Origin of the sequence: Paenibacillus sp. FSL H3-0469 (assembly GCF_038051945.1) — a bacterium.
In the GTDB taxonomy this organism is placed as follows: Bacteria; Bacillota; Bacilli; order Paenibacillales; family Paenibacillaceae; genus Paenibacillus_AQ.
Genome location: NZ_CP150302.1, coordinates 7,319,759 through 7,435,101 on the forward strand (window position 1 = coordinate 7,319,759; position 115,343 = coordinate 7,435,101).

Annotated in this window: 100 protein-coding genes and 1 tRNA gene (2 of these 101 running past the window's edge); 74 read left to right on the forward strand and 27 right to left on the reverse strand. The window is 52.3% G+C overall.

Annotated elements, in window-relative coordinates:
* On the forward strand, positions 1-526 hold the 3' portion of the coding sequence (locus NSS83_RS31715; RefSeq protein WP_341347273.1) for a rhomboid family intramembrane serine protease. It extends 101 nt beyond the left edge of the window; the window shows 526 of its 627 coding nt (coding positions 102-627); the start codon falls outside the window, past its left edge; its stop codon occupies positions 524-526.
* Positions 527-540: 14 nt separating this feature from the next.
* Entirely contained in the window at positions 541-1,458 is a 918-nt protein-coding gene (locus NSS83_RS31720) for a LysR family transcriptional regulator (protein ID WP_341186691.1), read from the forward strand.
* Positions 1,459-1,493: 35 nt separating this feature from the next.
* Here the strand turns inward: NSS83_RS31720 and NSS83_RS31725 are convergent, their stop codons facing one another.
* Both NSS83_RS31725 and NSS83_RS31730 read right to left on the reverse strand, forming a co-directional pair.
* A complete protein-coding gene (locus tag NSS83_RS31725) occupies positions 1,494-2,168 on the reverse strand; it encodes a zinc metallopeptidase (protein ID WP_341027867.1) in 675 nt (224 codons plus the stop codon).
* A gap of 37 nt (positions 2,169-2,205) precedes the next feature.
* Positions 2,206-2,637, reverse strand: coding sequence for a MerR family transcriptional regulator (locus tag NSS83_RS31730; protein WP_036702199.1), 432 nt, complete (start codon positions 2,635-2,637; stop codon positions 2,206-2,208).
* 559 nt (positions 2,638-3,196) lie between these two features.
* On the opposite strand from NSS83_RS31730, the gene NSS83_RS31735 reads away from it, so the two are divergent.
* The 4 genes from NSS83_RS31735 (at position 3,197) to NSS83_RS31750 (ending at position 7,384) form a co-directional block, all read left to right on the forward strand.
* Positions 3,197-4,591 carry an ammonium transporter gene (locus NSS83_RS31735; RefSeq protein WP_076078435.1) on the forward strand — a complete coding sequence of 465 codons (1,395 nt, stop codon included), beginning with the start codon at positions 3,197-3,199 and terminating at the stop codon, positions 4,589-4,591.
* Positions 4,592-4,630: 39 nt separating this feature from the next.
* Positions 4,631-5,704 carry a DUF294 nucleotidyltransferase-like domain-containing protein gene (locus tag NSS83_RS31740; protein ID WP_341186839.1) on the forward strand — a complete coding sequence of 358 codons (1,074 nt, stop codon included), beginning with the start codon at positions 4,631-4,633 and terminating at the stop codon, positions 5,702-5,704.
* Entirely contained in the window at positions 5,701-6,450 is a 750-nt protein-coding gene (locus tag NSS83_RS31745; RefSeq protein WP_209874255.1) for an exonuclease domain-containing protein, read from the forward strand. The genes NSS83_RS31740 and NSS83_RS31745 overlap by 4 nt, the downstream gene beginning before the upstream one ends.
* 373 nt (positions 6,451-6,823) lie before the next feature.
* Positions 6,824-7,384 carry a TlpA disulfide reductase family protein gene (locus NSS83_RS31750; RefSeq protein ID WP_036725194.1) on the forward strand — a complete coding sequence of 187 codons (561 nt, stop codon included), beginning with the start codon at positions 6,824-6,826 and terminating at the stop codon, positions 7,382-7,384.
* A gap of 95 nt (positions 7,385-7,479) precedes the next feature.
* Here the strand turns inward: NSS83_RS31750 and cimA are convergent, their stop codons facing one another.
* On the reverse strand, positions 7,480-9,099 hold the full coding sequence (gene cimA / locus NSS83_RS31755) for a citramalate synthase (RefSeq protein WP_341186690.1): 1,620 nt from the start codon (positions 9,097-9,099) through the stop codon (positions 7,480-7,482).
* Positions 9,100-9,294: 195 nt separating this feature from the next.
* Here cimA and NSS83_RS31760 point away from each other — a divergent pair, with 195 nt between their 5' ends.
* The 3 genes from NSS83_RS31760 to NSS83_RS31770 all read left to right on the forward strand — a co-directional run bounded on the left by NSS83_RS31760 (position 9,295) and on the right by NSS83_RS31770 (position 12,554).
* Positions 9,295-10,587, forward strand: a complete 1,293-nt coding sequence (locus tag NSS83_RS31760) for a DNA polymerase IV (protein ID WP_341186689.1) — start codon at positions 9,295-9,297, stop codon at positions 10,585-10,587.
* 159 nt (positions 10,588-10,746) lie between these two features.
* Positions 10,747-10,989, forward strand: coding sequence for a ferredoxin (locus NSS83_RS31765; RefSeq protein WP_036702186.1), 243 nt, complete (start codon positions 10,747-10,749; stop codon positions 10,987-10,989).
* Positions 10,990-11,126: 137 nt separating this feature from the next.
* Positions 11,127-12,554 (forward strand): L,D-transpeptidase family protein, encoded by a 1,428-nt coding sequence (locus NSS83_RS31770; protein ID WP_341186687.1) that lies wholly within the window; start codon positions 11,127-11,129, stop codon positions 12,552-12,554.
* Here NSS83_RS31770 and NSS83_RS31775 read toward each other — a convergent pair.
* Positions 12,551-12,688 (reverse strand): hypothetical protein, encoded by a 138-nt coding sequence (locus NSS83_RS31775; RefSeq protein ID WP_341186686.1) that lies wholly within the window; start codon positions 12,686-12,688, stop codon positions 12,551-12,553. The two genes, NSS83_RS31770 and NSS83_RS31775, sit on opposite strands and share 4 nt — an antisense overlap.
* A 244-nt stretch (positions 12,689-12,932) precedes the next feature.
* Here NSS83_RS31775 and NSS83_RS31780 point away from each other — a divergent pair, with 244 nt between their 5' ends.
* From NSS83_RS31780 to NSS83_RS31810, 7 genes are all read left to right on the forward strand, one after another.
* Positions 12,933-13,337 carry a hypothetical protein gene (locus tag NSS83_RS31780; protein ID WP_341186685.1) on the forward strand — a complete coding sequence of 135 codons (405 nt, stop codon included), beginning with the start codon at positions 12,933-12,935 and terminating at the stop codon, positions 13,335-13,337.
* A gap of 155 nt (positions 13,338-13,492) precedes the next feature.
* Positions 13,493-14,587 (forward strand): quinone-dependent dihydroorotate dehydrogenase, encoded by a 1,095-nt coding sequence (locus NSS83_RS31785; protein ID WP_341186684.1) that lies wholly within the window; start codon positions 13,493-13,495, stop codon positions 14,585-14,587.
* A gap of 27 nt (positions 14,588-14,614) precedes the next feature.
* Positions 14,615-15,427, forward strand: a complete 813-nt coding sequence (locus NSS83_RS31790) for a GTP pyrophosphokinase family protein (RefSeq protein ID WP_036725183.1) — start codon at positions 14,615-14,617, stop codon at positions 15,425-15,427.
* A complete protein-coding gene (locus tag NSS83_RS31795) occupies positions 15,417-15,881 on the forward strand; it encodes a DUF309 domain-containing protein (RefSeq protein WP_341347274.1) in 465 nt (154 codons plus the stop codon). Before NSS83_RS31790 ends, NSS83_RS31795 begins: the two co-directional genes overlap by 11 nt.
* A gap of 67 nt (positions 15,882-15,948) precedes the next feature.
* Positions 15,949-17,571 carry an RsmB/NOP family class I SAM-dependent RNA methyltransferase gene (locus NSS83_RS31800; RefSeq protein ID WP_341186682.1) on the forward strand — a complete coding sequence of 541 codons (1,623 nt, stop codon included), beginning with the start codon at positions 15,949-15,951 and terminating at the stop codon, positions 17,569-17,571.
* A 3-nt stretch (positions 17,572-17,574) separates the two neighbouring features.
* On the forward strand, positions 17,575-18,342 hold the full coding sequence (locus NSS83_RS31805) for a pseudouridine synthase (protein ID WP_341347275.1): 768 nt from the start codon (positions 17,575-17,577) through the stop codon (positions 18,340-18,342).
* Positions 18,343-18,407: 65 nt separating this feature from the next.
* On the forward strand, positions 18,408-19,205 hold the full coding sequence (locus NSS83_RS31810) for a Cof-type HAD-IIB family hydrolase (RefSeq protein ID WP_341347276.1): 798 nt from the start codon (positions 18,408-18,410) through the stop codon (positions 19,203-19,205).
* A gap of 98 nt (positions 19,206-19,303) precedes the next feature.
* On the opposite strand, the gene NSS83_RS31815 is transcribed toward NSS83_RS31810, so the two are convergent.
* Positions 19,304-19,393, reverse strand: a complete 90-nt coding sequence (locus tag NSS83_RS31815) for a sporulation protein YjcZ (RefSeq protein WP_143803672.1) — start codon at positions 19,391-19,393, stop codon at positions 19,304-19,306.
* A gap of 116 nt (positions 19,394-19,509) precedes the next feature.
* The gene (locus NSS83_RS31820) at positions 19,510-20,916 is read right to left on the reverse strand and encodes an RsmB/NOP family class I SAM-dependent RNA methyltransferase (RefSeq protein WP_341347277.1); all 1,407 of its coding nucleotides are present in this window, start codon (positions 20,914-20,916) and stop codon (positions 19,510-19,512) included.
* 211 nt (positions 20,917-21,127) lie between these two features.
* Here NSS83_RS31820 and NSS83_RS31825 point away from each other — a divergent pair, with 211 nt between their 5' ends.
* From NSS83_RS31825 to NSS83_RS31835, 3 genes are read left to right on the forward strand one after another with little or no spacing between them, the layout of a single operon-like run.
* Positions 21,128-22,264: a glycosyltransferase family 4 protein gene (locus NSS83_RS31825; protein WP_341186678.1), complete on the forward strand. Its 1,137-nt coding sequence runs from the start codon at positions 21,128-21,130 to the stop codon at positions 22,262-22,264.
* Positions 22,265-22,268: 4 nt separating this feature from the next.
* Positions 22,269-23,753 carry a DNA repair exonuclease gene (locus NSS83_RS31830; RefSeq protein WP_341186677.1) on the forward strand — a complete coding sequence of 495 codons (1,485 nt, stop codon included), beginning with the start codon at positions 22,269-22,271 and terminating at the stop codon, positions 23,751-23,753.
* Complete coding sequence (locus NSS83_RS31835) at positions 23,750-27,061, forward strand: AAA family ATPase (protein ID WP_341347278.1); 3,312 nt, start codon at positions 23,750-23,752, stop codon at positions 27,059-27,061. Before NSS83_RS31830 ends, NSS83_RS31835 begins: the two co-directional genes overlap by 4 nt.
* Here NSS83_RS31835 and NSS83_RS31840 read toward each other — a convergent pair.
* The gene (locus tag NSS83_RS31840; RefSeq protein ID WP_341186675.1) at positions 27,048-28,181 is read right to left on the reverse strand and encodes a hypothetical protein; all 1,134 of its coding nucleotides are present in this window, start codon (positions 28,179-28,181) and stop codon (positions 27,048-27,050) included. The genes NSS83_RS31835 and NSS83_RS31840 overlap by 14 nt on opposite strands.
* A gap of 176 nt (positions 28,182-28,357) precedes the next feature.
* Between NSS83_RS31840 and NSS83_RS31845 the strand changes: the two genes are divergently transcribed.
* The 5 genes from NSS83_RS31845 (at position 28,358) to NSS83_RS31865 (ending at position 31,192) form a co-directional block, all read left to right on the forward strand.
* Positions 28,358-28,927 (forward strand): xanthine phosphoribosyltransferase, encoded by a 570-nt coding sequence (locus NSS83_RS31845; RefSeq protein ID WP_036725092.1) that lies wholly within the window; start codon positions 28,358-28,360, stop codon positions 28,925-28,927.
* A 108-nt stretch (positions 28,928-29,035) separates the two neighbouring features.
* Positions 29,036-29,353, forward strand: a complete 318-nt coding sequence (locus NSS83_RS31850) for a hypothetical protein (RefSeq protein ID WP_340754713.1) — start codon at positions 29,036-29,038, stop codon at positions 29,351-29,353.
* A gap of 132 nt (positions 29,354-29,485) precedes the next feature.
* On the forward strand, positions 29,486-29,707 hold the full coding sequence (locus tag NSS83_RS31855) for a hypothetical protein (RefSeq protein WP_036695680.1): 222 nt from the start codon (positions 29,486-29,488) through the stop codon (positions 29,705-29,707).
* 19 nt (positions 29,708-29,726) lie between these two features.
* A complete protein-coding gene (locus NSS83_RS31860; protein ID WP_341347279.1) occupies positions 29,727-30,518 on the forward strand; it encodes an SDR family oxidoreductase in 792 nt (263 codons plus the stop codon).
* Positions 30,515-31,192 (forward strand): hypothetical protein, encoded by a 678-nt coding sequence (locus tag NSS83_RS31865; RefSeq protein WP_341347280.1) that lies wholly within the window; start codon positions 30,515-30,517, stop codon positions 31,190-31,192. Before NSS83_RS31860 ends, NSS83_RS31865 begins: the two co-directional genes overlap by 4 nt.
* Before the next feature lie 184 nt (positions 31,193-31,376).
* On the opposite strand, the gene NSS83_RS31870 is transcribed toward NSS83_RS31865, so the two are convergent.
* Complete coding sequence (locus NSS83_RS31870) at positions 31,377-31,835, reverse strand: hypothetical protein (protein ID WP_341186672.1); 459 nt, start codon at positions 31,833-31,835, stop codon at positions 31,377-31,379.
* Positions 31,836-32,015: 180 nt separating this feature from the next.
* Between NSS83_RS31870 and NSS83_RS31875 the strand changes: the two genes are divergently transcribed.
* From NSS83_RS31875 to NSS83_RS31930, 12 genes are all read left to right on the forward strand, one after another.
* Positions 32,016-32,099: transfer RNA gene (locus NSS83_RS31875), tRNA-Leu, on the forward strand.
* Positions 32,100-32,283: 184 nt separating this feature from the next.
* Positions 32,284-33,147, forward strand: a complete 864-nt coding sequence (locus tag NSS83_RS31880) for a MurR/RpiR family transcriptional regulator (protein ID WP_341186671.1) — start codon at positions 32,284-32,286, stop codon at positions 33,145-33,147.
* Between the two features lie 696 nt (positions 33,148-33,843).
* Positions 33,844-34,749: an N-acetylmuramic acid 6-phosphate etherase gene (gene murQ, locus NSS83_RS31885; RefSeq protein WP_341186670.1), complete on the forward strand. Its 906-nt coding sequence runs from the start codon at positions 33,844-33,846 to the stop codon at positions 34,747-34,749.
* A 22-nt stretch (positions 34,750-34,771) separates the two neighbouring features.
* On the forward strand, positions 34,772-36,211 hold the full coding sequence (locus NSS83_RS31890) for an extracellular solute-binding protein (RefSeq protein WP_341186669.1): 1,440 nt from the start codon (positions 34,772-34,774) through the stop codon (positions 36,209-36,211).
* Between the two features lie 115 nt (positions 36,212-36,326).
* Positions 36,327-37,229 carry a sugar ABC transporter permease gene (locus tag NSS83_RS31895; protein ID WP_036695674.1) on the forward strand — a complete coding sequence of 301 codons (903 nt, stop codon included), beginning with the start codon at positions 36,327-36,329 and terminating at the stop codon, positions 37,227-37,229.
* A 17-nt stretch (positions 37,230-37,246) separates the two neighbouring features.
* Positions 37,247-38,107, forward strand: coding sequence for a carbohydrate ABC transporter permease (locus tag NSS83_RS31900; protein WP_036695673.1), 861 nt, complete (start codon positions 37,247-37,249; stop codon positions 38,105-38,107).
* Positions 38,107-39,327, forward strand: coding sequence for an anhydro-N-acetylmuramic acid kinase (locus tag NSS83_RS31905; RefSeq protein WP_341348792.1), 1,221 nt, complete (start codon positions 38,107-38,109; stop codon positions 39,325-39,327). The genes NSS83_RS31900 and NSS83_RS31905 overlap by 1 nt, the downstream gene beginning before the upstream one ends.
* Positions 39,324-40,295 (forward strand): GNAT family N-acetyltransferase, encoded by a 972-nt coding sequence (locus NSS83_RS31910; protein WP_341347281.1) that lies wholly within the window; start codon positions 39,324-39,326, stop codon positions 40,293-40,295. The genes NSS83_RS31905 and NSS83_RS31910 overlap by 4 nt, the downstream gene beginning before the upstream one ends.
* Positions 40,296-40,297: 2 nt before the next feature.
* On the forward strand, positions 40,298-41,002 hold the full coding sequence (locus tag NSS83_RS31915; RefSeq protein ID WP_341347282.1) for a PIG-L family deacetylase: 705 nt from the start codon (positions 40,298-40,300) through the stop codon (positions 41,000-41,002).
* 1 nt (position 41,003) lies between these two features.
* Positions 41,004-42,146 (forward strand): DUF1343 domain-containing protein, encoded by a 1,143-nt coding sequence (locus tag NSS83_RS31920; RefSeq protein WP_341347283.1) that lies wholly within the window; start codon positions 41,004-41,006, stop codon positions 42,144-42,146.
* A 17-nt stretch (positions 42,147-42,163) separates the two neighbouring features.
* Complete coding sequence (locus NSS83_RS31925) at positions 42,164-43,726, forward strand: glycoside hydrolase family 3 protein (RefSeq protein WP_341347284.1); 1,563 nt, start codon at positions 42,164-42,166, stop codon at positions 43,724-43,726.
* Positions 43,727-43,738: 12 nt separating this feature from the next.
* Positions 43,739-44,659: a BadF/BadG/BcrA/BcrD ATPase family protein gene (locus tag NSS83_RS31930; protein WP_341347285.1), complete on the forward strand. Its 921-nt coding sequence runs from the start codon at positions 43,739-43,741 to the stop codon at positions 44,657-44,659.
* Between the two features lie 106 nt (positions 44,660-44,765).
* Here the strand turns inward: NSS83_RS31930 and NSS83_RS31935 are convergent, their stop codons facing one another.
* Positions 44,766-45,980: a GNAT family N-acetyltransferase gene (locus tag NSS83_RS31935; RefSeq protein ID WP_341347286.1), complete on the reverse strand. Its 1,215-nt coding sequence runs from the start codon at positions 45,978-45,980 to the stop codon at positions 44,766-44,768.
* A gap of 43 nt (positions 45,981-46,023) precedes the next feature.
* Positions 46,024-46,578, reverse strand: coding sequence for a TetR/AcrR family transcriptional regulator (locus NSS83_RS31940; protein WP_341186663.1), 555 nt, complete (start codon positions 46,576-46,578; stop codon positions 46,024-46,026).
* Positions 46,579-46,725: 147 nt separating this feature from the next.
* Between NSS83_RS31940 and NSS83_RS31945 the strand changes: the two genes are divergently transcribed.
* The 7 genes from NSS83_RS31945 (at position 46,726) to NSS83_RS31975 (ending at position 53,924) form a co-directional block, all read left to right on the forward strand.
* The gene (locus NSS83_RS31945) at positions 46,726-47,628 is read left to right on the forward strand and encodes a 2-dehydropantoate 2-reductase N-terminal domain-containing protein (protein ID WP_341347287.1); all 903 of its coding nucleotides are present in this window, start codon (positions 46,726-46,728) and stop codon (positions 47,626-47,628) included.
* Between the two features lie 94 nt (positions 47,629-47,722).
* Positions 47,723-48,361, forward strand: coding sequence for a hypothetical protein (locus NSS83_RS31950; RefSeq protein ID WP_341347288.1), 639 nt, complete (start codon positions 47,723-47,725; stop codon positions 48,359-48,361).
* A 39-nt stretch (positions 48,362-48,400) separates the two neighbouring features.
* Entirely contained in the window at positions 48,401-48,817 is a 417-nt protein-coding gene (locus tag NSS83_RS31955; RefSeq protein ID WP_341347289.1) for a hypothetical protein, read from the forward strand.
* A gap of 198 nt (positions 48,818-49,015) precedes the next feature.
* Complete coding sequence (locus NSS83_RS31960) at positions 49,016-50,362, forward strand: citrate transporter (protein WP_341148749.1); 1,347 nt, start codon at positions 49,016-49,018, stop codon at positions 50,360-50,362.
* Positions 50,363-50,395: 33 nt separating this feature from the next.
* Positions 50,396-52,528 carry a hydantoinase/oxoprolinase family protein gene (locus NSS83_RS31965; protein WP_341347290.1) on the forward strand — a complete coding sequence of 711 codons (2,133 nt, stop codon included), beginning with the start codon at positions 50,396-50,398 and terminating at the stop codon, positions 52,526-52,528.
* Between the two features lie 41 nt (positions 52,529-52,569).
* Positions 52,570-53,247: a hypothetical protein gene (locus NSS83_RS31970; protein WP_341186658.1), complete on the forward strand. Its 678-nt coding sequence runs from the start codon at positions 52,570-52,572 to the stop codon at positions 53,245-53,247.
* Positions 53,248-53,264: 17 nt separating this feature from the next.
* Positions 53,265-53,924, forward strand: a complete 660-nt coding sequence (locus NSS83_RS31975) for a GntR family transcriptional regulator (RefSeq protein WP_076157574.1) — start codon at positions 53,265-53,267, stop codon at positions 53,922-53,924.
* Between the two features lie 104 nt (positions 53,925-54,028).
* Here the strand turns inward: NSS83_RS31975 and NSS83_RS31980 are convergent, their stop codons facing one another.
* The 4 genes from NSS83_RS31980 to NSS83_RS31995 all read right to left on the reverse strand — a co-directional run bounded on the left by NSS83_RS31980 (position 54,029) and on the right by NSS83_RS31995 (position 57,207).
* Positions 54,029-55,177 carry a DUF2812 domain-containing protein gene (locus NSS83_RS31980; RefSeq protein ID WP_341347291.1) on the reverse strand — a complete coding sequence of 383 codons (1,149 nt, stop codon included), beginning with the start codon at positions 55,175-55,177 and terminating at the stop codon, positions 54,029-54,031.
* Positions 55,174-55,467, reverse strand: coding sequence for a PadR family transcriptional regulator (locus NSS83_RS31985; RefSeq protein WP_256706756.1), 294 nt, complete (start codon positions 55,465-55,467; stop codon positions 55,174-55,176). The genes NSS83_RS31980 and NSS83_RS31985 overlap by 4 nt, the downstream gene beginning before the upstream one ends.
* A gap of 178 nt (positions 55,468-55,645) precedes the next feature.
* Entirely contained in the window at positions 55,646-56,332 is a 687-nt protein-coding gene (locus tag NSS83_RS31990; protein ID WP_341347292.1) for a hypothetical protein, read from the reverse strand.
* Positions 56,329-57,207: a YihY/virulence factor BrkB family protein gene (locus NSS83_RS31995; RefSeq protein ID WP_341347293.1), complete on the reverse strand. Its 879-nt coding sequence runs from the start codon at positions 57,205-57,207 to the stop codon at positions 56,329-56,331. Before NSS83_RS31995 ends, NSS83_RS31990 begins: the two co-directional genes overlap by 4 nt.
* A gap of 295 nt (positions 57,208-57,502) precedes the next feature.
* On the opposite strand from NSS83_RS31995, the gene NSS83_RS32000 reads away from it, so the two are divergent.
* Positions 57,503-58,438, forward strand: a complete 936-nt coding sequence (locus tag NSS83_RS32000) for a hypothetical protein (RefSeq protein ID WP_341347294.1) — start codon at positions 57,503-57,505, stop codon at positions 58,436-58,438.
* Between the two features lie 127 nt (positions 58,439-58,565).
* Here NSS83_RS32000 and NSS83_RS32005 read toward each other — a convergent pair whose 3' ends face one another.
* Complete coding sequence (locus tag NSS83_RS32005) at positions 58,566-59,423, reverse strand: SDR family NAD(P)-dependent oxidoreductase (protein WP_341347295.1); 858 nt, start codon at positions 59,421-59,423, stop codon at positions 58,566-58,568.
* A 129-nt stretch (positions 59,424-59,552) separates the two neighbouring features.
* Here NSS83_RS32005 and NSS83_RS32010 point away from each other — a divergent pair, with 129 nt between their 5' ends.
* Complete coding sequence (locus NSS83_RS32010; RefSeq protein WP_341347296.1) at positions 59,553-60,032, forward strand: MerR family transcriptional regulator; 480 nt, start codon at positions 59,553-59,555, stop codon at positions 60,030-60,032.
* A 70-nt stretch (positions 60,033-60,102) separates the two neighbouring features.
* On the opposite strand, the gene NSS83_RS32015 is transcribed toward NSS83_RS32010, so the two are convergent.
* Complete coding sequence (locus NSS83_RS32015) at positions 60,103-60,849, reverse strand: SDR family oxidoreductase (RefSeq protein WP_341347297.1); 747 nt, start codon at positions 60,847-60,849, stop codon at positions 60,103-60,105.
* Positions 60,850-61,019: 170 nt separating this feature from the next.
* Here NSS83_RS32015 and NSS83_RS32020 point away from each other — a divergent pair, with 170 nt between their 5' ends.
* Entirely contained in the window at positions 61,020-61,892 is an 873-nt protein-coding gene (locus tag NSS83_RS32020; RefSeq protein WP_341347298.1) for a helix-turn-helix transcriptional regulator, read from the forward strand.
* 111 nt (positions 61,893-62,003) lie between these two features.
* Positions 62,004-62,900, forward strand: a complete 897-nt coding sequence (locus NSS83_RS32025) for a divergent polysaccharide deacetylase family protein (RefSeq protein ID WP_341347299.1) — start codon at positions 62,004-62,006, stop codon at positions 62,898-62,900.
* On the opposite strand, the gene NSS83_RS32030 is transcribed toward NSS83_RS32025, so the two are convergent.
* Positions 62,887-63,690, reverse strand: a complete 804-nt coding sequence (locus NSS83_RS32030; protein WP_341186647.1) for an N-acetylmuramoyl-L-alanine amidase — start codon at positions 63,688-63,690, stop codon at positions 62,887-62,889. The two genes, NSS83_RS32025 and NSS83_RS32030, sit on opposite strands and share 14 nt — an antisense overlap.
* Before the next feature lie 206 nt (positions 63,691-63,896).
* Between NSS83_RS32030 and NSS83_RS32035 the strand changes: the two genes are divergently transcribed.
* Positions 63,897-64,091 (forward strand): YqzE family protein, encoded by a 195-nt coding sequence (locus NSS83_RS32035; protein ID WP_341186646.1) that lies wholly within the window; start codon positions 63,897-63,899, stop codon positions 64,089-64,091.
* A 233-nt stretch (positions 64,092-64,324) separates the two neighbouring features.
* Here the strand turns inward: NSS83_RS32035 and NSS83_RS32040 are convergent, their stop codons facing one another.
* The 3 genes from NSS83_RS32040 to NSS83_RS32050 form a co-directional block, all read right to left on the reverse strand.
* Positions 64,325-65,404, reverse strand: a complete 1,080-nt coding sequence (locus tag NSS83_RS32040; RefSeq protein ID WP_341186645.1) for a hypothetical protein — start codon at positions 65,402-65,404, stop codon at positions 64,325-64,327.
* 199 nt (positions 65,405-65,603) lie between these two features.
* A complete protein-coding gene (locus tag NSS83_RS32045) occupies positions 65,604-66,665 on the reverse strand; it encodes a YqhG family protein (RefSeq protein ID WP_341348793.1) in 1,062 nt (353 codons plus the stop codon).
* Positions 66,662-68,407 carry an SNF2-related protein gene (locus tag NSS83_RS32050; RefSeq protein ID WP_341347300.1) on the reverse strand — a complete coding sequence of 582 codons (1,746 nt, stop codon included), beginning with the start codon at positions 68,405-68,407 and terminating at the stop codon, positions 66,662-66,664. The genes NSS83_RS32045 and NSS83_RS32050 overlap by 4 nt, the downstream gene beginning before the upstream one ends.
* Before the next feature lie 425 nt (positions 68,408-68,832).
* Here NSS83_RS32050 and NSS83_RS32055 point away from each other — a divergent pair, with 425 nt between their 5' ends.
* The 8 genes from NSS83_RS32055 (at position 68,833) to cydC (ending at position 82,277) form a co-directional block, all read left to right on the forward strand.
* Complete coding sequence (locus NSS83_RS32055; RefSeq protein ID WP_341186643.1) at positions 68,833-72,369, forward strand: LAGLIDADG family homing endonuclease; 3,537 nt, start codon at positions 68,833-68,835, stop codon at positions 72,367-72,369.
* A gap of 133 nt (positions 72,370-72,502) precedes the next feature.
* A complete protein-coding gene (locus tag NSS83_RS32060) occupies positions 72,503-72,682 on the forward strand; it encodes a hypothetical protein (RefSeq protein WP_341186642.1) in 180 nt (59 codons plus the stop codon).
* A 410-nt stretch (positions 72,683-73,092) separates the two neighbouring features.
* Positions 73,093-74,301, forward strand: a complete 1,209-nt coding sequence (locus NSS83_RS32065; protein WP_341186641.1) for a DEAD/DEAH box helicase family protein — start codon at positions 73,093-73,095, stop codon at positions 74,299-74,301.
* Positions 74,234-75,964, forward strand: coding sequence for a hypothetical protein (locus tag NSS83_RS32070; protein WP_341186640.1), 1,731 nt, complete (start codon positions 74,234-74,236; stop codon positions 75,962-75,964). Before NSS83_RS32065 ends, NSS83_RS32070 begins: the two co-directional genes overlap by 68 nt.
* A 456-nt stretch (positions 75,965-76,420) precedes the next feature.
* A complete protein-coding gene (locus tag NSS83_RS32075) occupies positions 76,421-77,788 on the forward strand; it encodes a cytochrome ubiquinol oxidase subunit I (RefSeq protein WP_341186638.1) in 1,368 nt (455 codons plus the stop codon).
* Positions 77,785-78,798: a cytochrome d ubiquinol oxidase subunit II gene (locus NSS83_RS32080; RefSeq protein WP_341186637.1), complete on the forward strand. Its 1,014-nt coding sequence runs from the start codon at positions 77,785-77,787 to the stop codon at positions 78,796-78,798. The genes NSS83_RS32075 and NSS83_RS32080 overlap by 4 nt, the downstream gene beginning before the upstream one ends.
* Positions 78,799-80,559, forward strand: coding sequence for a thiol reductant ABC exporter subunit CydD (gene cydD, locus NSS83_RS32085; protein WP_341186636.1), 1,761 nt, complete (start codon positions 78,799-78,801; stop codon positions 80,557-80,559).
* The gene (gene cydC, locus NSS83_RS32090) at positions 80,556-82,277 is read left to right on the forward strand and encodes a thiol reductant ABC exporter subunit CydC (protein WP_341186635.1); all 1,722 of its coding nucleotides are present in this window, start codon (positions 80,556-80,558) and stop codon (positions 82,275-82,277) included. The genes cydD and cydC overlap by 4 nt, the downstream gene beginning before the upstream one ends.
* Before the next feature lie 62 nt (positions 82,278-82,339).
* Here the strand turns inward: cydC and NSS83_RS32095 are convergent, their stop codons facing one another.
* Positions 82,340-82,930, reverse strand: coding sequence for a hypothetical protein (locus tag NSS83_RS32095; RefSeq protein ID WP_341186634.1), 591 nt, complete (start codon positions 82,928-82,930; stop codon positions 82,340-82,342).
* Positions 82,931-82,948: 18 nt separating this feature from the next.
* Positions 82,949-83,533: a TetR/AcrR family transcriptional regulator gene (locus tag NSS83_RS32100; protein ID WP_341347301.1), complete on the reverse strand. Its 585-nt coding sequence runs from the start codon at positions 83,531-83,533 to the stop codon at positions 82,949-82,951.
* Positions 83,534-83,673: 140 nt separating this feature from the next.
* Here NSS83_RS32100 and NSS83_RS32105 point away from each other — a divergent pair, with 140 nt between their 5' ends.
* The gene (locus NSS83_RS32105; protein ID WP_341347302.1) at positions 83,674-85,473 is read left to right on the forward strand and encodes an ABC transporter ATP-binding protein; all 1,800 of its coding nucleotides are present in this window, start codon (positions 83,674-83,676) and stop codon (positions 85,471-85,473) included.
* Positions 85,412-87,232, forward strand: coding sequence for an ABC transporter ATP-binding protein (locus tag NSS83_RS32110; protein WP_341347303.1), 1,821 nt, complete (start codon positions 85,412-85,414; stop codon positions 87,230-87,232). The genes NSS83_RS32105 and NSS83_RS32110 overlap by 62 nt, the downstream gene beginning before the upstream one ends.
* On the opposite strand, the gene NSS83_RS32115 is transcribed toward NSS83_RS32110, so the two are convergent.
* Complete coding sequence (locus tag NSS83_RS32115; RefSeq protein ID WP_341347304.1) at positions 87,229-88,113, reverse strand: AraC family transcriptional regulator; 885 nt, start codon at positions 88,111-88,113, stop codon at positions 87,229-87,231. The two genes, NSS83_RS32110 and NSS83_RS32115, sit on opposite strands and share 4 nt — an antisense overlap.
* Positions 88,114-88,268: 155 nt before the next feature.
* Here NSS83_RS32115 and NSS83_RS32120 point away from each other — a divergent pair, with 155 nt between their 5' ends.
* The 3 genes from NSS83_RS32120 to NSS83_RS32130 all read left to right on the forward strand — a co-directional run bounded on the left by NSS83_RS32120 (position 88,269) and on the right by NSS83_RS32130 (position 93,280).
* Positions 88,269-90,986 (forward strand): glycoside hydrolase N-terminal domain-containing protein, encoded by a 2,718-nt coding sequence (locus NSS83_RS32120; RefSeq protein WP_341347305.1) that lies wholly within the window; start codon positions 88,269-88,271, stop codon positions 90,984-90,986.
* Positions 90,987-91,088: 102 nt separating this feature from the next.
* On the forward strand, positions 91,089-91,580 hold the full coding sequence (locus NSS83_RS32125) for an LURP-one-related family protein (protein ID WP_341186628.1): 492 nt from the start codon (positions 91,089-91,091) through the stop codon (positions 91,578-91,580).
* Between the two features lie 167 nt (positions 91,581-91,747).
* The gene (locus NSS83_RS32130) at positions 91,748-93,280 is read left to right on the forward strand and encodes a carboxylesterase family protein (RefSeq protein WP_341186627.1); all 1,533 of its coding nucleotides are present in this window, start codon (positions 91,748-91,750) and stop codon (positions 93,278-93,280) included.
* Positions 93,281-93,308: 28 nt separating this feature from the next.
* Here NSS83_RS32130 and NSS83_RS32135 read toward each other — a convergent pair whose 3' ends face one another.
* Positions 93,309-94,082, reverse strand: a complete 774-nt coding sequence (locus NSS83_RS32135; RefSeq protein ID WP_341186626.1) for an AraC family transcriptional regulator — start codon at positions 94,080-94,082, stop codon at positions 93,309-93,311.
* Positions 94,083-94,095: 13 nt separating this feature from the next.
* Positions 94,096-94,920, reverse strand: coding sequence for a helix-turn-helix domain-containing protein (locus NSS83_RS32140; protein WP_341347306.1), 825 nt, complete (start codon positions 94,918-94,920; stop codon positions 94,096-94,098).
* A gap of 231 nt (positions 94,921-95,151) precedes the next feature.
* On the opposite strand from NSS83_RS32140, the gene NSS83_RS32145 reads away from it, so the two are divergent.
* The 11 genes from NSS83_RS32145 (at position 95,152) to NSS83_RS32195 (ending at position 109,559) form a co-directional block, all read left to right on the forward strand.
* Complete coding sequence (locus NSS83_RS32145; RefSeq protein WP_341186836.1) at positions 95,152-96,126, forward strand: ABC transporter permease subunit; 975 nt, start codon at positions 95,152-95,154, stop codon at positions 96,124-96,126.
* Between the two features lie 17 nt (positions 96,127-96,143).
* Positions 96,144-97,025 carry a carbohydrate ABC transporter permease gene (locus tag NSS83_RS32150; RefSeq protein WP_341186624.1) on the forward strand — a complete coding sequence of 294 codons (882 nt, stop codon included), beginning with the start codon at positions 96,144-96,146 and terminating at the stop codon, positions 97,023-97,025.
* Positions 97,026-97,061: 36 nt separating this feature from the next.
* Positions 97,062-99,503 (forward strand): glycoside hydrolase family 2 TIM barrel-domain containing protein, encoded by a 2,442-nt coding sequence (locus NSS83_RS32155; protein WP_341347307.1) that lies wholly within the window; start codon positions 97,062-97,064, stop codon positions 99,501-99,503.
* Between the two features lie 18 nt (positions 99,504-99,521).
* On the forward strand, positions 99,522-101,081 hold the full coding sequence (locus NSS83_RS32160) for an ABC transporter substrate-binding protein (RefSeq protein WP_341347308.1): 1,560 nt from the start codon (positions 99,522-99,524) through the stop codon (positions 101,079-101,081).
* A gap of 83 nt (positions 101,082-101,164) precedes the next feature.
* Entirely contained in the window at positions 101,165-101,929 is a 765-nt protein-coding gene (locus NSS83_RS32165) for a helix-turn-helix domain-containing protein (protein WP_341347309.1), read from the forward strand.
* Between the two features lie 149 nt (positions 101,930-102,078).
* Complete coding sequence (locus NSS83_RS32170) at positions 102,079-103,806, forward strand: extracellular solute-binding protein (protein ID WP_341186620.1); 1,728 nt, start codon at positions 102,079-102,081, stop codon at positions 103,804-103,806.
* Between the two features lie 72 nt (positions 103,807-103,878).
* Positions 103,879-104,778: an ABC transporter permease subunit gene (locus NSS83_RS32175; protein ID WP_209992448.1), complete on the forward strand. Its 900-nt coding sequence runs from the start codon at positions 103,879-103,881 to the stop codon at positions 104,776-104,778.
* A 56-nt stretch (positions 104,779-104,834) separates the two neighbouring features.
* Complete coding sequence (locus NSS83_RS32180; protein WP_340757763.1) at positions 104,835-105,713, forward strand: carbohydrate ABC transporter permease; 879 nt, start codon at positions 104,835-104,837, stop codon at positions 105,711-105,713.
* 81 nt (positions 105,714-105,794) lie between these two features.
* A complete protein-coding gene (locus NSS83_RS32185) occupies positions 105,795-107,561 on the forward strand; it encodes a histidine kinase (RefSeq protein WP_341347310.1) in 1,767 nt (588 codons plus the stop codon).
* Positions 107,548-109,167 (forward strand): response regulator, encoded by a 1,620-nt coding sequence (locus tag NSS83_RS32190; RefSeq protein WP_341348794.1) that lies wholly within the window; start codon positions 107,548-107,550, stop codon positions 109,165-109,167. Before NSS83_RS32185 ends, NSS83_RS32190 begins: the two co-directional genes overlap by 14 nt.
* Positions 109,168-109,268: 101 nt before the next feature.
* The gene (locus tag NSS83_RS32195) at positions 109,269-109,559 is read left to right on the forward strand and encodes a hypothetical protein (protein ID WP_341347311.1); all 291 of its coding nucleotides are present in this window, start codon (positions 109,269-109,271) and stop codon (positions 109,557-109,559) included.
* Positions 109,560-109,689: 130 nt separating this feature from the next.
* Here the strand turns inward: NSS83_RS32195 and NSS83_RS32200 are convergent, their stop codons facing one another.
* Positions 109,690-110,832: a glycosyl hydrolase family 8 gene (locus NSS83_RS32200; RefSeq protein ID WP_341186618.1), complete on the reverse strand. Its 1,143-nt coding sequence runs from the start codon at positions 110,830-110,832 to the stop codon at positions 109,690-109,692.
* Between the two features lie 225 nt (positions 110,833-111,057).
* On the opposite strand from NSS83_RS32200, the gene NSS83_RS32205 reads away from it, so the two are divergent.
* Both NSS83_RS32205 and NSS83_RS32210 read left to right on the forward strand, forming a co-directional pair.
* Positions 111,058-112,881: a family 43 glycosylhydrolase gene (locus tag NSS83_RS32205; RefSeq protein WP_341347312.1), complete on the forward strand. Its 1,824-nt coding sequence runs from the start codon at positions 111,058-111,060 to the stop codon at positions 112,879-112,881.
* Positions 112,882-112,931: 50 nt separating this feature from the next.
* Entirely contained in the window at positions 112,932-114,359 is a 1,428-nt protein-coding gene (locus tag NSS83_RS32210) for a family 43 glycosylhydrolase (RefSeq protein ID WP_341186616.1), read from the forward strand.
* A 482-nt stretch (positions 114,360-114,841) separates the two neighbouring features.
* Here NSS83_RS32210 and NSS83_RS32215 read toward each other — a convergent pair whose 3' ends face one another.
* On the reverse strand, positions 114,842-115,343 hold the 3' portion of the coding sequence (locus NSS83_RS32215) for an AraC family transcriptional regulator (protein WP_341347313.1). The gene runs 392 nt beyond the window's last position; only the last 502 of its 894 coding nucleotides appear in the window; the start codon falls outside the window, past its right edge; the stop codon is at positions 114,842-114,844.

Below are 115,343 nucleotides of genomic sequence, written 5' to 3' on the forward strand. Positions count from 1 at the left end.
CTTGAATGGCGGCTCTACCAACCTGTACACGCTTGTGAAGTATGGGGCTACGGTCAATGTGGGCGCTGAAACGGATGAGCTGTGGCGCTGCGTGACGGCGATGTTCCTGCACAACGGCTTCGCCCATTTGTTCTTCAACAGCTTCTCGCTGCTTGTGTTCGCCCCGCCGCTGGAGCGGCTGATGGGATGGTGGCGTTATGCGCTGCTGTATCTGGGCGGCGGCTTCATTGCTAATCTGCTGTGGGTTCTTATAAGCAGCCGCGGGAATGTGGAGATCGGAATTGTCTCTGTAGGGGCCTCGGGGGCGATCTACGCCGTCTATGGCGCATTCCTCTATATTGCGGTGCTTCAGAGAGCAATGATGGATGAGGGCTCGCGCAAGACGCTCTACGGACTTCTGGTGATGGGGATTATCATGTCCTTTGCTGCTCCAAGTATCAACTATATTGCTCATATCGGCGGCCTGATCGCCGGATTCTTCATCTATGGGCTAATCATCCGTGTATTCAAACGAAACCGGCGATAAGGAAGGGTGTAATCGTGGAGCTTAGACAGCTGCAGTATTTTCTGAAGGTTGCCCAGAAGGAACATGTCACCAGAGCGGCGGAGGAGCTGCATGTCGCACAATCTGCAGTGAGCCGCCAGATTCATCAGCTGGAGCAGGAGCTGGGGGTGGATCTGTTCATGCAGAAGGGGAGAAACCTGCAGCTTACGCCTGTCGGGCAGCTCTTTTGCAAAAGAGTGGAGTCGGTTCTGAATGAACTCGACCGGTCTGTGGCGGAGGTGCATGAATTCCTTGACCCGGAACGCGGTGAGATCCGCATCGGCTTCCCGCATAGCCTCGGGACCCATCTGATTCCTTCGATTGTGGCGGCATTCCGCCGGCATTATCCCCATGTGAAATTCCGCTTCAAGCAGGGGGCCTATCCTTCCTTAATCAAGGATGTTATCTCTGGAGAAGTGGATCTGGCATTCATCTCGCCGTTCCCTGAGAATGTGGGACATGTGGCCGGAGATATCGTCATGACCGAGGAATTGTTCGCCATTCTGCCGCAGAATCATCCGCTTGCCAGCGAAGAAGTAATCCGGCTGGAGCAGCTGCGGGACGAGAAGTTCGTATTATTCAGCCAAGGCTACTCGCTGCGGCCGATTGTGTGGCAGGCCTGCCTGGCGGCAGGGTTCAAGCCGCAGATTGCTTTTGAAGGCGGGGAGACCGATACGATCCGTGGTCTGGTAGCCGCCGGGATGGGGGTAAGCCTGCTGCCGGAGATGGCGCTCTACCAGACCAACCCGATGCAGCCTGCGCAGGTCCGGGTGGTGGAGCCTACGATTACCAGAACCGTGGGGCTGATTCACCGGGCAGAAGGTAAGCTCCCGCTGGTCGCCCAGTCCTTCCGTAACTTCCTGCTTACCTATTTCAAAGACAGACACACAGACAATACCCCGGTCGGCTCATAGCCTACCGGGGTATTGTCTGTCTAGTCATATAGATCTTAATCGCGGTTGCCGAGGAACATCAGGATCAGGCGGATCAGTTCGATCAGGGATACCAGCGCTGCTGCAACATAGGTTAGCGCTGCGGCATTCAGGACCTTGGCGACGCCGCGCTCTTCATCGTTGCGGATGAAGCCCTGCTGTAACATAATCGTGCGCGCACGGCTGCTGGCGTTGAATTCGACAGGCAGTGTGACCAGCTGGAAGGCAACTGCGGCAGAGAAGAAGATTATGCCGAGTCCAATAAGATTGAACGAGCTGAAGATGAAGCCTGCAAGCAGCATGAAGGGGGCGACCCCGGAGGCAAAGTTCACGACCGGGAACATCCGGTGGCGAAGCGCCAGCATCGGATAATGCTCCTTGTGCTGAATCGCATGGCCGATCTCGTGACAAGCGACGGAGACCGCTGCGATGGAGCTTTCATAATATACAGGCTCCGACAGCCGCACAACGCGGTTAATCGGGTCATAGTGGTCTGTGAGGGTTCCTGGAACCGGTTCAATGGGAACATCGTAGAGTCCATTGGCATCCAACATACGCCGGGCTGCTTCGTAACCCGTTAAGCCGTTCATGTTCGGTACCTTGGCCCATTTCTTGAAATTGCCCTTGACCCTGAACTGGGCCCATAGCGAGAAGATAAAAGCGACAGCTAACAATACATACATTAGTGGCATCATAGGTGCTCATTCCTCCATTATAAATTACAAGCTGTTACATTGGCGGCCCCTGGGTCAGCAGAAGCCGGATCGCTTCCATACAGGCGACGCCCTGAGGAATCAGTGCGGCCAGTGCACGGTTGGCCTGGCCAGGCTTCAAACCGCTTATCACGGGCTCCAGGGCCTTGACTTCCCGTTCAAGCTGCTGCATCTGAAGCTCAAGCTGGACCAGCTTGCCGGAGACCTCAGCCTCAGGTGTGGCTGCATTCCACTTGCCCATCAGGGATTTGATTTCTTCCAATGTATATTTCTCTTGCTTAAGCTGATTAATACGTTGCAGAATGACTAAGGTTTCATGACTGTAGAGCCGGTAATTCTTCATGCTCCTGGATTCAGGTGTAATCAGTCCAAGCTTCGTATAATAATCAATGGTACGTTCACTGATACCGGCCGCCTTGGCCAGCTCTCCGATCCGGTAAAGGGTCATATCTCCAAGTTATCTCACCTCACTATATGCTGCTTAAAATAATCATATCAAATTGGAAACCGTACAGTCAAACGTGATGCTTACTTTAAAGTATATGCTGACTTTTCATAAAGATACTTGGGAGATGAATGAACCGGAAGTGCCTTGGAGTGGATGAAGTTGTGATTAACATGACACGATATGTAATATATATATTCGGATAGTCCAGCAGGAAATCATCCGTATTGCAAAAGGCAGAGAGTGGTGCAGGGAGCAATCAAGGGATAATAAAAGGCATGTTTACTAATAGACGTTAATAAAAATACAATATGATGCTAAGGAAAAAGCTGTGTTGTCTGTATGCGTTTGCATAATTGGTGCGTAAGGAAGTGTGCTAATCTTGCGGGTTACCGGTAATCGCACTCGGGAGTGCTCCTTAAGTGAAGAATGGCACAGCTTCCAAAATTAAATTAAAACATTCGAAAAAATAGTCTTGTCAATTTACCTGACTTCTGATTATAATGACATTAAGAGTTTCACGCTTTGTTAGAAAATATAACATTGGGGAGTGGGGTACAATATGAAAAAAAAGATGTTGATGATGTTCCTGGGTATGATTACACTGATGATCTATCCGGTCAGCGCCTTCGCAGCTGAGGGTCCGGCAGCACCGGATCTGCAGATCGGACTAGACACTGCATTTACGTTCCTGGCATTTATCCTTGTATTCTTCATGCAATCAGGATTCGCATTACTTGAGGCCGGTTCGGTCCGGATGAAGAATGCCGGTCACGTGGCCGGTAAGACGGTACTGACACTGGCAATTGCAAGCTTGTGCTTCTGGGCACTGGGCTTTGGCCTTGGCTTCGGTAACGGCAACAGCTTCTTCGGAACTACAGGCTTCTTCTACGGCGGCGATTCAACAGCCTCTGCATTCGAATCCCTGGCCTTCTCCGATGTTACCTTAAATACGAAATTCCTGTTCCAAATGGCATTTGCAGCAGTCTCCCTGGCGATTGTATCCGGTGGTATGGCTGAACGTGCTAAGCTTAGCGTATATATTATCTTCGGAATTCTCTTCTCGGTTGTGATTTATCCGGTTGTAGCTCACTGGGTATGGGGCGGCGGCTGGTTGGCAGAGCTGAGCATGCAGGATTATGCAGGTTCTACAGTTGTCCATCTTACAGGTGCGACGGCGGCAGTAGTGGCGACCATTCTTCTCAAGCCACGTCTTGGCAAATTCAACAAAGAAGGCAAGCCGGTCATTATTCCGGGGCATAACCAGGTATTCACTGTCCTTGGTGTGATCATTCTCTGGTTCGGCTGGTTCGGCTTCAACCCAGGCAGCGCGTTGTCCCCTATGGGCGGATTCTTCGGACATGTAGCGCTGACTACTAACATTGCAGCGGCGGCAGGCGGTTTGGCAGCTCTGGCAGCTTCCTGGCTGTACTTCGGCAAATCTGATATTCCGGCAATGCTTAACGGCGTACTGGCAGCCCTGGTTGCCATCACAGGTGCCTGTGCCTTCGTAGAGCCTTGGGCAGCCATCGTTATCGGTCTCATTGCCGGTGCCTTCACCTTCATGACTTCGCAGTGGCTGGAGCGTGCAGGACTGGATGATCCGATCTATGCTTTCTCTGTACACGGTATCGCCGGTATGTGGGGTGCGTTGTCCACAGGTCTCTTCGCAGCACCAGATCTTATTGAACAAGGTGCACTTGTAGGTAAAGCAGGTCTCTTCTACGGCGGCGGCTTCCATCAGCTCGGCGTGCAGGCGCTGGGTGTAGTCGGAACCTTCGTATTCGTAGCCGTGATGTCCTTCGTCATCCTGTATGTGATGAAGATGGTTATGGGTATCCGTGTAACAGAAGAAGAAGAATTGATGGGTCTGGATATCAGTGAGCACGGTACTTACGGTTATCCTGAGCAAATGAAGCTGATCAGTGAATCAGAATCCAAAACCCTCAAACACTAATATCTATACTCAGGCAGGGAGGCGGACCGAGTGGCTTCGATGGAGGCAGCAGATTGGAACAAAGAAGAAAGTTACTTGTCCATCGTAACAGCCGGTTCGCCGGAGGAGCTCAAGAGGAGACGTACCGCTTGTCAACAAGTGCTGCTGGAGCAGCTCGGCGTGATTCCCGTTCAGGAATGGATGCACCGGGTCAATGCGATGCATGACCAGCTTGCCCGGACCGCGGTACGGATATGTGAGGCGCAGATGAAGGAGGCGGGCTACGGCCTGCCTCCCTGCGCCTATTCCTTTATTGTTTTCGGGAGTGCGGGCCGGCAGGAAGCTACACTGTGGAGCGATCAGGATAACGGCCTGATTGTCGAGGAAGCGCTGGAGGGTGAACGGAAAAGGTATTTCGAAGCTTTTGGCAGCATGCTGTCGGATGTGCTTGAGGCGATTGGCTATGAGAAGTGTGAGGGCAGGGTCATGTGCTCTGAGCCGCTCTGGCGGAAGTCACTGGCAGACTGGAGGCTCCAGCTGGCAGACTGGATGGAGCAACTCGAATGGGAGCCTGTGAGGTACCTGATTATAGCTTCGGATATGCGGCATGTAGCGGGAAGTGAGGCGCTGTCTGCGCAGTGGCGGGAAGCCCTGCATAACGGATTCACGGATAACAGTAAATTGACGTTGGCAGTACTGCGCAATACGGTGCGCCACAAGGCAACGCTGAATCTGCTGGGGCAGGTGCTCACGGAGCGGTTCGGTGATAATGCAGGCGGCTTCGATGTCAAATATGGCCTCTACATTCCGCTTGTCAATATTGTCAGGCACTTGTCGCTGCTGCATGGAATCGAAGCATCTTCGACACTGAAGCGGCTGGATGAGCTGGCTAAGCTGGAGCAGTATCAGCATCTGGAAGAAATCAGGCGGGCTTGTCTGACAGCGCTCAGGATGCGGGTGAACACGCCGTTTACGGTGACGGACGGCCTGCTCGTGAGCAGTGATTATTATGCGGAGAATGATTTGAAGAATAAGCAGCTCCGGGCGGAGCTGCGGGAAAGCCTGCTGCTGATCAGACGCCTGCATAAGGCGCTGCAGCGGCAGCTCCGGTCAGCGGAAAGGAGACAGCTATGAAGGAGCCGAGCAAAGGCGGAGGATTCTGGAATAATCTGCGGCAAGGCGGAATGCCCTCTGCCATCGCTTCCATGAGGGGCGGAGAATCGGCGCAGCAGACAGCCCAGCAAATGGCCTTTATCCGTTCTCTGATGCGCGAGAAGCGGCGTCCCGAGGTGTTGCATACTCCGCTGTCTGAACTGGAGACGGTAATATTCGATCTGGAGACTACAGGCTTCTCCCACCAGGGTGGGGACGAGATTATGTCCATTGGGGCGATCCGGGTAGTAGGCGAAGAGATCAAGGCAGAGGAATGCTTCTATACACTGGTGAACTGCGGGGCAACGATTCCTGACAATATTACGAGACTGACCGGAATCTCAGCCGAGATGACCTCCTCTGCTCCGCCGCTGATGGATGGCCTGCATAACTTCATGTCCTTCGTCGGGCAGCGGGTGCTGGTGGCGCACGGGAGCGCCCATGATAAGGCGTTCCTGAACGCTGCCTTATGGAAGACCTCCAAGGTCCAGTTAACCCACCGGGTGCTGGATACGATGATGCTGGCCCGTTGGCTGGAGCCGCACCGCAGCAATTACACGCTGGATGAGCTGCTGGCGATCCATGAGATTCCTATTGAGGGCCGCCATCATGCGCTGGAGGATGCCAAGATGACGGCGAAGCTGTGGGTAGCTTACATCCGCCAGATCTTACAAAAGAATCAGGTAGATACGCTAGGCGACTTGTACGCCTATCTAAGCAGGACCTGAGGGATATTGTGTAAGACTATCCGGATTGCAGTGCAAAGCGAGGAGTCATAAAGGTATTTCAGGAAGGCGGCGGGTCAGGCGCTACGTTGCGTATCGGCCTTAGGCCAATACACATGCCACCCGCTGCGGCAGCGCCAGCAGCTGTCCGCAGGTCTCCTGCGGCAGCCGGGCCGCAGAAGCTTCCCCAGCCTTTGCTGTACGGAAGAGTCCGGTCTGAACACCCGGGGGCTTCCCTGGCCGCTGTCAGCTTTACCCCTCTCTCTTCATGGGATTTCGTCTTTGACGGAATCCTCTTTTTTTATGATAACGTTTGAAACTGGAGCAAGTGGGGGTACAATAGAGAAAAATCCTCCATGTAAAGGATCTGAACTCTATGAAAGCAGTCCATAAACGGAATGTAACGATTCTGGCCTTGATTGTTTTTCTGGCCGTTCTTGCCATAGAACATAAAGTGAAATCGGAGCCAAAGGCGGTTGCAGTCCTGCAGCAGACGGCGGAACCGGAGACTGGTGCATCCGCCGGACTCAAAGCGCCTCCTTTTACAGTGCAGGAAGGGGATAAGCAATATGGGGTCGATGGGGCGAGGGAGAAGCCGGTCATTCTTAACTTCTGGGCCTCCTGGTGTGATCCTTGCCGGCAGGAAGCTCCTGAACTGAATAAGCTGGCTATGAAGTACAGCAAGGTGCTGGATGTATACGGAATTAACGTGACCAGCCAGGATTACAAGCCTAATGCGGAACGCTTCGTCAAGAAGTACATGCTGACCTTCCCGGTGATGTATGATCTGAAGGGCCAGATCTTCGACAAGTATAACGGGGCGGTGTTTCCGACCAACGTGTTGATTGATAAGAACGGGGTCATCAGCGAGATTATCCTGGGGGTCCTGAGCGCAGAGGAATTGGAGAAAAAGATTATTGCGCTGACCGGCTCCTAGCACAGGCAATCAGCTGCATGGTGAAAAGCCCTCCTGCGCGGAGAAAGTTCCGCATCGGAGGGCTTTTTGGAGTGCATCGAGCGAAGCCAAGGAGATCAGTGATTGACCAGACCTCTCGGTTCACTGCTGGCCGGAATGCCCTGGTCCAGTGAGATCTGTCCCAGAAGGGCATAGCGCATGGAATCGACCAGCGCCTCCCAGCTCGCTTCGATCACGTTGCTGGATACGCCTACGGTGTTCCAGGTGTCGCTGTAGTCCTTGGATTCAATCAGCACGCGTACCTTCGCGGCCGTCTGATCCTGCTCATCCAGCACACGGACCTTATAGTCGGAGAGGTGCATGTCTTTAAGCTGCGGGAAGTAGGTCTGCAGTGCCTTACGCAGCGCATTATCCAGTGCGTTGACCGGTCCGTTGCCTTCGGCGGCCGTGTACAGGCTCTCGCCGCCCACCTTCAGCTTGACGAAGGCTTCGGAGACGACAGGGCGGCCGGCGGTTTTCTCAACCAGCATCTTGAACGATTCGAAGGTGAACAGCTCGTTCATCTCGCCGGTTGCTTCCCGGAGCAGCAATTCAAGCGAAGCATCCGCGCCTTCGAACTGGTACCCCTGATGTTCAAGATTCTTGATCTTATCAATCACCTTGCGCGCCTGCTCGCTGCTTGGATCAAGGCTGAGTCCCATGTCCTGCGCCTTGGACAGCACATTGCTCTGACCGGCAAGCTCGGAGACCAGGACACGCTGCTTATTGCCTACCAGCTCAGGGGCGATATGCTCGTACGTCCGTGAATCGCGCAAAATGGCGGATACGTGGATGCCGCCCTTGTGGGCGAAAGCGGCTGTGCCGACATAAGGCTGATTCACCGGCATGTTCACGTTGGCGACCTCACTGATGAACCGGGCTGTATTGGTTAACTGCGGCAGAGAATCGCCAGGGATGCAGTGATAGCCCATCTTCAGCTGCAGTGTTGGAATGATGGAACACAGATTGGCATTGCCGCAGCGCTCGCCGTAGCCGTTAATGGTCCCCTGGACCTGCCGGGCACCGGCGCCGATTGCGCTTAGGGTGTTGGCAACCGCAAGCTCACAATCGTTGTGTGTATGAATACCGAGCGATGCTTCCGGGAGCATCACACCGATGCTTGTCACAATATCATGAATCTCATGCGGCAGGGTGCCGCCGTTCGTATCGCACATCACAAGCCAGTCTGCTCCGGCCTCGCGGGCACGGGTGAGAACGGCAGCGGCGTATTCAGGATTGTTCTTGAAGCCGTCGAAGAAATGCTCTGCATCGAAAATGACCTCAAGCCCCTTGCGCTTCAGATAAGAGATGGAATCGCCGATCATGGCCAGGTTCTCTTCCAGAGTGGTCTGCAGGGCAGTATGAACATGGAAATCCCACGATTTGCCCACCAGGGTAGCCGCCGGAACGCCAGCGTTAATCATCCGCTGCAGCCCCTCGTCCTGCTCAGTCACCGTGTTCTTGCGCCGGGTGCTGCCGAATGCGGTAATTTTGGCATTCAGATGAAGCTCCTGGACTCTTTTGAAAAACTCGATATCCTTGTTGTTGCTGCCCGGATTGCCGCCTTCAATATAATGGACACCCAGATCGTCGAGTTTCCTGGCAATCTTCAGCTTGTCATCCGCCGACAGACTGATCCCCTCGCCTTGTGTTCCGTCGCGCAGGGTAGTATCGAAGATGGAGATAGACTTAGACATGAGTGTCCTCCTAAAAGTGTTATTAGCCTTCGCATAGGAAATTAATTTTTATATTATAGCATTTTTACGCGGGAAAGTAACAAAGAACTTTTCACTGCGCTGTCACAAGCGGCTCTCTGGCAAGTTGACCTCCCGCCGGGGTAGAGGTATGCTGACAATAACAATGGAACCCCGAAAGATAAGAAGGTGGATACCATGCAGAGTGTGGATCAATATTATCCGGCAAGCGGCAGGGTTATTCTGCATGTGGATATGAATGCCTTTTATTGCTCTGTGCATGAGGCGGAAGATCCGGAGCAATATAAAGGTGAGGCGACAGCGGTGGCTGGCAGTGTGGAGGCTAGAAGGGGGATTATCGTCACCTGCTCCTACGCCGCGCGCAGGCTGGGCATCTCCACTGGTATGCAGGTGCAGAAGGCGCTGCGGATTTGTCCGTCTTTAATGCTTATTAAGCCGGATTTCCATCTATACCGCAAGTACTCGAATGCTTTTATGCAAATTGCCTACAGCTATACCCCCTTGCTCGAAGCGGTCTCTATAGATGAATGCTATCTCGATATCACCGGCTCCCGTCAATTCGGTACCCCGCTGGAGATTGCCGAGGCGCTGCAGCGGCGCATTATGGAGGAGCTGGGTCTGCCTTGCTCCATCGGGATTGCCCCCAACAAGCTGCTGGCGAAGATCGCTTCTGATCTGAAGAAGCCCAGCGGTATCTCCGTGCTGCGGCTGCGCGATGTGCCGTCCGTGCTGTGGGACAAGCCGTGCAATGAGATGTTCGGCATTGGCGGCAAGACGGCCGAGAAGCTGCGCAAGCTGGGCATCTACAGCATCGGACAGCTGGCGGCCGCAGACGAGGCGATGCTGGTCGGCCATTTCGGCGTCATGGGTGCCTGGCTGAAGCGGGCGGGGAACGGGATTGATCACGGGATCGTGAATCCGGAGCGGGAGCAGAGCAAATCCATCGGCCATACAACCACGCTGCCGCATGATGTAGTAGGCTTGGCTGAGGCGCGCCCGATTCTGCTGAACCTAAGCGATCAGGTCGCGCGGAGGCTGAGGAAGCAGGGGCTGGTTGCAGCGGGGGTACAGCTGACGATCCGCACGCCGGATATGAAGACGATTACCCGCTCCCGCCAGCTTGAGGCTCCCACGGAGAGCGCCGAGGACATCTATAAGGTGGCATGCGACCAGTTCGCGCGCCACTGGAAGGGTGACAAGCCGGTGCGGCTGCTGGGGGTAACGCTCCAGGGGCTGATACCCAAAGAGGAGTCGGCCATTCAGCTGGACCTGTTCGACTACGAACGGCAGCCGAAAAAGGAATCGCTCAATAAGGCGATGGATATGCTGCGCAACAAGTTCGGCGAGAATGCGGTGCTGACCGCAGGGATGCTGAGCGACAGCCACTCTGCGCGGCTGCGTAATCATAAGGAGCGGGGCACCTCGCTGCAGAAGGACAATCTGGGCGGCGCAGATAAGGATATAGACTGAGATAAGGGCCGTCATCACCTGCTGGGAGCCCCCCTGAGAATGAGGCAATAATGTCAACACATTGAAAATTCATTGAAATTGTATCCTATTTATATTAATATGAGAAAAATAACAGGCTGCGACTGCAGGCTGTATAGTTAAGCGGGAGGCAGAGAAAAAATGGCTAAGTACACTTGGGTCGAGAAGGACACATGCATCGCTTGTGGTGCTTGTGGCGCGACGGCCCCTGATATTTTTGATTACGATGATGAAGGTTTGGCAGAAGTGATCTATGAGAACGACGGCAACCACGGTAATGTAGTGATTCCGGACGACTTGTTCGATGACCTGCAGGATTCAGCTGACGGATGCCCTACAGACTCCATTAAGATTGCAGATGCACCTTTCAACAAAGAGGGCTAAGCTACTGCCGTCTAACATAAAGACATCTCCGGTCCGCAATAAATGCGGCTTGAGGTGTCTTTTTTTGCATCTTTTGCCGATATACAATAGAAGGCAGATACGAATACGTAACCATACCACCAATAGTGGAGGCCAACATGAAGAATGCTCAGCATCTAAAAGCCTATGTACAGATGCATCCGGATAATAAGATGGCATGGTACTTGCTTGGTAAGGAATACTATAAGAACGGCCAGTATGGAAAAGCGAATTACTGCTACAATCAGGCCGGGGAAGTGTATGAGGCATTTGAACGCAGCAAGGTGCCGGCGGAAATGCTGCAGCAGTACGAGGAAGGGCTGCTGGAATCGGCCCGGGAACGGCAGACCGCTAGACTCAAGAAGCGCCGGGTGCTGCTGGCTCTAATGCTGCTGCTGCTCATGCTTATTCCGGCTGCCGTCGCACCGGGAATTCAGCCGGAGAGAGCGGGCACCGCTGCGCCAGCCGCGAATATCTCAGCTGTGCTGCCGCCGGAGAGCGCCGAAGAGACACCGGTAAGTCCGCAAGAACCGGCAAGTCTGGATTTCACGGCGGTAGCGGCGGATGCTGCTGCGGGGGGCGGGGGCCTGGCAGCCATCCTGAAGTCGGCAAAGACGCCTTCCGCCACCGCATTGCTCGGTATGAAGCGCTCGGGCAAATGGCTGCTCTGGAAGAAAGGGTTGCCGCTGGAGGCTACCCTTGCCAAGAGCGGAGAAGGGCGTATAGTTTATCAGTCCTATAATCAGGCAGCGTGCGCATGCCAGCCGCCGGATCCGGCGGAGCTTAAGCAGCAGGGACTGAACTGGCAGAAGCAGCAGGAGGAGCTCGCTGTGCTCTGGAGTGCGCTGCGTACGTACAAGAACAGCAAAGGGGCTTATCCCGAAGCGGTACAGGAATTAGTGAAGCCGTTCCCGGCGAACGTGCTGGGCGGCATCACCCCGCTGATGAAGGAAGCCTTCGCACCGCTGCGCAGTGCCGCACGGGGAGAGGCGCCGCTGCTCTCTGCATCTCCACAGCCGTCAGGAGGCCAAGAAGCAGGTACTCCGGGGCAAGAGCAGACAGGCGGACGTCCGGCGGCGGGGCCGGGGGAGAAGCTTTTTTTCAAACAACCGCTTGCTATCATTGTTGATAAGCAAAACTACCGTCTGGCGGTCACCAGCGGCAATGTAATTCTGCGGAATTATCCTGTGGGACTCGGCGGAGATAAGACACCTGAAGGAGAGTTCTTCATTAAGGATAAGGTCGTGAACCCGAACGGGCGCGATAACGGGGAATTCGGCAGCCGGGGCATGCAGCTCTCGGACAGTAATTATGCAATTCACGGGACGAATGAGCCGGATAGCATCGGCAAGGATGAGTCGCTGGGGTGTATCCGGATGAGCCGGAAGGATGTGGAGGAGCTGTTCGCGATGGTGCCGATGGGCACGAAGGTTCAGATTAGTCAAGGGGTTCTGCCTGAGGAGCTGGTCGTACCGGAGGAACGTTTCCCTTCGGATTCGCCCCGTAATCAGACCAACCCCCATAAAGTGTACCATTGGCTGAACTAATTCCCGACAAAGATAAATAAAACGGCGATAAGCGCAATCAGCAGTATCAGACTGGCGCTGATCCACAGAATCGCTTTGCGGTTCACTTCTTCTTTTTTCTGCTGGAGTGTAGGAGGCTTACGTTTGGTTGACATTAGGTCGCCCTTCTTTCTCTCTTAGTCTGTGATAACCCTTACATGTGAGGATTGCCGGCGGTGCATTGAACTTGTGCCCGCTCCTCTATTCTAGTCTGGATGAAAAGACAAGTCTAGCTGCAATCTCTTGCGGCAGGACTGGATCAACGGAGCCATAGTCTATACAGAGGAATAACGGCTGGAGTATCATAAGGAAAGTTTCATGCTGGAGCGTGAAGAACACAGAAGCAGGAGTGATGCTGCCATGGCAAGCAGATCCAAAAGCGAAATTCCGGTGCTGCTATACCGCTATGCAGGTCCCCGGAGGAATATAGGATTCACCTTTTCCCGGTATAATTTGAACATGGAAGAGGGCGGGAGTGCACACGCAGAGATGCTGTTTATCTATGAAGAGGACTTTGAGTATCTTAAGCCTGCGATTAACAAGGTGTTCCCTGTAACCAATCCCTTTACTGGAGAAGAGCAGACATCGCTGGACCCTTGCTGGGAGAATCCTATTCCGAAGAGCTTGTGGGAGTCCATCTTGTCTGAGCTTGAGCAGCAGCGGGATAGTAACTCTGAACTACAAGATTTCCTGAACCCGTTCATAAGCTGGGCAAGGAATCACCTGCGGACTGCGGACGGAATTGAAATTACGGGGAATCTGTGAGAATTGGCGGCGGCGGCAAGGAAGTGCGGCAAGGCGGGGACAATCGCTGCGGCAAAAAACTTTTCTTTTCCCCCGGAAACGGATAAAATTAAGAAGAAACCTATAGATACGGGAGTCGTTATGTCAATTGTGGTTCCCTTGAAGGAGCGAGAACGGTGCTGTATCGACATTTTGGCAAGCCAATTTTCTTTAAAATGGACCCGGAGACGGCGCATCATCTCGTCATCGGCGGACTGAATAAAGCAGATCTAGTACCCGGCGGGAGCGCAGCCATGCGCCTGATGTACGGGGTTCCTGAGACGGCAGATCTTGCAGTAGACCTGTTCGGGGTACATTTCCCGACCCCTGTGGGCTTAGCGGCAGGGCTGGATAAGAATGCGGAAGCGGTAGGAGGGTTCTCTTCGATCGGCTTCGGATTCATGGAGGTAGGCACGGTAACTCCGGTAGGCCAGCCCGGCAATGACAGCCCCCGGCTGTTCCGGCTGCTGCCCGACAAGGCGCTTATTAACCGGATGGGCTTCAATAATGAAGGCGCTGAGGCTATGGCTGAACGTCTCAAGAAGCTGAAGAAGCGCAGAATTCCGGTGGCGGTCAATATCGGACGCAACAAGGCCACCCCGAATGAATTGGCGCATGAGGATTACCGCAAGTGTATCCGTACGCTGTATCCGTACGGTGATTTTTTTGTGGTCAATATCAGCTCGCCGAATACCCCGGATCTCCGGAGTCTTCAGCATGGCAGCGAGCTCTCGAACCTGCTTAGCGAGGTTAAGGAAGAGATGGAGCTGCAGCGGGTGAAGACGGGCACTACGAAGGGGCTGCTGGTCAAGATCGCTCCCGATGTCAGCGACGCTGAGCTGGAATATATGGTACATACCATCAGGGAAGCCGGAATGGACGGCATCATTGCCACCAATACGACACTCTCCCGTGAAGGGCTGCAGAGCGACAAAGCCGGAGAGACGGGCGGGCTGAGCGGTCAGCCGCTGCGTGAACGTTCTACAGAGATTATCCGCAGAATCTATAGCCAGACTGGCGGCAAGCTGCCGATTATCGGGTCGGGCGGGATTTTTACAGCCCAGGATGCTTACGATAAGATACGTGCGGGCGCCAGTCTGGTCGAAATTTATACAGCACTCATCTATGAAGGGCCGGAGGTTAACCGCAGAGTGCATGCCGGACTACGGCAGCTGCTGCGGCGGGACGGCTTCCAGAGGCTCCTTGATGCGGTAGGCGCTGATCATCACTGAAGGATGAATGGACAGGAGGACAAGGCGATGGACGTCAGGGACTGGGGAACTTTTCTGCTTCCTTATGAACAAACGGTGGAGGAATTGAAGGTTAAATTCAAGACGATGCGCTCCGAACTTAAGAAAAGGGAAGAATATACTCCGATTGAATTCGTTACCGGCCGTGTAAAGCGGCTGTCTAGCATACTTGAGAAGGCTAAACGCTTAAACGTAAAAATGGAGGATCTGGAAACGGGCATCGAGGATATCGCCGGCATTCGCATTATGTGCCAGTTCGTCGAGGATATCCGCAGAGTGGCGGAATACATCCGTGCCCGCAAAGACCTTGAAGTACTATATGAGAAGGACTACATTACCAATTATAAGGAAAGCGGCTACCGCAGCTTCCATATGATCATCCGGTATCCGGTACAGACTGCGCTGGGTCAAAAGATTGTACTCGCTGAAATTCAAATCCGTACACTGGCGATGAACTTCTGGGCAACCATTGAGCATTCGCTGAATTATAAATACCGGGAGAGCCTGCCTGATGAAATGCGGGTGCGCCTGAAAACGGCAGCAGAAGCGGCTTCCATTCTGGACAGCGAGATGTCGAGTATCCGGGAAGAGATTCTGGAGGCCCAGAAGACCTTCGAGGAGAACTCGAACATGACGACCCAACTGCTGAAGGCAATCCACCAGCTGTATTTCTATCATCTTGTGAATGAAGCGATTGAGAGTCAGGAACGGTTCAATGCGATCTGGCAGGCTCAGGATATGGATGCAATGAAGGAACTGCTGGACCATGTGCGCGAGCTGCTCTCGAATGCCAAGAAGGGCAGCGAGCCGGATGGCTTATGAGCCGCTGTATCTGGCCTACCTCATCTACTTCAACCGGGACAGGGATTATTTCGAATGTCATGAGGTGCTGGAGGAATTATGGCTGGAAAAGCAGCGTGATCCGTTATACAAAGCTCTGCTGCAGGTGGCAGTCGGGCTGTACCATTTCCGTAATGCCAATGTGCGCGGCGGCCTGATTCTGCTGAAGCAGTCTCATGAAGTACTGGGCAGATATCCGGCGGTGACGCTGGGGATTGATCTGGCGAAGCTGGTCCGGGAAGCCGGGGAGTATGTTGCCCGTCTGGAGGCTTACAACGATCAGCCCTTTGATTATTATGATCTCACAATCCGCATCGTAGACCCCGTGCTGGAGGAAGAGGTCAGGCTCGCTGCTGAGTCTACTCCGCCTGTGCTGCCTCAGCGGCGCGGGCCGCAGCGGCCGGACAGACCCAGGCACAGCCCGGGTGGCGCTTGACCATAGTAAGGTACAACAGGAGCACCCGCAGGGGTGTTCCTGATTATTTGAGCGGGAGGACGGCATCATGACAGCACAACTGCCCGGAGCTTTCGCGCAGCGTATGAAAGAGCTGCTGGGACCGGAATATGAGCAATTTACAGATACCTATCAGCAGTCACCTTACGGGGGAATCCGGGCCAATACACTGAAAATAACGGTGGACGGGCTGCGGGAGCACTCCCCCTTCCCCCTGGAGCCGATTCCCTGGTGCCCTTCGGGCTTCTATACCGGAGAGGGAGCCAGACCCGGAAAGCACCCCTATTATCATGCGGGGCTGTACTATATTCAGGAGCCGAGTGCCATGGCCCCGGTTGAACTGCTGGATGTTCAGCCGGGGGATCGGGTGCTCGATCTGTGCGCAGCCCCGGGCGGCAAGTCTACCCAGATTGCTGCCAAGCTGCAGGGTGAAGGCCTGCTAGTCTCGAATGACCTGCATCCTGAACGGACAAAGGCGCTCGCCAAGAATCTGGAGCTGTACGGGGTACGTAACGGCATTGTCCTGAATGAGCGCCCGGAGCGGATTGCGGCGGCCTTTCCCCGCTTCTTCGACCGGATTCTGATCGACGCGCCGTGTTCGGGTGAAGGCATGTTCCGCAAGGACGAGGATATGGTCAGACAGTGGGAGCCGGGAACCCCGGACAAATATGCGGAGATGCAGCGGGAGATTCTGCAGACGGCAGCCACGGCGCTGAAGCCGGGCGGAACGATGGTCTACTCGACGTGCACCTTCGCGCCGGAAGAGGACGAGGAGCTGGTGGCCGGATTCCTGGCTGGCCATCCGCACTTCTCGCTGGTTCCCATAGGCGGAACCGGTCCGTACGCTGCCGGACTCGGCCCATTGCCGGGTGCGGCGCGGCTGTGGCCGCATAAGGTCAAGGGGGAAGGGCATTTCATGGCGGTATTGCGTCATGAGGGAAGTGGCGGATCGGAGAGAGAGGCATTTGAAACCGGGGCAGCAGGAAATGGAACTACGGTGACAAACACTTTAGAGAACGTAAAAGCACGAAATGAGTCGAGAGAGAAAAGTCTGTCAGCCGCGCCCCGGAGCAAGCCTGGCAAAACAGACTCTCATAGTAAGGCAGTTCCCGGTAAGGCAGATTACGGCCGGGGCGGCAAGGGAGGACGCGGATCTGGACACGGCTCCGGCTCTGGCTTTGGTAGAGCCGGAACGGGTCCAGGTCCGCAGTCACAGCGAACTGGCGGGGAAGCGGTAGCGTTCGCGGTCTATGCGGACTTTATTCAAGAGCTGCTGGGGACACAGCCGCCCGGACATGCGATATGGTTCGGCGACCATCTTTATATCTCCCCGTTGCCGCGTGAAGCGCTGGACGGGCTGAAGACGGTCCGGCCGGGCTGGTATGTGGGGCAGATCAAGAGCGGCAGATTCGTTCCCGGTCATCCGCTCGCTACAGCACTTCGTCCTGAGGAATGCAGCCGCTCGGTATCGCTATCCAGCGCCAGCGGGGAAGCGGTCTCCTACCTGAAGGGGGAGACCTTGTCGATCCCCGCAGAACGCATGTCCATTAAGGATGGACATGCTTACAAAGGTTATACTCTCGTTTGCATTGACGGCTTCAGCGCAGGCTGGGGCAAATGGCAGGACGGACTACTGAAGAACGAATATCCCGCAGGCTGGAGGTGGACTTAGAGTATGGCTACAGGAGGAACGGCGAATAAGAAACAGCGGATTGATAAGGTGCTGTCCCACATGGGGATTGGCTCGCGCAGCGATATCCGCAAGCAGGCCAAGCAGGGCCTGATCACAGTCAATGGAGCTGTCGTCAAAGACAGCGGGTTCCATGTAGACCCGGAGCAGGACCGCATAGAGGTTGGCGGGGAGCCGGTTCTCTACCGGGAATTCATCTATCTGATGATGAATAAACCGCCGGGCGTATTATCCGCCACCGAAGACAAACGGGACCGTACGGTTCTGGATCTGCTGAAGCAGGAGTATGCGCAGTTCGAGCCGTTCCCGGTCGGACGGCTGGATAAGGATACCGTGGGGCTTCTGCTGCTCACGAATGACGGCAAGCTGGCACATGAGCTGCTGTCCCCGCGCAAGCATGTCCCCAAAACCTACGAGGCTACCGTTGAGGGGGAGGTCGATGCAGCGGATGTGGCTGCTTTTGCCGAGGGTGTTACGCTTGAGGATGGTTATGTGACTCTGCCCGCGCAGCTTAGCATTCTAAGCAGAGAACGGGGCAGCCGCGTGCTGTCGTATATCTCACTCACCATTACGGAAGGCAAATTCCATCAGGTGAAGCGGATGTTCGTGGCTGTCGGGAAGAAGGTAGTGTTCCTGAAACGGGTGTCGATGGGCGAGCTCAAGCTGGATGAGACGCTGCCCGAGGGAGCTTGCCGGGAGCTCACGGCCCGTGAGCTTACGCTGCTGCGCGGCGGCGGGGCTGCGGAATCGTAAGGATTAGTTAAATAGAGACCAGGAGCGAACTGGCGGTATACTATACAGAGATAGGATGATGGGGTATGAAATACAAGCTGATTGCACTGGATGTAGACGGAACACTGCTGAATGATGATCATCAGCTCAGTGAAGAGAATAAAGCGGCGATTGCCGAGGTCACGCGCCAGGGTGGGCAAATTGTACTCTGCACAGGGCGCAGTCCGCAGAATTCGATTCCTTTTATGGAGGAGATGGGCTTGTCGGGCTATGTGCTTGGCCATAACGGGGCGGCAACGGTAAGCGTCAAGGACCGTAAGGTGCTGCACCAGTATGGGCTGGACGCCAGAGGGCTGGACCCGTATATCGCCTATTGCCGCGAGCGTGATATCCATTTCGATGTGAACACAGCGTTTGAGATGTATGTGGACAATGTGGAGAACCTGACGAAGGAAGCCCACTATATGTATGAGCATTTCCGGATTATGCCTGCATCTCTTCCCGCTTGGGAGGACTTCCGCGAACCGATTGTGAAATTCACTGTATTCACACAGTCCGATATTCTGGATGAAGCGCAGCGGGAGTGGGCTACTTGGGGAGAACAATACAACATTCTGCGCAGCGGAGAGTTCTTCGTCGATTTGATGCACCCGGAATCCTCCAAAGGCAATGCCCTGAAGCACCTGGCAGCCGAGCTAGGCATCCCGCAAGAGCAGGTGCTGTCGATCGGCAACTATTACAATGATATCTCCATGCTGACTTATGCCGGTCTGGGTGTGGCGATGGATAACTCTCCGGTGGAGGTCAAAGCAGCCGCAGATGTGATCACCGGCACCAATAATGACAACGGTGTGCGCGATGCGCTGGTGAAGTACTGTTTGTAAGTAGACTAATTCAATTTGCATAGTGATGAAAAAGCAGCCTGCTCCCATTAAGGGAGCGGGCTGCTTGAGGTCCGTGTGCTGTGCTGCTTATAGCGGAATTAGACGAACAACGAACGGGAAATGATTACGAGCAATATGAAGAGTACCAAAATCGCACCGGTCGAAGTGAAGCCTACACCTGCACCCATGTCTGATTCCTCCCTTGATTCATGTCTGTTCCCATTTGCCGGCGCTTAAGTCCGGCGGATCTCCATGGGATAATGACATCATATGCGTAGGGAGGCTTCATGAACTGGTCAACTGCCTAAACCTCGTCAAGATGGGCTTTTAGAATCCGCAGACCCTTGGGTAGATGATTCTTGAGCTGGCCGGAGCTGGCTTTGCCCCAGCCAACGGGCAAGCCGTCTACGGTGACCAGCGTCCAGCCATGCAGGCTTGGCGGAACCGGCAGACTCTCTCCGCGCAGCCAGGCCTGGATCTCCGGGCCGTCCGCAGGCATATCATAGCTGCGCGCCGCCTGATCCGGCCGGAGAGCCATAGCCAGCGCGTGGGCGGGCTCGATCCGGTTTTTCTTCAGATGGGCAATATGCAGTCCGGCACGCGGCACCTTGAGCCCGTCCAGTATACCGGTATGCAGCCGCTCCCTGAATGCCTCAGGCAGCAGATACAGGGATTCGCCGAAGAGAAGCGGCACGCCGTGTCCGGCGAATCCGGGCAATTCTGCCTCCGACCAGCTCATGAACTGTTGATGGGCCTCCCTAAGCGTAGCACTTGCCTTCTGACTATTACTGCCGCGTTCACCGCGTTTACTTTTGCTTGAACGTGAAGCAGATTCTGTCTGGTTAGCGGAAGCAGCCTTGTGCAGCAGGGCCACAAAATGCCCTTCACCCCGCTCCAGGTGGGGCCACAGCCGCTTCGTAACGATCAGCTCCATATCGGGATAGGTCTGCACGAAGCGCTCCATGGTCTCCTCATTCTCCTGGCGGTTGAAGGTACAGGTCGAATAGACCATATGACCGCCAGGCTTCAGCATCAGATACGCATCCTGCAGAATATCCCACTGTCTGGCTACACAGATCTCCACATGCTTCGGGGACCATTCGTCTATCGCCGCAGGGTCTTTGCGGAATATCCCTTCGCCGGAGCATGGCGCGTCCAGCATAATGCGGTCGAACACCTCAGGGAATCTTTTGGAGAGATCACCGGGAGCTGCGGAGGTAACCAGCGTGTTGCTTATGCCGAGCCGCTCGACGTTTTCGGCCAGGATTTTGGCCCGCTCCGGGTGGATTTCATTGGAAATAAGCAGCCCTTGCCCCTGCATCAGTGAGGCGATATGGGTGGTTTTGCCGCCGGGAGCGGCCGCCAGGTCGAGAACGATCTCACCGGGGAGCGGCTTCAGCAGCTCGGCTGCGGACATTGCGGAGGGCTCCTGAATATAATATAGTCCGGCGGTATGATACGGATGTCTTCCCGGCCGGACCGGGTCCTCATAGTAGAAGCCCGATGGGCACCATGCTACCTGTGACAGGCCGAATTGTGCGATTGCCTGCTCCGCTGCGGCGCGGCCGGAAGGTGCACTGCTTTTTAACGTATTGAACCGCAGACCCTGGGTCCGCTTAGCAAGATAGCTCTCCAGAAAAGCGTCCGCCGTATCCCCCAGCATCTCTCTAATGTTAGCGGTGTACGCGGCAGGCAGCCGTTCTTCATTCATCTTTCATTCTCCTCTAGTTCAAAATCCAAGATAAGTAAAGCTGTCATCTTAGTTGCTGTTTCGGGTGGATACCGATAAAATTAGGATATGGAACCTTAGCGTACCTATACCTGTAGCTATACCCGTATTTATTATTGTACATATACACAACTATATCATAATTGCCGGCTTTCACCGTAAATAGGGCAATTGTAAAGGGAGATGTACCAATATGAACTTGCTGCAAGCGCTATTCTTCCCGCCGGAGCAGCCCGGTGGTGTATCTTCTATGATCCCTTATCTGCAGGAACGCTTCCGCTCGAGCCGCTGGGAGATGGATTTGTTCTGGCTGCCCAAGCGCATCCGGGGCAAGGGACGCGAAGACATCGTCTTCGAGACCTTTGATTGGACCGTGTACGGCGAAAGTCCGGTTGTACAAAAATACATTCAGACCTACCGGGATTACATCTGGTGGACCAAGCTGCGCATGAGCAAAAATTATGATCTGATCCATGCCCATCATCCGATTGCAGGGCTGGCGATGAAGAGAATTTATCCTGATGTGCCCTTGATTCAGACGCTGCACTCCAGCTATGAGCGTGAATTGATTCTGAACGGGTTGATCCGCGAGGGGGGGATTGAGCATCAGTTCCTGGTCGCCATTTACCGGGAGCTGGAGCATGTGAGTGACCGGCTGATGACGGTTTCGCGTGCTTTTGCCGATTATATGACTCCTTATATTGAGCGGCCGGACAGCATCGGAGTGATCCCGAACGGGTTCGACGAGAAGCGGTTCAAGCCTGTCCCGCATGAGAATGACATCCCGCAGTTGGTCACGGTTACCCGCCTGGTGCCGGCCAAAGGCATCGATATTCTGTTCAAGGCCTGTGCCGAGCTGAAGAAGCGGGGGCATGAATATGTGCTGCATATTATCGGGGACGGACCGAGCCGGGCGGAGCTGGAGAAGCTTGCGCAGGAGCTGGGTATATATAATGAGACTATTTTTTACGGCTATACGCTGCATCCTGAGGAATTCATGCCGTTCTTCGATATCTTCGTATTGCCATCGCGGGCGGAGGCGTTCGGTTCGGTATTTGCCGAGGCTGCGCTGAGCTGTCTGGCGCTGGTCGGGACCAATGTGGGCGGCATTCCCGAGCAAATTGAGGACGGGGTGAACGGGCTGCTGGTGAATCCGGATGATGAGCTGGGACTGGCAGATGCTCTGGAAAAAGTAATCACGGACCCCGGTTACCGCTATGAGCTGTCGCGCTCGGCTTGGGATAAAGCAAAGAGCCTCTATTCCCTGACCCGTGTAGCCAATGAACTGAAGAAAACCTATCTGCAGTTCCAGCCGGGAATGAAGGGGTGAGGCTATGATTCCTTTTCGTTTCCTGCATGCTGCGGATCTGCATCTGGACAGCCGGTTCGCCGGTCTGTCTCATCTCCCGCCGGATATCCGCTCCTATCTCCGGGAGTCCACCTTCGCCGCCCTCGGGCGGCTTGTTGGCGTAGCCACCCTGCAAAAGGTAGATTTCGTGGTCATTAGCGGCGATGTCTACGATGTCTCGGATGCATCGCTTCAAGGGCAGCTCCGGTTCCGGGAGGCTCTGGAGGAACTCGGACACCACGGAATTCAGGTATTCCTGATCCACGGTAACCATGATCCGCTGGACGGCCCGCGCCTTAGCTCAGCACCGCCTGCCCATGTTACGGTATTCGGCGGCAGTGAGCCGGAACGCGTTACCGCCCGCCGCCGGGTGGACGGGAAGGAGGTAGCTGTGATCAGCGGCATCTCCTACCCGACCTCCAAAGTGACAGAGAATACAGCTCTGCGCTTCAGCCGCCAGCCGGGCAGCAGCCTGTTCCACATCGCCCTGCTGCACGGCAATGTGGACGGGGATCTCCAGCATGAGACTTACTCCCCATGCACCCGGAAAGATCTGATCGGCAGGGGCTATGACTATTGGGCGCTGGGGCATATTCATAAGCGGAGTATTCTGCATGAGCATCCGCCTATCGTCTATCCGGGCAACATTCAAGGAAGAAGCATTAAGGAGACCGGGCCAAAGGGCTGCTATACGGTTGATGTCAGTGCAGAGGGTGCAGTCCGGCTGGATTTCCATGAACTGGACAGTGTACGCTGGCAGGTCCGCGAGCTCTCGATTGAAGGACTCACTGACGAGGCAGAGTGGACCCTGGCTGTAGAGAATGCAGTGGAGGATATCCGCAGAGAGACTCCGCAGATGATGTCTGTGGTCAGATTCCGCCTGACCGGGCGGGGGGATATACATAAGGTGCTGGCTGAAAAGGGGGCGGCAGATGATCTGCTCACCGAGCTCCAGCGGCGGGAAACTGTGCGCGCGGTGCGCAAAGAATACGCGGGCTTGGTCTGGACGGAAGGCTTCTCCATTGAAACGGGACTTGCGGTTGACCGGGAGCACTTGCTTCTGGAGGACAGCTTCCTGGGTGAAATGCTACGGCTTGCCGGGCACAGTAGCGGGAATGCCGCAGAGCTGGACGAGCTGGTCGCTACTGCGCTGAGACCGCTGATGGAGAACCAGGAGCTGCGCAGGCTGCTATTATCCGTAGGAGCCGAAGAGAAGCAGGAATGGCTGAGAGGTGCAACAGAGCTGGGAATCACTCTGCTGAGCGGACTGGAAGAGTCCGGAGGGACGCCGCTGAATACTGCGGAAGAAGGCAAGGTGTATTCTGTTGAGGGCAATGGAGCAGGGCTGGAAGGGACTGGACGGGCGTGGGAAAATGCGCCGGCGGATGCTGACGGATGGGTGATGAGTAAGAACACTGCCGGGGATACCGGAGATAGTGATGGACAGCAAGACCGGGAGGTAGAGGGATGAAGATCGATTCATTGCGGATCGGCGGCTACGGAAGGCTGGCTCAGCGGGAGATTGGACTGAATGAAGGGGTCACGGTTCTGTTCGGACGCAACGAGGCTGGTAAAAGCACGACCCTGCAGTTCATCCGTGCCATGCTGTACGGCATCCCCGGCCGGGGGAATCCGGCTGAACGGTACGAGCCGCTGCAAGGAGGGACGCACGGCGGAGTTCTGGAAGCAAGGGATGAGTCCGGCGCATTATGGACCATCCGCCGGTATGCTTCCGGCGGCGCGGGGCCGGGCAGAGCGGAGAAGCTGCATATTGCACTCCTCCATCCGGATGGCCGCACGGAGGAGCTGAATCAGGCGGAGCTGGAGCGGCGTCTGCTTGGCGGCATCTCCCGGAGCATGTTCCGCCAGCTGTTCGCTGTCTCGCTTGACGAGCTGCAGGAGCTGGGTGCCTTGCAGTCCGGGGAAATGAGCAGCTACCTGTTCCATGCCGGGATGGGCGGCGGCGGGGAGATTATGCGGGCCGAGAAGCGTCTGGTCCAGGAGGCCGAGAAGCTCTACAAGCCGCGAGGCAAGGTCCAGGAGGCGGCCAGGATTCTACAGTCTATCGGGAAGCTGGAGCAGGAGGTAGCGGAGAGCCGCTCTTATCTGCCGAGATATAACGGGAATACCCTGGCTCTGGAAGCAGCGGAGCAGAAGCTGGAGCAGATGAAGCTGGACCGCGGGCTCGCCGGTGCAAGGCTGATGAAGCTGCGCAAGGCGCAGGACATCCGGGAGCTGTGGCTGAAATGGAGCGAAGGCCGGCTGGAGCTGGAGGAGCTGCCTGTGATTGCATCGTTCCCGGATAACGGGGCGGAACGCTGGAGGTCGCTTACAGCCGATCTGCGCAGCTTGCAGGGTGCAGCGTTCCGGCTGGAACGGCTTACGGCAGAGCTTACCGCAGAGCTTGCGGCGAAGCCGCCTGATCCTCTGCTTGCAGAGCAGGGGCCTGCGCTCGAAGCGCTGGACCGCAGCCGCAGCAGCTATGAGGACAAGCGGGCGGAGCAGCAGCGGATTCAGGCGGAGCTTGCGGCTCTGCGGGAGCAGCTGCAACGCCTGCTGCGCAGCATTGGCGCAGGCTGGGATACCGCAGAGCTTGCGGGCTTCACCCCGGCCGCCGCGGACCGGGAGGCCGCGCGGCGTTACGCCGCCTCCTTTGCCGGATATGACCGGCAAATGGAGACCCGGGGCGCGGAGCTGCTGAGCCTCCGCGCCCGCAAGGCCGCCGCCGCTGCTGCGCTGCAGGCGGCCGAGCGCCTGCTGGCGCAGGAGCACGCCAGCGGCGCAGCGGACTTCGCGGGCCTGGCACCGCGCAGCCCGCGTGAACTGGTGCAGCTCTGGGACGAGCTGCAGCAGGCCGCCGAGCGCTGGCGCGAAGCGCAGCTCGGCCCGGAAGGCGGCGCGTCAGCTCCGCGCCGCAGGGATACCGCCGGGGGCAGCCGCCCCGGCGACAACGGGCGCCGGGCGGTACGCTACCGGCGATTCCTGCAGGCGGGCGCAGCGCTTACGCTGCTGCTGCCGCCTGCGCTGTGGCTGACCGGCGCACCGCCGGTCAGCGTATGGTCCGCGCTCGGCCTGCTGGCCGCAGCGGACCTGTGGCTATGGGCCGCCCTGCGCGCAGCGGGGGCGGCGGGGTCCCCGCCGGAGCCCGGCGGCGGGGAAGCGGGCAAGGCCGCAGCGGAGATGCTGCGGCTGCGCGGGCTGTTGCTCTCCGGCGCGGAGCGGGAGAGCGGCCCTAAGGCCGCCAGCCCTGACGCAGGCGGGCTGGAGGCCGGGATGCGCGAGCTGCGCCGGCTGATGGAGGCCTGGGGCACCTGGCGCCAGCGCGTTGACCGGCAGGCGGCTGAGGCCGAGGCCTGCCGGACGGAGCTTGCGCAGCTGAGCGGACAGGAGCAGGTGCTGACCGGCGAGCTGGAGGAAGCGGAGGCCCGCTTCACGGAGCTGGCGGCACGCTACGAAGCATGGCTGCGTCAGCGGAGACTCCCCGAAGGGCTGTCGCCGGACGGCCTGCCGGATATCTTCGCCCTGGCAGAGCAGGGCCATGAGCTGCTGTGCCAGGAGGCCAAATGGTCTGCGCGGCTTAGCGGACTGGCTGAGGAATGTGCGCTCTATGAGCAGGAAGGGCTGAAGCTGTTTACGGCTGCGGAGACCGGACGGCCAGCTCCAATTCCTTTTGTAGCTGATCAGCAATCGGTACCGGCTGCTCCGTTTGCTGCACAGCACCGCCTACCCGCCACCGATCCTACTGCCCAATACGCACCCGCAACTCCAGCTGCTCCTGGTCACCCTACCCCAGCCGCCCTCTTAACCTGGCTGGAGCTGCGGAAGCGGGAGTGGGATCAGCTGAGGGCTGAGCTGCTACGCAGAGAGAGTGTGGAGGTGCGGCTGGCTGAAGTCCGGGAGGAGCTGGCAGCGAATCACAGGGAGCAGGCGGAATTGAACCTGCGGTGCTCGAAGCTGCTGGAGGAAGGCAGTGCTGAGAACGGAGAGGAGTTCCTGCGCCGTTCCTCTGCGTGGCTGAGACGGATAGAGGTTACGCGGTTCGTGCGTCAAGCGGAGCTGGCGATGTTCAGCGGATGGGATGATGAAGGCCGGGCGGAGCTGCTGAGTCTGCTGGAGCATCTGGATGCCGGGCGGCTTGAGCAGGAGCATCAGGCTGCGGAAGAAGCGGCGGCCGAGCTTGAAGAGGAGCGGAGCATGCTGCTTGAGCAGCGCGGCAAGCTGCTGCAGGAACGGGAAGCGTTGACAGAGCGAGGCAAGGAAGATACTGCCCTCCAGCAGCTGGAGGAGCAGCGGGCGTCACTGCGTAATCTGGCCGGGCAATATGCGGTAACGGCGCTGGCGGCCGAGCTGATGGGGCGGACGCGCAGAATCTATGAACAGGAGAAGCAGCCTCAGGTGCTGCAGCTCGCCTCCTTGTACTTCTCGAAGCTCACGTACGGGGAATACCGCCGGATCGTGATGACACTGGGGCACAAAGAGCTGAAGGCTGAACACAAGGATGCCGGACTGCTGGACAGCGGACTGCTCAGCCGGGGAACCGCAGAGCAGCTGTATCTGGCGATCCGGCTGGCACTGGCAGAAACGATGAGCAGCAAGGTCAATTTGCCGATGTTCTTCGATGATCTCTTCGTTAATTTCGATGAACACCGGCTTCAAGCGGCCCTGGCTCTGCTTGGCGAGCTGTCGGCTTCCCGGCAGATCGTCATGATGACCTGCCACCGTCATGTCGCCGAAGCAGTGGCGGGCATCATTCCTGCAGCAGCAGTTATTTCCGTGTAGTCCGGATGGCAGGCTTGATGCTGACAATCGTGATTCCCTGCTTTTTGCCGCCCGCCCCTCCTGCCGGTGGCTTCCCCTGTCCTGGCGGCGGAGACATGGGGGAGCGCACCAGCATGATCACCCATATCAGACACAGCGCGCCGAAAATCGGGTAGAAGATGCCCAGCAGTGAGCTGAAGCCGAATTGGCTGAACACATAGCAGATCAGCATCAGCAGCGGGGCGACAAGCGCAGGGGCAACCGGGAGCCGCTGCTGGAGCTGTACGCTTACCCCGTAGATTCCCGCAACAAAGGTGCTGAAGATTTCCATGAAGATCAGCAGCAGAAAAATCATCTGCACCACCGGACCCAGCCGGACGGCGATGCTTCCCATCGGAATCTCGAACTGCAGGATGCCCGGCATCTGCGAGCTCATGGCAAAATGAGCCGCCAGCAGCATGAACCCGATACCCGCTCCGCCCAGAATACCGCCGCGCACCAGCGCACGTTCGTCATCCGTATGGCGGGCCAGCGGAACGAGTACAGCCTGAGCCATGCCAAGGTTGAACGAGGTATAGAGCAGCGGAGAGATCCAGGCGTTGATGCTGCTGTAATCGGTGGGCAGGAAGAGGAAGCGTTCGGCTCCCGCAACGCCCAGCGTATTACAGACAAGGATTAGCGACAAAGTAAGCATCAGGGGCACCACCAGGCTGTTGATCTGCAGAATGCCGGAAATACCGCGCTTCAGGAGCAAGTATGATCCAAGGATCGTCAGAAGCAGCCCCGCCTGATAGGGAAGGCCGAGATGCTCCTTGAAGATCGCCCCGGCGCCTGCGAGCATGATGCTGTTCACCCCGATCAGAATAATCATGGTGAACAGGCTGATGATGGTCCCGGCCTTGGCTCCGAACAGGTGGCGGTTGAAATCCTCATACGAGTCCGCAGAGATTTTCCGGGCGATGATCATCATTTTGGTGCCCAGCCAGATAAAGAGAGCGGCAGAGAATAGAATCGTCAGCAGCGCCCAGTGTCCGTACCTGGTGAAAAAACGGAGGATTTCCTGGCCGGTAGCGAATCCGGCGCCTACAATGGTGCCAATATAAGTGAACGCGATCTGTAATGTGCGGACATGTGACTTCATGCTTAGCCTCCTTATGAATGCTGCGAAGTTTATAATCGCGGGGCCTGCAAGGATATAGCCTTGTGTAGTCCGCATAGTACAGGTTATGATGAGGAACAGAGGGACATGACTTCCGCCTGGACGAACAGGTGCGATTTCGGTGAAACGTCTATAAAGGGTAATGGAGGCTTACAATTATGGAATTATTGAAACAGCGGATATTGGAGGAAGGCGTAGTCGTCTCGGATCAGGTGCTGAAGCTGGACGGACTGCTTAACCACCAGGTCGATCCGATGCTTACGATGGAAATGGGACGGGAATTTGCCCGCAGATTTGCTGAGGCTGGAGTGACTCGCGTAGTGACTGTGGAATCCTCGGGGATTGCCGTGGCATTTGCCACCGCTTATGAGATGAAGGTGCCGCTGGTGTTTGCCCGCCGCAAAAAAACGCTGCTGGCTGATCCCGACGCTCTGTGTGAACGGGTTCCATCTTTTACCAAAGGAATTGTTACAGACATCATGCTGTCCCGCCAGTTCATCTCGGAGGATGACAAAATCCTCTTCATCGATGACATTATCGCCAACGGCGACGCGGCCCGCGGCCTGATTAAGATTATCCAGCGTTCAGGAGCCGAGCTGGTGGGCCTTGGCGTAGTGGTCGAAAAAAGCTTCCAGGCCGGTGCACGCACGATCCGCGAACAGGGAATCCGTCTGGAATCCCTTGTTGATATTACCTCTCTTAATGACGGGACGATTGTTTTTGGATAAGGTGGAAGTGACAATAACAGGAACACAGCCTATTTTTTAAACATCTGCTTTTCACCCTATAAGTTTTCCTTTATAATAAAAATTAGACATGAGAGAGGAGGCGTCACAATGGGGAATGAACCGGTGACAGAGCAATTTTTTATTGATAAACTAACCGAGGCTAAGGATCACTTCGAACGTGCGCTGGATTGCAAACACACGGAGTTCGACGATTTGTATCCCTATATGATCGAACATCCTCAGTTTTTCTGGTACAAACGTTATGTTGCTTGGTCAGAGCTTTTGACAATCACAAGTTTGTGTGAAGAGCTGTCGTTCAGCTGGAGACAGACATTCACAGAGCATCAGGTCGAATATCTGGAACAACGTGTGATGTCCGCTAAAGTTCTTGACTTCTGGTTTGAGAAGAATGAAGCGCTGATATAGGAACTTCATAAGACATACAGATTGCTTTTGAAAGATAACTAGACCCGGATGATTCTCATTTGGGTCTTTTTCATGACCGGATTCAGAGTTGAATTTGGACAAGCTAAGCACAGAGAGGGGAGCAAAAATACTATGATCAGTGATGAACAACTGGATGCCTACCGGATTTCCGGTGAGCGGGTAAGAGTCGTGCGCGACGGACTGGCGAGCAATGATATCAGAGGGATCGTGCTGGCCTGGGACGAGACTCAGGTGATGATCCGGCGTCCGAACAAGCATGTGGTGAAGCTGGACCGGAGATACTTGTATCAGCCGGTGAGCGAGCCCAGACCGGAAGCCTATACCTCAGAATAAGCGGAGAACGGAGGCCACGATGAGTCATCATAATAAAATAGCGGTAGTCACCGGCGGCGCGGGCGGAATCGGACGCTGTCTCACCGAGAAATTCCTGAAGGCCGGAGCAATGGTTGCCTGTATCGATACGGATGCAGCAGCCGGACGCTGGCTGGAGGAACGGTATGGCACAGAGCGGCTGTTCTTCTATGCGGGCGATATTGCGCAGCAGACGGTGCTGGATGATTTCACCGCACAGGTAATCAGCCGCTACGGACAGGTGGATTACCTGATTAACAATGCCTGTACCAGCAAAAAAGGCTTGTTGTCCGAGTGCAGCTATGAGGATTTCGAGTACGTGCAGCGGATCGGAGTGACAGCGCCTTATTATCTGACGCTGCGGCTTAAGCCGTATTTTACCCAAGGAGCCTCTATTGTGAATATCTCCTCCAGCCGGGAGCGGATGTCGCAGCCGGATACCGAGAGCTATACTGCCGCCAAAGGCGGGATTGGTGCTTTGACCCACGCCCTTAGTGTAAGTCTGGCCGGTAAGGCTAGGGTGAATGCCATCAGCCCGGGCTGGATTGACACTACGGCTTATCACGGTACGGAGGAAACGCCGGAACCGGTTCATACAGAGCCGGACCGGCTGCAGCATCCTGCGGGACGGGTCGGAACTCCGGCAGATATCGCGGCTATGGTGCTGTTCCTGTGCAGTGAGGCCGCGGGATTCATCACGGGCGAGAATATTACAATCGATGGCGGGATGGGCAAGCAGATGATCTACCACGGAGACGGGGGCTGGACCTACCGCCCGGGAGGGCAATCATGAAGCTGCCGGTTATTAAGAACGCCGGGGAACTGGCTGTGCTGGTGCGGGATATCGGGTACCTGCCCTTGTTCCGCTGTGAGATCGCAGGCTTCTCTCTGGAGGAATGCACACCTGCGGGCTACTGGTTCGTGAAGGATGTAATCGGCCCGTGGGAATGGCGCGAGGAGATTGCGGCCGGGGGCGAGATCGCTTATGCGAAGCTTTTTAACAAGAAGGCCGGGTTCATCAGCAGAGAATGGTATCCGGACTTCGCCAATTACCGCCGGGACGGTTATGATTTCGATGCCAGATATGATGACGGACTGGCCTCCATGGCCAGCAAACGAATCATGGATGTGCTGCTGGAGCATGAGGTAGGACTACTCTCCAGTGACCTCAAAGCGCTGTCCGGCTTCGCGGCCAAAGGTGCCAAAGGCTTCGACACAGCCATGACGCTGCTGCAGATGCAGACCTACATTACAGCCAGCAAATTCGAGTATAAGCAGGACAAGCATGGCCGTCCCTACGGCTGGGGAATCGGCCGTTATGCTGTGAGCGAGCATGTATTCGGAGCAGACTATGTGACTTCACGTTACAGCGATCAGCCCGAGGCATCCAGGGAGCGGATCATGGAGCATACGGCCAAGCTGTTCCCGGAGGCCGGGGCGAAGCAGCTGGAGAAGGTCTTGAAGTAAGTTCCCTCAGGCGTTGAACCGGTGAACGGCAGGAAGGGGCCGGGTTGCTGCTTGGGCCAATGTAATCGAAAAACCGCCGCTCACCATCAACGTATCATATATTGTTCTGCACCCGCACCAAGAGCCTCGTCCGCAAAAGGACGAGGCTCTTCATGTCAGCAGTACATTCCACCACAAGGGCAGCTTAGATGGTCATGGCCAACTGTTCGGCTTGTTCTTCCCGGGGAATAATGGAGGCAAGCTCGGCACCCAGTCCGAGGTAGGCGCGCATACGCTGCATCATCTCATTACGGAAGCCGGGCCATAGAATATGGATCTCGCCAACATAGCCCCGGCAGTTATACTCGGCGGTAACTCCGCGCTGATCCTGGCGCACAGTGTTGATCTTGAGCTGGTTCGCGGTAAGCTCGCGGGTAACCTCCTGCAGCATCAGGGATGTCTTCTTGGTAGCGCTGGATACCAGCTCCATGTAGAGCTGGGGAGTCTTGAACAGACCGCTCTTGCCGATGGCGCGGCAGTCCCGTTCAAATACTTTATGAATAAACGTTAGCAACAGATAGCTTCTGACCAGGGACAATTCATCTTTGGTTATATTCTCAGGGATTGTTGGTGTATTTAGGGGGTGTCTCTTGGTAATCGCCATTATAAATCACCTCATTTATAGTATGCGAACCTTTGTTCTCATTATACACCGAATCCGCAAATAAAAGCAATATTTTACTTGCAATTTATGGATAGCAATTTACAATAAAATAAACTTGACTCCATAATTCTGGCATGGTAAGATCTATCTTGTGACTGCGAAAGCAAGTCAACTGAATATGCGGTCATGGCGGAATTGGCAGACGCGCTGGCTTCAGGTGCCAGTGGTAGCAATATCGTGGAGGTTCGAGTCCTCTTGACCGCATTACCGTAAGAATGAATAAGCTCTTGAATCAGTCCTTTTGACGGTTCAGGAGCTTTTTTTGATTGGTTAGATCTGATTGATAATAAGAATTAGGTGTGCCAATATGGTTTTGCTATTGAAATAGGCAGCCTGTATTGTTTATGATAATATCTATGATATTCATTAAATCTTGAGTAGGTAGATTATGAATTTAAATGACAATATATTAATCAAGATTCGTGAAATGAGGGAAAGCTTTACTCCGGTTGAACGGCTGGTCGGGGATTATATTCTGGAGAACAAGGAAGAGATTCCCCATTTGTCCATTAAAGAATTAGCCCAATCGAGTAAAACAAGTGATGCCTCGGTCCTGCGGTTCTGTAAAACAATGGGCTACAGCGGATACCGCAATTTTATTGTGAGTATATCAGCTTCTTTGGGTTCCCGCGATGAGGATGCAAAGGCCCAATATACAGATATACAGCCGGGTGATGATCTCTCGACCATTATTTCAAATATTTCACTCAATAACATGAAATCCATTGAGGACACACTTAGTGTGGTTGACCGGAAAGAGATTGCAAGAGCAGTAGAAGTGCTGTGCCATAGCAAAAGAATTGTTTTCTTTGGCATAGGGGCCTCGGGAATCGTGTGTATGGACGGGGAACAGAAATTCTCACGCATTAACAAGATGTGTCATGCTTATACGGACGGCCATAGCCAGCTTACTGCAGCAACCTTGCTCGGCAAAGATGATGTTGCCATTTTTATTTCTAACTCTGGTGCAACCAGTGATATTATTGACGCCCTGATCATTGCCCAGAAGAATAAAGCGACATGTATTGCAGTTACCCGGTACAACAAAAGCGAGCTTGCAGTGCGGGCGGATATTGTTCTTAGCATATCTACCCCTGAAATAACGATCCGCAGTGGTGCCATGGGCTCGCGTATTGCTATGCTGACGATCATCGACATCCTGTTTGCCGGGGTTGCCAGTGCAGAATACGAGCAGGTAAAAACGTCTTTAACCAATACCCATAATATTTTGAAGAAAAAACTCAGATATTAAATTCTGGGAAGCGCATGGATTTGGAGGAAGGGGCTGTCCCGAAAGTATACTAGCCCCGGTTGTTCTTCAGTTGTCCAAATACGCTTTCCGGCTCCATCATTCGGCGGTTTTGTTTCTTTTTAAGGATAGACGAGTCGTTTCCTGCTTAAACAGCGGAGAGGACGGAACGATTGTGGAAAAGCGATAGCGCTCGCCTTGGTCTCCGGATTTTCACCGCTAAGGGGAATGAAAAAAATCTGGAGAGCACAGCGATTGGAACAACGTTTCGTTCGCGGAGCGTCCTCACCGAGCGCAAACGTTCATCCAACTCCAAATCAAGGGGTGTTCCAGCCATTTCATGGCTTATGGGACATCCCCTTTTTTTATTCCCTTTGCCATGTTAGATTATCTACATCATAAAACGTTTGATTTTGGCGAAACTAATGACTCGTTTTTCAAGAATACGGCAGAAGGAGTGATAATAACGTTTGACAAAAGTGAAAAATGTATATTGTAAGCGCTTTATAAATGTGATATAACTGATTATACAAGTCACTGAAATAAAAAATCGGAATAATATTCATAAATAAAATTTTATTTCAAAATCTATTGACGGTTTTAGGAATATATATTAGTATAAAAATTAATAAATGTATGGTATTCTAACATCATTTGTTAGATATATGTAATTTATATTTAAAAAGAAGGAGGATGACTATGAATGACTACCTTGCGGGATTAACTACAGAAGCCGTGAATCCGGACACCCTGATGATTGATGAATGTACGACTGAACAAATGGTCCAGTTAATGAATCAGCAGGATGCTCTGGTCTCCGCAGCCGTCGCTAACGAAATTCCGCAGATTGCAAGGGCGGTAGATATTCTGCACAACAGGCTGTCTGCCGGCGGGAGAATGTTTTACATAGGAGCCGGCACATCCGGAAGATTGGGTGTTTTGGATGCTTCCGAATGTCCTCCTACCTTTGGTACAGATCCTTCCCTGGTACAAGGATATATCGCTGGGGGTGATATTGCTTTACGGAATGCGGTTGAAGGCTGTGAAGACGATGAGGAGGAAGGGATCTCATTAGTCGAAAGCATCGGGGTGACAGAGCAGGATGTAGTTATCGGCATTTCGGCAAGCGGGAGTGCCAAGTTTGTGATTGCAGCTTTGGCGAAGGCGAAGGAGCTTGGGGCAGCTACCATCGGTGTGTGCAACAACAAGGACTCCAAGTTTGAACCCATTGCAGATATTTGTATTTCACCTGTTGTAGGACCGGAGGTCATTAGCGGCTCGACCCGGTTAAAAGCGGGAACGGCTCAAAAGCTGGTGCTTAATATGCTGACAACATGTACTATGGTCAAATTAGGGAAAACGTATAACAACTTAATGGTTGATTTAAAAGCCAGCAATTTCAAGCTGATAGACCGCTCCCTCCGCATTATTATGAATACGACAGGGGTAGAGACCCAAGCCGCCTCAGAGACACTTGAAAAAGCAGGAATGAATTGTAAGCTGGCCATCATGATGATTAAAACGGGGTTAGATGCAAAGGCCGCAGAAGAAGCGCTTGAAGCAAATGGAGGACGCCTGAAACAAGCGATCCTATCATTGAATTAGAAAATTGAGGAGGCTGCTATCGATGAAAAAAAGAAATGGTTCAACGCTGCTTTTGTCAGCAATCATGATGATGTCGCTATTATCCGCCTGTGGAGGGAACGCAAATAACACTGCGGATTCTGCAAATTCCGGAAGCACAGGCAGCAGCGGTGCGGGAAAAGATACAATAACTGCATTATTACCTCCGGTATCGGCTAATTACCAGGCCCGGTTTGCTGATATGGAAAAAGAATTTAATGCACTGCATCCTAATTTGACGCTGAAAATCGAACCGGCGAGCTGGGAAGATATGACACAAAAGCTGGATACACAAGTCAATGCAGGCTCCCCTCCGGATATTGCCTGGATCGGTGCATCCGGACTTTCGAAATATGCAGCACTAGATGTACTAATCGATCTGAACCCAGTCCTGTCTGACGAAGTTAAGGCGGATTATGACGAAGTTCCAATGAAGTATTTTCAATTGGGTGATGCCCAGTACGGCCTGCCCGCGTATATGGAAATCCACACCATCGGCGGTAATAAACAATTCCTTGAAGAAGCCGGAATTGACTGGAAGAGTATTCAGCAAAACGGCTGGACCTATGATGAGTTCCGGAAAGCTATTGCAAAAGGCGTAGTAAAAAATGATAAAGGTGAAACCAGCCGTTACGGTTTCGTATTCGCGACCTCCGGTGTAACTTCTAAAGATTACCTGGCTATTCTTGCTAAAACTGCGGGTCTGCCGGATTACTTCGACAAGGACCTCAAATACACGTATACAAGCAAAAAATTCCTGGGTCTGCTGACAGCGATCCGTGAAATGATCGACGATGGTTCTATGCCTAAAGAGTTAAGCTCCATCGATGCCGGCAAACGCTGGAATATGTTCCTGACCGGCCAAACGATGATCACCGGTAAAGGCTTGTCGGCATTTGAAAACTCCGCCCGTCTGAACAATGAGAAAATTAAAGCGAACGATGGATCAGCTGTTGCGGATTCGATCGAAGTGGATTACATTTCACTTCCTGTGCCAACCTTCAACGGTGCCGATTATATCCCTACTTCCATAGTAGATGGTTATATCGCACTCCGTGGTAAAAAAGAGCCTTCAGAAGAACATATCAAAAATATTGCCCTGGCGGTGAATTTCCTGTCTTCCGGTTCGATTGCTGCCAACTATAGTAATGAGCTGTTCTTAACACCAATTACCGAGTCTGCACGTAAAGCAGAAGTGCTTGAAAAGTTCCCGCGTAACGAAGACAACGTTGCTGCAGGTAAAGCGATGATGGCCAAAGCACTCCCGGCCCGTACAGATATTCCTACGGAGCAGGCTGCTGAAGCGCTCAAAATTGAAACAGAAGTGATTATTCCTAAACTGCAGGCATTGCTTGCCGATGAGATTACCCCGCAAGAGATGTATGATGCAGTTAAAGCAGCTGCCGTCAAATCCTTCGGTGAAGATGGTGTGGTCGCGGACTAGATTGCCATATAGGCCGGCATGTGAAGTGAAAGCTGTACGAAGCTTAAACGTACAGCTTTCCTTCTGAATGCAGGCAAGCAGAAGGTACTTTTTTGAAGAAGAGAGGTGCGGCCCAATGAATCAATTGTTGACCAAAAGAAAAAAGCTGAAGCTCGAAAGTGACTCTGGCTGGGGATACGCGTTTATCGCAGTAGCACTTATTGCATTTTCTTTATTTACTGCCTATCCGGTAATCAATGCCTTTATAATCAGCCTGCAGAAATATCGTCCACTAGGGTCCACTTATGTCGGCCTGGAGAACTTCGTCAATTCCTTTTCAGATGAGCTGTTCTGGAAAGCGCTGAAAAATACATTGGTCTATACGCTGTTAACCGTTCCATTTAATATTTTACTGTCCTTCCTTGTTGCCATTCTGATTATGCCTTTTAAGAAAAAAACACAAACTATATTTAAAGCGGTATATTATTTGCCGGCTGTAGCTTCAGGGGTATCTCTTGCTGTCGTATGGCTGTGGATCTTTGATCCGCTAAAATCAGGTATTGCCAATCAAGCAGTCGGACTTTTTGGTATCAGTAATCAGAACTGGCTGGGTTCGAGTGCAACGGCCATGTTTTCACTTGTATTAATGTCCTGGCTGTCAAGTCATGGTACAGCGATCATTATCTATCTGGCTGCACTGCTCAGTATTGATAACAGTTATTATGAAGCAGCTGATATAGATGGGGCGACTTTTTTGCAAAAGCTGCGGTATATTGTCATTCCTTTCCTTAAGCCAACAACGCTATTCCTGCTGGTTACAGGGGTCATAGGTTCCTTCCAGGTGTTCCAGAACGCTTATCTGATGACAGGCGGCGGACCAGACCATGCCACAACTATGGTGGGATTGTTAATCTTTAACAATGCGTTCACATATTTCGAGTTTGGGGAGGCAGCGGCCCAATCCTTGCTTCTGGCAGCGGTTATTGCCTTGATCTCATTCTTCCAATTTAAGATTTTAGGTAAAGACATAGAATACTAGGAAAGGGGCAGAAACCTATGGGGTTGTTCAACAATAATATCAAAAGCAAAGGATCGCTGTTCGCCCGTAATGGTCTGATCATTACAGCCCTTCTCCTGTTTGCCGCAGCGACCATTTTCCCGATATACTTTATGATCATTTCCTCGTTCGGTGATCCGGTAGAAGCTGGCGCAATGAGCTATTCGCTGATCCCGGCAAAGATTTCCTTTGAGTCTTATAAATTCTTTTTTAACTTCAGCGCCCATTCCTGGGATTGGTTAAAAAATTCTTTTATTGTAGCAGCTTGTATTACGGTATCAAACGTATTTTTCGCCACGCTTGCAGGATACGCTTTTGCCAAAATGAAATTTAGAGGAAAAGGCATTCTGTTCGCTATTCTGCTGGGGTCCATGATGATTCCTACTCAAGTCACCCAGGTTCCGCTGTATATATTGATCGTGAATATTTTTGAATTGCAAAATACGTATACAGCGTTGATTATGCCAAGCATTGTCACGGTGTATAACATTTTTCTGGTCAAGCAGTTCATGTCCTCCATTCCGGTAGAAATTATTGAAGCTGCCAAAATCGAAGGCTGCTCCCAGCCTAAAATCTTTTGGTATATCATTATGCCGTTGTCCAAAACGGTTATGGCAGTACTGGCCATCCTGACGTTTATGGCAGCATGGAATGACTTCTTCTGGCCGTTCCTGGTTACCAACACTATGGATATGCAGACGATTCAGGTGGGGCTCAAAAACTTCCGTTTTGCGAATACCACTTACTTTGCACCTATGATGGCAGGGGCAACCATTTCTGCCGTTCCGATGTTTATTTTGTTCTTCAGCTTACAGAAGTATTTCCTTGAAGGAGTAGCCGTCGGAGCGGTGAAAGGGTGATGGGCGGCCCAGCTGAAGTAAATCTTACCTATCTGGTTGGCTTGATGTCCGGCACATCGGTAGACGGTATTGATGCAGCGGTAATTAAGCTTTCGTCCACGCCGGACACAGAGTATGGAATAGAGACGGAATTACTGGTTTTTGAGAACACTCCGTTTCCAGCGCATGTCAGAAGTTCGATATTCGAGCTGTTTGATCCTTCCAAGGCTACGGTTGATAAGGTAGGCGCAATGAACATGTGGCTGGGGGAATTATACGCCCGGGCAGTAGTGTCGGTGATCCGCAAATGCGGACTTGCGCCTTCCCAAATATTTGCGATAGGATCCCATGGCCAAACGATCTATCATGCACCGGAAGAGAAGAGGATGGACGGCCATAACCTGCACTGTACGGTACAGATCGGAGAAGGTGCAGTGATAGCGAACCGGACGGGCATTCCCTGCATATCAGATTTTCGGGTTGCCGACATGGCAATGGATGGACAGGGAGCGCCACTCGTGCCTTTTACTGAATATTTATTGTTTAACCATCCGGAGAAAACATCACTTCTGCAGAATATTGGAGGAATAGGGAATGTAACGGTTCTTCCTGCCAATGCTTCTCCCGAAGAGGTGTATGCCTACGATACAGGGCCCGGAAATATGATTATTGACGGTCTTGTATCCCATTTATTTGCGCCAATGACGATGGATGCCGGCGGTGAAATTGCTGCGGGTGGTGAGGTTATTGATCAGCTATTGAAATGGATGCAGCAGGATGAGTATTATAGTATGCCTTTCCCGAAATCGACAGGCAGAGAACGGTTTGGACAACAATATGTTGCACAAATACTTCAGATGATGGAGGAGCATCACTGGAAAGCTGAGGATGTTATTGCCACAGCTACACGCTTGACAGCATGGAGTATTGCCGACAGCTATGAACGGTATATTGCCCCGCAGCATCAGGCTCAGCGATTGCTGGTTGGCGGCGGAGGGAGCTATAACCTGACGTTATTGCGCGATTTGCGGCAGTTATTTGCTCCCTTCGGAGTGCGGGTGCTGACACAGGAGGATATTGGCGGCAACAGTGATGCCAAGGAAGCCGTTGCTTTTGCTGTGCTGGCTTATCATACGATGAGACGTCTGCCGAATAATATCCCTCAGGTAACCGGAGCTTCCCGGCCGGTAGTCATGGGCAAAATTTCTTGGCCCTACCCGGAACACAGGGGGTTGGAATGATGCAAATCAGACTCTTCTCCATGGAAGATTTTTCTGGAGTGGTCGCGCTCTGGAACCGGGAGGCTACGAAGTATGACTACAAGCCGTTTACCGAACAGGAATTTCAGGACACATTTATTAATCATGCTTATTTCGATGCGGAGTGTATGTGGGTAGGCTTTAATGAACGAGGGATTGTAGGTTTTGCAGCCGGCTGCAGCGGGGATGACCTTCCGCTCGGCGATGTGGCGGGCTATATTACGACCGTAATTATAGATTCGGGTGCCGCTTTTTTAGAGCTGTACGATGCCTTTGTGCAGCGCATGGAAACAAGGTTCCGGCAGCTTGGGAAAAGTCAGGTGGAGGTGTTGTTCTTTAACCCTGTTAAGCTGAAATGGACGATGCCAAGCGCACCGCAGCATGAACACAATAATGCCCCGGGCATTAGTACAGACCAGCCGTTATATGATGCTTTGATCGCCAGAGGGTATGCAGAGCGGGCGACACAATGCGGCATGCACCTGAAGCTGGGTGACTTTAGTGTTCCTGAAGATATTGCAGTCAAAGAAAGCAAAGCAAACAGAGAAGGCTATCAGGTTACTCATTATGCCCCCGCTGTTCATAAAGGGCTTGAAGCCATGCTTGCAGCCCTGCAGAATCCGCAGTGGGAGAGGGATGTAGCAGCATTTGTTAAGAATGGTGAACCTCTTGTGGTGGCAGTTCATGGCAGTGAGGTTGTGGGTTTTGCAGGTCCAATTATGGTCGAACCGGATGGCCGGGCATTTTTTTGCGGGATCGGGGTACACCCGGAGTATGAGGGACATGGTCTCGGCAGTGTCCTATTTTTCCGGATGGTCGAAGCTTTTCAGACTGCAGGCTGTCAATATATCTCTTTGTTTACTGGCAGCAATAACCCGGCTCTTGGAATCTATCAAAAAGCAGGATTTCAGATTGAAAAACAATTTTCCATATTGCGGAGGGAGCTGTAGGGATGTGCGGAAAGTTGACGGTCTTAGCGATTGGAGCGCATGTTGGGGATGTGGAATTAGCGTCCGGCGGTGTACTGGCCAGCCATAGCTTAAAAGGAGACCGTATCGTAACCCTGGCTTTAACTCCAGGTGAAAGAGGCGTGCCGGCCGGGCAGGATATGAAGGAGTACCGCCAGCAAAAAATCAAAGAGGCAGAGAGTTTCGCTGATATACTGGGCGGTGAAGCCGTTGTTTTTGATTATTGTGACGGAGAGCTGCCAGACAATCAGGAGATTCGGCTGGAGGTCTGCGATGTGATCCGCCGCGTGAAGCCGGACATTATCATCACCCATTGGAGAAACAGCATGCATAAGGATCATGCTCTGACCCATCATATCGTGAACGATGCAAGGTTTTTTGCCAGCCTGTCCTCTTTTGAGCGTGAGCTTCCTGCTCATTTTGCCGCAAAGCTGTATTATTCGGAAAACTGGGAAGATGCTGTGGACTATGTCCCTTACGTATACGTGGATTTTGATCAGGCGGCTTATGATTTATGGATTGAGGCGTTAGGCCAGCATTGGTTTGTGACGAACAGCAAATCTTTTAAATATATGGATTACTATAAAGCGTTGGCCGTTGTCCGGGGCTGTGAAGCAAGAAAAACCTATGCCGAAGCCTTCATGGTCCCTGCCGAGACGATGAAAATCAGACAATCGGGGCTTGCGTGATATGGTATTAAACGGGATTGATTCTATTATGAAGTATCTCCATCTGTTCAAAGGGAAACGGGTGGGTTTAATTACCGCGCCGACAGGGCTTACCAAAGATTTCAGATCCACCATTACGATATTACACGAGAATTGTAATCTTACGGCCATGTTCTCACCTGAGCATGGTGTCCGCGGAGATCTGGATGCAGGGGCATTAGTGGAGACGTATACGGACCCTTTTACCAATGTTCCGGTCTACAGCCTGTACCGCAAAGATTCCAAACGTTTAACAAAGGAAATGCTGGAGAAGGTAGATATCCTTGTGTATGATATCCAGGATGTTGGTGTACGGTATTATACCTTCATTTATACGATGCTGTATGCCCTTGAGGATTGTGCTGCGGCAGGCGTGGAATTTGTTGTTCTCGACCGGGTGAATCCGCTGAACGGGGTGAACGTGGAAGGGAATATCCTACAGCCCGGCTTCAAATCCTTTATCGGGAATTATGAGCTGACTGTCCGGTACGGCCTGACCGCAGGTGAAGTGGCTGTCATGGCCAATGATCAGATGAACTGGAAGGCATCGCTTCATGTCGTTCGTCTGGAAGGCTGGGAACGGAGCATGTCTTTCCCGGATACAGGCTTGACCTGGGTCCATCCTTCACTGGGCATCCCCCGGTATGAAACCGCGTTATTATATACAGGCACCTGTTTATTTGAGGGAACCAACTGCTCCGAAGGCAGGGGAACAACATTTCCCTTTGAAATGATTGGAGCTCCCTTTATTGAGGCGCAGCAGCTGGCAGATGAGATGAATGCATTGCGCCTTCCAGGCGTGTATTTCCGTCCGGTTCATTTCAAACCAACGTCCTCTAAGCATTCTGGAGAGCTGTGCGGCGGCGTTCAATTATATATTACAGACCGCCAGGTGATCAAGCCGTTAGAGGTAGGCGTAACCTTATTATTTACGATCAGGGACTTGTTTGAGCCGTTTGCATTTCTGCCTCCCGTGAAGGAGGGCTCACGTCCTTTTATTGACTTATTGGGCGGAAGCAGCATCTACCGGACGAAGGATATTCAGGCTAAGCAGCTGCTCGAACAGTTTGCAGAGGACAGCAGGCAATTTGCAGAAATGAAACAGCAGTATCATTTATATCACTAGCGGATGGTGAATAGCGGATGAGAACGATAGAACAAATGAGCTTGCGTGAGAAAATCGGGCAAATGTTCGTAACAGGCTTTCCGTCAACGGAGATGTCCCCGGAGCTGAAGGAAGTCATTGAGCAGTACAAAGTCGGAAATATTATTTTATTCTCCCATAATATCAGCAATAAGTATCAATTAGGCGGGCTTGTTGCAGAACTGCAGCAATGGTTCACCACACATACAGGCATTCCGGGCTTTATTACGATTGACCAGGAAGGCGGCCGGGTGACCCGGATGCCCAAGGATGCGACGAATGTAGCCGGAGCCATGGCCATTGCCTCTTCAGGACGCCCTGAAAATGCTTATGCAGCAGGCAGAATAACGGCCCGGGAACTACAAGCATTAGGCATTAATTTCAATCTTGCGCCCGTGATGGATGTTACCAGTAATGCGCTCAATCCGGTGATCAACGTCCGCTCTTACGGGGATACTGTTGAGACTGTATCGCAGTACGGGATTCAAATGATGAAGGGCTTGCTCGATGGCGGCGTAATGTCCTCGCTGAAGCATTTTCCCGGTCATGGGGATACCGATGTCGATTCACACATTGGCTTGCCTGTCATTAACAAAACGGTGGAGGAGCTAGAGCAGCTTGAACTGCTGCCGTTTAAGACTGCCATCGGGCAGGGGGCCGAGGCCATCATGAGCGCCCATATTTTATTCCCGCAAATCGAAACGTCTGGTGTACCGGGAACGATGTCTTATACGATTATTACAGAGCTGCTTAAAGAGAAATTGGGATTTGAGGGGTTGGTTGTCTCCGATTGTCTGGAAATGGATGCGATTAAACGCTATTACGGGACGGCCAAAGGTGCACTCGAAGCCGTTAAAGCAGGGATTGATCTGGTATTCATCAGTCACACGCCTGCAACGGTTAAAGAAGCGGTTCATTTAATAGAAGAAGCTGTAGCGGCGGGTGATTTGGATGAAGCGGTTATTGATGCAGCTGTTGCCAAAATTTTAGCCTATAAAGCCCGCTATACGCATGTTGGGGAACCGGATTACGGGATCGTGGGCTGCGAAGTTCACCGCCGGGCGAACGAGCTGATGCGTACGGAAACGATCTGCCTGATTAAAGGTGAGACCCAGCCCGTTCAGGCAGGGGATGGGCAGGTCTTGTTTGTGGGCTCCTATGCCTACCGGACCGACCTGGCCTCCAGCAGTGTGAATCAGGAGCTTAGCTTCCCGCAGTATATGGGTGAGCATTTTGCTGCAGCGTATGAGCTGATCGGTATTGATCCGGACGAGGAGCAGATTAACACAGTGCTGCACAAGGCTGAAGGGTACAAGCATGTTGTTATCGGGCTGTTCAATGCGCGTGAAAATACAGGCCAGCTGGCGCTTGTGCAGAAGCTTGTGGCAGCAAACTGTAAAGTAACGGCAATTACCTTGGGCCGGCCGTATGATTTAGCTTTAATCGAAGGCGGGTTTTGCGGCATTGCAGCCTTTGAATATACTCCGGATGCATTCAAGTCCCTTATTCCCATCCTGAATGGTGAGGTCACACCTGCTGCCAGTATTACGATTCAGCTATAGGGGGATATCAGTATGGCATTTATTGTTGGCATGGACGGGGGCGGCACCAAGACAGCTGTCATTGTTACTCATGATGATCAGGAAGAGCCTGTACTATCCTTTACGGCAGGGCCTATTAATTATAATGGCGGCGATGCCGGGGCTATTGCTGCCGCTTTCGGGGAGATTTTTAAGCAGATAAGGTCCTGCTGCACAAGCCTAACGGAAGTTAATCATGTATGTATAGGAGCGGCAGGCGTAAGCAATCCGGCAGTAGCCCGTTTTTTGGAGCAACAGGTGAGAGATAACGGTTATAGCGGGCCGCTAACGATTACCGGGGATCAGGAAACCGCACTATATGGAGCCCAGAATGCGATGCAGGGTATTATTCTCATTGCCGGTACAGGCTCCATTTGCTTCGGGGTGAATGAAAAGGGAGAGCGGCACCGCACTGGAGGCTTTGGTCATCTGATTGATGATGAGGGAAGCGGATATTATATCGGGCGTGAGCTCTTGTCCGTGCTGGTTCAGGCAGAGGACGGAAGAACAGCGGATACGATGATTCCGGAGCTGGTCTATAAGCAGCTTGGACTTGGTACGGTGCAAGAGGTTATAGGTTTTGTCTACGACAAAAACACAACGAAAAAAGATATTGCAGCGCTCGCCCCGGTGATGACGGCAGCATGCGGGCTCGGGGACGCCCAGGCGCTAAAATTGGCGGAGCAATGTGCAGCCGGTCTGTTTGAGCTTGTGGTGCCTGTGATTGAGCGGCTGAAATTATATGAGAGTAAGGTTGCAATTGCCGGAAGTGTGCTGCAGAAATCCCGTTTTGTAAGAGAGGCCTTAGAGCGGAAGCTTGCCCGCAGCTACCCGCAGACCCAGCTGATTATGCCTGTTCATAATGCAGCCTATGGTGCTGTACTGCTCGGAAAATCAAAAATGAGTAACGGGTAATCCTATGAATGAAGCAAAGGAAGGGTGGGCCATAAGTCCGGCAGTGTTGGACTTGCGGCACACCCTTTTTCCGGTGAATAAACAACTCCGGGGTGACAGGTTACGGTCAAAATTTGTCGGTTAAATAAAACACGGCCTGCTGTTTCGGGAACAGGGCCTGCAGAATATCAGCATGTCGGGCAGGGGTCCCAGCTTCAGCTTCGCCTTCCGCATTATAGCCGAAGACGATATAAGAGATCAGATTCCGCTCATCCACTTCTATGGTTATCCGGGACCCGGACTGACTATTCCCGGAAACGGAAAGCCGCTTCTGGCGGTAGTCGAGGCAGATCTTGTCCTCCCCGCATTGCAGCGTTATGGACAGCTCCTGTTCCGCCATCAAGGCATTGCCGTTAAGGCGATGCTCCAGTTCAAGCTGAAGCTTGTGGAAGGTAGAATACAGGTTGATCATTTTCCACATTGCCATATTAATGGGGACGGGCTCTGCCTGAAGCTGCTGATAATAGGCATACAGCTTGTGATCCTCAGGAAGCATCGCCATGATTTGCCTGGCCTTCGGCCGAAGACGGCATAATTCATGAAATAAGTACTCCACGCCGTCCGCTGCCTCATCCAGATAGATGAGTTCGTTGATAAATACCTGTTCGGTGTCCTTTTTTTCAATAATGCCATAAGCGACAATTTTATGATCGTGCTGAAGCAGCAGACAGTCCGATTTCTTCCATTCCGGCCAGCGGATCAGATCCTTCCAGTAGGTTTCATTACGTACTACAGTATAGGTGCGGTTCTGATTGAATTGTTCATAAATAGCACGGATATCCTCAAGATAACGGGGCTCAAAAGGTATAACCTCGTAACCGTCCGGCTGCCCGCCCCGCGCCTCATTTTCAACAGCGTAAGCAGTCTCGGGAATCAGTCTCCAGCCGGCCTTCTCATAAAATGCATGCTTGCTGGCCAGAAGTACACTTATATCATAACCGGCTTCTCTCATGTAGTCTGTTTGTGCAGCAAGAATTTTGTGTGTCAGCCCCATGCCGCGATAATTGGGATCTGCAGCGACGCTGCCCATAGCGCCCGTCTGCAAGACCGCTTGGCCGACTCTGATGGAAAGCGGAAAGATTTGAACATTGGCAGCAACCTTGCCGCCGACCGTTGCAAACCATGTGGTATCCGGGTCATAGGAGGTGTCGAGGTCTAATCTTTCCTGGAAATACCCCCGGCCTACGGAAAAACATTCATCTAAAATATCGTAAATCTGTTCAAGCTGTTCTCTGCCCGGCCTGTTGGTTACGCTTATATTTTGTTCTGGTGTTGTCGTCATCTTTGCTTTCCTCCTGGGTCGCTATGTTAAAAACAGAGTTCATTCAGAATCCTTCATCAGAATAAGCCGAAACCCCTCTTGAATATAAGTTCTCCGCTAACTTAATAAATTCTTCTGGCGGTATATCCTTTTCCTGCTGGAGCCAAAGGCGAAATAAAGAAAGGGTCGTCGTCAGATAGAACTCAATGAAGTATGGCGTTAAGGAATGATTTTGCGGAAGGCTTAGGAATTGCTCCATGGGGATGTCTCTTTTTAAGCGTGCTAAGAAACGGGGGCTTCCATAATCGCCCAGAAGGGCATGGAGCGCCAGGAGATGTTCTTTTCTGTCCAGACAAGACAGCGCATCCTGAACCGAATGCATCGACAGCTCGTTACCGGCTAGTTCTGCTTTGATGTCATGGAGCAAGTTATTTTCCACAGTGTCCAGAAGTTCGTAAATGTCAGTAAAGTATTGATAAAAGGTACTGCGGTTATACCCTGACCGGCTGGCGATTTCCTGGATGGAAATTTTCTCAACCGGCTTTTGGCTGTATAGCTCACAAAACACATCTATAAACTTTTGTCTTGTTTTCTCCGTAATTTGGGGCTGCTTGTTCATGTTTCCCTCCTGCCTGCGCATAAGATATCATCCGACAGATATTAAAAAACTGATGATTGATCAAGAAATCCTAAAGCTTTATGATCACATCATACAACATGTTGTCGGATAATCAAATGGGGATATAAAAGGGCAGGAGTGATTATAATGTCAGCAGAGCAAAACAGAATTTTAATTTTCGGTGCAGGTGTCATCGGGAGTATTTATGCAATAAAGTTTATGGAAGCAGGATATGACGTTAGTCTGTTTGCACGTGCGGACAGGTTCAGACTTTTACAAGAAAAAGGCCTGCAATATAATGACAAAGGTACAGTCAGAACGGTTCCGGTGAAGGTCATGGATACGCTCGAAAATGACGATATATACGATTTTATTTTCGTTACCGTTCGTTATGACCGGGCCGAATCCGCATTGCTCGCGCTAAAAGATAATCAAAGCCAAAATATAGTTACGATGACCAATAGCCCGATTGGATTTTCTTCGTGGCAGGGGATTGTGGGGGATAGACTGTTACCGGCCTTTCCCGGCTTCGGCGGACAGATTAAAGATGGGGTCCTGTACGCCCGGTTCATGCCCAAGCTTCTAGTGGCTACCGCATTTGGAGAAATGAATGGCGCAGTGACGCAGCGCATCTTAAAGCTCGCACAAGTATTTCAAACCGCCAAGCTTCCCTACGCTATAAAAAAGGATATGCAGGCGTATCTAATCACTCATTCCGTATCAGACATTGCCTTGCTGGGCAGTTTGTATGGCGGCAAACCGGAGATTGCTCCTGTAACACCCGGAACCAGACAGACGGCACGCCAAATAACAGTTACTTTAAAAGCGTATCTAAAAGCAATCCGTGAGGCAGGTGTTGCTGTTGATCCGCCCGTTTTTAACATAGTCCCTAAGCTCCCAAGCTTCATCCTGGATGTTCTCTTCATTGCCTGGCTGCGCACCAAAATGGTTAAGGATATGCTGCTGCCGGATTATGCGAATGCTGCGAATCAGGAGGTTGTGCAGCTAGAGAAGGATCTGACAAAATTTCTATCTATGCAGAACGGCTGATGAATCGTTTGTTCCGGTATTGTAACCCGTCTGTTTATTCTTCACTTCCAGCGGATGGTAAGGTTGAAGAACTGAAGCAGGCGGGAGGCTTACCATGATAACAAGATTAGGGAAGATACTGAACATATCGATTTTGGCGGTCTGTCTGGCTGGATGCAGTCAGGCGGCAGAGCCCATACAGCCTACACATCCCGCAGGCGCACAGCACATCCCGGTCACTCCAACTCCAGAGGATGCAGTGCAAGAGGAAGCTCTTATTCCGCTCAACACCTCAGAACCTTTTATCGGGCGGATAGATCTGGATCAGGAGACAGCGAAGTTCATCTATGGAACCTGGAAGGTGGACAAGCTGCTGGGATTCGCGAATTCCTATAATGACGCGTCTGAATATCCTACAGGACAGGACATCATTGGGGATGAACTTGTGATTCATAAAGATTACTTCTCCTCGATGGGGCTAGAGGGCTATGAAGCGTACCAATACGAGTTCACCAATCCCCGCTATAGCATAACCCAGAGGCATTATAACGGGGATTCCTTTTACAGAGTGAACAAATTGAATCTGTCTATGATCGGGACCAGCGATGTAACGACCGACATAGAGGTAACTGAGCCTTCGCCGGGACTGGGTGTACCGCTAAGCTTCATCGATGTGAATCATAACAAGCTGATCCTGTGGATCGAAGCCGCAACGTTTGAGTTGATAAGAGTGGACGAATCGGGTAATAAGTAGTCTAAGTACTGGAGTCTATAATGACAGGAGTGAGCGCATATGAGCTGGGATGTACTTATTATGAAAACGAAATACGATTTTGAAGCGCCGGAGGAAGAACAGCCGCCAGTGCCACCGCTGGGACAACGTGATGAAATCATTGAGAAGCTGACCCGCCGCCTACCGAACCTGGATTACCGGGATAAGGCTTGGGGCGTCCTTGAGGGCGAGGGGTTTTCGATTGAGTTCAACACAGGTGACGAGGAGCTCGTGGATTCAATTATGCTGCATGTCCGGGGCGGGGGAGCGGTGATGGATACCCTCCGCTTGATCTGCGAGACACTGGAGGCTTATGCCCTGGACACATCGGATACCGGCTATATTGACTTTGAGCAGCCTGAAGCAGCGGAGCAATCCTGGGAGCAATTTCAGAAGTATCGTGACAAGGTGATTAACAACCATAACGGAAGGGTTTGAAGTGAACAGAGGCGCAGGATGGATCACATCTGCTGCCTCTTTTTTGTGTTTTGAAGTGTTTGGAAATAACGTGCAGAATGGTATTGACGCCTGAAGAAGTAGCATGTTAATATTTTCACGTGACAAACTAACATGTCAGTATACCTAAATAGCATGTTAGCATGTTAACTCATTTATCCTACTTCAGGAGGTTTTTTTGTGGATGTGGCTAATGTTGTAATCGGTTTCATTATGGTCTTATCTTTTTTTGGATTGGTGTGGTATTGCGTCAAGGGGTATAACCTCATGGTTGGCTTCTTCGTCATGTCGGTGCTGTGGACCTCGATTGCCCTGATCGGAAATAGCATTCATCCTACCTCCGTGATGGAGGGCAAAACCTTCATTGACGTCCTGACCAACGTGTTCCAGACGGGGCCTGAGAATTACGGGAAGGCGATACTGGTTAATATTTTCTTCGGCGCCTTCTTCGGCAGAGTCCTGATCGACACCGGGATTGCCGCTACACTGATCCGTAAGGTCGTAGAGCTTGGAGGAGACAAACCAAGAATTACCATGTCCCTGCTGTGTATCGTTACCGCTGTAATCTTCACCTCCATGACCGGTATCGGTCCGGTCATCTCCATTGCTGTCATCGTGCTGCCGATCATGCTGTCACTCGGGATTCCTTCACCGATTGCCTTGTTCTCCTTCATGGGCTCGATCATGGCGGGGATCTTCGGGAACATCGTGAACTTTAAGCAATATCAGGCGATATTTGCAACAGCCAACGAAAGCTATGCCAGCTACGACTATAATACATATTTCAAATTCGGCATGATTGCGATGGCAGTATCTCTGATCGTAGTGCTGGTGGTCTCTAATGTGATGATGAACCGGAAGCTCTCCCGGGCCTGGGCGGCCACACCGGATAGCGGAGCTACTGTTGATGCACCTGCCATCTCCTGGATCTCGATCATTCTGCCGGTAGTGGGTGTGGTAGTGCTCAAGGTGCCGATTATTTTCGGCTTTATCTTCGCAGCCCTGTTCGCCCTGCTGACCTGCGGCAAGCTGAAGGGTGGTTTTGCAAGCGTTTGCAGAATGCTGTCGAAGCAGTTCGCAGACGGAGCGATCGATGTGGCGCCGATGATCGGGTTCTTGCTCACGCTGTCGATGTTCAACAATGCGGCCACCTATGCTTCCCCTTATTTCAAAACCCTGCTTGACGGCGCAATGCCCCAGACCGCGCTGCTCTTGTGTATTGTATTCGCCATCCTGACACCGCTCGGCTTCTTCCGCGGCCCGATGAACCTCGTCGGTTCGGGTTCGGCCATCCTGGCCGTCGTGGTGGCAACCGCTGCCTGGCCGGTCCAATTCCTCTATCCGCTGTTCGCCATTACTACCGTTGCACCGCAGCATTTGGACGTTACACAGTCCTGGGTGGCCTGGGGCTTCGGCTATACGAAGGTTCCGGCCAAGGAATACATGAAGATGTCGATTCCTACCGGCTGGATCATCGGGATTATCCTCTGCGCGATCGTATTCTTCATGTACGGAAATTTGGTGTAGTCTACTATTAAGGAAGAGAAACGGAGAAATCATATGAGTACAATGGTTAGAATGGGAATCGATGTGGGGGGAACCCATACCAAGGCAGTGGCGATTGACAATGCGACCCATGAGATTATCGGGAAATCATCGGTCAAGACGACGCATGATCATGCCACAGGCGTAGCCGCAGGTGTGGTGAAATGCTTCATGAATTGCCTGGAGGAGAACAATATCCGTCCTGAGGATGTGGTGTTCGTGGCCCACAGTACCACGCAGGCTACGAATGCGCTGATCGAGGGCGATATTGCCCAGGTGGGCATCATCGGCCTGGCGAAGGGCGGTCTGGAAGGCTGGCTCGCCAAGCGGCAGACCCGGCTTCAGAATATCGATCTGGGCAACGGCAAGGAGATCAAGATCTACAATAGCTTCCTGAATGTTAAAAAAATGTCCGAAGCCTCCGTGCTTTCGGTCATCGATGATTTGAAGCAGCAGGGGGCACAGGTGATTGTGCCTTCGATGGCTTTTGGCGTAGATAACGGGCGGCCCGAGGAACTGGTCTATATCGAAGCGGAGAAAAAAGGCATGCCGACCACCATGGCCTCCGACATCACAAAATTATACGGGCTGACCCGGAGAACCCGGACGGCTGCGATTAATGCAAGTATTCTGCCGAAGATGCTGGATACCGCCAATTCCACAGAGAAGTCGGTGCGGGAGGCCGGGGTTCATGTTCCCCTGATGATTATGAGAGGCGACGGCGGCGTTATGGAGATCAGTGAGATGAAGAAGCGGCCTGTGCTGACGATGCTGTCGGGCCCGGCGGCCTCAGTCATGGGCTCATTGATGTATCTTAGAGCGTCTAACGGGGTGTATTTCGAGGTCGGCGGTACGACAACCAATATCGGTGTGATCAAAAACGGCCGTCCGGCCATCGACTATTCCATCGTCGGCGGTCATCCGACCTATGTCAATTCCCTGGATGTACGGGTGCTCGGCGTAGCCGGCGGGTCCATGATCCGGGCGAACAAGAGCGGAGTGGTCGATGTCGGACCCAGATCGGCGCATATCGGCGGACTGGATTATTCCGTATTCACCGATCCGGATAAGATCAAGGGAGCTCAGGTCGAATTCTTTTCTCCAAAGCCGGGTGATCCTGCTGATTATGTGGCGGTCCGGCTGGAAAACGGGGAACGGGTGACGATCACGAACTCCTGTGCGGCGAATGTGCTGGGACTGGTGAAGCCGGAGCATTTCTCCTACGGGAATGTGGAAGCGGCCAGAAGAGCGATGCAGGCATTGGCGGATTACTGCGGAATGACGGTAGAGGATATTGCCAAGCAGATCATGGAGAAGGCGTATGCGAAGATCGAGCCGATCATCCTGGCGCTGGCCGAGAAATACAAGCTGGAGAAGGATCAGATCTCCCTGGTAGGTGTTGGCGGCGGAGCGGCTTCGCTGATTGTCTATTTTTCCGAGAAAATGGGCCTGAAGTACAGCATCCCCGAGAATGCAGAGGTTATCTCTTCGATAGGGGTTGCTCTGTCGATGGTCCGGGACGTTGTAGAGCGGATTATTCCGTCTCCGTCGAAGGAAGTGATTGCTGCCCTCAAGATGGAAGCCATGAACAAGGCCATCCAGAGCGGGGCTACACCGGAGAGCATCGAGATTCATATCGATATTGATCCGCAGACCTCCAAGGTGACAGCTATCGCGACCGGTTCTACTGAAGTGAAGACGACCGAGCTGTTGAAGGAATGTGATGAGGAAGAGCTGCGGGAGCTGGCTGCCCAGGATATGCGTATCCCGCTTGAACGGACCAAGCTGCTGGAGAAGACCCGGTATGTCAGTATTTTCGGCGAAAGGATGGATAAAGCCGGTGAAGCCGGTCCGGTCCGCATCCTGGACACCAAGGGCTTCATCAAAGTGCAGAGGGGCCGGGCAATGGCGCTTAAGACCACTGCGGGTGATTACCTGAGCGCGGTTAAGCAGCTGTGGGAGGCAATGGCTGTGTATCAGACGGAGCTGATTGCAAGACCTGACTTTTACCTGTGCATCGGTGCCCGTGTCATGGACTTTACCGCATCGGACTTCGAACAACTGGAGCTGCTGATGGATATTGAGGTATCCACCTTCGAGCCGGACACGGAGATCGTTGTCGTGGCGGCTAATATCAAGCAGAGCTAAGAACCGCGCGGAAGAACGTGTAGACAGGGGGACGTATGCAAGTGCAGACGAAGCTGGGAGAGCTGCTGTATCCATTGCTGGAGGTTGACCATGAGGCTTGGGGAATGTATGCCTTCTCGAGAGACATTCTGAACCGGCGGATTTCGCCGGAGACGAAGCGGGAAATGCTGAAGCAGGCCAGAGCCTGCGGCATAGAATATGCACAGCGGATGATGCTTGAATATGGGACCCGTGATGTCAGGGTGCTTGCTGAACGTATGAACCTGAAGCTGGAATTCAAGGATGCGCTCATGACCGGCAAGCGTGTGCTATTCGCCTCCTATACCCCGCCGGACCGGATCGAAATCATGGAAGAACCCTTGCGCAGAGCGGCGGAGCAGGTGCGGGAGGCGGGTCCTGGTCTGGTTGAACTTTTTCCGCAAGCTGGTATAATGAATACTATCCTTGGCCACGAAATTTATCATTTTGTAGAAGATCGGTTTGCACAGGAAATATACACCCGGACCGAGCGCGTTCTGCTATGGAAGCTGCTGGGCCTGAAGAATTATTCTACAATACGCACCTTAAGTGAAGTTGGAGCCATGGCTTTTACACAGGAGCTGAACAGACTGCGGTACCCGCCGTTTATTCTGGATGTCCTGTTGTATTACAGCTACGACTCAGCCAGTGCGGAGACAATAACCCGTGATGTACTAGGAGTGAGTTCAGGGAAGGTGTAGGGAAGCCGTTGAAGATTATGAATAACAGTAATTCACTGAATGATGTAACTTACAATAGAATAAAAGAAGACATCATGAATATGACGCTCGAGCCGGGAATGGATGTCAGTGTGCAGAAGCTGTCTGAACGCTATGGCGTCAGCCGGACGCCGGTACGGGAAGCAGTGGTCCGCCTTCAACAGTCAGGACTGGTGGAAATATATCCTCAGCGCAAAACTGTAGTCTCTAAGATTGATCTGCAACGGGTCCGTGAGGAGTGGTTCATCCGCACCTCGCTTGAATCTGCGGTGATCGATGAGTTCATCCGCAAGTGCAGCGAGCTGGTAGCCGATACGATGCAGGAACTGATTAATAAGCAGAAGAAGTACATGGACAAGAAGTATTTCAGAGAATTCTATATTAAGGACAACCGGTTCCATCAGCTGATCTTTCAGACGGCCGGGGAGGAGTTATCCTGGTTCACCATCGAAGAGGTAGCATCCCATTACAATCGTATCCGTCTGCTCTACGGGAAGATGGAGGGGGTGCAGCCGTCCGATATCGATAAGCATGTGAAGATGGTGGCGGCGACCCGCAAGCGGGATGTGGAAGGGATGCGCAAGGTCGTGATGGAGCATTCCAATACACTGCTGGACCGGGTCCAGAGCATGTCGAAGCAGTACCCGCAATTCTTCTGATCATACACGCTGTAAAGATTCAAGGCGTATACCGAAAGCCTCTCTCTATGGAGGAGGACTTCCGGTATACGCCTTTTGTTGTGATATAAGAAATGATATCACTCCTATTGCTGCTTGAGCCGCCGGTAATATAGCCACGTTCTGCCCGCGAACGAACCGAAGAGCAGAATGGACAGGAACATAATTGAAGTGTTCCACGCCTGGGATGCGGTGATCCCGTCCCGCAGCATGCTATCAATGAAGGCCGACAGATTAAGGCTGTAGAGCAGGATCATGGGCAGGAACAGCAGGGTATAGCTGATGGCGATTTTACGTGCCTGCTTCAGGCGGTGGACCGGATCACTATAGATTTCCTGCTGCTCCGCAGCGTTCTGCTCCTCCCGGCTCCAGAGGGTCCATTTCTGCAGAGAGAAGGGAGAGCTGTAGAGCCTCGTCCAACCAGCCTCCTGGTGCAGCTCGAAATACCCTTCATCGGCAATGACCTGATAGTCGGCGTGATAGGTCATGCGGCGCGGACGGCCCTTGCTGAAATGGAACAGCGTTCCTCCGAAGCCTACTTTATAGAGATTCCATCCGTGCTTCTCTTTGTCCTCCAGCCATTGCTCCAGCCGGTCAGGGGCGTACATCCAGCCGGGCTTCATCCGCGCCATCGTAGTGCCGGCAGGCTTCTGCGGTCCGGGAGGCTTCTTCAGGTCCTGATGGTTTAGCAGAAATACCTTACTGGCAGCCCGGAGCTTCACTATAGAGTAAATTGCAAGAACAAGCAGGGCCAGGGCTCCCGCTGCTGCGGCCCAGGTAACGGCCCACAGCGGACTTGGCTGAATGCGGACTGGAGTATCCTGATTGAAGGTGAGCCCTAGTACAAGCAGTGGAATAAGGGCAATGAGCAGCAAATACACCAGGATTCCCATGAAAAGATAGGAGATGATACGGTTTCGCCTCAGGACATCCTTACGTGAAGGATAGGCGCTAATCTGTGACAGCAGCCGGTCATTCTCGTACAGACTCCATTTTCCACGCTGCAGCCGCTTGCTCCATCCCTCTGCGGCAAGATAAGGAGACATGGATGAATGCTTGGCCGAATGATAAGCCAGCTGATAAGTTAGCCGGATAGGCTCAGCCTGCCGGAAGGTAAAGCGCCGCAGCAGTAAGCTCCATTCTTCCACACGCCATCCCTTGCCGGCCATATCGGCCAACCAGGCTTCTGTCCCCGGCAGATCATAGCTCCAAAAGGGCCGAAATACAGTTCTCATTGAAATTCCTCCTCACTGGTGACGGCGTTGCGGTGAAGTTCCTTTAACCTGCCGATTTCAGCGCGCATGACTTCCTTCCCCAGCTCAGACACCTCGTACACCGTCTTTCTCTCTTCATCGGCAAATACGGTAATCAGTCCATCCTTGTTCATTTTGGTCAAGGTTCCATATACCGTACCGGAGCCCAGCCGGAGCCGTCCTTCCGACAATTCCTCCACATGCTTAATAATTCCATATCCATGGCGCGGCTTGGTTAAGGACAATAGAATATAGAAGGCCGTCTCTGTCATGGGTACGTACTTTTTTAGAACCTTTTGCGCTGCGGACACCGCGTTCACCTGCTTCGTCAATTCGTTGTGCCAAGTCATGGCTAAGAAAATATGTCATGCTGTGACTATGTCATAGAGTGACTATATCACGATGCGACATATAATTCAACTCTAGGGAGATGATCAGAGGTAAGCAGGACTAACCTAGGGGAAGAATTAGGGGCTGGCACAATGGCTGCCAGAGCTCAGGTACAAGCTGGGGCTGTAAACAGTAGACCGTCTGTAAATATTGGCTGAGCGGAGCCAGCTTGTTCTCAACCAGCACCTCCTTGATCTCGGACGGCTTGACGGGGATAGCTTGTCCGGTGGAGGACATGAATTCGGCTAGGGGAAGCAGCATAGCGCAGCTCTTGCGGTATGACATGCGGTGCGGGAACCTGGGGGAGCTGCCGGAATCGTATTTAGACAGCCTGATGCGGGCGTAGTGACCCGCCAGGACGCTGCGGGCATCGAGCTTCAGCACAGCGAAGACCTCGCCCGGCTCTCTGCGCGAATACATTGCAGCCATTGCGAGGCAATCGCGCCAGGTCGCCCACAGGAACACATGGCGGTCCAGGCAGCGGCGGAACTCTTCCGCCGTTGTCCCCGGAGCCATCGCCTCAGGCGTAATGCGCAGATGGGCATTCAGCGTCGCGGCTTGCCCTGTATAGCTTACCCGGCGCGCCGCAGTCCGCCGCTCTCCGGCTGCATGGGCGGGGCTCAGCACCGCAGAGGAATAAATGGCGTCAAGGGCAGCCATGGCTGGCAGATTCACTGCCCGGGTGAAATGATAGAAGGAGGTGCGGAGCGGGCTTTTGGTCATGGCATCAATCAGGGAGGGGTTCATGGGAGCTTCTGTCCTTTGAAGGAGCTGAAGGGCATGCTCTTCACCTTACGGTTCAGCAGCACGGCATTGATCTCGCCTCCGGCCAGGATGATAAAAGAGCTGATATACAGCCAGATTAGCAGCACGGTTACGCCCCCGAGACTGCCGTAGGTTTTGGAGAAATCACTGAATTGATTGACGTATACGGAGAACAGAATCGAGGTCGTAATCCAGCCGATGGTGGTGAACAACGCCCCAGGCATTACCTCCCGCAGCGCCAGTCTCCGGCTGGGAGCGATCCAGTACAGCAGGGTGAAGACGATGAACATTACGAACAACGGAATCGCATATTGCAGCAGATCCCAGAGCTTTTGGAATCCATAGGGGAGATCAACCAGCAGAAAGACCTGCGTCTTAAGCCAGCTGCCAAGGACCAATAGCAGCATGCTGAGCAGTACGACGAACCCGATTGTCAAGGTAGCGAGCAGGGCGATCCCCCGGATTTTCCAGAACACTCTGCTCTCGTCAATCTCGTATGCACGGTTAAGCCCCTTAATGATGGCATTGATCCCTTTGGAGGCGGCCCACAGCGTAGCCAGCATCCCGAAGGACAGCAGCGTCTGGCTGCGTCCTGCGGAAACATCCTGCAGAATCTCTTCTATAATAGAGATGGCTTCGGCGGGCATGATCTGCTCCAACTGCTCTATATTTTTCTCCAGGGAGATATTCGCATACCCGATCAGGGTCATGATGAAGATGAGGAAAGGAAACAGAGACAGGATTAAATAATAGGTCAGCTGCGCAGCGATGCCCTGGACATCATCGTCATTAATTTTCACCCATAGCTGCTTGATGAACTTGAAAGTGCCTCTTCTACTGCCGGAAGTGCTGTTCATAGGACCCTCCTTCATGAATTCCCGGATAGGCTGAGATGGTAGCCAAATCGTTCCATATATATGTATACCCCGGTGAAATACCCTTTAGTCCGTCGGGGTAGTTTTTATTGTAACATACCGGGATTAGTTGGATTTTGGCAATTCACTTGTATTATACTGGAAAACTCTTAGAATAGTAGGAAAGATAGCAGTATAGACTGACTGGGCCAAACCTTCTCTGGAGTCGGGCCATCCCATAACAGAACAAAACAGGTTCAGTCTATCTTGCTACACCCAAGGTATAAGGAGAGTGTATATGAAGCTGCTGCTTGAGGAGTATGAGGGAATTAGGCGTTGGATGGTTCGGAATGCCCGTCCGCTGGACCTGGCGCGGTGGAGATTTCACTTTGAGGGCGGCGGAGCTGCACCGGTGCTGGAAGCGCTATCCGCCTATCAGAATGAGGATGGGGGCTTTGGCCATGCCCTGGAAGCGGACGCGTGGAATCCGAATTCCACGCCCATCCAGACCGCTACGGCGGTGGAGAGGCTGTTGGAGCTGGAATTCACAGAGGCCGGGCATCCGCTGGTGCAGGGAATTCTGAAATACCTGGACAGCGGCGCGGATATGGATGGCCGCACATGGAGGAATGTCGTAGCTTCCAATAACGATTATCCTCATGCCCCCTGGTGGCATACAAGTTCAGACAGTACTTCCCACAGTATGTATAACCCGACAGCTATTCTGGCCGGATTCATTCTGAAGGCTGCTCCGCGGGATAGCGGGCTGTATGCCACCGGACTGGAGATTGCCCGTGAGCTGACAGAGCTTTTCCTGCGTGACCCTAATATTGAGATGCACCCGCTGAAATGTGTGGACACGCTGCTGCATGGCATCACCTTGGCGGGGCTACAGGAGCACTTCCCCTATGTGGAGCTGCAAGAAGCCTTCAAAGTACAGAGCGCACGCCTGATCAGCCGCGATGAGGGGAATTGGAACGGGTATGGATGCCGTCCGTCAGCGTTCATTCATTCGCCGCATAGTCCCGGATACGCTGAACTGGGCGGACTGCTGCACCGGGAGCTGGACTATCTGCTGGAGACCCGAAATACCGCAGGTGTCTGGGAGCTGACCTGGAGCTGGGAAGGATATGAACGCGAGTATGCTATTAGTGAGAACTGGTGGAAGGGGCATATCGTGATTGAGAATTTGCGGCTGCTGCGGGAATTCGGACGAATGGCGGAGCTGCTATGAACAGAACTGGAATACCGTCTGGCATAAAATAAAACGAATGAAGCGGTCAAGCCACAGCTCCCGGTACGGAGGGCTGTGGCTTGACCGCGTCGCGTGCCAATTGCAGCCTTATCACTGGCAGCAGCTATTAGGCGCCCCCGGATTGAAGGAATTCCTGCTCGTAAATGGCCCGGACATCCTTCAGGATACGGCTGCTATGCTCTGTGAATTTCAGCGGTTTGACCTGATTCTTAATCAGGAAGACACCGGACTTGCCGCTGTGTTCACCCAGAGCTGCCTGATACAGCAGGCCTGCGCCATGGGTAGGCTCGGGGAAGAACAGCCGTGTAATGGGTTTTAACCATAACGGGATACCGGATTTTTTGCCGCTGCGAAGGGTGTTGTTGCCTCCGGGATCGGCGCTGCGGATCAGGATGCCCTCCGCCGCAAGCGCCGGGGCCGCCGCTTCCGTCCACAAGGACAAGGCACGCTTGGTGTCGGCATAAGGGCCGGTCAGCATCTGAAATTTGGCCGGGTGCTCCAGAGAATCCGGATCGAAGCTGCGCTTCATCATAAACGCATTGGAGGACGTGTTCACGACCGTGCGGAGATTGCCTTTTTTCAAGAGGGGCTTCAGCTCCATCATAATGATATACGGAACCACCGTCTGCAGCTCATAATGCAGCTCACGCCCTTGCTTGGACAAGAATAATTCGGGGAAGCTGCCCCCGGCGTTGTTGAACAGAATGTCAATGTGCGCTTCGTGATGGTTAATCTCCTGCAGGACATTCCGTAATTGCCCGAAATCGCTTAAATCTGCCTTATAGATTCGAAGTTGTCTGCTGCTGAGTGCCTGCTGGGTAAGCGGGTCATCTTCTGCAAAAGCAGAGCGGATCAGCGCAATGACCTCCCAGCCTTCATTCAGAAGTCTATGGGTCAGGGCCAGCCCGATACCGTGATTGGCTCCAGTAATCAGCGCGGTGCGCGGGGGATGTGATGATTTCATAGTGGTTGCTCCTCTACATGGAAAGTGGTGAATGGTGCTCATTGTATAACTTGGAGCCGAATCCAAGTCAAGCGATAAAATGTGTCATTGACTTGGAGCTGACTCCAAGTTGTAGAATGGAGGGGAGGATTGAGAACAATCAAAGGGAGTGATTCTATGAGTGTGGCGGAAGCGGATCTCCAGCAGGGATATTCGATTAAGGAAACGGCGGAGCGGACGGGCATGTCTGAGGATACGATAAGGTATTATGAGAAGATTGGGCTGCTGCCCCGGGCGAAGCGCAAGGGAAACAGCCACCGCATCTATAGCGAATCAGACCTGAACCGGATGCTGCTGATTACATGTCTCAAAAAAACAGGGATGTCGCTGGACGACATGCGTCCTTATCTGCACTTGTCTATGGATGCAGACCTGTCTCAGTATCCTGAGCTCCACACGATGATTCGGAATCACCGGCAGAAGATTATCGAGCAGATCGCATCGCTGCAGCAAATTGTTGACTTCATAGATGTCAAAATCGACCAGGGGAGCCTGGGCCCGCAGGCCTGTGAGCTGACCGGGGACCGCAAGCAGATGCCAAGAGGACGTAAAGTCAAGACTACAGTGTGAGGATCGATGAAGTGGTGGAATACAGGCGGAGCCTATAGCGGCTGAGCTGGACCGGAGCTCTGCAAGAAGCTTAAACGAGCGTAGAACCGCCATCCACGACAATAATTTGACCGGTAGAATAGTTCTCCCGCATTAGGTATAAAAATGCTTCGGCACCATCCTCCGGTTCACCGATTCTCCCCACTGGAAGTGATTCCCCGACATTATTGTACATTATGCTCCGGTGCTTCTCAGGAACCTCGTTCCAAAACTCGGTACGCATAATGCCGAAGCTAACGGTGTTGACGCGAAGCGGGCTCAACTCGACGGCCAACGCTCTGGTGAGGGACTCAACAGCTCCACATATACTGGCTGCAACAGTAACTCCTTTCTGCGGACGAGCTCCGGCGATACCGGAAGTCAGCGTGAGCGAACCGCCTCGCCGGATGTTCTGACTGCCGTATTTGGCAGCCATGAACGCTCCCCAGTATCGCAAGTTGAATAATTGCTGTGCAGTCCCGATGTCGGTGATATCCAGATTTTCGATCATCATTGGGTCGCCGGCAGTAAACACCAAGTGATCGAATTCGCCGATATTACTAAAAAATGTTCTAACCTGTTCCTCATTCGTCAAATCTACCGCACACCCTTTGGTGCCTTCGGGCAAACGCGAAACGGCCCGGTCAACATTTTCTTTTTTACTGGACACGACGACTAGGTTCGCCCCTTCCCGGGCGGCGGCTTCGGCGGTCGCAAATCCGATTCCTGAGGTTCCTCCAAGAATAACAACACGTTTGTCTTTGAAACGATGCCCATATTCGTTCTCTATTGTTTGCACAAGAAAAATCTCCTTTGTATTCGATATTTGAATTTAAGAACGGGTGATAACACGATTATAATCAGTTATAGAACCGGTACACAGGTGTGCGTTTATACTACTGCTCCGGATACTATTGGCACGATTACTAGTATAAAAAGTATCACCAATAGAGAGGAGGTAACCTGTTCATGAATGATGAGAGAAGACGTAAAGAATTGGCTGATTTCCTCCGTTCACGACGCTCGCGTGTCTCTCCGGTAGAGATGGGGCTGCAGGTGGAACAGTCACGCCGCCGCACGAAAGGCTTGCGGCGGGAAGAAGTGTCAAGCTTATCGGGCATTTCTTTGCCATGGTATACAGCACTGGAGCAGGGCCGGGACATTCATGTGTCGGAGCAGGTTCTGGAAAGTCTGGTGAGGACATTGCGTCTTAACAGCGGCGAACGCAACCATCTTCTTTTATTGGCCAATCCTTCACCGCTTCTGCAGTCAAACTCGGATGATGCCGTTCCTCCTTCCCTGCAGAAGATACTGGACAGGATGGGAACCTATCCAGCGTACATTATGGATCGACGCTGGAATGTTATCGCAATGAACCAAATAACAGATACGTTGTGTAGAGACTTCAGCCGAGACCCGGAGCTCGGAAAAAATATTCTTTGGCGTGTTTTTGCAGTGGAGGAGAGCAAGCTTCGCATTGCGAATTGGGAGAAGGTTGCCTCGATGATGGTGGCCCATTTCAGAAGCCGGTTTGCCTTTTACATGAACGATTCGTGGTATCAGGAGCTGGCCGAGAAGTTAATGGACAGGAGCGAAGAATTCAGGACGTTATGGGAACGGCATGATGTCTCCGATTCTTTCGAGGGTGAACAAATCATCCGTCTTCCTGAAACTGAACTGCTGACGTTCCAATACCATACTTTTAAAATTTCTGAGAGCAGCGATTATGCAATGAGGGTATTCACGCCCGTATCCGAAGAAAATAAAGTGCAGGTGCTGGAGGACATGCTTGAAGCTGACCGCCGGGGAGCCGGATGGCTTATCCAGCCCAATGGCGGGTGAAAGCGGCTCTCCCTGCCATTGTTAATTTTTGCGTAACCACTTTCGTACATATTTCACCTTCGGGAGCCAAACAATGAGAACAATTGTTGAATCACGAAGGAGGTTCTATAGATGAAGAGACGCAATTCCAGAAGGAAGCATATCCTTGTGTATCTGCTGGCTGCGGTTATGGTAATGCTCACTGCGCTTGTTCCTCCAGCTCCGCATATGGTGTCTGCTGCTCCGGCAGGCAAGGCCGCTTCCCCACCTGCACCTGCGGCCCACAGCGGTTCCGTCACCCGGCAGGAAGCGGAGCAGAAGCAGCAGCCCCGCGTCGCTGTTATTATTGATGACTTCGGCAATGACATGCGCGGGACGGAAGAGATGTTCAAGCTACCGGTCAAAATTACCGTGGCGGTGATGCCGTTCATGCGCTCCAGTGAGCAGGATGCTCGGCGCGCGCATGAGCTTGGCTTCGATGTGCTGGTCCATCTGCCGATGGAGCCGCGCCAGGGCAAGCCGGAATGGCTGGGGCCGGGGGCCGTGCTGACCAGCATGAATGATGCCGAGGTCCGCCAGCGGGTGGAGGCTGCGCTCGATAATGTGCCTTACGCGATCGGCATCAACAATCATATGGGCTCCAAGGTGACGGGAGATGAACGGGTCATGGGTATCGTGCTTGCGGTCTGCAAGGAGCGCGGGCTATTCTTCGTAGACAGCCATACCAACTACCGTTCAGTTGCGGGGCGGATGGCCCGTGAGCTGGGAATGCCGCCGGTGGAGAATCATATTTTCCTGGATGATGTGCATTCGGCAAGCCATGTAATCAAGCAGATGAAGCTTGTGCAGGAGCGGGCCTTGAGCCAAAAGTTCTGCGTTACCATCGGTCATGTCGGCATCCAGGGTAAAGAGACCGCCGCGGGCATCCGCAGCGGCATTGCCGGAATGAAGGACAAGGTGCAATTCGTCGGTATCTCCGATCTGGTCCGCGACGAATGGAAGTGGAATGCCCGGCTTACACTTCCATAAGGTAAGCAGCGATCCCGTTCGCAATGGCTTCGGCGATTTCTTCCTGTCCCTTCGGTGTACAGAGCTTCTCGCGGTCAGCCGGACTGCTGACAAATCCCGCCTCAACGATCACCGTTGTGGCGGTTATTTTGTTGAGCAGATAGAAGGGTTTGCCCCGGACAGGATCATTCTTCATCCCGTAGAGCCTGTTGAGCTGATCCTGTATGGTCCGGGCCAGCAGGAAGCTGCGTCCTTCCTGGCGGTACAGGACGAGCGGACCATGCTTGGACGGGGATTTCGCCCAGTTAATGTGGATGCTGACCACAACATTGGCCGGAAGCGTCTCTGCCAGCTCCTTGCGCTGGGCCAGATCGCGCAGATGCCGGGATCTGTTCCTCAGCCACAGATTCTCATCGCTGGGCGCATAATCGCCGGTCCGGTTCAGGATCGTATCGAAGCCGTCCGCACGCAGCAGGAGGAAGAGACGGCGTGAGATGGCGAGGGTAATGTCCTTCTCCAGAATGCTGCCGTAGGAAGTTCCGCCGTCAATTCCTCCATGCCCGGCATCGATCAGAATGATCCGCTGGTCATGGCCGAGCATATGCTGGCGGTGTTTGGGCTGCTCTGCCTGCGGATTAGTGCGTGAAGCAGCCGCGTGGATCACAGCGGGGTTGCCTGCTGTAAGCATGAGCAGAACGCTTGCTGCGGCTATGATCTTTTGCAGCCGGTACCGGGATCTCGGCGGGGCCTGCTCTTTTAAATGATGGGAATGTGTAGCGGTATGGGACTCCAATGCTTCTGATTGTCTCAAGTGAATAACCTCCCTGCCGGAATAATCAACAGCTACTTGAACTTAACGACGGTTTATACAGGTGTAGTCTTGTTAGATTGTGCCTTAACGGCCCAACCTATGCGAAGCTTCGGATTCCGGTTTAGAGATCGGAGGATTGGAGCACACTATAGGTATAAGATCAAGGGGCGGGAACCCGCCAAGCACTCACCTGGGAGGTGTATGAGATGGCATCCGGCGGAGATGATCTGGTGAAGTATATTACGGAGAAGGTAGTCGTCTACATTGAGAACCCTCGGGCTGTCCATGCCAGACGGAAGGCAGAGAAGCAGCCATGGGCGGAAAAATGGTTCGGCACGCTGCCGCTCGCCTGGTCCGTGTGGCGCAGCAAATGGAGCCGGAACGGAGATAGTAAGGAGTAGCGCTTCAGCCGGTAAGCGGGCGCTGTGTGGGCATGAGGTGTATAAATGCACCTCATTCTGTCCTTTTGCCCGATTTCCACTAATTCAGGGGGTACAAGTGCACCTGAGTTCGCAGAAGTCGGGCGTTGAGTGTGAATCAGGTGTATAAGCAAACAGCCTTCCCAAGTGGCGCCGTACAGACGGTGCCCGGGAAGGCTGTTTCAGTATGGAGCAGGAATTCTGCCAGTGTCAGTCTACCGGCTTGAACCGGGCAGAACAGCCGAGCCCAGCGAGGTTCCTCCGGGCAGCGGTACCGGCAGCTTGTGGAAGGTTCCGGCCTTCTGTAGGGCATTAAGCGGGAGGTAGCGGATGCCACCGGGACCGGCAGCAGCATAGACTACTGCGGCTTCTGTGCTTCCCTGGTCCCGGGAAGCGCCGGGCTTCAGCCAGCTCTGGCTGCCTGTAATCATGAATGGCGCGCCCAGCGTGTCGTTGTGCCCCGAAGACTGGAAGGCGAGACTGCCCCGCTCCTGCAGCAGAGCGCTAAGGCTTGCTCCATTCAGCGTCTTCAGACTGGGTGCGGTCAGCCACAGCAGATCGGCATAAGGGTCATCCTCTCCGCCGCTCCGCAGAGCGGGCAGGGCAGTTCGAGCTTGCCCAGGGCTGGAGGACAGCATAGCTGAGGCTTCCGGTGCAGCATTAAGAATAGGCTCAGCCTGGCCCTGACTCCAGGGTAGGGTCTCCAGGACGGCAGCATTCAGATACAGCGTGCTGTTCTTGGTAGTGATTTTCCAGACAGGCAGCATTGGAGCATAGAGCGCCGTAACCCCGATAGCACCTGAAGAATTAGAGGGTATCAGTCCTTGCTGCACCAGATACTGGCGCAGTTCAGTCATACTATAAGGGAGTCCATCGGTTCCGGCTCCGTATTCGCTAAGCAGATATCCGCCCTGATCCGCAGCGGAGATAATGAGATAGCCGATCCGCTGGCCGCTGCTCATCACATTGACCAGCCAGCTGCGCGTTCCCGGACCAAGAGGGTAGACCTCCGTTACGGCATTCTTCCATTCCTTAAAAGGAGCATCCGCAGAGAGCTGATTCATCGTCTGCCGGGTGAAGGCCTGCAGCGTTTCCGGCGCCGGAATCGGCTTCATTTCAAGTCCCGGAAGAACCTCCTGCGTGACAGCCTGCGTCACGGTCGTCCGGCTGGCTTGTGATGCTAGCGCCTGAGGAGAGGAGGCACTGGCAGCCAGCAGAGTCAGTCCAAGAATCAGACAGAGGAGCAGGCGGCCACGCCGCCGGAATGAACCCTTCTGCCTTATAGAGATGTTCATAGTATAGGTCACCTTTCCTGTACCCAAGGATATTCGCAGAGCACGCTGTCCCGGCCGCCTTGCCGCAAGCCCGGGCTTGCTTCCGCTTCTTACTGTCCATTCTAGGGGACAAGCCCTGAAAAGGCTGTTGCTTGCTGTCGCGCCGGGCGGCGGGAGTTTCGCTGTTTTTTTGCCTGCTTTTAGCGGACCAGGTCGCATTCTATGTGCTGCGCAGATGAAACAATCCGTACGTTACGGCAGAAACTGCAATCTGCGGCTCATACTGCCACGAGGTCTCCTGACGGCGGCGGTTGTACTGCTCCTGGATGGCGAGCCGCTTCTCTTCTTCCGGTTCTTTCAGCAGCTCCGCGTAGTAGATGTCCACGATACTAAGCTCCAGCTCCAGCCGCTCTCGGGCTTCTTCCGCCCAGGTGTAATCCAGCAGCGCCAGCTTGGAAGTCAGATATCCCTCCAGCCGGTCGGCTCCGTCCGTAATCCCCAACTCGAACGGCTGAACATGAATGTTCTCCGGCAGCCGTGGCGTCAGCTCCTTGCCGGCCAGCCGGGCCTCGAAGTCCGGGACGATCAGCCCGGTGGTTAAAGAGACCGCGATGAAATGCAGCTCCTCGCGCTTCAGGTCACAGGTCATTTCGACCTTGTAGCAGACCGCCAGCCACGGCTCGTAGGCGGCCGAGAACAAGGTGGTCCGCTGCCTGAGGCCAGGGTCCTCGAACAGTTGGAGACACCGGCCTTCGTCCCGCGCCGCCGACCAGATCTGCCGCAGGCGCTTGCTGCCGTAGGTCACATCCTCGCGGCGGATCATCCCCGGTCCGAGGCGCGGCAGCGCCGGAACGATGCCGAAATACCGCGCGAGGATGCTGTCTTCCGGCGCAGCCGATACCCCCGGCGGCAACGCCGCTCCCTGCGCCGCGCCAAGGTCCGCGCTTGCTTCGGCATCCGCCGCCCCGGCCAGACCCGGCGGCGCTCCCGCCCCTGCCGGGCGGCTTGCCCCGCCGCGCGGGCGGGCCGCAGGCGTGGCAGCCTGCGCGGCCAGTTCATCGTACTTCTGCGGGTCGAAGACGAAGCTGAAGGACAGGGTCTCGGGATCTACGCCCGTGCGCTCCACGAAGCCCCAATAATAAGGGCGGTCCGTCAGCATCCGGTCCGCGCGCGGGGAGAGCTTCACCGTCACATGCAGGGGAGAGGATTCGAGAATGGTGCATTCGGTCGCTTCGAGATAATCCATGACCTGCTTGCGCACCTCTGTAGGAGTCAGCATCAGTTAGGCACCCCGCTATCATCCAGCTTGGCGTGGGTCAATTCACTGAGCGAATCGCCGATCGTATCCAGCCCGCTGCGCAGCTCCTCGTCGCTGCCCGCTTCGAGAACGATTTTGTACAGGCTTTTTTCAAGCGAGCCCTTCTGCTCGAAGCGCTCCAGAATGACATCCAGCCCGCCGATGACCATCTCGAACATGTTGATTTTCTCATGCAGCAGGTGGAGGATATGCTCTTCAATCGTCCCTTCGGTGGAGAGGTTATAGATGACCACATCATTCTCCTGACCGAGCCGGTGGACCCGGCCGATCCGCTGCTCGACCCGCATCGGGTTCCAAGGCAGATCGAAATTGATCATATGGTGGCAGAACTGCAGGTTGATCCCTTCGCCGCCGGCTTCAGTGGCAATCATCACCTGGGCGCGTCCGCGGAAGAGGTCCATCATCCAGTCTTTTTTGCCGCGGTTCATCCCGCCGGAATACGTCACACATTGCAGTCCATGCTCGCGGAAATACTGAAGCAGATACTCCTGCGTGGCCCGGTATTCCGTGAAGACGATCACCTTCTCGTTCATTTCACGGATTAATTCCATCGTCTTCTCCGCCTTGGTATTCGTCTTGACCGTTCGGATCGTCTGGAGCAGCCCCATCATCCGCTCGCGCTTGGGCGAATCGGCCGGCAGCTTCTTGATCAGATTCACCAGCGTAACGAACACCGCATCCCGGCTGCTGCACACCTCACGTTGAAGCGTGACCAGGGAGAGCATACTGCTGAGATTGCCGCCCGCCTCCTGATACTGTTCTTTGACAAAAGCGGTCACGCCATCATACAGCGCCTTCTCCTCTGCGGAGAGGGTGAGGGGGATATTGCGCACCTTGCGCTTGGTGAAATTCACCGGGCCTTCGCCCCGGCGGTTGCGGATCATGACCTTGGACAGCTCGCCCCGGAGCTGAACCTCATTCTTGGGCTGGCGCTTATCCACCACGAAATTGGTAGCAAAATCGCCCTGATTCCCAAGCTGGCCCGGCTTCAGCAGCGTAATCAGATTGAACAGCTCGCCAAGATCGTTCTGCACGGGGGTGGCGGTGAGCAGCAGGCAGTATTTTTTGCGGAGCTGCTGTACGAACAGATAATTGGTCGATTTCTTGTTCTTCAGCTTATGGGCTTCGTCGATAATCAGCATGTCATACTCCTGGCTCAGCAGCATTTCCTTATGAGGGTCACGCTTGGCTGTATCCATCGAGGCGACGACAATGTCATTGCCCCAGGAATAGGCTTTCTTTTGCGCTACGGCAGAGATTCCGAACTTCGTATTCAGCTCTCGTACCCATTGCAGGACAAGCGAGGCCGGCACCAGAATCAGAACCTTGCTCACCAGCCCGCGCACCAGATATTCCTTCAGCACAAGTCCCGCTTCGATGGTCTTGCCAAGTCCGACTTCATCGGCCAGAATCGCTCGTCCCGACATCTCGAACAGCACCTTGTGCGCCGTATCCAGCTGATGGGGCAGGGGAGACAGCCCGGACAGATGCTTCATACACTGCAGCTCATCGAAGCTGGTCACCAGGCCCGACTGCTCTCCCTGTACAGCAAGGCGGGATAAGCGCCAGTCGCCCCACGGCCCTCCTTTATCGAGTCTCGATTCCAGATCATGCAGCCAGTTACGCTCAAAAGATAGAGGAACAGGCAGCAGCGGCGCAGAAGTTACCTTCTCTTGGGGCAAGGAATTGCGGAATAATTGCGTCATGTTGCAGCCTCCTCCGTCGCAGTTTCATATCGAAATGCGTAACAGTAGTATGCTCGTTTCAGAGAGATTTCATAACCAGAGGGGCATGGAATTCACAGAGGAACGCTGTAATCCGCCTTGAAAGCTTTCAGTTCCGCTGCCCTGCAAAAAAGCGAGAAAGAGGGAGGAAATCAGCCGTTCTTTTCCTGTTTTTCCGTTATTCCTGCCTGGGGCTGCTTTTTCAAAAAAGACCTCTATCCACAACATGTGGTATAGTTTAAAAGTTAACGCACACCATATATTGTTACAAAAGCATGAAATTTAGCGGGTATGCGGATTTAATTCGGTTGTTTGTTATTGACAAAAGGAGCTTTCGCCGGACAAGCAGGCTGCGGCTGCCTTGCCGCCGGAAGCATGACCTATTACATCCCCGGGAGGTTTTGGTATTGAGTACAGTGGAACACAACAAGCGTCTAGAGGGTCTGAGCGAGAAAATATTCCTGGACCGTTACGCCTGGAAGGACGCAGACAGCAATAATGCCAAGGTAGGCGATGTGGTGCTAGTCCTGACCAAGGACGATCCGAAGTTCCCGACCAAGGAGGTCGGCGAGATTGTGGAGCGCACAGGCCGGATCGTTACGGTTCGAACCCGCAGCGGGGAGCTGGTGCAGTCGGATGTCGAGAAGCTGACGCTGAACATCGAGAAGACGCCGGAGGAGATGTGGGATCGTCTGGCGGCCGCGATGGCCTCAGTAGAGAAGACACCCGAGCTTCAGGAGGAGTGGACCAGCCGGTTCCGCTCCATTCTGGATGACTGGAAGCTGGTTCCAGGGGGACGGATTGCGGCTGGCGCCGGGGCAAGCGAAGAGCTTACGTTATTCAACTGCTATGTTATTCCCTCTCCAAAAGACAGCCGGGGCGGCATCATGGAGACCCTCTCCGAGATGACCGAGATTATGGCCCGCGGCGGCGGGGTTGGCATCAATCTGTCCTCGCTGCGTCCGCGCCGCGCTATTGTCCGTGGGGTGAACGGTTCCTCCAGCGGCTCTGTCTCCTGGGGTGGCCTCTTCAGCTACACTACCGGACTGATTGAACAGGGCGGCAGCCGCCGCGGTGCGCTGATGCTGATGATTAACGACTGGCACCCGGATGTGCTGGATTTCATTACCGTGAAGCAGACGATGGGCCAGGTGACGAACGCCAATCTATCGGTATGCGTGAGCAACAGCTTCATGAAGGCCGTGAAGGAGGATCTGGATTGGGAATTGGTCTTCCCCGATACGACTGACCCGGATTATGACACCCTGTGGGACGGCGATCTCGATAAATGGAAGGCCGATAACCGCCGCGTCATTCCTTACCGTACCGTCAGAGCGCGCGATATCTGGCAGACGATTATCGAATCGGCCTGGAAATCAGCGGAGCCGGGCGTTGTTTTCATGGAGTATTATAACCAGATGTCTAATAGCTGGTATTTCAATCCAATCATTTGTACCAATCCGTGCTTCCACCCGGATACCCGTATTGCAACGGAATATGGACTTTTAACCATTGAAGAGTTATATAAGAAGGTTGGAACGGAATCCTTCCTGGTGGGAACCGATTTGAGACTAGTCGAGCAGGCCAAAGTGGTCGGCGGCAGAAGCTATGAAGTTCCAGGTCTACAGATGAGACGGGCTACAGTGTTCCCGACTGGGACCAGAGAAACCTTGAAGATCTCGCTGCAAAATGGGGTTGTGCTATCCGTTACGCCTGAGCACCGCTTATTTACCGACTCCGGCTGGAAAGAGGCCCGGAACCTGAATGCAGAGGATTGTGTATATTTGCAGTCCGGTGAAGGCGGGTTTGCGGCTGAGGATCAGCTTGGTGAGGGTTGGGTCCGCGAACAGCTTGAGGGACTTGGAGTCAAGGCGGTTAGAGCCGGTGAGAAAGAGGTTCCGGCTGCACTGTATAGCGCTTCACGTGAGACCGTTGTTGCGTTCCTGCAAGGATTATTCTCGGCAGACGGAACGGTATATGACCGAGATGAGATGCACCGTTCGGTACGGCTGACTTCAGCTTCGAAGAAGCTGCTTCAAGGCGTTCAATTGCTGCTGCTTAATTTCGGAATTAACAGCTCCATCAATAGCGACGGACACAGCGGATTCTATGAGCTTATCCTAAGCGGCAACAACATCCTGGAATTCAAGAATAAGATCGGCTTCAAGCTTCTTACCAGAAAACAAGAGGCACTGGAGCGCATTGCCAGACCTTCCCGCAAAAATGAAAAGTTTATCTCCAAAGTCGTTGGTATCGAAGCAGGCGAGGTTGTGACGGTATACGATATTACTGAGCCTGTTACGCACTCCCTGATCGCTGGCGGTGTTGTGGCTCATAACTGCGGGGAACAGGGCCTGCCCGGCTGGGGCGTGTGCAACCTGTCCGCAGTCAATCTCTCCAAGTTCTACGATGCCGATAACCATGATGTGGACTGGGCAGATCTTGCGAGAACTACCCGTTATTCCGTGCGTTTCCTGGATAATGTTATCGACAAGACACCGTATCATTTCCCGGAAAATGAAGCGAACCAGAAGCTCGAACGCCGCGTAGGCCTCGGCACCATGGGACTGGCTGAGCTGATGATTAAGCTGAATATCCGCTACGGCAGCCCCGAATCGCTGGAGTTCCTGGACAAGCTCTACGGCTTCATGGCCCGCGAGGCCTATCTGGCTTCTGCGGAGATTGCCGGAGAGAAGGGCTCATTCCAGGCGTTTGACACCGACAAATATTTGCAGAGCGGCTTTATGCGGAATATTACCGAGGTGTACCCGGAGGTCGGCGAATCGATCCGTAAGCATGGCATGCGTAACGTGACTGTAATCACCCAGGCCCCTACCGGCAGCACAGGAACCATGGTCGGTACATCTACAGGCATCGAGCCGTATTTTGCCTTCAAATATTTCCGCCAGAGCCGTCTCGGCTATGACGAGCAGTTCGTGCCGATCGCTCAAGAATGGCTGGAAGCCCATCCGGGAGAGGAGCTGCCGGAATACTTCGTCACTTCGATGGACCTGTCCGCTAAGGATCATATCCGTGCTCAGGCCGCTATTCAGCGCTGGGTGGACAGCTCCATCTCCAAGACCGCGAACTGCCCGTCCGACTTCACGGTAGAAGAGACCGCCGAGCTGTACGAAATGGCCTTCGATCTGGGCTGCAAAGGCGTGACGATCTACCGTGACGGCAGCCGTGATGTGCAGGTGCTGGAAACGGCGAAGAAGGAAGACAAGAAGGAAGAGGCAGCTGAAGTTAAGTCGGTGGAGGCTAAGGAAGCAAAACAGGCAGCTCCGGCTACTGTAGTTGCAAAGCCAATGACTATGGAAGCATCGGCGGGCCTGCCAGGGGCCAGCGGAGTAGACAAACAATACAAGAAGCGTCCGCAGGTGCTGCGCGGAGCGACCTATAAGATCAACACACCGTTCGGCATGGCGTATATCACCATCAATGACCTTGATGGCATCCCGGCCGAAATCTTCCTGAACGTCGGCAAGGCTGGCTCTGACGTCTTCGCCATGGCCGAAGCCCTCGGTCGAGTTTGCTCGCTGTTCCTGCGCTATGGCGACCACGGCGAGAAGGTCGGCCTGCTGATCAAGCACCTCAAGGGCATCGGCGGATCCGGCGCCATCGGCTTCGGTGCGAATCGCGTCGAGTCTATCGCCGACGCAGTAGCCAAAGCCCTGGAGACCCATGTGCTGAACAACGCCCATGACGACCATATCCCAGCGCCCATAGCGGCTACACTGGAGCTTGATTTCAACGAGGCGCTGAGCGCTGAGCTGAAATCCACCGTTCCTCCGGTAGCAACGAACGATAGCCACGGCGGTCATGACGCGCACAGCCACGTTACTGCTTCGCGGGATCTCTGCCCTTCCTGCGGGAGTGCCTCGCTGATTAATATTGAGGGATGTAAGACCTGCGGGAATTGCGGGTATAGCCGGTGCGGGTGAGGAAATCAAAAACAGGACATCCACAATCTTAAGTGAAAAATCATTTTCTGCACAGATTTAACAGATGTAATTCTAGCCTTTAGAAATCCGTATTTTCCTTATGCAATAACAAACATTGTGAGGAGGAATTTAAATGCGTGATCGTAATAAGGATGGTCAATATCGTCAGAAGCGTGCAGACACAAAGGTTGGGAATATCGAAGCTAAGTATGGGGTTGATTTTGGGGTTCGAAGTGACATGGAGCTTGGGACCTTAAGAAAACAGCATGGCGACAAATCACTGACTCAAATTCTAAAAGATCAAAACAAATAACAACATAGGGGGAGTGACTGTTGGCTCCCCTTTCTTTAATAAAATGACAGCAAGAAACGCATAAGGTTCGCATAACAACCAATAAGGGAGTCATAATGTATGCCTCAGATAATAAATCAAGTAACCAAGTTAGCAGTTCGTAAATAGTTATATACTCATGTTACTGATTAAGCTTAGAAGAAGCGATACCATTATTGATGGGAAGAGTAATAAATAAGAACATTAAAGAATTACTCCAACGTGTTAAATGCCTTTGCTTAATTTGATGAACATGTAAATTTTGAAAAATTAATAATTGAACATGTTTTCCTTAGATAATAAGATTGATTAAAAAATTATATTGGAGAATGAATAATTTACAGAACAAAGTAATGAAATCCACATTATGATTAGTGAAAGGAGAATAGTAAATGAGTCATTTCTCAGAAAGATATAATGATCTACGTTATACTATTTCGACTGATGGAACGCTTGGACTGAGGAATGCTCAAATAGGCGCTATTCATGCGATTGCTTCATTTAATACTTTGCAGAAAAAAATCGCTGGTATAGTTGTCATGCCAACAGGATCAGGAAAGACGGCCGTTTTAATGATGGCACCATATATCACGAATAGCATGAAAGTTTTAATTGTAACACCAAGTGTCATGGTTCGTGGACAAATCTTTAACGACTTTTCAGAGCTTAAAACACTGAAAAAGGCTTTGGTTTTTACGAATGAAATTACTCCGCCAGCTGTTTATGAACTGAAAAATAAATATTCTATTGAACTTCAATCTACTGTTGAAGCTGCAGATGTTATTATTGCAACTCCTCAATGCGCATTGTCCTTATCTGAAAGTGATATTAGTAATTTATTTGATTTAGTATTAATAGATGAGGCGCATCATGTACCGGCACTTACATGGCAACAGATCCTTATAAACATGAAGGAATCGAACCATTTTTTATTCACTGCTACGCCTTTTCGCATGGATCGTAAAGAGATCAAGGGCGAAATTTTATATACTTATCCGTTGTCAATGGCTCACCGTGATGGTATTTTTGGTGAAATTCTTTACATCCCGATTGATGAGGCACCTGAAAAAGATAAACTCATTGCAAAAGAAGCAGAACGTTTATTTCTAAACGATAGACAGCAAGGATACGATCATTACCTTATGGTGAGAACTGATACTAAAGAGAAGGCTAAATACCTAGAACATCTTTACAAAACCGAAACAGCTTTAACTTTAAAACGCATAGATAGCTCTATGTCTTTCAGGACTGTAGAACTGAGTATTAGCGCATTAAAAGAAAGAAAGATTGATGGAATCATTTGTGTTGATATGTTAGGAGAAGGATTTGACTTCCCTAATTTGAAAATAGCTGCTATTCATGATCCTCATAAATCTCTTGCTAATACTCTCCAGTTCATTGGCAGATTTGCACGAACAAATGCTGAAAATATTGGTGTTGCAAAATTTATTGCCATGAATGATGAAGAATTGATGGTGGAAAATTTCAAGCTTTTTTCTAGTGATGCTATTTGGCAAGAAATAATAGTGGACCATGAGCGAGAGAACTATTCGCAAAGAAGAAGAAGTAAAAAAAAATCTAAGCGAGTACGTTCGAGATGACGGTTTAACTATGTCAGAAGATATTATCACTTTGCATAGTTTAAGACCTAATTGCCATGCGAAAGTTTATCATATATCGGGTTTTGATATTAACGGGGATTTCCCAAAAATATGTCGTGTGGGAGAGAATATCTATAGAAATCCTGCGGATAATACGGTGATAGGCATTGGAACATTAAAAAATCGTCCGAAATGGTCTGATACCGACCAAGTGTTGGACATTCAAAATTTTCTCTTCATTGTACATTACCAAAAAGAAACATCGCTGCTCTTTATATATTCACAAATGAAAAGCGAAATGGATTATCAATTGATAGCAGAAGCATTCACTACCAGTTATGACAAAATTCCAAGGAATGAAATTCATCGCGTATTAGGTGAGTTGCAAGAATTCGAAATGTTTAACACCGGTATGCAAAGTAGATTCGCGGAGACTGGTGAGTCATATCGTATCTATGCTGGTTCAAATGTAGCATCTGCGATCAATCCGGTTACCGGAAAAATGTACTCAGCAGGACATGTGTTTTGCAAAGCGGTTGCAGAAGCTGGATCAATTACTATCGGTTATAGTAGTGGATCGAAAATATGGAGCAGCTCATATGTAGTAATACCAGAATACATTAAATGGTGTAATTCGTATGGGGCTAAAATTGCTAATGAAAAAATGGAAGTAAAGACTAACACTAATTATGATTTGATGCCATTGCCAAGGAGACTCATTAAATTCCCTGAAAAGATATTTTTTTGTTTTTTTTCTGACAGAACATATACATCACCACCAGCACTTATGTTGAGCGTAGATAAAGTATCTGAGATTATTCTTACAGATGCATCATTAGAAATTATATCTGTATCAGAGGAAGAAGTTATTATTGAAGTATGTTTATCTAAGCTTAGAGAAATAGTTGTTTACTGTGTTAATGGAACTTACTCTTCTCCGGAGCCTGCTATGCTATTGAAAGACGGTAAAAATAAAGTCTTACTAGCGGAATATCTTAATAATTATCCATTGGTTTTAAAAACAACTGATGACTCTGTAATAGAAGGGAATGAAATATGTTCTGGTGCACCCGACGCAATTGTTTTTTCTAGCAACAACATAAATAATATTGCCTGGGAAAAGTATGACACAGATATTAGATGTGAGTTTGGGCAAGCTACACCAGGTCAAATTTCTATTCAAGATGCATTAGATAAAATACTGATCGAACAAGATAATTTTGATTATATGCTCTATGATCATGGCTCAGGAGAAATAGCCGACTACATCACTATCAAAGAAACAGAGCACATGATTGAAGTTGTTCTTTTTCATGTAAAAGCGATGGGAGGAAAAAAATTTAACGGAGATTTAGGCGATATTTATGAAGTCACACAACAAGCAATAAAATCAACAATATGGTTAAAATCGAGGGGGACTTTATTGGATAAAATAAAAAGCCGTAGAAAAAGCAACCATGGCGTAATGAGAAAAGGCGAATTTAATAAACTCGAAAAATTAATGAAACAAAATAAGTTATTTACTGCTAAAATTATTATTGTTCAGCCAGCTATTAAGAAGAGTGTTGAACTACCTTCTAAATATCAAGAGGTGTTAGCGGCTACAAGTTATTATATTATTAATAGTGGCCGTGTAACTGAACTGGGTATATGGGGGAGTTAAACTCTTTCCAACTTGTAACAGTGTATCAAGTGCTGTATGAATATTACATTCTTAAAAAATTCAGTTATTCAAACCGATACAATGCAAATGACAGATGACAGCTTGATGATCCCTAGAATGGAATATATGGCCCAAAAAAATTTCAAAAGATTTGTATTAATCCTAGCCATTATTTTGGGTCACAGTTTAACAATAGCAGCGGCAGCTTAAGACTTTCTTTACCAGGTCTTAGACTGCCGCTGTTTTTTTATTCACAGATCAGTCCCCTACCACGTTACCCCCCAACCAAACAATAGCCCAAAAGAGTAGTTTGGGCCGTATTCACCAAGATGTAAGAAAGAATTGAGACTTTCATGAACGTTTGAAGGCAATAAGGTGACCGGAACCGTTTTACTTAAAATTAAAGATATAATAATTCAAAATATCTAACCGCTTGGATAAGGAGGCACTAACGTTATGGGCATCGATACTGTGCTGTGGAGCAGACTGGTGACAGGCTTGACACTAGGGTTCCACGTTATTTTCGCAACAATTGGCGTTGGGGTTCCGCTAATGATCGCCATTGCAGAATTCATGGGCATACGCAAAAAAGACGCTCACTACACGCTGATGGCCAAGCGATGGGCCCGCGGGTTTGTCATTTCTGTAGCCGTGGGCGTGGTGACAGGTACGGCGATTTCACTGCAGCTGGCCTTGGTCTGGCCGAATTTCATGAAGCTTGCCGGTAACGTGATTGCGCTTCCGCTATTTATGGAAGTATTTGCTTTCTTTTTTGAGGCGATCTTCCTGGGCATTTATCTCTATACCTGGGACCGCTTCAAAAAGCCGTATATCCACTGGCTCCTTACGATCCCGATTGTTGCCGGTGCCGGGATGTCCGCTGTGTTTATCACAACTGTAAACGGGTTCATGAATCAGCCTGAGGGCTTTGCCATGGCGGGAGGACAATTCACAGCTGTGAATCCGGTCGAGGCGATGCTGAATACAGCGACGTTCTCCAAGGTGTTCCATGTCTTAAGCTCAGCCTATCTGACCGGGGCCGCACTGCTGGCAGGCATAGCCGCGTTTGCACTCCTGAGGAAGGGCGCCTCGGAATACCATAAAAAAGCGCTGAAGCTGATGATGGCCGTAGTGATGGTGTTTGGACTGCTGAACGCACTTGCTGGAGATGTATCTGCGAAATTTTTGGCGGAGCATCAGCCGGAGAAGCTGGCAGCGGCAGAGTGGCATTTTGAAACGGAGAGCGGAGCAGATCTGATTCTGTTAGGGTGGCTTAACGCAGAGCATGAGGTGCTGGGCGCACTGCACATTCCCAAATTTCTCAGCTTCCTCGCCTTTGGCGATTTCAATGCAGAGGTAACCGGTCTGAATGAATTTCCTGCGGATGAGCGGCCGCCGCTCCTGGTTCATTATTTGTTTGATCTAATGGTCGGTATAGGGTTCGCTCTATTAGGTATTTCATTCCTGTATTTCCTGTTTGTATTCTGGAAAAAACGCAATGAGCATAACAAATGGCTGCTTCGCGCGATCGCATTAGGGGCGCCGCTTGCTTTTTTGGGAGTCGAGCTGGGATGGTTTTACGCTGAAATCGGGCGCCAGCCCTGGATCTTAAGGGGATACATGCGTGTAGAAGAGGGGGCTACGGCATCACCGAGTGTGAGAATCCTGTTTTTTGTATTCCTGTTGCTGTACATCCTGTTAGGCACTGTCTGTGTTCTTGTGCTGCGGCGCATGTTCAAGGACAATCCGGCAGAAACCGAGATGGAGAAGTGGAATCAGCCTCCCGGCGACAAATCAACAGCAAGGGGTGAGCGCGCAAAATGAGTTATGAGCTGATTGGAATTTCAGTGCTCTGGCTGTTTTTATACGGCTATTTAATTGTGGCCTCCATTGATTTTGGAGCCGGGTTCTTTGCCTTTTATGCCCGGCTGACGAAGCAGGATCATCTGATCAACCGTCTGATCTCCCGCTACCTATCGCCTGTCTGGGAGATTACGAATGTGTTTTTCGTCTTTTTTTACATTGGACTTGTCGGCTTTTTCCCGGACACCGCTTATTATTACGGCTCGGCGCTGCTAGTTCCGGGAAGTATTGCTGTTATCCTCATCGCGATCCGCGGTTCGTTCTATGCGTTCGAGAATTACGGCTCCAAAAATAACATCGTATATCTGTTTCTGTATGGCGCTTCGGGCCTGCTAATTCCCGCATCCTTGTCCGTGGCGCTTACCCTGTCGGAAGGCGGCTTTATCTTTAAGCAAGGGGAGACCGTGTCTCTGGATTACTGGACCTTGTTCACGAACCCCTTATCCTGGAGCATTGTAGGCTTGGCGATTGTATCCGTGCTGTTCATCAGCGCCTCCTTCTTGGCTTTTTATGCTTCCCGGGCTGAGGATCATAATGCACTGAAGCTTATGCGTACTTATGCGCTGTTCTGGAGCACGCCGACGATTGTGATCGCGCTGACGGCCTTTATTTATTTGGGCCAGCACAATGAGCGGCATTTTCAAAATATGATGGATCTATGGTGGCTGCTTGCGCTGTCCGTAGCGTTCTTCATGCTTGCCATGTGGCTGCTATACAGCGGACGCCGTTACGGCTTGGCATTCATAAGCATCATGCTGCAATTTCTCTGCGCCTTCTTCGCTTACGGCATCGGGCAGTATCCTTATATTCTGGACCCGTTCATTACGATCGGGAACAGCATCACTTCACCGGCCATGGGCCTGGCGCTGGTCATTGTGTTCATCGGCGGGATGTGCTTGCTGATTCCTTCCCTGATTCTGGTGTTCAAGCTGTTTCTCTTTGACGCAGATTATGTGAAAGGAAAGAAATAAATGAACAAGACAACAAGCCTGATCGCTGAGCAAATGTCTAGGCAACGCAAACGATTGGTTATGCTGACCCTCCTGTCGCTCCTGCTCGGCATTGCGATCGTAAGTCAGGCCGGGCTGCTGGCGGAAGCGGTCCAGCGGGTGTTCGTGGAGAAGGCTTCCTTATCCTCGGTTGCTCTGCTGCTCGCTCTTCTGCTGTCAGTGATGGCGATCCGCAGTTTACTGTTATACGCAAACGGAAAAGTTGGCCTAACTATGGCTGCCGCCGCTAAGGCAAATATGCGTTCAGCCGTGCTGCAGAAGCTTACCCATGCGTCCATACCTTCAACACTGCGGGGGCAGACGGGAGGAAAGGTCAGTGTGGCGCTGGACGCAGTGGACGAGACGGACAGTTACTTCAGTCAATACATGCCGCGGATGGCCGAAGCAGCGATCATCCCGGTTCTGATTCTGGCCGTTACCTTTACCTTACATGCGAATACCGGCTTCATTCTGCTGTTTACGGCACCGTTCATCCCGCTGTTTATGATTCTGGTGGGACTGCAAACGAAGAATAAATCCGAAGAAAAATATGCGCAGCTCGCAGAATTCTCCGGCACCTTCCTGGATTCGCTTCAAGGGCTGGTGACCTTAAAAATTTTCGGACAATCCCGCCGCCAGCAGCAGCAGATTGAGCGCAGCAGCCTGGGTTACCGTGATGCGACCATGGATATTTTGAAGGTTGCCTTTACGAATACGTTTATGCTGGAATCGATCGTCATGCTGGGCATCGGGATTGTTGCTCTTGAATTGGCTATTCAACTGCTCGTTTTCAAATCCATGCCGTTCCACACAGCTTTTCTTGTCCTGCTGCTTGTTCCCGAGTTCTTTAACCTGCTCAAGAATACAGGAACCGCTTTTCACAGCGGGCGGACCAGTATGGGGGCGGTCCGTAAGGTGGAGCAGATGCTTGCGGAAATAGGCGGCGGTACCGGCACACAGCCGGACGGGGGAGGGCAGTCCTCAGCCAAGCTGCTCAAGCTGCCGCCATCCATTGCGCTCAATGGTGTACATTTCCACTATGCACCCGGTTCATTCGAGCTTAAGGCTGGGTCTGTCTCCATAGAACCCGGACAGCATGTTGCCATCGTCGGCCACAGCGGCTCGGGCAAAACAACCTTACTCCATCTCATTGCCGGGCTTTTGAAGCCGGTATCAGGGACAGTGACGGTGAACGGAAGCCCGCTGACAGCGTGGGAGGAAGACTCGTGGTTTGAGCAGGTCAGCTACATTACTCAGCATCCCTATATTTTTGCCGGTACCTTTGCTGAGAATATCGCCATCGGCGCCGGACGTGAGGTCTCCAGGGAAGAAATCAGGCAGGCCGCAGAGGAAGCGGGACTTGCAGCGCTGGTTGCCGGACTGGAGCAGGGACTGGACACCCATGTCGGGGAGGGCGGCAGGGGATTGTCGGGAGGGGAAAAGCAACGTCTTGCTTTAGCGCGGGCATTCTTGAAACGTCCGGCCCTGATCTTGTTCGATGAGCCTACAGTAGGTCTCGACTTGCAGACCGAACAAATCCTGCAAAGCTCCATAACAGCGCTGGCCCAAAAGGCCACGATGATCACAGTCGCACACCGGTTATACACGATCCGGCAAGCGGATAATATTTTGTTTATGGACCATGGAGTATTAGCAGCGGCCGGACCTCACGACGAGCTCCTTGAACGTATGCCTCAATATGCCGAGATGGTTGATATGCAGCGAAAAGGAGGGTCAGCATGAATGAACTGGCGATTTTGTCCAAGGCCATGATAGCGGAGCGTAAGGATATTCTCCTGTCGATTCTGGGAGGGTTTATTGCCGGCGCAGCCGGTGTGGCCCTCTTCTCCGCGAGCGGATATCTGATTTCACAGACGGTCTTCATGCCGCCGCTCTACACCCTGATCGTACTGACCTCGCTGGTCAAGCTGCTGGGTTTGCTCCGGGCGGCAAGCCGTTACGGAGAACGCCTGTATTCGCACAGAGCAACCTTTTCCATGCTTAGCCGTTTGCGCACAGGCTTTTTTGCCAGGCTGATCCCGTTAACGCCCGGTATCTTGAACAAGAACCGCAGCGGAGATCTGCTTGCACGGATTGTCGGGGATGTAGAGAGCCTGCAGAATTATTTTTTGCGTGTTGCTTATCCGCCGGTTATCGTCATCACGGTATTTCTGGCAACTATGGTGTTCAGTGCTTCTTATTCATTCTGGATGGCTTGCTTGTTTGTAACAGGAATGCTGCTGACTGCATGGGTTGTACCGGGAATCGTATTGATGGGCCAGCGGACGGTACACGGCCGTGTCCGTAAGCAGCGGGCGCTGCTGTCAACGGAAGTCACCGAAGTATTGTATGGCTACCGTGATCTGAAGGTGTACGGGCAATTGCCGCAGCGGGAGCAGCAGCTTCAGGCGGCTTCGGCAGCACTGACAGCAGAGCAGCAGCGTGCAGCAGGTCATCTGTTACGCGGACAGGCGATGCACACCTTTGTAACCTTTTTTATATCGTGGGGTGTACTGACGCTAGGGGCCTATCTAATTATGGAAGGTGCGCTGGCAGGCGTATTCTTAGCGATGCTTGTTATGGCCTCACAGACGGTGTTCGAAGAAGCAGCGGCCATGGCTACTTTACCAGCCTATAAGCAAGACAGTGAGCACGCGGCCAAAAGGCTGACTGAAACCGTATTGACTTCCGGTGATTTACCTGTGCAGCCGGGCCGCACCCTGGCGGCAGGAGAGCCTGTTTCGGTAGAGCTGTCCGGCGTTACATTCCAATATGAAGACGAGTGGCGGCCCGCGCTGACGGAAGTGTCACTACACCTCCCGGCCGGCTCCCGAACGGCTGTGGTTGGACCAAGCGGATCCGGCAAATCCACCCTGATCGATCTGCTGCTCAAGCTGCGTACGCCTGCATCTGGAGCCATACGTTTTAACGGCATTTCGGTACAAGAGCTGGATGAGTCAGGCATTTGGGAAGCCTCAAATGTCGTATTGCAGCAAAGCCATTTTTTCCGCGGAACGGTCCGTGATAACTTGCTGCTGAATGGAGAAGAACAGTCTGACGAAGTATTGTTAGTAGCTCTAGCTAAGGCCCAATTGCCGGATATGGCATTAACCGATGTTGTATTCGAAAAAGGAGAGAACCTGTCCGACGGCGAGAAGCAGCGTCTGGCTCTGGCCCGGGTCATGCTCCGCAAAGGGCGGTTATGGCTGCTGGATGAACCTACATCTTCGCTGGATTATGTCACGGAAGGGCGCGTATTAACCCATCTCTACGAACAGTCCGCCGGAGATACCTTACTGCTCATTTGCCACCGGCTTACCGGCCTGGAAGGGATGGACAGGATTATCGTCATGGAGCAGGGCAGGGTGATCGAAACGGGTTCATATGCGGAGCTAATGGAACAAGAGGGCTACTTGTACCGGATGAAGCAGATTGAGCTGCAGATGATTGGAGAGCAATAGTGAATTCTCATTTACATTTACACGACAGCATGTAATTTGATGCTGTCGTGTTTTAAGTTTAATTAAAATGATTTTGAATTTAAGTAATCGTAAAGGGGCTGTGGATTCCAGATTTGAGCTTCAATGTATTCAATGTAAGGGCCCATACCTTCCCAAAGTGCAGTTCTGCCTTTATCCTCTGGTGCACCGTAAATATCCGCTAACATAGCTAAGTCTGAGAGAGTAAAGATTCTCCCATGATACTGTGATTGATAATGAGCAGATTCCTTATCTGCCCCTAGCCAATAGGTAACCATGCTATCGGGATAAGTGAAGCTTATATCCTGGTGCGAAAAAACACTGAGCGGAACACGGATTCTGCTTAATTCAAGGGCAGACAAGTGATCTTCCATCCATTGAGAGTAGCCCAGCACTGCGTAGAGTGGATAATTTTCTTGGGGATTTCCCCCTTGTTCTATGAATTCACTCATTACCCATTGTTCAGCTTGCCGTCTATTATGTAAATATTGAGCAGGTTCCTTGAATCTATCGGCTACCGGGTTATCCACATATAAAGTCTCCATAACTTGAATTGCATCAGAATCACTTAATGCGGTTAGGCTGCGGAATGGTGTATCACCCTGTCTATAATAATGAGTCAGAAATGTAATCATGTTTCTCCTCTTCAGTAATTATTTTTTGGAAAGTGCACTACATTTCAATACATAATACATTTCCTCAAGCATGACTATCGCGTCGTCAATGGTTAGTTCCTGCGAGTTCATGTGGATCATAACTCCAATTCCGAGCCAATATGCCGAAAGCTTCTTGAACATTTCCCGGGTTTTTATTGTGCTCATCGTGCATAGCTGAGGATCTAACTGAAGAAACGCCTGATAGATCTCTTCTGAGAGCAGGTCATCATTATTCTTGGTGTAGTCACTGCTGTACTCAGATAAAAATAATAATCGGAACAGATGCTTCTCTGCTTGAGCAAAAAATAAACAACCTACTGCCAGGTTCATTGCGGGTTCATTCTTCTCATTGCTGTATTGTTTGATCTCATTTAATGCGAAATCAACAATACGCTTGTATACGTCTTCCTTGACCTCTTCCATACTTTTGTACAATCGATAGACAGGTTGAGTAGAGCATTTTAGCTTTACCGCGATATTTCTGGCTGTCAGCACCTCGAATCCGGCTTGGCGGGTTAGTTCGAATGCTGTAAGGGAGATCTGTTCTCTAGTAACTTCTGCTTTTGGCGGTATTTTTCTCAACTCCTTCAACTGAAACTAAAAATAACAACTGTTATGTAACGTATGTTATTACCACTTCAATCAATTGTCAATCCCTGTAATCCAACAGGTTGTAGATTTCCTGAATTATAGTTATATTTTAGGAAATGATGAAGGAGAGAATGAATGAGATTATGCTTAAGCAAGCCATGAAATACATCGCTATTTTATACAAATATGCTCCCTATCTGATCATCTTGAAGTTCTTACAAATCCTGCTGCTTGCTCTGACTACTCCACTGACGCTATACATAACACAGCATCTGATTGATTCTTTACAAGGTTATATCAATAATGGTGTTCCGCTGAATCAGCTTGTCCAATGGGGAGCAGCCTTGGTAGCTACCTTGCTCTTCACAGCGAATAGCACCTTCATGGACAGTATGATTACCCTACGCTTAAGAAGTAAGCTGAACAAGGATTTTATGGAAGAAATTGTGGAGAAATTTAACCGGATAGAGTACTCCTGCTACGAGGATTCCAAGGTACAGGATTATTTGAATAAGATGGGAAATCACCCGGATGAGAAGATTCTGGAGGTGCTGATCCAGACCTTAACGATGATATCGCAGCTGGTCAGCTTAGTGAGCTTGATGGCTATCTTTTTACAGGTATCGGGCTGGTTTACTGTGGCCTTCTTGATAATCTTCACACTAATGGTAGTACTGAACTTCAAAGCGATGAAAATGATGAACGGGCTGTTTACCAGCCAATCCCGGGAGGAGCGGGAATTATCCTATCTGGGGGGACTGCTTAGTGATAAAAGATCCCTGCTTGAACTCAAGGTATTTGGTGCGGTCGGATACATACAGAGTAAATGGAAACAAAAATCGGAAAAGGTGCTAAAAGAGCGGTTGATGACGACGATAAAGTCTCATCGCTATTTTGCTGCCAGCAGCTTTTTACTACTGATGTGGATCGGATTAGTAATCTTTGAGCTGATATATGGAGTCATGGAACGACGGGTTTCTGTCGGGTTGTTCGTTTCTTTGATTGGAGCATCCGGCAGTATTCTGGGAATTGCAGATGATCTGTCATTATTGTTCTCCCGGCTGTCTCATCGTTGTATGGAGATTATGCATTATGAAATGTTCATGCGGCTTCCAGAGCGGCACAATACCGCTTTATCCGGACATTCTGCGACGCTCAACTCTGCAGCTCATCCGTTCATAGAATTTAAAGATATTTGTTTTACCTATCCGGGGACTGCAGAGCAGGTGCTGAAGAAGGTCTCCTTCACCATTCATCAGCATGAACATATTACTTTGGTTGGAGGGAATGGGGCCGGTAAATCGACAATTGTAAAGCTGTTAATGAAGCTGTATGTTCCAGATCGCGGAGAGATATTGATAGATGGTGTACCCTTGAACCAGATCAGTCAAGAAAATCTTAGAAACAGTATAGGGATTATCTTTCAGGATTACGGCAAGTATTCATTGACTCTTCGAGAGAATATCGCTTTTGGCAACATCGCCAAAATAGGAAATGACAATGACCTTAGAGGCGCTTTGACCAAGGCAGCACCCGATGGGTTTCTGTCTGATTTGGATACGGCTTTAGGGAAAATTGCGGAGAACGGTATAGATCTGTCTGGAGGACAATGGCAGAAGATTGCCATGGCCCGTGCTTATCTGGCAGATTGCCCTTTCATGATTATGGATGAACCGACAGCGGCATTAGATCCGGTGGCTGAAAGTGAATTGTACGCAACTTTTAGAGATATGATGGGGGAGAAGGGTTGCTTATTTATCTCTCATCGTCTGGCGAGCGCCAGGTTCTCTGACCGTATCTTAGTGCTACAAGACGGTGCTATTGCGGAAGACGGAACTCACGAACACTTAATCAGTCAGAAGGGTATGTATGCAAATCTATGGAGCAAGCAAAGCTCTTGGTATAGGGACAGTGATAACCATGAAGGATAGATACACACCGCTGGTGATTGTGCTCAGAGTATACAAACAAACGTTAAAGGCTGCTCCTTGGTCAGGGGTTTTGTCTCCGCTGTATTATTTGCTCGAGGGCATTTTTCCGGTATTTATAACGATAATTTCAGCCGGTCTTTTTAACGAGGTTTATTCTTATTCGCAGGGAAAAACGGAGGGGTATCCTCTTTATTTCTATGGAGGAGTTCTGCTGGCAGGCTATGTATTAAAGCAAATCCTTCAGTTTATCTCTAATATCACGATCAATGCCGGGGTCTATGAACGATGCACAGATTATCATAAACAGGCTATAGCACATAAGAGCTCCCGGTTACCGCTGATCCTGTATGAGGACTCCGAGACCATGAACATCAAAGCTAGAGCTATGGACTGTGTAAACCGTGAAATTCTAAGTCAAATTTATATGTCATCTGCGGTATTTGCTACAAGCGCTATCAGTATTATTTCATTGGTGTCTGTGCTTGCCAGCTACAATCTGCTGTTTATTCTGTTGTCTTTGTTGACAGTCATGCCCTACTTTATTGCGAGAAGGCTGCGTGGTAAGGATTTCTATGCGCTGAAGAAGAGACAAACCAAACGAGTCCGCTATAGGGATTACTTGTGGGAAATGTTCAATGATAAGACCGCAGTGAAAGAAATGCGAACTATGGGGTTCGACCAGTACTTAAGAGAGCAATTCAAAGAAACAAGAGTTGAGATAGATAAGGAGTTATGGGAATTCAGTAAAAAGGATGCATTATCTTTGCTATTCTGCGATACGATTCGTGGCATTGGTTATACGGCGAGTGTCGTTCTCGCACTGGTCCTAACCGTATCCGGTGAGATTAACATAGGCTTGTTCGGAGCAAGCATCGGGGCTTTCTTATCCGTACAGAATGAAACGAAAAAGTTCTTAATGGATCTGGGCAGCCTTCCTGAGAAAATAGCCTTTGCCAAGGATTATTATGCTTTTTTGGACTTACCTGAAGAGCGTAAAGGATCAGTGCAAAAAGAAAGTCTTACAGAAAACATAAAGCTGAAGCAGCTTGAATTTACTTATCCTAACGCAGGTCGCAAAACGATTAAAGGAGTTAACCTGGAAATTCATAAAGGTGAGAAGATAGCGGTTATAGGTGAAAATGGAAGCGGGAAAACAACGCTCTCGAAGTTGATTTTGGGACTATACCCCGTTCAGCGCGGTGCAGTTACCTATGATGGAGAAGCCTTAGAGGGTCTGAATCAGGAGGCTCTTTTCCAAATGATCTCTATCATTCCACAGGATTTCATGAGATATTCACTTACTCTGAGAGAGAATATCTGTATATCGGATTTGGCGAGGTCTGATACTGACCGTGATATCTTGGAGGTGCTGGAAATGGTTAAGCTGGATATTGATCCTTCCGGACTCAATCGTACACTAGGGAGAGAATTCGATGGACTGGAGCTTTCGGGCGGACAATGGCAGAAACTCTCCATTGCGAGGGGATTATTCAAGAGGAGTGAGATTATCGTAATGGATGAGCCGACTAGCGCATTGGACCCGCTGATTGAGAATGAGATCCTGATGAATTTTCTCACAGTGGCACAGGACAAGACGGCAATTATCGTCTCCCACCGGACCGGCTTGTGCCGGCATGTGGATAGAATAGTAGTAATGAAGGCCGGTGAGATCGTCGAAGTCGGCAGCCACAGTGAGCTGATCCAGAGAGAGGGCGAGTATACAAGGCTGTATACAACGCAAGAGCAATGGTATGTTTAGATTTGAGCAGAACGTAATAACCGGTACCTGCCCGCAGGCATTCCATAGTGTGTCTTAAAGGCTGAGCAAAATTGCTCAAGCGACGAATAACCGACCGTTTCTGCGATATGGCTGATGGTCATGGCGGTCATGGTCAGGTAATGAGAAGCTGCATTTAACCGGGCTATGGTCCGTTTCCGGGTAAAGGTCATGCCGTAAAATTGTCTGATCGTTCTTTCCGTCTGTCTGACGCTCAAGCCCAATGTGTCCGCCAGCGCTTGTACGGTAATAAAGCGGTATTGGTACAGAAAGCTGTGTTCAATGGCAGCCAGCCGGGTATCGTCGAGCGTCTGCAGCGGTGCCTGTGAGATGGAAGCGGCCGGCTGGTCACCCATATAATTCCGGATCAGCTTGACGACAATCTGTTCAAGAATCGTGCTTACATACCGGTGATAGCCGATGAATTTGCGGGTAGTCTCGAAGGAGAGCTGCTCAAACAATGGCATCAGGTTTTGTGTATCCTGGCCGATCCAGAATGGTGTCTGTGCGAATGTTCCGGTGATGCTATCAAGCTCCTGATCCCGGGCAGGCTTGTTTTCCAGCAGCTCGAAGCAGATACAGTACTCCGACATGGGGTCCGAAGGATTCGTAATCTGCTCGTGGACGACATCCGGTCCTGTCATGAACAAGGTACCCGGGACGACCGGATAACTGTGCCCGTTCGCGATCAGCGTACCTTGCCCTTCCGGGACATAATGCAGTTCATAGCTTCGTTTGCTGTGGATATGCTCGGGAAAAGAACGGTGAAACGTGCCGAACAGTATATAGGGCACATTCAGTGTTAGTCCTCCGACAGTAATCCGCAAATTCATATTCTCCAGGTGGATCGGCGGTAAATTCATGGGTTATCCGCTCCTCATTGCCGCTTGTGCCCCTATTATAACAGATCTGCGAAATTGCGACATGCGAAGCGGGAATCCGTCGTTTCTGTGAATGCCGCTTGAAGCCAGGTCTTCTTTATAATAAGAGGCAAATGAGGGGGAGGGAGCATCATCGCATGAAGAATGATTTGCAATCTGCACGCCTGTACGAACAAGGGAATTATGCCAGCACCTACACGGAGATTCCAGCGTCCAATCCCGGCCGGGCATGGCGGGACGGAATGGTCAGCGGAAACGGGGAGAACGGATATGTCACATCGGGAGCGCCGTATGCGGACAGCTTTATTTATCAATATATGTGGTTCAACTATCCGTCTGGCGATCCGCGAGTGATTCCGGAAGAATTGACCGGACAGCTGGCCGAGGCCAGGAGAAATGTCTTCCAGCTTAATGATCAATGGAAGATTACGTTTGCGGACGGGACCACCAGGGCAAGAACCTTTCTCTACAGCTATCATCCGGGGCACCAGCTCCGGTTAAGCGCCATGAATAAGGGAACCGTGTCCGGTTATGAAAGATGGACCAACTATGAGACAGCGGAAACCGGCGTGCGCTACTCCGATGAAGGCGGCGAGTGGATCCGAACCTCTTTTACGTCCAGGGAAGACAATGTATCGGTTACGAAGATCTCGCAATCGTCGGCCGGTACCAAGATCAACATGATCATTTCGATTGATGACATTTCGGGGATGTACAAAGCGCAGGATGGGGCGACCGAGGTGACCGCACTCCAATACAAGAAGCTGGTTGATCCGGATGCGGACTATATCGCACAGGTGGCCCATTACCCTTCCTACCCGGGCAGCGAGCTGGCCGATGGGGGATACGCCGGCTTGACCCGGGTTGTGGTCATTAACGGAACCCGGAGGAGAGTGCTGCTTGCGGACACGAATGAACCGATGAATGTCGGCGCAGACCAGAATCCGGTGATTCAAGTGAACGATGCGGAAGCCGTGTACTTAATCACGCAGTCGGACCGGACCTTTCATATGGGTAAGACCGGTGATTTTGCAGGCCAGACGAGCTATGCGATAGTGGACGGTCTTTTGCAGATTACGAATGCTGTTGCGGTAAAATATCAGGACGCTTCGGGCATCTTCGATTACAATGCAGCCCTTGCGCCTCATGCCCGGAAGCACGCCGCAGAATTTAACGCCGTACGTTTCTCTCTTGCAGGTGACAACGAGGACAAGTCCGCAGACAATGAAACGTTGATCAACGCGCAGAAGGCTTGCAAATCAAGAATCCATCATGCTTTCTTGGAGCAGGTGTACAATCAGGGGCGGTATGCCTTGATCTGCTGCAGCGGCTCAAGCGCCCCGAGGTTATATGGAATGTGGACCGGGGAGTGGAATCCTGGCTGGCGGGGGATTTATACGCTGGATGCCAATGTGAATCTGCAGGTGGCAGCTATGAATACTGGTCATTTGACTCTTGCCCAACTCGGGTATATTACTTTTTTCCTCCGGAATACGCCCGATTTCGAATACAATGCGCGAATGGCCTACGGAATGCATGATGCGCTTCAGGTATCGGTCAACTCGGACATCGACCGCGGGATGCATGTGGAGTACGATAACGACTACCCGTTTCAATATTGGAATGCGGGGGCAAGCTGGTGTCTGCTTCCTATCTTCGAATATTGGCAGTGCTACGGCAACCAGCAGATTCCCATCAACGAGTACATGAGAATCCACGAACTGAAGCCGATTCTAAGCGTTGAAGACGGAGGGCTGACGGATGAAGAATTCGCAGAGCTGCTCGGCAGGGGATATCTGGATTTAGAGCAAGATATTTTGCTTACGCTGTTAACCAAGCAGGCTAATTTCTGGGAGCAGCTATGTACGCCGGAGTACTATACGGATGTTAATGGCACAGCGTGCTATGAGCAAGGGAAGACGGAGCTGCATCCGGGCGAGAAATATCTGCTCCTCCCTGGCTATTCGCCGGAGAATCACCCGGTCGGTTACCATAGCACACTCACAGCCAATGCCAGTATGGATATTTCAGCAGCAAGGGACGGACTGGGTATGGTAATCACTATTGAACGGGCGGTTAAGCGTAACGGATACGAAGCGGCAGCCGCCAGATGGGAAGCGTTACTTGCGCTGCTGCCGGACTACAAGGTGGACAAGGACGGCGCTTTGCGCGAATGGGCGATGAACGAATATACGGAGAACAACGACCACCGCCATTTGAGCCATCTCTACCCGGCCTGGCCCGCCTATGAGACGCAGAACGATGCAGAGCTCTTAAGAGCGGCAATTACCGCGATGGAGAACCGGAACAAATACAATACGTCGGACGCCACGGCGGGGCACGGCTGGATGCACAAGGCGCTGGTCTGCGCGCGGTTAAAGGACGGCAACGAAGTGGCCGCTTCGCTTTTGCCGATGATGACGGACTCCGGCTACTATGCATCACTGATGACAGACCACGACACCAACGGGAGAAATGACTGCTATTGTACGGATACCTTATTTGGTACAGTAGGAGCGGTGAATGAGGCGTTGCTGTTCTCGAGTACCGGTGAAATAGAGCTTCTTCCGGCTTTGCCATCAGGATGGCAAGCAGGTTCCATACATGGGCTGATGGCCAGAACCCTGCTGGAGGTCCGTACTTTAACGTGGAACCTTGAATCCAAATCGGTGAGCGTTACCCTGGAATCCATGATTGATGCTAACGAGCTCCAATTGAAATTGGGCATTCCTTGGACAACAGCAACGGTCAACGGAGAAGAGACCAGGGCACTTGGAGAGGGAGCGGGGAAATATCTTCGCTTGACGTTGAGTTCGGGTGTTGCTGTTATGGTTAAATTCACGTTAGGTGGTTAAGGTAGAGGAGTAGCAGGTATTCAATAACGGCATATGAAACTGTGACAGGCAGGGATACGTATCTGAGGTAGGTCAGACTCTAACATATCGGAGGTACGAATCATGAAACAACTCTACATCAAACAAAAGGTATTCAGCATAGGTGAGAAGTTTACGGTGAAGGATGAGCGGGAGCAGGATGTGTATGTTGTGGAGGGCAGCTTCATGCGCATTCCCAAGACGTTCTCGATTATGAACGCAGGCGGAAGGGAAGTTGCGCAGATTACGAAGAAGGTGTTCAGCTTCCTGCCCAAGTTCTTCGTGGAAGTGGATGGCCGTGAGATATTGACGATTAAAAAGGAGCTGTCGTTCTTCAAGGCGCGCTATTCGATAGATTCGGCGGATATTGAGGTGCACGGGGACTGGTGGGACATGGATTTCCAAATCCTGCAGCGCGGAGCCGTTGTAGGGGAAGTTAGCAAAAAGTGGTTCACCTGGGGAGACAGCTACAGTGTTGAAGTTTTGAATGAGGAGCTGGAGGCGGTCATCGTCGCGATTGTGGTTGCCATTGATTGTGTGAAGGCGGATCACCGTGCCGCTGCTTCTAATTCGTAGTTAATAACAATATTTTCAAATACACCCTCTCCGCACGGAGGGGGCTTTTGGCGTGCACCTGCATGTGAGGATAGATCAATTATGATCCTGCTTAGATCATTGTTTTGGGCTAGTAGGTTGATTAGAATTTGGGGTGTAGGCAATGTAAACGTAAAGGAGACGGTAACATGCTTAGATTGATCAATGTGGAGAACGGTACGGTAAAAGGCTTGCCCGCAGCCGATCCCCGGATTACGAGCTTCAAGGGAATACCGTTCGCAGCGCCGCCTGTAGGCGAGAACCGCTGGCGGGCACCGCAGCCTGCGGAAGACTGGGAAGGCGTGCTGCTGGCTCATGAGTTCGCGCCGGTCTCCATGCAGGTCAGACAGGAGCTGGATGACAACAATATCTATACCCGTGAATGGGCGGTTGAGCCTGATATTGCGATGAGCGAGGATTGCCTGTACCTGAACGTATGGACCCCGGCCAAGCAGGCGGACGAGAAGCTTCCAGTGTATGTATGGTATTTCGGCGGCGGGCTGCAGGTAGGCCATCCGGCGGAGATGGAATTCGACGGCGAACGGATTGCCCGCCGGGGGATCGTTGTTGTAACGATTAACTACCGGCTGAATATCTTCGGCTTCCTCTGTCATCCCGAGATTACAGCGGAATCGCCTGAAGCACCGGCTAACTTCGGCAACCTTGACCAGCAGGCGGCGACACGCTGGGTGAAACGCAACATTGCGGCCTTCGGGGGCGACCCGGACAATATCACCATCGGCGGGCAGTCGGCGGGCGGCGGCAGTGTCATGAGCCAGCTCACCTCTCCTCAGAACGAAGGATTGTTTCAGCGGGCGATTGTTGAAAGCGGTATCTTCACCGATCTGTACCCGGGAACCCTGCTGCCGCCGCTCCGGGGAACGCTGCAGGACGCGGAGCGGGACGGAATTGAGTTCTTCAAATATCTGGGCGTATCCTCTCTGGCCGAAGCGCGGAAGCTGGATGCAGTCTATCTGCGGGACAAGGCAGTGGCGCTTGGCGGCTTCTGGGGGACTGTTGCTGATCAGAAGTTCCAGGTAGGCACCCCGTTCGACAGGTTCGTGCAGAATAGACGCTTGAAGGTGCCGGTCATGCTCGGCCATACCTCCTCCGAGTTCTTCAGCACTCCAAAGGTACAGTCCTACGAGGAGTTCAAGCAGCTTGCGGCAGACATGTTCGGGGAGGATGCGGAGACCTTCCTGAAGCTTAGCGGCGCAGGGCCGGATGCCGTTCAGGAAGCGGCGGAGCGGGCAGCGGTAAGCGGGATCGAATACGCGATCCGTATTGCCGGACAGGCGAATGCCGATACCGGAGGCGAAACGCCGCTCTATTACTATAACTTCGATGCCGAGATTCCGGGATGGGATAACCCGGGCACCTTCCACTCGGTGGATCTGTGGTTCTTCTTCGAGACGCTGGCCAAGTGCTGGCGGCCGTTTGTCGGCAAGCATTACGATCTGGCCCGTCAGATGTGCAATTACACTGCACACTTCATCCGTACCGGTGACCCGAACGGCAAGGATTCCACAGGCGAAGAATTGCCGCGCTGGGAGCCGTACACCCCGGAAGCACCTTACGGGATGCTGTTCGCAGACAAGGCTGAGTTCTCCAGAGAACAGCCGGGTGAGATCATGAATTTTCTGGTGCAGCAGTATTTCAAGAAGGCTGGCAGCCCGGTCTGAGCTGAGAAGCGCAGGAAGCGCGCGGTAATCAATATATCTTACCTCTGGCCTGTCTCTGGTAATTTCGCGGTGTATACCCGGTCACCTGCTTGAATTGCCGGCAGAAATGCTCCACATTCGGATAGCCGCACCGTGCTGCGATATCGGCGATGCTCTCGGAGCTGTAGACGAGGTATTCCTTGGCCATGCGGACGCGGCTGTTAATGACATCCTCCATGCAGGAGAGTCCGAAGTTTTTTTTGTAGATACTCTGGAGATAGCCTGAACTGATCTCAAGCACACCGGCCATTCTGGCCACGGTCCAGTACTCTCCGGGGTTCGTCTGAATGAGCGTGCGCAGCTTCAGCAGCTTATAGTATTGCGGGGTAATATTGTCCTGGAAATAGGATTCCCAGAGTTTGTTGAACAGCGCGTGCAGGAGCAGATCGATGGAGGAGGCTTTGCAGTCCCCGCCCATATGGTGCTCGCTGGCGAGCAGTTCAAGCAGCTTTTGACAATAGTCAGGGTCGCTAAGCGCAAAAGGGATACCTAGGGGAAGCGGAGATTCCGTGACATAAGGCTCATTGGTTTCAAAGCGAATCCAGTCATTAATAAACTGGCCGCCGCATGCCTGATAATAGACTTTCTGCTGCGGCTGGTACAGAACTACGCTGTGGGCAGGGTACGGCTTGAGTCCGCCATGCACCCAGAATAGCGCCGGAGTCTTGGTAATGACCAGGAGCCAGTGCGCACCAGCGGGAACATCTACAACGAAGTTAGAGGCGTGTATCGTATTGCACTCGACATAGTGAATAAGGGCCATTTCCGTACTCCTCCTAATGAATCTCGCGGAATTCACCTGGCGTAATTCCTTCGGATTCCATGAATTTCTTGTTGAAGTAGCTGATGCCCGGATACCCGGAGAGGATGGCAACCTCTTTGATGGACATCGAGGGATGGGCCAGCAATAATTGCTTGCTTTTTTGAATCCGGCATTTGGTGATATAAGTGACAGGGGTCATTTTCGTTGCCTTTTTAAACAGGCTGCAGAAATAATTCGGTGTCAGCCCTGCTTGAGCCGCCCACCATTCCAGCTCAAATGGAAGGTGGGCTTTTTGTTGCATTTTGGGCAACAGAGCCGTTATTTTATCCAGATGATTGGTGCTGCGGTAGGATGAGAATGGAAGCGAATTGCTCACAAATTCAATGATTACGCTATAGGTTAAGGTGGAGATATGGGAGGGGCGGAGGAAATTATAATGTTCAACCTCATGAAATAAATCTTCAAATGCCGAATGCAGGAGGGAATCGTTCTTCAGCGTCCAGATCGAAGAACTGGTATACCGGTTATCCAGGAAGTAAGCCGGGAGTGCATTGCCGTTAAACTGAATCCAGAAAATATTCCACGGGTCTGACTCTGAGCAATAATATCGCATACGGTCGTTCGGGAAATGGAGGAAGGCATCCCCAGCGCCCAATGTAAAGGTTCTGTCCCCGATTTCGATATCCCCGCTTCCACTAACGATATAATGCAAACTGAAATCTCTGACCCCATTCGGCCGGTTCACATTATGATCATCCGGGCGGACGAAGTTTCCGAACGAATGCGGAAAGCAGAAGAACCGGAATTCTGTAAAATTGGGTAAGTAATAAGTTCGCATGTTGCTGTCCTCCCGCCTTTCCTCTATCAGATAAAATCTTAATATAGTTTCATTAATAGTATAATATTATTATTTCGTCAAGGATTATTGATCATTATAATGAGAACAATAAACTATTTTTGTTTCAGAAGACGGTGCCCGATATATAAAAGTGACAACGCTTTCTAGAAAACGTTAGCTTACGCCGCGGTTCCCCGGGAAGGTAAACTACAGGTAAAGGAGGAACGAATGATGCAACTCGAAACAAACTTAACCGGCACGGGAGTTCAACGGGGCCAGATATGGAAGCGGTTTAAAAAACAAAGAGTGCTCCATTTATTTGTCGGGCTCGGCATGGTTTTTCTGGTGATTTTTTCCTACACTCCAATGTTCGGGATTCTGATGGCGTTTAAGGACTACAGCATTTCCGACGGGATCAAGGGGATTTTTACAAGTGATTGGGTGGGACTCCGGTATTTCGATGAATTTATCCACGATTATCAGTTTGGTAAGATCGTCAGGAATACGCTTGTGCTCAGCTTCTTAAAAGTGATTTTCGCTTTTCCAGCCCCCATTATACTGGCCATTCTGCTCAACGAAGTAAAAAGCATGCCGTTCAAGCGGTTCGTGCAGACGATCAGCTATTTGCCTCATTTTATCTCATGGGTAGTAGTGGTCGGAGTCTCCTATGCGTTCCTGTCCGCAGATATGGGGCTTGTGAACAAAGCGCTGCTGCAAGCCGGGTTCATCGACCAGCCGCTTAATATTCTGACGAGTCCGAATTATTTCTGGGGCCTCGCTGTAGGGAGTGCCGTGTGGAAAGAGATGGGCTGGTGGACGATTATTTTTCTGGCCGCGATTACAGGCATCAATCCTTCACTTTATGAAGCCGCTGAGATTGACGGGGCTGGCAGGCTGGCCCGCATCCGCCATATCACACTTCCGGGAATGAAGGGGACCATCGTCGTCGTGCTGGTTCTGACCATCGGCAGCATTCTTGGAGGCGGCTTGGTCGGCTCTAACTTTGAGCAGGCGTATCTCCTGGGGAACAGTATTAATAATCCGACCTCGGAAATCGTGCAGACTTATGCGTTCAAGGTGGGTTTAAGCGACGGCCGGTTCTCTTATGCAAGTGCGATTGATTTAATCCAGTCTGTTATCTCGGTCATTCTAATCTTCTCCAGTAACTTCATTGCGAAGCGCGTCTCTGGCTCAAGTCTATTCTAGAGAAAGGAGCGTTAACAGTGCTCAAGAGTCAAAAACAAAAAGATCTGGTCATGGACAGTACCGTATATTTGCTTCTTTCCATTATTGCGCTAACGATGTTATATCCCTTTTATTATGTACTGATTGCTTCGTTTAACAAGGGTTCTGACACATTATTAGGCGGGATGTATTTATGGCCGCGCAGTGTAACCTTTGAGAATTACAGGATTTTCCTGGAGGACCCCAAATGGATGAAGGCGTTCCTGGTTACTGTGGCCCGCACGGTCTCCGGCACCGCGCTCGGGCTTCTGCTCACCAGTCTTGTAGCCTATGCGCTGTCTCACCGGGATCTGCTGTTCAGTAAATTTTATTTCACCTTGATTATTTTCGCGATGTACTTCTCCGGCGGCCTGATTCCGTATTACGTGGTGCTGCGTTCATTGGGGCTGCTGAATTCGTTTGGCGTGTACATTGTACCCTCTATGCTGAATACATTTTTCTTGCTTATCGCTATCTCGTTTTTCCGGGAGATTCCCGGCGAATTGAAGGAGTCTGCTCACATGGATGGCGCAGGCGAGTTCACGATTTACTTCCGCATCATCCTGCCGGTCTCGATGCCGCTGCTTGCCACAATGGCACTGTTCATGGGGGTGGGCCAATGGAATGCCTGGCTGGACTCCGCGTATTTCGTCCAGTCCGAGAATCTGCGGACGCTTACATTCCGCATGATGGAGATCATCAACCAGAGCAACGCCCCGATGGATTCGGTGGCTGTAGCCAACCGGCCCGGCGGCGGAGTTACCAGCTTTTCCTTGCAGGTCACCTCGATGGTCGTCTCCATCTTGCCGATCATCTGCGTATATCCGTTCCTGCAGAAGTATTTTGTACACGGGATTATGTTAGGTTCTGTCAAAGGTTAATCAGGATGCTGAAAACAAAACAGGGAGAGATACACATTGCTTAGAGAGAATCTGGACCGGAATTGGGAGTTTGAACACGGGAAGCCGTTTCACATTCAAAGCAAGGAAAACGGGCAGGCGAGAATCGTTCATCTGCCGCATGACTTCACGATTGAAACGGATACGTGGGCGGAGGCTCCCGGCGGGAGAGCAACCGGATATTACGGCGGCGGAATCGGTACTTACACCAAGATGCTGGATATCCCGGCCGAGGCTGAGGGAAAAAGAGTGCTGGTCGAATTCGACGGCGCGTATATGAACACCACTGTGGTACTCAACGGGCATACCGTAGCCCAGCATCATTACGGATATACGCCATTCCATGCTGACCTCACGCCTTATATGAGGCCCGGTAATCCGAACCGGCTCGCGGTGACGGTGAATAATGCCGCACAGCCCAACTCCCGCTGGTACACGGGGTCAGGCCTATACCGCCATGTCGATCTGTTAACCAGTCCGAAGCTGCATATCGTACCATGGGGAATCTATGCCCGCACCTCGCATATCGTGGGCGGCACAGCGTTCATTATTGTGGAGACAACGGTAGCGAATCATGCGGATACTCCAGCCAGTGTATGGGTGGACCTCAAGCTGGAGAAGGAAGCCGGAGGGGGTGAGGCGGGAAACGGAAGAGTGCAGGTCTATGTACCTGCGGCCGGGAAAGCTGTTGGACGGGTGACGGTCGCGGTTGACCATGCCGAATGTTGGGATATTGATGCCCCGTTTCTGTACCGCATTACCGCATCTTTGAATGGGAGCGACAGGCACTATGACAGCGACAGCACTCTGTTTGGCATCCGTACGCTCAGTGTTGATGTGAAGAACGGCCTGATGCTGAACGGGCGCACGGTCAAACTGAAAGGCGGCTGTGTGCACCACGATCACGGGATTCTTGGAGCCGCTTCCTACAGAGACAGCGAGTACCGCAAAATGAAGCTGCACAAGGATAACGGATACAATGCCATCCGCTGCGCCCACAATCCGCCATCCAGGGATATGCTGGATGCCTGCGACCGGCTGGGCCTGCTTGTGATGAATGAAGCCTTCGATATGTGGACGATGGACAAAAATCCGCATGATTACAGTTTGTATTTTGAGCGCAACTGGAAGTCTGACATCGAAGCATTTATGCGGCGTGACCGCAATCATCCCAGCATCATCATGTGGTCAACAGGCAATGAAGTCAATGAGCGCGGAGGGTTGTCCGGCGGATATGAGTGGGCTGCCCGGCTCACGGCATGGGTTAGAGAGCTGGACCCGAGCCGTCCGGTTACCAACGCGGTATGCACCTTCTTCAGCGGACTGGAGGATGAGGATCAGGAGCGGTTCTATGATGATCTCAAGAACCCGCCGAAGGAGTCGGCAGGCTTCGTCAATTTTGACACGGAGTTCGGCAAGCAGGTATGGGACGGCTATACCGAAGCCTTCTGCGCTCCGCTCGATATTGTGGGCTATAACTATCTGATTCATCAATTCGCTGCCGCTGCCCATAAATATCCTGACCGGGTGATCTGCTCGACCGAGAGTATAGCCAGAGATATGGATCAATATTGGGAAGGTGTAGAACGCCATCCTTATATTATCGGCGATTTCAACTGGACCAGCTTCGATTACATCGGGGAGGCCGGACTGGGCAAGACGATATATGCGGAACCTCATGAGGCGGACGAACGGCGTAAAACCTTACATGAGTCCCCGTATCCATGGCGCCTGTCCTACGACGCGGATTTCGATCTGTGCGGCTTCGCGCGCCCCCAGCTTGCTTACCGGCGGATTGTCTGGGGTTCTGACGAAACCTTCATTGCTTCACACCGTCCTGAAAACTACGGCAAAACCGAGCTGATTAGCGGATGGGGCTGGACGGAATGCGAGCATGCCTGGAGCTGGATCGGGTATGAAGGCGAACCTGTTACTGTCGATGTCTACTCGGCAGCTGAGGAAGTCGAGCTCATTCTGAACGGTGTAAGCTTGGGCAGGCAACCCGCAGGCAAGGTTAACCGCTTCAAGGCGCGATTTGTTCTTACCTATATTCCGGGCACCTTGGAGGCTGTGAGTTATACCAAGGACAGCAAAGTTTCAAGCGATGTGCTCCACTCGGCCGGAGAGCCGGCGGGCATCCGCATTGTTCCGGAGAAAAAAGAGCTTGCTGCAGATGGGCAATCGCTCTGTTACGCGGTTGTTGAGATCATCGACGGTGCCGGTAATTGGGTGCCGGAGGCCTCGCTTTTGGCAGAGGCACGGGTACAAGGTGCGGCTACACTGGCTGGCTTCGGCACCGGCAGACCCCAGACGACCGAGAATTATACTACCGGCCGGTTCACTTCCTTCAAAGGCAGACTGCTGGCCGTTGTCCGAGCAGGGGTTGAGCCGGGAATCTCCACGCTGACAGTCAGCGTTGACGGGCTGGAGCCGGTTAGCCTGGATATTCCTGTGAATTAATACTATGGAGGGATTACATTGACAAAGACAACAAGCCGCAAGACGCTTGCGGCAACCATGGCAGTTACCTTGACGCTGGGACTATTGTCCGCTTGTGGCGGAGGCAATAGCGAAGATGCCAAACAGGGGGAAGCTGCCGCAACAGCCGGAGCTGGAGCTGTGAAGGAATTATCCTTGTTCATTGATTTTCCCTGGTGGGCAACCAAGGACTGGAAAGGGCCGATTGCGGAGAAAATCACCGAGAAGACGGGCGTTAAGCTGAATGTAACCGTGGCCACAGACGACAAGCAGCTCCCGCTGATGATTGCTTCAGGCGATCTGCCGGATCTGGTGCTCACCTCCAGCAACGTAGGCCGGATGTCCGATGCCAAGCTGTCGTATTCGTGGAATGAGCTGATCGAGAAGTATGCGCCGGACTTCAAGCTGGATGCCACCCGAATTGCGATCAATACGATGGATGACGGCAACTTCTATACGGTCCGCAATGCCTTCGCCACCCAGGAAGAGATGTCCAAGAATAAATTTGCGCTTGGCGGGGACGGCAATCCGGGGATTGCGGTGCGTGAAGATATCCTGAAGGAGCTTGGGAATCCCCCAATCAAGACACTGGATGACTTCGTGAAGGTGCTCGGTATGGTCAAGGAGAAGTATCCCGACATGGTGCCGCTGGTGCTGGACAAGAACTGGATCGAGCAGTATTTTCTCCAGCAGTTCGGTGCTGAGGCCCTGTTTGACAATTGGTACGAGCATGACGGGAAAGTGGATTATTTCATCAGACAGCCGCAAATGCTGGAGTTCTTCAAATTCATGAACAGCTTGTACCGGGGTGGCTACATTCTGGCTGAGAACTTTGCGTTTGCCAATGATCAGATTGACGAGCAATATGCGACAAGCGGCAAAGCGTTCGCCCACGGTCACACCGTAGGTACTGCGGATACGGACAACAGCGCCATTAAGAAAAACAACGGTACGTTTACCTTCAAAATGCTGCCGAGCGCATTGACCAAAGAAGCGAAGAAGGTAAGCACAGGACTGGGCTTCGCCGGCACCTTCATCACCAAGAAGAATAAGGACCCGGAGGCCTCGATCAAGCTTCTGCAATATCTGGCCAGCGACGAAGGGAAGAAGCTGACGATGTTCGGGGTAGAGGGCGAGCATTGGACGTGGAATGAAGAGGGACACCCGGATCTGAAGTATGATTCGTCTGATCAGGACTTCATGAATGCCAGCGGCATCGGCTGGTGGGTGCTGTACAATGACGGTGTCATGGAGGGCATGAGAGGATATGTGCCGGGCAAGCAGAAGACACAGGCGCTGATGGAGACAAAGGCGATCACAACCTACAAGCCGGCGCTCGGCCTGATTCAGACGCAGCCGGATTCTGCGGAGAAGACGCTCAAGACCAAAATCGACGAGATGATTAAGAATGAGAAGGTCAAGATCTATCTGGCAGGCTCTGAAGCGGAGGCAGTAGCCAATTACGAGAATCTGGTGAAAACGGCCGAGAGTCTGGGCTTGCAGCAACTGGTAGACTGGGCCAACGATACGTATCAGAAGAAAAAGGAGCTATTCAAGTAAATCAGGGACAACCGGTAGAGGCGATGAGCCTCTACCTTATTTTTCGTCAGACGATACTCATTACAACAGGAGGAATGGCAAACATGAGAGTACTGATTGTAGATGATGAACCGCTGATTCTGAACGGGCTGGTGAAGATTATCGGGGAGGCGGCTCCGCTCGGGACGGAGGTTTTCAGGGCGGACAATGCGTTTGAGGCCTTGGAGCTCATGATAGACTGTATGCCGGATGTGACCATTACAGATCTTCATATGCCGGAGAAAAATGGCTTCGAGCTCATCGAGGCGGCCAGGGAGAGCGGACTCTGCGACCGTTTCATTATTCTGACGGGCTACGATGAATTTGAATATGTCCGCAGAGCGCTCCGCACGGGGGTGGTGGATTATCTGCTGAAGCCGCTGGGTAAGGATGAGATTGCCGCTCTGCTGGAGCGGATTGAACAGGAGCTTCCCTCTGAAGCCGATCCGGAGTATTCGAACCATGCGAAGCGCATTCTAGCCTATACCAAAACCCATTATATGAACGATCTGTCGCTCAACCATCTGGCGGAATTGATGAATCTTCATCCGAAATATATCAGCAGTCTGTTTAAAAGAGTGACCGGCGATACGTTTGTCAATTATCTGAACGGATTTCGGATTAAGGAGGCTCAGAGGCTGCTCAGGTCCCATGGCCGGTTATCCGCAAACGCCATCGGCAAGAAGGTCGGGTTCGAGGACAAGCATTATTTCACTAAAGTCTTCAAGAAGTATACAGGAATGACGCCGGGCGCTTACCGTGATGAGAGCAAACCGGAGTATCCGGCGAGTGGCGAAGAAGCAACCGGAGCTGGAGGGCTGGAGCTGTAAGATAAGCGCAGTTAAACCGCTGCATCCGGGATTATGTCAATGCCGGTTAAGTGAAGTAAAAATGTGAGCGTTGTCAATAAATAGATGCCTCCCCCATAATGAAAGCGTAACCAAAATAAAGACCACAATAATTGAACTGGGGGTTGACTATGAACACAGGTACAAGAAAAGGTCCGGGCCTACTGAAGAGTACTTCCATCCTGTTGTTGTCTGCACTGCTGTTGTCCGCTTGCTCGGGCAAGCTGGAATCCGGTAACGGCGGCAAGGAAGCGGCAGCCGGTAATGATCCGAAGCCAAACGCAGCTGTAGATGAGAGCCCGCTCGGCAAATATGATCCTCCGATTGAGGTATCGTTCGTCAGAGATCTGGGCGATGTGGTAGAGAATAACGTGCTTGGCGTATTGAAGGACGAGACGATTGATAATAACCGCTGGACCCAGTTGTATGAGGATCAGCTCGGCATCAAGATCAAATATAACTGGATTGTGAAGGGCAGCCAGACCTCGGATCAATATTTGCAGAAAATCAATGTCACCCTGGCCTCCGGCGATCTGCCGGATGTAACGCCGGTCAACGCCACCCAGCTGAAGCAATTGGCCGATTCAGACCAGATTGAGGATATGACGGCGTTATATGAAAAGTATGCTTCCCCGTTCACCAAGAAGGTGCTGTCGGGAGAAGGAACGAGTGTGTTCGATGCCGCGACCTTTGACGGGAAGCTGATGGCCATTCCGAGCCTGGAGTCCTCCATCGAACGGTCGATGTATATCTGGATTCGTACCGACTGGCTGGAGAAGCTGGGGATGCAGCCGCCTAAGACGATGGCGGATGTGCTTGCGATCTCTGAAGCCTTCGCGGATAAGGACCCGGACGGGAACGGAAAGAAGGACACCTACGGCCTTGGCATTACCAAGGATCTGTGGGGCGGGGCGATGGGGCTGGAGGGCTTCATGGCCGGGTATAATGCCTATCCGAACATCTGGCTGGATGACGGAACGGGCAAGCTGGTCTACGGCAGCATTCAGCCGGAAGTGAAGAAAGCGCTCCAAGTGCTGCAGGATATGGCCAAGAAGGGGCAGCTGGACCAGGAGTTCGGCGTCAAGGACGGGGGCAAGGTCTCCGAGCTGATCTCGGCCGGGAAGATCGGGATGGAATACGGCGAGCAGTGGAACTCCATCTGGCCGCTGCAGCTTAACCGTGACAATGATCCCAAGGCCCAGTGGCAGGCCTTCCCGATTGTCTCGGAATCGGGCGACACGCCGAAGGTGCCGCTGAAGTTCAGCACCACCCGCTTCTTCGCGGTCAAGAAGGGCGCCGCCCATCCGGAAGCGGTGATCAAATTGTTCAACCTGCATCTGGAGAAGAACTGGGGCGAGACGGCCGAATTCGATAAGTACTTCGCACCGCCGGAAGCGGAGAGCGTGTGGCAGTTGTCTCCGGTTACCCCGTATCCGGTAACGAAGAACGTAGACGCGTTCCGTGAGATTGATGCCGCCCGCAAGGCCGGAGATTTCTCGACTCTGAAGGGCGAGGCCAAGACAATTCAGGAGAAACTGGAATCCTATGCTTCAGGCTCAACAGAAGGCTTCGCACTATGGGGCTGGGAGCGGATCTACGGCGAGCAGGGCTCCATGGGCATAGCTGACCAGTACATCAAGAATGACCAGTTCATTCAGGAGAAGTTCGTCGGCGCTCCGACTCCGACCATGGTTGAGCGCAAGACAACGCTTGAGAAGCAGCAGAATGAAATGTTTGTCAAAATCATTCTGGGTGATCCTATCGATAAGTTCGACCAGTTCGTGAAGGACTGGAAGAAGCTGGGCGGCGATCAAATTACGCAAGAGGTCAACGAATGGTACGCAGCGACTAAGAAATAAGGCGCCCCTGGAGGAAGAAAAAGACCTTTTCTTCCTCCATTCCATTCTTGCCTGCAGATGTGGAGGATAACGATGAGAGCAAAACTGCGAAAAGAACTGCCGCTTCATTTGATGCTTTTGCCGGGACTGGTGATGATCATTCTGTTCTCCTACGTCCCCATGGCCGGTGTCATGATCGCGTTCCAGAAATTCATCCCTGCCAAGGGCTTGTTCGGGGATCAGAAGTGGGTGGGCCTGGATAACTTCGAATATGTGATGAACCTGCCAAGCTTCACACAGGTGCTGTGGAATACGCTGTTTATTTCGAGTCTTAAGCTGATTCTGGGCCTGATTATTCCGCTGGTGTTCGCAATTCTGCTGAACGAGCTGGCTAGTAATGTGATCAAACGGTCCGTGCAGACAGCGATTTATCTGCCGTATTTCTTGTCCTGGGTTGTGCTTGGCGGCATCTTGATTGATATTCTGTCTCCATCGGGCGGGATTGTGAATGAATTCCTCGGATGGTTCGGCGTCTCCAAGATCTTTTTCCTCGGCGACAATGACTGGTTCCCCTTTACGCTGATTGCCTCGGATGTGTGGAAGAACTTCGGCTACGGCACGATTGTATATCTGGCGGCTATAACGGGCATTGACCCCGGGTTATATGAAGCAGCTACCATTGACGGCGCCAACCGCTGGCACAAGACCTGGCATATTACCATTCCGGGCATACGTATGGTCATCGTCCTGCTGTCGGTACTCAGTCTGGGACAACTGCTGAATGCGGGCTTCGATCAGGTCTTCAATCTGTACAGTCCGCAGGTCTACGAGAGCGGGGATATCCTGGATACCTTCGTCTACCGGATCGGTCTATTGGACGCCCAATACGGCGTAGCGACTGCCGTCGGCTTCTTTAAATCAATCATATCGCTCACCTTGATTTCCAGCTCGTATTTCCTGGCTTACCGTTTTGCCAAATACCGGATCTTCTAGAGGAGGGAGTACCCTTGGAGCAACAGCTAACGCCCAAACCGGAGGAATGGACTCCCATTCGCCCCAAAAAACGCTTTGACGGGATTGCGGTACTCAACGCAACCTTTCTGATTCTGGTTTCACTGCTCTGTATCCTGCCGCTCATTCATATTATAGCGGTGTCCTTCAGCTCCAGCGCGGCAGCCTCCGCAGGTTATGTCAGGCTCTGGCCGGTAGACTTCACGTTCGCCTCGTATATGTACACGATGAGCCGCACGGAATTCTGGCAGTCGATGCTGGTCTCCCTGACGCGGATCGGCATCGGCACACCGCTGAATCTTCTGTTAACGATCCTTGTCGCTTACCCGCTATCTAAGGAATCGCACGCTCTGCGGTTCCGCAGCGTCTATGCCTGGGCCTTCTTCGTCACGATGCTGTTCAACGGCGGGCTGATCCCCTGGTATACGACGCTCAAGGAGTATGGCCTGCTGGATTCCATCTGGGCACTGGTACTGCCCGGCGCCGTTCCTGTGTTCAGCGTAGTGCTGCTGCTTAACTTCTTCCGGGAGATTCCGAAGGAGCTGGAAGAGGCAGCGCTGATTGACGGGGCCGGCCATTTCCGGACGGTCTGGTCCATCTTCGTGCCGATCTCAAAGCCCGCGCTGGCAACACTGGCCTTATTCTCGATGGTGGAGCACTGGAACAGCTGGTTCGACGGCCTGCTGCTTATGGGGAATCCGGCCAACTATCCGCTGCAAAGCTATATTCAGACGATTGTAATCCAGCAGAACCTGTCGAATATGTCGCGTGATGCCATGCTTGATCTGGCGCTGATCTCGGACCGGACGCTGAAGTCCTCCCAGATCTTCCTCGGCTCCCTGCCGATTATTCTGGCTTATCCGTTTCTGCAGAAATATTTCGTGAAGGGAATTGTACTCGGCAGTGTCAAAGGTTAACCTCCCGGAAGTTATGCATAAGTCTGCGGCTTCCCCCGGATTCAGGCTATAATGGTGAAAATGATTGCTGGGGGCCTGGGATTGTTGTTCAAAAAGGATTACTCACTGCGCAATACGATATTTTTGCGGCTGATCGTGACCTTTCTGCTCATTATGCTGCCTATTCTTGTCTTCGCCGCCTATCTGTATCAATGGATTATGCAAACGGCCAGCAGCGATATCCGAAGCTCGGCCAGCGCCCAGACCGTCTTTTACTTAAATGATATGGAGAATGAGATCGAGCGGATGAAGCTGCTGCAGTACAGTCTGCTGGAGGATGAGGATCTGAACAAGCTGGCCCTGACTTGGGAGACGCTGCCGACCATTGACCGCACGGAGAATCTGAATTCACTGATGAAACGGCTGTTCATCGTGCAGAACAGCAGCACGTATATCAAGGACGTTAGGGTGCATATCATGACTATAGGCCGGACTATCTCATCGGTCGGCGGTGTGCGTGAGATTGAACTGAAGCGCTTCCGCGAGATCCGCTCGGTCTTCGGGGACCGCCGTTCCCAGGTGATTGAGTGGGATGGCGGCCTGTATCTCAGTGCGATGAAGCAGCGGGGCATCAAGGGTGCGGAGCCGCTGCTGACGGTCGAGATTGAGCTGGACACCCAGGAGCTGCGGGCGGCGCTGGGCCAATTCAATACGTATCCCGGCAGTGGAACGCTATTGCTCTCCGATAGTGCGAGATTCGCGCTCTACAGCATGACCGGCGAGCTGGCGCAGGCGGAGCCGTCCCGGTATGCCCGGGATATCCGTACGGTGGCCTCCGGGGAGAGGCTGAGGATCGCCGGCGCGCCGTATTATATCGTCCAGACCGGCTCACAAGAGCTTGGGTTGTCCATTTACCGGATCATCCCGGAGGACATTATCAAGAATCCGCTTAGCAAATTCTATACCTGGGCCTGGGTGTTTGGTGTGGCTGCGCTTGCCATCATTATTGCTTTTGCGCTGTCGACCTACAAGTTCATTCATAAGCCGATGCTGACGCTGGTGAAAAGCTTCCGGAGAATGGAGCAGGGCGATCTGGATATTCATATCCAGCATGAGTCGAAGGATGAATTCCGTTATCTGTACAGCCGCTTCAACCAGATGGTGAGCAATCTGCATTCCCTGATTGATCAGGTGTACAAGCAGAAGATTATGGCCCAGCGGGCAGAGCTGAAGCAATTGCAGTCACAGATTAACCCGCATTTTCTGTATAACAGCTTCTTCATTCTGAACACGATGGCGAAGACCGGCGATACCGAACGGATCGAACAGCTTACTACAATGCTCGGCGAATACTTCCAGTTTGTCACCCGTAACGCTTCCGATCTGGTGTCCTTGGAGCAGGAGATTCACCATGCAAGAATGTATACAGAGATTCAGGCTATGCGCTTCTCCCGCAGAATTGGAGTCCGGTTCGATGCTTTGTCCGAGGAGCTGAAGAAGGTGGCCGTTCCGCGGCTGATTGTGCAGCCGATTATTGAGAACGCGTTCAAGCATAGCCTGGAAAAGAAATCCATGGAGGGCCTGATCATTATCCGCTTCGCCCAGGAAGGCCCGGACATCCGCATTATCGTCGAGGATAACGGGGATAGGCTGAGTGATGATACGCTAGAGCAATTGAAAGAGTCCCTTAATGTCTATCGGGAGCAGGCGGAGACCACGGGCCTGGTGAACATTCACCGGCGCATCCGTATTACCTTCGGGGAAGAGAGTGGCTTGCTGGCGGACCGGAGTGAGCTGGGCGGACTAAGGGTAACCATCCTTCTTAGAGCTGGAGGTGAGAATGCTGGTGTACAGGATGCTTATCGTTGATGATGAAGAGATAATCACAGATGGACTGGCAGTTATTTTCGGCAAAATGGAGCTTGAGCTGGACATCTACAAGGCCTACTCGGGCCGCGAAGCGCTAAATCTGCTGCACCGGACCCGGGTGGACATTGTTCTGTCTGATATCTGCATGCCTGAGATGGACGGGCTGGAGCTGATGGAGCATATCCGCCGGAGCTGGCCGCAATGCAAAATCGTCTTCCTGACCGGACACAGCGACTTCAATTATGTCTACCAGGCGATTCAGGCTCCGGGCGTCCAATATGTGCTCAAGAATGAAGGCTATCCGAAGCTGATTGAGGCGGTAATGCGTGCGCTCCAGGAGCTGAACGACACCATGCAGGTGAATGATCTGATCCGTGAATCCAAGGAGCAGCTTAACACACTGGAGACCTTGGCGCAGGGCGATTATTTCCGCCATCTCATTCACAGCGTCAAGGCGGATCAGGATATGGCCGGGGACTTCGTCCGTCTGAACATTCCGCTGGATGCTTCGCGGCCGGTCCTGATCGCACTGGGCAGTATCAGTGATCCTGAATCCTCACGCACGTATATGGACCGCCGGGAGACGGCGCTCGCGGTGAAGTTCCTGTCGGAGAAGCTGCTGAAGGAGCGGACGGTCAGCCTTGGGGTCATCGACCGGTACGGTGACCTGATCTGGCTGATTCAGCCGGGCGGTACGGGAGAGGCTTCGCAGCCGGAGGATCTGGAGCAGATGATTAAATTCCTGGAAGGCACCTTCGAGCTGATTCAGCAGTCGTGCCGGGAATCGCTGGAGGTCGGGATGGCCATCACCCTCAGTGCGGAGGAGTCTGCCTGGTCCAGGCTTCCGCTTGTGTACGATAAAGCGAGGCAGGTTCAGCATTACCGGGCCGGAGATGGGGAGCGGATGGTGCAGAAGGTGCAGCTGAATGAAGCAGCGGTGCCGGATACCGTGCGTGACCGCTTCCTGCGTGACAAGGTGGAGACCCTGGCTGCACATCTGGAGGCGGGCCGTAAGGAGGAGTTCCTCCAGCTGTTCGGGGAGATGGCTGAACCGGCAGGGCAGGAATGCACGCGGGGCAATCCTTATCTGACCGAGCTGTATTACACCATTGCGCTGATGCTCATGTCGTATACAAACAGATGGGAAGCGGACGAGGAGATCGGGGCAAGCGGGCTGATGCAGCTTGAGGTCCACCGGACGCTGGGCGAAGCCTTCCAATATCTTCGGGACACGGCAGAGCTGCTGTTCTCTGTCAGGAAGAGCGGGGAGCAGAAGCGGGCAGCGGGTGTCATCGACCGGATCTGCATATATATAGAAGAGAATCTCGACCAGGACCTGTCGCTGGTCCGTCTGGCCGATGTGATCCACTTCAATCCCTCCTACCTGTCCCGCCTGTTCAAGCAGGAACGGGGAATCAATCTGTCCGAGTACATCGAGGATATGCGCGTCCGCCAGGCCAAGGAGCTGCTGCGCAGAGGGGAGCTGAAGGTCGCCGAGGTCGGCTCGCTGATCGGCTACGTCACCCCGCAATCCTTCACCCGGGTATTCAAAAAATGGACTGGAACCACGCCGCAGGAATACCGTGCGGATATGGTGGGGGGGTGAATGGATAGGATAGTAGAATAGGATATAAGAAAGTCGCTCCTTCGGGATGGATGGCGTTGCCTCCATCGTCCGGGGGAGCGATTGTTCGTTGAGGAGAGTAAATGAGAGGGATAAATTACATTAATGCAGCCCAAAGTCGGCCTGACGGGCGAATGAAAGGGATAAATCCCTTTGGTGGGGCTGGAAGTGGAGTAACTGGTGAAATGAAAGGGATAAATCCCCTTGGTGGGGCTGGAAGTAGAGTAAATGGTGAAATGAAAGGGATAAATCCCTTTGGTGGGGCTGGAAGTAGAGTAAATGGTGAAATGAGAGGGATAAATCCCTTTGGTGGGGCTGGGCTTGGGCTAAAGGAGTGCCTGGATATGGTAGGTGCAGGCAAAATGAGTAAATGAGGAGCACAAGTGCACTTGAATTTGCTAAAATACGGGCAAAACGAGCAAATGAGGAGCACTTGTGCAGCACAAGTGCTCCTCATTTTTCAATTTCGTCTTAGATGGGCGGATTGCTTCAAGCTGCTTACCGTTACTTATAAATCCGATAATTCCCGCTCAGTGCCAGCATGGTGAAGAAATACAGGCAGTTGTCATAATAGCGCCGTTCTCCGGTGCGCAGGGGGGTGTTCCAGAACAGCTTGACGAAGTGCCCGGCATCCGGGCCGTCGGCGGCGAGCGAGGCCATGGCCAGAGTGGACAGCAGGCCGACTGGATGCAGGGAAGGCTCGTCAAACGGCTGCCCGTCAATCGTATACCGCCGGTAATCAGCCGGATCGATATCGCGGAAGAACGCCTGAATGCGGTTTGACTGCTCTACCTGCCAAGGATCGCAGCGGAACCATTCATAGTCCAGCCCGATATTAGCGGCGACCCGGTAGGCGTCACTGAAAAAGTGGCGGAAATCCCCGTGCGGCTGGGGTTCAGCCGGAGTTCCGTCATAATTGGCGTATTCCGGGGACAGTCCAGTAACCGGGTGGCAGGCCAGGTGCAGGTAATCCCGGCTACGGGCGGCTGCATCCTTCCAGAACGCCCGGTCTGCTTCATCTGCCTGCAGGGCGAACAGATCATAGAATTGCGGCAAATGATAGGAGGGATCACTGAACGGAGTCTCCGGGATGAACTTAATCAGCCGGGTCTCGGGGTCCCACATCGGATCGCCTTCCCCGTCTTCTCCCTTGTGCACACAGGCGCGGAGAATGATTCTGGCCTGCTCGGAATAATTGAACGGCGCGGCCCCGTCACCCCAGCGGCTGGAAGCAAAGAACAGCGCCATCGCGAAGAACTCCTCTCCGTCCGGGGCGGGTCCTTGCGACAGCCTTGTACCGTCCAGCCTGCATTGCCAGGCAAAATAATCCTTATAACGTCCCTCCGTATGCTGCATGAAGACCTTGGCGAATTTCCAGAGCCGGTCGAACTCCTCTTTTTTATCCATCTGAACCGCCATCATCATCCCGTAGGACATGCCCTCTGTACGCACATCGGTATTGCCTGTATCTACGATATAACCCTTATCATCATCCATCGTATGGTAGAGCCGGACATCAGGGGCACCGTAGAACATTTCGTTCCAGGTATCTTCCAGCCGCTGCTGAATGGCCTCCGGACGCAGTCCGTGCTCAAGAAAGAGATTTCTATACTCTCCTGTATAAAAAGAGCCCTCTGTAGTATTCATCATAACATCCTCCAGGTGAATTTGATTTTGCCCAAGTATATCATAAGCGGCGGTATAGAGATTAAAGCGTTTTCCGGATAATTTATAGATGATTCCGGATCTTGACCATAATCTAAGGATAGATCAAGCTTAGGTGTCTATATGTCATGGACTTCACGCCAAAAGCTTCTCTATACTGGTAGGGATACGCTGCAAGATGAATAAAAAGGTAAGGGTGATAGAGCTATGAATGAGGTGTCAGAGCTAATGAAATTTACAGTCTACACGCGCATACCGAACCAGGATTACACCGGGTCCCTCAGCAACAGTGTTCATATGGCCTGCACAGATGATCATAATGAATTTCAGCCGCTTAACCGGAACTATGGCCTATTATTTGCCGTGGCGACCGTGGATGAGAAGAATGTGATCCATGAAAAAGGACTCAAAAATCCCCATTTGTTCCGCACACAGGATGGTGCTTTCGGGATTGTTGCGGTAAGAGTTGACGCCTCCTCGGGGGAGGATGACGGGGAGAGCAGAGGGCAGATTCTGCTGTGGACCTCGCCGGATCTGGTGACCTTCGATGCCCAGCGGCTTGTCCGGCTCGATAAAGAACGATATGTAAAAGAAGCCGTCTGCGCACTGGACAGTACAGGAGCAGGATATGAGATCCGCTGGCAGGACAACGACGGCAACTATTATGTTAACCGGCTGGCTGACCTGCGGAAGCCGGAAGAGATCTCGCCGCCGGAGCCTGCAGAAGCTTACACGGTAGAGCAGCCCGCTAGGCCGCTGCCCGGAACCCGTCCGGGGAATGTGCTGACAGTGGACGGTCCCACAGGCCGCAAGGTACAGGCAGCATGGACCCCGGTGTATAACACCGGTATTCGCGTGGCAGAGCAGGTCAGTGTCCGCTCCGCCGGGGAATTAGCGAAGGTCAGAGCCACAGCGCTGTATTCGGACGGCTCCATTGCCGATAAGCGGGTGGACTGGGATACCGCAGGAATTGATTTCACCTTGCCGGGAACCCATACCATACATGGCAAGGTAGTCACATATGACTTACCGTTCCCTTTGGCAAGCGGCTATGCAGACCCGGTAATTCTCCCTTGGAACGGCAGGTATTACTTCCTGGCTACCAATGACAATGTCAATAATATCGGCATCTATGTCCGCGTGGCAGATACCTTGCAGGACCTATTCGTTCCGGGCTTCGAGGAAGCCGTTATACTGGATCTTAATGAGGAGCTGAACTTCATTCAGACCTTCTGGGCGCCGGAATTCCATGTCATCGGCGGGGAGCTGTACATCCTGTTCGCCGTTGGCGGCAAGGTATGGGGGCCGCAATGCCATCTGATGAAGCTGAACCCCGGCGGCGATATTATGAAGGCCGGGGATTGGAGCACACCGGTCCGGGTGAAGCGGATGGACGGTACTCCATTAGCCGCAGACGGTATTACGCTGGATATGACTTATTTCAAAGCAGACGGCACCTCCTGTGTAGTCTGGTCTTACCGCAAAGGAATCGGAACGCCGCTGGATACCGGCTCCATGCTGTATATCGCCACGGTAGATGAAGCGAACCCGGCGGTATTAGCGAGTGAGCCGGTGCTGCTGTCGCGTCCGCTGCTGGGCTGGGAGAATGTTCAGGGCACGATTAATAACGAAGGCCCGTATCCGCTGCTTACAGAAGATACCGTGTATATTGCCTATTCCGGCGGGGCGGCAACGGGATATACCTACGCAGTGGGCTGGTTAAGCATTCCACGGGGTGGAGACTATCTGGATGCCAGCGCCTGGAGCAAGGCGGGTACGCCGGCACTTTCTTATTATTCGCTGGACGGGGTGTACGGTCCGGGGCATAATTCCTTTTTCCAGGATACAGACGGTACTACGCTAGTCCTCTACCACGGGGAAGAGCAATTGGTGAAGCATGGAACGAGATGTTCGGCAATCCACAGAGTCCATTACAACAGTAACGGCGTTCCACTGCTTGATGTGGCCGGGGAGAGAGATGTACATCCGGATTACGCCGACTGCAAGGTGCAGGTGACTGTGCTTACTTAGCTAGTCTACACTTACAACGACAATCTATATAACAAATGGAGGATGTTAGAATGACACAACAACAAGGATTCAACCCATATCTGCCTTCCTGGGAGTACGTGCCGGATGCGGAACCTTATGTTTTTGAAGGAAGAGTCTATGTCTATGGCTCGCACGACCGGTTCAACGGACATGCCTTCTGTCTGAACGACTATGTCTGCTGGTCAGCGCCGGAGGACAATCTGGGCGATTGGCAGTATGAAGGGGTGATCTACAAGACAACAGATGACCCGCTCAACCCGGAAGGCAGCATGTGTCTCTATGCACCGGATGTGACACAGGGACCGGACGGGCGCTACTATCTCTACTATGTACTGGACAAGGTTTCTCTCGTATCGGTAGCGGTCTGCGATAAGCCGGGCGGCAAATATGAATTCTACGGCTATGTAACCTACGGGGACGGCACGCGTCTGGGCGAACGGGAAGGTGATGAGCCGCAGTTTGACCCGGGGGTATTGACCGAAGGCGACACCACGTACCTGTACACCGGCTTCTGCGGATATGGCGATAAGTCCAGGCACGGCGCGATGGCTACTGTACTCGGTCCCGATATGCTTACGATTATTGAAGAGCCTGTGTTCGTGGCACCGAGCCAGCCTTACAGCCAGGGAACCGGCTTCGAGGGCTATGAGTTCTTCGAGGCTCCTTCCATCCGCAAAAGAGGGGATATCTACTACCTGATCTATTCCTCCATTTCCATGCATGAGCTGTGTTATGCCACGAGCAGTCATCCTACCCGGGATTTTGTGTATCAGGGGGTCATTGTGAGCAACTGTGATCTGCATATTGATACGTATAAGCCAGCGGACCAGACGATGTATTACGGCGGCAATAACCACGGCAGCATCGTGGAGATTCAGGGGCAGTGGTATATTTTCTATCACCGGCATACCAACGGAACCGCGTTCTCGCGCCAGGGCTGCATCGAGCCGATTACGTTCCGTGAAGACGGCACCATCCCGCAGGTGGAGATTACAACCTCCGGCCCGAACGGCGGCCCGCTGGAAGGACGCGGTGAATATCCGGCTTATCTGGCCTGCCACCTGTTCACCAAGGATCAGGAGATGTACACTGGAGGCTTCGGCAAGGTGGGTGCCTGGATGGACAGCCGGTTCCCGAAAATCACCCAGGACGGCAGAGACGGCGAAGAAGAGATGGGCTATATTGCCAATATGACGGAGTCGGCCACCGCCGGGTTCAAGTATTTTGACTGCAAGGGGGTTAGCCGGGTCTCCATTAAGGTGCGGGGATATTGCCATGGTGAGTTCCAGGTGAAGACGGCTTGGGACGGGCCTGCGCTTGCTTCTATTCCGGTAGGCTTCACGAATGTCTGGAAAGAATATGCTGCGGACGTGGCGATTCCGGACGGCGTTCAGGCACTGTATTTCACGTATACCGGGGGCGGCGGCGCGCAGTTTGCTTCGTTTACGCTGGCTTAAGCGGTCGCGGGCGGGACGGGATGGAATGGAATAGAGCATGACAAACAGCAGCGCCCGAGAACTCTCTCAGGCGCTGCTGCTCTATTGGATGGAGGATAGTTAGTTGAAGACAGAGAGGGTTCCTCCTATTTGGCTCCACTCATTTGCAACTTATGCCTTAGCTCCAACATCTGAAGTAGTGCACGGACACAGGTGCCGCTATTTTGTCCAAAAGTGTGATTATTCACGAGCTACGGACTCAGTGGACCTTAAATGGGCGATATGGAAGCCAAATAAGATAGAAACAGTTAATTAACGGCCACTGAGTCCGTGAAAAGCTCATTTCTTCGGTTTTCAGGAATATAGCGGCATCTGAGTCCGCATGGCTTGCAGCCAGGTGCAAGAAATCTCATGCCTAGTAATCTAGCTCGTACAGGGCGGAGCCTATTTGTTGTCCGCTCCCGCCCACACACACTAGATGGTAATGGAGTATGCCCCGGACACTACACGCCGGAAGAATACCGTGCCTTGTACTCTGAGGGCGTCATGTTCATATAATGCTTGAACCACTTGGAGAAATAGCTGACATGCTGGTAGCCCGACTCCAGCGCAGCCTCCAGCACATTGTATGATCCGCTGCGGAGCAGACTGGCCGCCTGGCTGATGCGGATATAGTTCAGATACTCCATCGGGCGCATCCCCGTCTGAGCCTTGAAAAACTTGCAGAAATGCGAGCGGCTCAGCGCTACCACAGAGGCAAGCTGATCCAGCTCCAGCCGGTCGCGGGAATGGGTCTCCATATAGCTCAGCACCTCCCGGATCTGCCGGTTATATTCCCGGCCGTGCCGGGGTTCCGGCTCCGGGTTCAGTGCGGTCAGCCCGTATTGATAGCTGTCTGCAATGAACAGCAGCAGGAGCGCCTTCAGGCTCATTTCGTATGCAGCAGATTGATGCTCATAGCGGCTTAACAGCTCTCTGATCAGCTGAAGCAACGGGGAGTGGGCG

Bases quoted from the DNA above. Each gene is read 5' to 3' on its own strand.
- NSS83_RS32175 (WP_209992448.1), top strand. From the start codon at position 103,879: ATGAGAGCAAAACTGCGAAAAGAACTGCCGCTTCATTTGATGCTTTTG.
- NSS83_RS31975 (WP_076157574.1), top strand. From the start codon at position 53,265: ATGAATAACAGTAATTCACTGAATGATGTAACTTACAATAGAATAAAA.
- NSS83_RS32210 (WP_341186616.1), top strand. From the start codon at position 112,932: ATGACACAACAACAAGGATTCAACCCATATCTGCCTTCCTGGGAGTAC.
- cydD (WP_341186636.1), top strand. From the start codon at position 78,799: ATGAACAAGACAACAAGCCTGATCGCTGAGCAAATGTCTAGGCAACGC.
- NSS83_RS32020 (WP_341347298.1), top strand. From the start codon at position 61,020: ATGAATGATGAGAGAAGACGTAAAGAATTGGCTGATTTCCTCCGTTCA.
- NSS83_RS32125 (WP_341186628.1), top strand. From the start codon at position 91,089: ATGAAACAACTCTACATCAAACAAAAGGTATTCAGCATAGGTGAGAAG.
- NSS83_RS31900 (WP_036695673.1), top strand. From the start codon at position 37,247: ATGGGGTTGTTCAACAATAATATCAAAAGCAAAGGATCGCTGTTCGCC.
- NSS83_RS31740 (WP_341186839.1), top strand. From the start codon at position 4,631: ATGGAGGCAGCAGATTGGAACAAAGAAGAAAGTTACTTGTCCATCGTA.
- cydC (WP_341186635.1), top strand. From the start codon at position 80,556: ATGAATGAACTGGCGATTTTGTCCAAGGCCATGATAGCGGAGCGTAAG.
- NSS83_RS32075 (WP_341186638.1), top strand. From the start codon at position 76,421: ATGGGCATCGATACTGTGCTGTGGAGCAGACTGGTGACAGGCTTGACA.
- NSS83_RS31765 (WP_036702186.1), top strand. From the start codon at position 10,747: ATGGCTAAGTACACTTGGGTCGAGAAGGACACATGCATCGCTTGTGGT.
- NSS83_RS31910 (WP_341347281.1), top strand. From the start codon at position 39,324: ATGATGCAAATCAGACTCTTCTCCATGGAAGATTTTTCTGGAGTGGTC.
- NSS83_RS31815 (WP_143803672.1), bottom strand. From the start codon at position 19,393: ATGGGTGCAGGTGTAGGCTTCACTTCGACCGGTGCGATTTTGGTACTC.
- NSS83_RS31775 (WP_341186686.1), bottom strand. From the start codon at position 12,688: ATGTCAACCAAACGTAAGCCTCCTACACTCCAGCAGAAAAAAGAAGAA.
- NSS83_RS31865 (WP_341347280.1), top strand. From the start codon at position 30,515: ATGAAGCTGCCGGTTATTAAGAACGCCGGGGAACTGGCTGTGCTGGTG.
- murQ (WP_341186670.1), top strand. From the start codon at position 33,844: ATGAATGACTACCTTGCGGGATTAACTACAGAAGCCGTGAATCCGGAC.
- NSS83_RS31780 (WP_341186685.1), top strand. From the start codon at position 12,933: ATGGCAAGCAGATCCAAAAGCGAAATTCCGGTGCTGCTATACCGCTAT.
- NSS83_RS31905 (WP_341348792.1), top strand. From the start codon at position 38,107: ATGGGCGGCCCAGCTGAAGTAAATCTTACCTATCTGGTTGGCTTGATG.
- NSS83_RS31725 (WP_341027867.1), bottom strand. From the start codon at position 2,168: ATGCCACTAATGTATGTATTGTTAGCTGTCGCTTTTATCTTCTCGCTA.
- NSS83_RS32170 (WP_341186620.1), top strand. From the start codon at position 102,079: ATGAACACAGGTACAAGAAAAGGTCCGGGCCTACTGAAGAGTACTTCC.
- NSS83_RS31760 (WP_341186689.1), top strand. From the start codon at position 9,295: ATGCAGAGTGTGGATCAATATTATCCGGCAAGCGGCAGGGTTATTCTG.
- NSS83_RS31985 (WP_256706756.1), bottom strand. From the start codon at position 55,467: ATGACAGAGACGGCCTTCTATATTCTATTGTCCTTAACCAAGCCGCGC.
- NSS83_RS31790 (WP_036725183.1), top strand. From the start codon at position 14,615: ATGGACGTCAGGGACTGGGGAACTTTTCTGCTTCCTTATGAACAAACG.
- NSS83_RS31850 (WP_340754713.1), top strand. From the start codon at position 29,036: ATGGGGAATGAACCGGTGACAGAGCAATTTTTTATTGATAAACTAACC.
- NSS83_RS31735 (WP_076078435.1), top strand. From the start codon at position 3,197: ATGAAAAAAAAGATGTTGATGATGTTCCTGGGTATGATTACACTGATG.
- NSS83_RS31990 (WP_341347292.1), bottom strand. From the start codon at position 56,332: ATGAACCCCTCCCTGATTGATGCCATGACCAAAAGCCCGCTCCGCACC.
- NSS83_RS32000 (WP_341347294.1), top strand. From the start codon at position 57,503: ATGAAGCTGCTGCTTGAGGAGTATGAGGGAATTAGGCGTTGGATGGTT.
- NSS83_RS32105 (WP_341347302.1), top strand. From the start codon at position 83,674: ATGAATGAGATTATGCTTAAGCAAGCCATGAAATACATCGCTATTTTA.
- NSS83_RS32110 (WP_341347303.1), top strand. From the start codon at position 85,412: ATGCAAATCTATGGAGCAAGCAAAGCTCTTGGTATAGGGACAGTGATA.
- NSS83_RS31965 (WP_341347290.1), top strand. From the start codon at position 50,396: ATGAGTACAATGGTTAGAATGGGAATCGATGTGGGGGGAACCCATACC.
- NSS83_RS31795 (WP_341347274.1), top strand. From the start codon at position 15,417: ATGGCTTATGAGCCGCTGTATCTGGCCTACCTCATCTACTTCAACCGG.
- NSS83_RS31980 (WP_341347291.1), bottom strand. From the start codon at position 55,177: ATGAGAACTGTATTTCGGCCCTTTTGGAGCTATGATCTGCCGGGGACA.
- NSS83_RS32120 (WP_341347305.1), top strand. From the start codon at position 88,269: ATGAAGAATGATTTGCAATCTGCACGCCTGTACGAACAAGGGAATTAT.
- NSS83_RS31920 (WP_341347283.1), top strand. From the start codon at position 41,004: ATGGTATTAAACGGGATTGATTCTATTATGAAGTATCTCCATCTGTTC.
- NSS83_RS31870 (WP_341186672.1), bottom strand. From the start codon at position 31,835: ATGGCGATTACCAAGAGACACCCCCTAAATACACCAACAATCCCTGAG.
- NSS83_RS31880 (WP_341186671.1), top strand. From the start codon at position 32,284: ATGAATTTAAATGACAATATATTAATCAAGATTCGTGAAATGAGGGAA.
- NSS83_RS31745 (WP_209874255.1), top strand. From the start codon at position 5,701: ATGAAGGAGCCGAGCAAAGGCGGAGGATTCTGGAATAATCTGCGGCAA.
- cimA (WP_341186690.1), bottom strand. From the start codon at position 9,099: ATGTCTAAGTCTATCTCCATCTTCGATACTACCCTGCGCGACGGAACA.
- NSS83_RS31940 (WP_341186663.1), bottom strand. From the start codon at position 46,578: ATGAACAAGCAGCCCCAAATTACGGAGAAAACAAGACAAAAGTTTATA.
- NSS83_RS31835 (WP_341347278.1), top strand. From the start codon at position 23,750: ATGAAGATCGATTCATTGCGGATCGGCGGCTACGGAAGGCTGGCTCAG.
- NSS83_RS31915 (WP_341347282.1), top strand. From the start codon at position 40,298: ATGTGCGGAAAGTTGACGGTCTTAGCGATTGGAGCGCATGTTGGGGAT.
- NSS83_RS31730 (WP_036702199.1), bottom strand. From the start codon at position 2,637: ATGACCCTTTACCGGATCGGAGAGCTGGCCAAGGCGGCCGGTATCAGT.
- NSS83_RS32070 (WP_341186640.1), top strand. From the start codon at position 74,234: ATGAGCGAGAGAACTATTCGCAAAGAAGAAGAAGTAAAAAAAAATCTA.
- NSS83_RS32095 (WP_341186634.1), bottom strand. From the start codon at position 82,930: ATGATTACATTTCTGACTCATTATTATAGACAGGGTGATACACCATTC.
- NSS83_RS31890 (WP_341186669.1), top strand. From the start codon at position 34,772: ATGAAAAAAAGAAATGGTTCAACGCTGCTTTTGTCAGCAATCATGATG.
- NSS83_RS32080 (WP_341186637.1), top strand. From the start codon at position 77,785: ATGAGTTATGAGCTGATTGGAATTTCAGTGCTCTGGCTGTTTTTATAC.
- NSS83_RS32130 (WP_341186627.1), top strand. From the start codon at position 91,748: ATGCTTAGATTGATCAATGTGGAGAACGGTACGGTAAAAGGCTTGCCC.
- NSS83_RS31860 (WP_341347279.1), top strand. From the start codon at position 29,727: ATGAGTCATCATAATAAAATAGCGGTAGTCACCGGCGGCGCGGGCGGA.
- NSS83_RS31825 (WP_341186678.1), top strand. From the start codon at position 21,128: ATGAACTTGCTGCAAGCGCTATTCTTCCCGCCGGAGCAGCCCGGTGGT.
- NSS83_RS31750 (WP_036725194.1), top strand. From the start codon at position 6,824: ATGAAAGCAGTCCATAAACGGAATGTAACGATTCTGGCCTTGATTGTT.
- NSS83_RS32140 (WP_341347306.1), bottom strand. From the start codon at position 94,920: ATGCGAACTTATTACTTACCCAATTTTACAGAATTCCGGTTCTTCTGC.
- NSS83_RS32195 (WP_341347311.1), top strand. From the start codon at position 109,269: ATGAGAGGGATAAATTACATTAATGCAGCCCAAAGTCGGCCTGACGGG.
- NSS83_RS32035 (WP_341186646.1), top strand. From the start codon at position 63,897: ATGGCATCCGGCGGAGATGATCTGGTGAAGTATATTACGGAGAAGGTA.
- NSS83_RS31820 (WP_341347277.1), bottom strand. From the start codon at position 20,916: ATGAATGAAGAACGGCTGCCTGCCGCGTACACCGCTAACATTAGAGAG.
- NSS83_RS31800 (WP_341186682.1), top strand. From the start codon at position 15,949: ATGACAGCACAACTGCCCGGAGCTTTCGCGCAGCGTATGAAAGAGCTG.
- NSS83_RS31810 (WP_341347276.1), top strand. From the start codon at position 18,408: ATGAAATACAAGCTGATTGCACTGGATGTAGACGGAACACTGCTGAAT.
- NSS83_RS31930 (WP_341347285.1), top strand. From the start codon at position 43,739: ATGGCATTTATTGTTGGCATGGACGGGGGCGGCACCAAGACAGCTGTC.
- NSS83_RS31770 (WP_341186687.1), top strand. From the start codon at position 11,127: ATGAAGAATGCTCAGCATCTAAAAGCCTATGTACAGATGCATCCGGAT.
- NSS83_RS31955 (WP_341347289.1), top strand. From the start codon at position 48,401: ATGAGCTGGGATGTACTTATTATGAAAACGAAATACGATTTTGAAGCG.
- NSS83_RS31845 (WP_036725092.1), top strand. From the start codon at position 28,358: ATGGAATTATTGAAACAGCGGATATTGGAGGAAGGCGTAGTCGTCTCG.
- NSS83_RS31945 (WP_341347287.1), top strand. From the start codon at position 46,726: ATGTCAGCAGAGCAAAACAGAATTTTAATTTTCGGTGCAGGTGTCATC.
- NSS83_RS32200 (WP_341186618.1), bottom strand. From the start codon at position 110,832: ATGAATACTACAGAGGGCTCTTTTTATACAGGAGAGTATAGAAATCTC.
- NSS83_RS32050 (WP_341347300.1), bottom strand. From the start codon at position 68,407: ATGACGCAATTATTCCGCAATTCCTTGCCCCAAGAGAAGGTAACTTCT.
- NSS83_RS32165 (WP_341347309.1), top strand. From the start codon at position 101,165: ATGAGAGTACTGATTGTAGATGATGAACCGCTGATTCTGAACGGGCTG.
- NSS83_RS32135 (WP_341186626.1), bottom strand. From the start codon at position 94,082: ATGGCCCTTATTCACTATGTCGAGTGCAATACGATACACGCCTCTAAC.
- NSS83_RS31995 (WP_341347293.1), bottom strand. From the start codon at position 57,207: ATGAACAGCACTTCCGGCAGTAGAAGAGGCACTTTCAAGTTCATCAAG.
- NSS83_RS32190 (WP_341348794.1), top strand. From the start codon at position 107,548: ATGCTTATCGTTGATGATGAAGAGATAATCACAGATGGACTGGCAGTT.
- NSS83_RS32115 (WP_341347304.1), bottom strand. From the start codon at position 88,113: ATGAATTTACCGCCGATCCACCTGGAGAATATGAATTTGCGGATTACT.
- NSS83_RS31925 (WP_341347284.1), top strand. From the start codon at position 42,164: ATGAGAACGATAGAACAAATGAGCTTGCGTGAGAAAATCGGGCAAATG.
- NSS83_RS32060 (WP_341186642.1), top strand. From the start codon at position 72,503: ATGCGTGATCGTAATAAGGATGGTCAATATCGTCAGAAGCGTGCAGAC.
- NSS83_RS32065 (WP_341186641.1), top strand. From the start codon at position 73,093: ATGAGTCATTTCTCAGAAAGATATAATGATCTACGTTATACTATTTCG.
- NSS83_RS31830 (WP_341186677.1), top strand. From the start codon at position 22,269: ATGATTCCTTTTCGTTTCCTGCATGCTGCGGATCTGCATCTGGACAGC.
- NSS83_RS31935 (WP_341347286.1), bottom strand. From the start codon at position 45,980: ATGACGACAACACCAGAACAAAATATAAGCGTAACCAACAGGCCGGGC.
- NSS83_RS32025 (WP_341347299.1), top strand. From the start codon at position 62,004: ATGAAGAGACGCAATTCCAGAAGGAAGCATATCCTTGTGTATCTGCTG.
- NSS83_RS32040 (WP_341186645.1), bottom strand. From the start codon at position 65,404: ATGAACATCTCTATAAGGCAGAAGGGTTCATTCCGGCGGCGTGGCCGC.
- NSS83_RS31950 (WP_341347288.1), top strand. From the start codon at position 47,723: ATGATAACAAGATTAGGGAAGATACTGAACATATCGATTTTGGCGGTC.
- NSS83_RS31805 (WP_341347275.1), top strand. From the start codon at position 17,575: ATGGCTACAGGAGGAACGGCGAATAAGAAACAGCGGATTGATAAGGTG.
- NSS83_RS32205 (WP_341347312.1), top strand. From the start codon at position 111,058: ATGAATGAGGTGTCAGAGCTAATGAAATTTACAGTCTACACGCGCATA.
- NSS83_RS31855 (WP_036695680.1), top strand. From the start codon at position 29,486: ATGATCAGTGATGAACAACTGGATGCCTACCGGATTTCCGGTGAGCGG.
- NSS83_RS32005 (WP_341347295.1), bottom strand. From the start codon at position 59,423: ATGAAATCATCACATCCCCCGCGCACCGCGCTGATTACTGGAGCCAAT.
- NSS83_RS31840 (WP_341186675.1), bottom strand. From the start codon at position 28,181: ATGAAGTCACATGTCCGCACATTACAGATCGCGTTCACTTATATTGGC.
- NSS83_RS31895 (WP_036695674.1), top strand. From the start codon at position 36,327: ATGAATCAATTGTTGACCAAAAGAAAAAAGCTGAAGCTCGAAAGTGAC.
- NSS83_RS32145 (WP_341186836.1), top strand. From the start codon at position 95,152: ATGCAACTCGAAACAAACTTAACCGGCACGGGAGTTCAACGGGGCCAG.